The 115343-nt window shown below is 23.2% G+C and carries 105 protein-coding genes, 2 tRNA genes, 1 other RNA gene and 1 riboswitch (2 of these 109 running past the window's edge); of the genes, 35 read left to right on the top strand and 73 right to left on the bottom strand.

Features of this window, described 5'->3' with window-relative positions; genetic code table 4:
• The 4 genes from parC to T383_RS0100910 form a co-directional block, all read right to left on the bottom strand.
• On the bottom strand, window positions 1-64 hold the 5' portion of the coding sequence (gene parC, locus T383_RS0100925) for a DNA topoisomerase IV subunit A (RefSeq protein ID WP_052663931.1). The gene continues 2390 nt to the left of window position 1, outside the view; 64 of the gene's 2454 nt are visible here — the first part of the coding sequence; the start codon lies at window positions 62-64; its stop codon lies off the left edge, out of view.
• Between the two features lie 8 nt (window positions 65-72).
• Entirely contained in the window at window positions 73-1968 is a 1896-nt protein-coding gene (gene parE, locus T383_RS0100920) for a DNA topoisomerase IV subunit B (protein WP_033159776.1), read from the bottom strand.
• An 88-nt stretch (window positions 1969-2056) separates the two neighbouring features.
• On the bottom strand, window positions 2057-2455 hold the full coding sequence (locus tag T383_RS0100915) for an HU family DNA-binding protein (RefSeq protein ID WP_169735585.1): 399 nt from the start codon (window positions 2453-2455) through the stop codon (window positions 2057-2059).
• Between the two features lie 219 nt (window positions 2456-2674).
• Window positions 2675-5047, bottom strand: coding sequence for a hypothetical protein (locus T383_RS0100910; RefSeq protein ID WP_033159775.1), 2373 nt, complete (start codon window positions 5045-5047; stop codon window positions 2675-2677).
• Window positions 5048-5415: 368 nt separating this feature from the next.
• On the opposite strand from T383_RS0100910, the gene T383_RS03700 reads away from it, so the two are divergent.
• The 14 genes from T383_RS03700 to T383_RS0100840 all read left to right on the top strand — a co-directional run bounded on the left by T383_RS03700 (window position 5416) and on the right by T383_RS0100840 (window position 18590).
• Window positions 5416-6753, top strand: coding sequence for a DUF5454 family protein (locus T383_RS03700; protein WP_052663928.1), 1338 nt, complete (start codon window positions 5416-5418; stop codon window positions 6751-6753).
• 27 nt (window positions 6754-6780) lie between these two features.
• Window positions 6781-6969: a 30S ribosomal protein S21 gene (rpsU, locus tag T383_RS0100900; RefSeq protein WP_033159774.1), complete on the top strand. Its 189-nt coding sequence runs from the start codon at window positions 6781-6783 to the stop codon at window positions 6967-6969.
• 119 nt (window positions 6970-7088) lie between these two features.
• Window positions 7089-9080 carry a cysteine peptidase family C39 domain-containing protein gene (locus T383_RS0100895; protein WP_033159773.1) on the top strand — a complete coding sequence of 664 codons (1992 nt, stop codon included), beginning with the start codon at window positions 7089-7091 and terminating at the stop codon, window positions 9078-9080.
• On the top strand, window positions 9081-9449 hold the full coding sequence (locus T383_RS0100890) for a hypothetical protein (protein ID WP_033159772.1): 369 nt from the start codon (window positions 9081-9083) through the stop codon (window positions 9447-9449).
• A 4-nt stretch (window positions 9450-9453) separates the two neighbouring features.
• Window positions 9454-9939 (top strand): rRNA maturation RNase YbeY, encoded by a 486-nt coding sequence (gene ybeY / locus T383_RS0100885; RefSeq protein WP_033159771.1) that lies wholly within the window; start codon window positions 9454-9456, stop codon window positions 9937-9939.
• Entirely contained in the window at window positions 9929-10333 is a 405-nt protein-coding gene (locus tag T383_RS0100880) for a diacylglycerol kinase (protein ID WP_033159770.1), read from the top strand. Before ybeY ends, T383_RS0100880 begins: the two co-directional genes overlap by 11 nt.
• A gap of 14 nt (window positions 10334-10347) precedes the next feature.
• Complete coding sequence (gene era, locus T383_RS0100875; RefSeq protein ID WP_033159769.1) at window positions 10348-11244, top strand: GTPase Era; 897 nt, start codon at window positions 10348-10350, stop codon at window positions 11242-11244.
• Window positions 11232-11945, top strand: coding sequence for a hypothetical protein (locus T383_RS03695; protein WP_052663926.1), 714 nt, complete (start codon window positions 11232-11234; stop codon window positions 11943-11945). The genes era and T383_RS03695 overlap by 13 nt, the downstream gene beginning before the upstream one ends.
• Before the next feature lie 53 nt (window positions 11946-11998).
• Complete coding sequence (locus T383_RS0100865) at window positions 11999-13402, top strand: glycine--tRNA ligase (RefSeq protein WP_033159768.1); 1404 nt, start codon at window positions 11999-12001, stop codon at window positions 13400-13402.
• Window positions 13403-15310 carry a DNA primase gene (dnaG, locus tag T383_RS0100860; protein WP_033159767.1) on the top strand — a complete coding sequence of 636 codons (1908 nt, stop codon included), beginning with the start codon at window positions 13403-13405 and terminating at the stop codon, window positions 15308-15310.
• 132 nt (window positions 15311-15442) lie between these two features.
• Window positions 15443-17056, top strand: coding sequence for an RNA polymerase sigma factor (locus T383_RS0100855; RefSeq protein WP_052663924.1), 1614 nt, complete (start codon window positions 15443-15445; stop codon window positions 17054-17056).
• Complete coding sequence (locus T383_RS0100850) at window positions 17040-17528, top strand: tRNA (adenine(22)-N(1))-methyltransferase TrmK (RefSeq protein ID WP_052663922.1); 489 nt, start codon at window positions 17040-17042, stop codon at window positions 17526-17528. Before T383_RS0100855 ends, T383_RS0100850 begins: the two co-directional genes overlap by 17 nt.
• 5 nt (window positions 17529-17533) lie before the next feature.
• Entirely contained in the window at window positions 17534-18343 is an 810-nt protein-coding gene (gene plsY / locus T383_RS0100845) for a glycerol-3-phosphate 1-O-acyltransferase PlsY (RefSeq protein ID WP_052663920.1), read from the top strand.
• Entirely contained in the window at window positions 18306-18590 is a 285-nt protein-coding gene (locus T383_RS0100840) for a NifU family protein (protein WP_052663918.1), read from the top strand. The genes plsY and T383_RS0100840 overlap by 38 nt, the downstream gene beginning before the upstream one ends.
• On the opposite strand, the gene T383_RS0100835 is transcribed toward T383_RS0100840, so the two are convergent.
• Together T383_RS0100835 and T383_RS0100830 are read right to left on the bottom strand one after the other, a co-directional pair.
• Window positions 18591-20585, bottom strand: a complete 1995-nt coding sequence (locus T383_RS0100835) for an MPN338 family protein (protein ID WP_052663916.1) — start codon at window positions 20583-20585, stop codon at window positions 18591-18593.
• Window positions 20586-20609: 24 nt separating this feature from the next.
• Window positions 20610-22595 carry an MPN337 family protein gene (locus tag T383_RS0100830; RefSeq protein ID WP_156940228.1) on the bottom strand — a complete coding sequence of 662 codons (1986 nt, stop codon included), beginning with the start codon at window positions 22593-22595 and terminating at the stop codon, window positions 20610-20612.
• A 114-nt stretch (window positions 22596-22709) separates the two neighbouring features.
• On the opposite strand from T383_RS0100830, the gene T383_RS0100825 reads away from it, so the two are divergent.
• Genes T383_RS0100825 through T383_RS0100805 form a run of 5 tightly spaced genes read left to right on the top strand, consistent with a single transcriptional unit; the run spans window position 22710 to window position 28028 of the window.
• Complete coding sequence (locus T383_RS0100825; protein ID WP_169735584.1) at window positions 22710-23678, top strand: glycosyltransferase family 2 protein; 969 nt, start codon at window positions 22710-22712, stop codon at window positions 23676-23678.
• Window position 23679: 1 nt separating this feature from the next.
• Window positions 23680-24366 (top strand): RDD family protein, encoded by a 687-nt coding sequence (locus T383_RS0100820; protein WP_033159764.1) that lies wholly within the window; start codon window positions 23680-23682, stop codon window positions 24364-24366.
• Between the two features lie 10 nt (window positions 24367-24376).
• Window positions 24377-26605 carry an ATP-dependent helicase gene (locus T383_RS0100815; protein ID WP_052663914.1) on the top strand — a complete coding sequence of 743 codons (2229 nt, stop codon included), beginning with the start codon at window positions 24377-24379 and terminating at the stop codon, window positions 26603-26605.
• The gene (locus tag T383_RS0100810; protein WP_033159763.1) at window positions 26605-27192 is read left to right on the top strand and encodes a 5-formyltetrahydrofolate cyclo-ligase; all 588 of its coding nucleotides are present in this window, start codon (window positions 26605-26607) and stop codon (window positions 27190-27192) included. Before T383_RS0100815 ends, T383_RS0100810 begins: the two co-directional genes overlap by 1 nt.
• Window positions 27192-28028, top strand: a complete 837-nt coding sequence (locus tag T383_RS0100805) for a TIGR00282 family metallophosphoesterase (RefSeq protein WP_033159762.1) — start codon at window positions 27192-27194, stop codon at window positions 28026-28028. The genes T383_RS0100810 and T383_RS0100805 overlap by 1 nt, the downstream gene beginning before the upstream one ends.
• On the opposite strand, the gene T383_RS0100800 is transcribed toward T383_RS0100805, so the two are convergent.
• The 15 genes from T383_RS0100800 to T383_RS0100730 form a co-directional block, all read right to left on the bottom strand.
• Window positions 28025-28981, bottom strand: coding sequence for an ABC transporter ATP-binding protein (locus T383_RS0100800; protein ID WP_033159761.1), 957 nt, complete (start codon window positions 28979-28981; stop codon window positions 28025-28027). The genes T383_RS0100805 and T383_RS0100800 overlap by 4 nt on opposite strands.
• A 2-nt stretch (window positions 28982-28983) precedes the next feature.
• Complete coding sequence (locus T383_RS0100795) at window positions 28984-30828, bottom strand: hypothetical protein (RefSeq protein ID WP_156940227.1); 1845 nt, start codon at window positions 30826-30828, stop codon at window positions 28984-28986.
• 183 nt (window positions 30829-31011) lie between these two features.
• A complete protein-coding gene (gene lon / locus T383_RS0100790; protein ID WP_033159759.1) occupies window positions 31012-33387 on the bottom strand; it encodes an endopeptidase La in 2376 nt (791 codons plus the stop codon).
• A gap of 149 nt (window positions 33388-33536) precedes the next feature.
• A complete protein-coding gene (tig, locus tag T383_RS0100785) occupies window positions 33537-34865 on the bottom strand; it encodes a trigger factor (RefSeq protein WP_033159758.1) in 1329 nt (442 codons plus the stop codon).
• A 63-nt stretch (window positions 34866-34928) separates the two neighbouring features.
• Window positions 34929-35774 (bottom strand): DUF3196 family protein, encoded by an 846-nt coding sequence (locus tag T383_RS0100780; RefSeq protein ID WP_033159757.1) that lies wholly within the window; start codon window positions 35772-35774, stop codon window positions 34929-34931.
• On the bottom strand, window positions 35755-36207 hold the full coding sequence (locus tag T383_RS0100775; protein ID WP_033159756.1) for a transcriptional repressor: 453 nt from the start codon (window positions 36205-36207) through the stop codon (window positions 35755-35757). The genes T383_RS0100780 and T383_RS0100775 overlap by 20 nt, the downstream gene beginning before the upstream one ends.
• Window positions 36208-36236: 29 nt before the next feature.
• The gene (locus T383_RS0100770) at window positions 36237-37091 is read right to left on the bottom strand and encodes a deoxyribonuclease IV (protein WP_033159755.1); all 855 of its coding nucleotides are present in this window, start codon (window positions 37089-37091) and stop codon (window positions 36237-36239) included.
• A gap of 5 nt (window positions 37092-37096) precedes the next feature.
• Window positions 37097-37603, bottom strand: a complete 507-nt coding sequence (locus T383_RS0100765) for a cob(I)yrinic acid a,c-diamide adenosyltransferase (RefSeq protein WP_033159754.1) — start codon at window positions 37601-37603, stop codon at window positions 37097-37099.
• 8 nt (window positions 37604-37611) lie between these two features.
• On the bottom strand, window positions 37612-37926 hold the full coding sequence (rpmA, locus tag T383_RS0100760; RefSeq protein ID WP_052663912.1) for a 50S ribosomal protein L27: 315 nt from the start codon (window positions 37924-37926) through the stop codon (window positions 37612-37614).
• A gap of 14 nt (window positions 37927-37940) precedes the next feature.
• Window positions 37941-38249, bottom strand: a complete 309-nt coding sequence (locus tag T383_RS0100755; protein WP_033159753.1) for a ribosomal-processing cysteine protease Prp — start codon at window positions 38247-38249, stop codon at window positions 37941-37943.
• Window positions 38250-38252: 3 nt separating this feature from the next.
• The gene (rplU, locus tag T383_RS0100750) at window positions 38253-38552 is read right to left on the bottom strand and encodes a 50S ribosomal protein L21 (RefSeq protein ID WP_033159752.1); all 300 of its coding nucleotides are present in this window, start codon (window positions 38550-38552) and stop codon (window positions 38253-38255) included.
• Between the two features lie 436 nt (window positions 38553-38988).
• Entirely contained in the window at window positions 38989-39231 is a 243-nt protein-coding gene (locus T383_RS0100745) for a phosphopantetheine-binding protein (RefSeq protein ID WP_169735583.1), read from the bottom strand.
• Between the two features lie 58 nt (window positions 39232-39289).
• The gene (locus T383_RS0100740; protein ID WP_033159751.1) at window positions 39290-39952 is read right to left on the bottom strand and encodes a DUF5452 domain-containing protein; all 663 of its coding nucleotides are present in this window, start codon (window positions 39950-39952) and stop codon (window positions 39290-39292) included.
• 2 nt (window positions 39953-39954) lie between these two features.
• Window positions 39955-40998, bottom strand: a complete 1044-nt coding sequence (locus T383_RS0100735; protein WP_033159750.1) for a DUF5443 family protein — start codon at window positions 40996-40998, stop codon at window positions 39955-39957.
• Window positions 40992-41366, bottom strand: coding sequence for an MG284/MPN403 family protein (locus tag T383_RS0100730; RefSeq protein WP_033159749.1), 375 nt, complete (start codon window positions 41364-41366; stop codon window positions 40992-40994). Before T383_RS0100730 ends, T383_RS0100735 begins: the two co-directional genes overlap by 7 nt.
• A 261-nt stretch (window positions 41367-41627) precedes the next feature.
• On the opposite strand from T383_RS0100730, the gene ruvA reads away from it, so the two are divergent.
• Together ruvA and ruvB are read left to right on the top strand one after the other, a co-directional pair.
• Window positions 41628-42260: a Holliday junction branch migration protein RuvA gene (ruvA, locus tag T383_RS03690; RefSeq protein ID WP_052663908.1), complete on the top strand. Its 633-nt coding sequence runs from the start codon at window positions 41628-41630 to the stop codon at window positions 42258-42260.
• A complete protein-coding gene (ruvB, locus tag T383_RS0100720; RefSeq protein ID WP_052663906.1) occupies window positions 42241-43161 on the top strand; it encodes a Holliday junction branch migration DNA helicase RuvB in 921 nt (306 codons plus the stop codon). The genes ruvA and ruvB overlap by 20 nt, the downstream gene beginning before the upstream one ends.
• Window positions 43162-43173: 12 nt before the next feature.
• On the opposite strand, the gene T383_RS0100715 is transcribed toward ruvB, so the two are convergent.
• Window positions 43174-43848 (bottom strand): thiamine diphosphokinase, encoded by a 675-nt coding sequence (locus tag T383_RS0100715; protein WP_169735582.1) that lies wholly within the window; start codon window positions 43846-43848, stop codon window positions 43174-43176.
• Window positions 43849-43936: 88 nt separating this feature from the next.
• On the opposite strand from T383_RS0100715, the gene rnpB reads away from it, so the two are divergent.
• Window positions 43937-44314, top strand: an RNA gene (gene rnpB, locus T383_RS03825) — RNase P RNA component class B.
• 48 nt (window positions 44315-44362) lie between these two features.
• On the opposite strand, the gene scpB is transcribed toward rnpB, so the two are convergent.
• Genes scpB through T383_RS0100685 form a run of 6 tightly spaced genes read right to left on the bottom strand, consistent with a single transcriptional unit; the run spans window position 44363 to window position 49098 of the window.
• The gene (gene scpB, locus T383_RS0100710; protein WP_084269011.1) at window positions 44363-45109 is read right to left on the bottom strand and encodes an SMC-Scp complex subunit ScpB; all 747 of its coding nucleotides are present in this window, start codon (window positions 45107-45109) and stop codon (window positions 44363-44365) included.
• Between the two features lie 12 nt (window positions 45110-45121).
• Window positions 45122-46645 (bottom strand): segregation/condensation protein A, encoded by a 1524-nt coding sequence (scpA, locus tag T383_RS03685; protein WP_052663902.1) that lies wholly within the window; start codon window positions 46643-46645, stop codon window positions 45122-45124.
• A 2-nt stretch (window positions 46646-46647) separates the two neighbouring features.
• Window positions 46648-47514, bottom strand: coding sequence for a thymidylate synthase (thyA, locus tag T383_RS0100700; RefSeq protein WP_033159747.1), 867 nt, complete (start codon window positions 47512-47514; stop codon window positions 46648-46650).
• 4 nt (window positions 47515-47518) lie between these two features.
• Window positions 47519-48280, bottom strand: coding sequence for a lysophospholipid acyltransferase family protein (locus T383_RS0100695; RefSeq protein ID WP_169735581.1), 762 nt, complete (start codon window positions 48278-48280; stop codon window positions 47519-47521).
• Window positions 48281-48312: 32 nt separating this feature from the next.
• Window positions 48313-48663 (bottom strand): holo-ACP synthase, encoded by a 351-nt coding sequence (locus T383_RS0100690; protein ID WP_033159745.1) that lies wholly within the window; start codon window positions 48661-48663, stop codon window positions 48313-48315.
• A 24-nt stretch (window positions 48664-48687) separates the two neighbouring features.
• Window positions 48688-49098, bottom strand: coding sequence for a DivIVA domain-containing protein (locus T383_RS0100685; RefSeq protein WP_033159744.1), 411 nt, complete (start codon window positions 49096-49098; stop codon window positions 48688-48690).
• 102 nt (window positions 49099-49200) lie between these two features.
• Here T383_RS0100685 and rnhC point away from each other — a divergent pair, with 102 nt between their 5' ends.
• Window positions 49201-50112 (top strand): ribonuclease HIII, encoded by a 912-nt coding sequence (rnhC, locus tag T383_RS0100680; protein WP_052663900.1) that lies wholly within the window; start codon window positions 49201-49203, stop codon window positions 50110-50112.
• 41 nt (window positions 50113-50153) lie between these two features.
• On the opposite strand, the gene pheT is transcribed toward rnhC, so the two are convergent.
• The 10 genes from pheT to T383_RS0100630 form a co-directional block, all read right to left on the bottom strand.
• Window positions 50154-52661: a phenylalanine--tRNA ligase subunit beta gene (pheT, locus tag T383_RS0100675; RefSeq protein WP_033159743.1), complete on the bottom strand. Its 2508-nt coding sequence runs from the start codon at window positions 52659-52661 to the stop codon at window positions 50154-50156.
• Between the two features lie 6 nt (window positions 52662-52667).
• Entirely contained in the window at window positions 52668-53684 is a 1017-nt protein-coding gene (gene pheS / locus T383_RS0100670) for a phenylalanine--tRNA ligase subunit alpha (RefSeq protein ID WP_033159742.1), read from the bottom strand.
• Window positions 53685-53700: 16 nt separating this feature from the next.
• Window positions 53701-54195, bottom strand: coding sequence for a dUTP diphosphatase (locus tag T383_RS0100665; protein WP_033159741.1), 495 nt, complete (start codon window positions 54193-54195; stop codon window positions 53701-53703).
• Window positions 54196-54208: 13 nt separating this feature from the next.
• Window positions 54209-54556 carry a 50S ribosomal protein L20 gene (gene rplT / locus T383_RS0100660; RefSeq protein WP_033159740.1) on the bottom strand — a complete coding sequence of 116 codons (348 nt, stop codon included), beginning with the start codon at window positions 54554-54556 and terminating at the stop codon, window positions 54209-54211.
• Between the two features lie 48 nt (window positions 54557-54604).
• Window positions 54605-54796 carry a 50S ribosomal protein L35 gene (gene rpmI, locus T383_RS0100655; RefSeq protein WP_033159739.1) on the bottom strand — a complete coding sequence of 64 codons (192 nt, stop codon included), beginning with the start codon at window positions 54794-54796 and terminating at the stop codon, window positions 54605-54607.
• 8 nt (window positions 54797-54804) lie between these two features.
• On the bottom strand, window positions 54805-55419 hold the full coding sequence (gene infC, locus T383_RS0100650) for a translation initiation factor IF-3 (RefSeq protein WP_084269009.1): 615 nt from the start codon (window positions 55417-55419) through the stop codon (window positions 54805-54807).
• 386 nt (window positions 55420-55805) lie between these two features.
• Entirely contained in the window at window positions 55806-56444 is a 639-nt protein-coding gene (locus T383_RS0100645) for an NAD(P)-dependent oxidoreductase (protein WP_033159738.1), read from the bottom strand.
• Window positions 56445-56545: 101 nt separating this feature from the next.
• The gene (locus T383_RS03680; RefSeq protein WP_052663898.1) at window positions 56546-60226 is read right to left on the bottom strand and encodes an AAA domain-containing protein; all 3681 of its coding nucleotides are present in this window, start codon (window positions 60224-60226) and stop codon (window positions 56546-56548) included.
• A 65-nt stretch (window positions 60227-60291) separates the two neighbouring features.
• Window positions 60292-62097 carry an ABC transporter ATP-binding protein gene (locus T383_RS0100635; protein WP_033159737.1) on the bottom strand — a complete coding sequence of 602 codons (1806 nt, stop codon included), beginning with the start codon at window positions 62095-62097 and terminating at the stop codon, window positions 60292-60294.
• 2 nt (window positions 62098-62099) lie between these two features.
• Window positions 62100-63908, bottom strand: a complete 1809-nt coding sequence (locus T383_RS0100630; protein ID WP_052663896.1) for an ABC transporter ATP-binding protein — start codon at window positions 63906-63908, stop codon at window positions 62100-62102.
• A gap of 413 nt (window positions 63909-64321) precedes the next feature.
• On the opposite strand from T383_RS0100630, the gene T383_RS0100625 reads away from it, so the two are divergent.
• Complete coding sequence (locus T383_RS0100625; protein ID WP_156940226.1) at window positions 64322-66001, top strand: hypothetical protein; 1680 nt, start codon at window positions 64322-64324, stop codon at window positions 65999-66001.
• Between the two features lie 17 nt (window positions 66002-66018).
• Here the strand turns inward: T383_RS0100625 and T383_RS0100620 are convergent, their stop codons facing one another.
• Window positions 66019-68328: an MIP family Ig-specific serine endopeptidase gene (locus T383_RS0100620; protein WP_033159735.1), complete on the bottom strand. Its 2310-nt coding sequence runs from the start codon at window positions 68326-68328 to the stop codon at window positions 66019-66021.
• A 701-nt stretch (window positions 68329-69029) separates the two neighbouring features.
• Window positions 69030-70136, bottom strand: coding sequence for a restriction endonuclease subunit S (locus tag T383_RS0100615; RefSeq protein ID WP_033159734.1), 1107 nt, complete (start codon window positions 70134-70136; stop codon window positions 69030-69032).
• A 91-nt stretch (window positions 70137-70227) separates the two neighbouring features.
• On the opposite strand from T383_RS0100615, the gene T383_RS0100610 reads away from it, so the two are divergent.
• Genes T383_RS0100610 through T383_RS0100600 form a run of 3 tightly spaced genes read left to right on the top strand, consistent with a single transcriptional unit; the run spans window position 70228 to window position 72211 of the window.
• Window positions 70228-70734, top strand: a complete 507-nt coding sequence (locus T383_RS0100610; RefSeq protein WP_033159733.1) for a hypothetical protein — start codon at window positions 70228-70230, stop codon at window positions 70732-70734.
• Complete coding sequence (locus tag T383_RS04000; protein ID WP_033159732.1) at window positions 70682-71020, top strand: tyrosine-type recombinase/integrase; 339 nt, start codon at window positions 70682-70684, stop codon at window positions 71018-71020. Before T383_RS0100610 ends, T383_RS04000 begins: the two co-directional genes overlap by 53 nt.
• 24 nt (window positions 71021-71044) lie before the next feature.
• Window positions 71045-72211, top strand: coding sequence for a restriction endonuclease subunit S (locus tag T383_RS0100600; protein WP_033159731.1), 1167 nt, complete (start codon window positions 71045-71047; stop codon window positions 72209-72211).
• On the opposite strand, the gene T383_RS0100595 is transcribed toward T383_RS0100600, so the two are convergent.
• The 3 genes from T383_RS0100595 to T383_RS0100585 form a co-directional block, all read right to left on the bottom strand.
• Window positions 72206-73732, bottom strand: coding sequence for a type I restriction-modification system subunit M (locus T383_RS0100595; protein WP_052663895.1), 1527 nt, complete (start codon window positions 73730-73732; stop codon window positions 72206-72208). The two genes, T383_RS0100600 and T383_RS0100595, sit on opposite strands and share 6 nt — an antisense overlap.
• A gap of 4 nt (window positions 73733-73736) precedes the next feature.
• The gene (locus T383_RS0100590; protein ID WP_084269004.1) at window positions 73737-76952 is read right to left on the bottom strand and encodes a type I restriction endonuclease subunit R; all 3216 of its coding nucleotides are present in this window, start codon (window positions 76950-76952) and stop codon (window positions 73737-73739) included.
• A gap of 136 nt (window positions 76953-77088) precedes the next feature.
• On the bottom strand, window positions 77089-77982 hold the full coding sequence (locus T383_RS0100585; protein WP_052663893.1) for an SRA domain-containing endonuclease: 894 nt from the start codon (window positions 77980-77982) through the stop codon (window positions 77089-77091).
• 983 nt (window positions 77983-78965) lie between these two features.
• Between T383_RS0100585 and udk the strand changes: the two genes are divergently transcribed.
• Both udk and T383_RS0100575 read left to right on the top strand, forming a co-directional pair.
• Complete coding sequence (gene udk, locus T383_RS0100580) at window positions 78966-79613, top strand: uridine kinase (RefSeq protein WP_033159729.1); 648 nt, start codon at window positions 78966-78968, stop codon at window positions 79611-79613.
• A 4-nt stretch (window positions 79614-79617) separates the two neighbouring features.
• Window positions 79618-79881: a hypothetical protein gene (locus T383_RS0100575; RefSeq protein WP_156940225.1), complete on the top strand. Its 264-nt coding sequence runs from the start codon at window positions 79618-79620 to the stop codon at window positions 79879-79881.
• A gap of 112 nt (window positions 79882-79993) precedes the next feature.
• Here the strand turns inward: T383_RS0100575 and T383_RS0100570 are convergent.
• The 19 genes from T383_RS0100570 to rpsB all read right to left on the bottom strand — a co-directional run bounded on the left by T383_RS0100570 (window position 79994) and on the right by rpsB (window position 98086).
• Window positions 79994-80069: transfer RNA gene (locus T383_RS0100570), tRNA-Arg, on the bottom strand.
• Window positions 80070-80267: 198 nt separating this feature from the next.
• Window positions 80268-80906, bottom strand: a complete 639-nt coding sequence (locus tag T383_RS0100565; protein ID WP_033159727.1) for a type II toxin-antitoxin system death-on-curing family toxin — start codon at window positions 80904-80906, stop codon at window positions 80268-80270.
• Window positions 80906-81073: a hypothetical protein gene (locus T383_RS03885; protein ID WP_156940224.1), complete on the bottom strand. Its 168-nt coding sequence runs from the start codon at window positions 81071-81073 to the stop codon at window positions 80906-80908. The genes T383_RS0100565 and T383_RS03885 overlap by 1 nt, the downstream gene beginning before the upstream one ends.
• A gap of 302 nt (window positions 81074-81375) precedes the next feature.
• Window positions 81376-82734, bottom strand: coding sequence for a DEAD/DEAH box helicase (locus T383_RS0100560; protein WP_033159726.1), 1359 nt, complete (start codon window positions 82732-82734; stop codon window positions 81376-81378).
• Between the two features lie 48 nt (window positions 82735-82782).
• Window positions 82783-84861: a hypothetical protein gene (locus T383_RS0100555; RefSeq protein ID WP_033159725.1), complete on the bottom strand. Its 2079-nt coding sequence runs from the start codon at window positions 84859-84861 to the stop codon at window positions 82783-82785.
• Window positions 84862-84941: 80 nt separating this feature from the next.
• Window positions 84942-86288 (bottom strand): phosphopyruvate hydratase, encoded by a 1347-nt coding sequence (gene eno, locus T383_RS0100550; protein ID WP_265736601.1) that lies wholly within the window; start codon window positions 86286-86288, stop codon window positions 84942-84944.
• Between the two features lie 112 nt (window positions 86289-86400).
• Window positions 86401-86955, bottom strand: a complete 555-nt coding sequence (locus tag T383_RS0100545; protein WP_033159723.1) for an inorganic diphosphatase — start codon at window positions 86953-86955, stop codon at window positions 86401-86403.
• A 96-nt stretch (window positions 86956-87051) separates the two neighbouring features.
• Window positions 87052-87164, top strand: a riboswitch (FMN riboswitch).
• Between the two features lie 135 nt (window positions 87165-87299).
• Window positions 87300-87554, bottom strand: coding sequence for a hypothetical protein (locus tag T383_RS0100540; RefSeq protein ID WP_033159722.1), 255 nt, complete (start codon window positions 87552-87554; stop codon window positions 87300-87302).
• A gap of 24 nt (window positions 87555-87578) precedes the next feature.
• Window positions 87579-87809, bottom strand: coding sequence for a hypothetical protein (locus T383_RS0100535; RefSeq protein WP_033159721.1), 231 nt, complete (start codon window positions 87807-87809; stop codon window positions 87579-87581).
• A 106-nt stretch (window positions 87810-87915) separates the two neighbouring features.
• Window positions 87916-88695 (bottom strand): hypothetical protein, encoded by a 780-nt coding sequence (locus T383_RS0100530; protein WP_033159720.1) that lies wholly within the window; start codon window positions 88693-88695, stop codon window positions 87916-87918.
• Window positions 88696-88758: 63 nt separating this feature from the next.
• A tRNA-Leu gene (locus T383_RS0100525) sits at window positions 88759-88844 on the bottom strand.
• A 32-nt stretch (window positions 88845-88876) separates the two neighbouring features.
• On the bottom strand, window positions 88877-89869 hold the full coding sequence (locus T383_RS0100520) for an ATP-binding protein (protein WP_033159719.1): 993 nt from the start codon (window positions 89867-89869) through the stop codon (window positions 88877-88879).
• 6 nt (window positions 89870-89875) lie between these two features.
• Window positions 89876-91144 (bottom strand): hypothetical protein, encoded by a 1269-nt coding sequence (locus T383_RS0100515; RefSeq protein WP_033159718.1) that lies wholly within the window; start codon window positions 91142-91144, stop codon window positions 89876-89878.
• 266 nt (window positions 91145-91410) lie between these two features.
• Complete coding sequence (gene coaE / locus T383_RS0100510) at window positions 91411-92001, bottom strand: dephospho-CoA kinase (RefSeq protein WP_033159717.1); 591 nt, start codon at window positions 91999-92001, stop codon at window positions 91411-91413.
• On the bottom strand, window positions 92002-92829 hold the full coding sequence (mutM, locus tag T383_RS0100505) for a DNA-formamidopyrimidine glycosylase (protein WP_033159716.1): 828 nt from the start codon (window positions 92827-92829) through the stop codon (window positions 92002-92004).
• Between the two features lie 26 nt (window positions 92830-92855).
• The gene (locus T383_RS0100500; RefSeq protein ID WP_033159715.1) at window positions 92856-93746 is read right to left on the bottom strand and encodes a 5'-3' exonuclease; all 891 of its coding nucleotides are present in this window, start codon (window positions 93744-93746) and stop codon (window positions 92856-92858) included.
• A 1-nt stretch (window position 93747) separates the two neighbouring features.
• On the bottom strand, window positions 93748-96702 hold the full coding sequence (locus T383_RS0100495; RefSeq protein ID WP_052663892.1) for a DNA polymerase III subunit alpha: 2955 nt from the start codon (window positions 96700-96702) through the stop codon (window positions 93748-93750).
• Between the two features lie 35 nt (window positions 96703-96737).
• Entirely contained in the window at window positions 96738-96986 is a 249-nt protein-coding gene (locus tag T383_RS0100490) for a hypothetical protein (RefSeq protein WP_033159714.1), read from the bottom strand.
• A gap of 107 nt (window positions 96987-97093) precedes the next feature.
• Complete coding sequence (gene rpsB, locus T383_RS0100485; protein WP_052663890.1) at window positions 97094-98086, bottom strand: 30S ribosomal protein S2; 993 nt, start codon at window positions 98084-98086, stop codon at window positions 97094-97096.
• 227 nt (window positions 98087-98313) lie between these two features.
• Between rpsB and T383_RS0100480 the strand changes: the two genes are divergently transcribed.
• The 3 genes from T383_RS0100480 to T383_RS0100470 all read left to right on the top strand — a co-directional run bounded on the left by T383_RS0100480 (window position 98314) and on the right by T383_RS0100470 (window position 100563).
• Complete coding sequence (locus T383_RS0100480) at window positions 98314-99183, top strand: DegV family protein (RefSeq protein ID WP_033159713.1); 870 nt, start codon at window positions 98314-98316, stop codon at window positions 99181-99183.
• Between the two features lie 11 nt (window positions 99184-99194).
• Window positions 99195-99827 carry a YtpR family tRNA-binding protein gene (ytpR, locus tag T383_RS0100475; RefSeq protein WP_052663888.1) on the top strand — a complete coding sequence of 211 codons (633 nt, stop codon included), beginning with the start codon at window positions 99195-99197 and terminating at the stop codon, window positions 99825-99827.
• Between the two features lie 73 nt (window positions 99828-99900).
• Window positions 99901-100563: a SprT-like domain-containing protein gene (locus T383_RS0100470; RefSeq protein ID WP_033159712.1), complete on the top strand. Its 663-nt coding sequence runs from the start codon at window positions 99901-99903 to the stop codon at window positions 100561-100563.
• 2 nt (window positions 100564-100565) lie between these two features.
• Here the strand turns inward: T383_RS0100470 and T383_RS0100465 are convergent, their stop codons facing one another.
• The 3 genes from T383_RS0100465 to T383_RS03995 all read right to left on the bottom strand — a co-directional run bounded on the left by T383_RS0100465 (window position 100566) and on the right by T383_RS03995 (window position 104582).
• On the bottom strand, window positions 100566-101369 hold the full coding sequence (locus tag T383_RS0100465; RefSeq protein ID WP_033159711.1) for a hypothetical protein: 804 nt from the start codon (window positions 101367-101369) through the stop codon (window positions 100566-100568).
• Window positions 101370-101619: 250 nt separating this feature from the next.
• Window positions 101620-104235 carry a PTS sugar transporter subunit IIABC gene (locus T383_RS0100460; protein WP_052663887.1) on the bottom strand — a complete coding sequence of 872 codons (2616 nt, stop codon included), beginning with the start codon at window positions 104233-104235 and terminating at the stop codon, window positions 101620-101622.
• 98 nt (window positions 104236-104333) lie between these two features.
• Complete coding sequence (locus T383_RS03995) at window positions 104334-104582, bottom strand: MPN207a family PTS transporter accessory protein (RefSeq protein ID WP_408631963.1); 249 nt, start codon at window positions 104580-104582, stop codon at window positions 104334-104336.
• Between T383_RS03995 and T383_RS03920 the strand changes: the two genes are divergently transcribed.
• Window positions 104557-104706 (top strand): hypothetical protein, encoded by a 150-nt coding sequence (locus T383_RS03920; RefSeq protein ID WP_169735580.1) that lies wholly within the window; start codon window positions 104557-104559, stop codon window positions 104704-104706. The two genes, T383_RS03995 and T383_RS03920, sit on opposite strands and share 26 nt — an antisense overlap.
• A 234-nt stretch (window positions 104707-104940) precedes the next feature.
• On the opposite strand, the gene T383_RS0100450 is transcribed toward T383_RS03920, so the two are convergent.
• Together T383_RS0100450 and T383_RS0100445 are read right to left on the bottom strand one after the other, a co-directional pair.
• Window positions 104941-105237: a hypothetical protein gene (locus T383_RS0100450; protein ID WP_033159709.1), complete on the bottom strand. Its 297-nt coding sequence runs from the start codon at window positions 105235-105237 to the stop codon at window positions 104941-104943.
• A gap of 10 nt (window positions 105238-105247) precedes the next feature.
• Complete coding sequence (locus T383_RS0100445; RefSeq protein WP_084269000.1) at window positions 105248-107383, bottom strand: PTS fructose transporter subunit IIABC; 2136 nt, start codon at window positions 107381-107383, stop codon at window positions 105248-105250.
• A gap of 182 nt (window positions 107384-107565) precedes the next feature.
• Here T383_RS0100445 and T383_RS0100440 point away from each other — a divergent pair, with 182 nt between their 5' ends.
• On the top strand, window positions 107566-108387 hold the full coding sequence (locus T383_RS0100440) for a hypothetical protein (protein WP_033159708.1): 822 nt from the start codon (window positions 107566-107568) through the stop codon (window positions 108385-108387).
• 1 nt (window position 108388) lies between these two features.
• Here the strand turns inward: T383_RS0100440 and T383_RS0100435 are convergent, their stop codons facing one another.
• From T383_RS0100435 to cdaM, 3 genes are read right to left on the bottom strand one after another with little or no spacing between them, the layout of a single operon-like run.
• A complete protein-coding gene (locus T383_RS0100435; RefSeq protein ID WP_052663884.1) occupies window positions 108389-109828 on the bottom strand; it encodes an MFS transporter in 1440 nt (479 codons plus the stop codon).
• A 2-nt stretch (window positions 109829-109830) separates the two neighbouring features.
• The gene (lepA, locus tag T383_RS0100430; protein ID WP_033159707.1) at window positions 109831-111645 is read right to left on the bottom strand and encodes a translation elongation factor 4; all 1815 of its coding nucleotides are present in this window, start codon (window positions 111643-111645) and stop codon (window positions 109831-109833) included.
• Between the two features lie 9 nt (window positions 111646-111654).
• On the bottom strand, window positions 111655-112281 hold the full coding sequence (cdaM, locus tag T383_RS0100425) for a diadenylate cyclase CdaM (protein WP_033159706.1): 627 nt from the start codon (window positions 112279-112281) through the stop codon (window positions 111655-111657).
• 142 nt (window positions 112282-112423) lie between these two features.
• Between cdaM and T383_RS0100420 the strand changes: the two genes are divergently transcribed.
• Window positions 112424-112684 (top strand): hypothetical protein, encoded by a 261-nt coding sequence (locus T383_RS0100420; RefSeq protein ID WP_033159705.1) that lies wholly within the window; start codon window positions 112424-112426, stop codon window positions 112682-112684.
• Between the two features lie 19 nt (window positions 112685-112703).
• On the opposite strand, the gene T383_RS0100415 is transcribed toward T383_RS0100420, so the two are convergent.
• From T383_RS0100415 to T383_RS0100405, 3 genes are all read right to left on the bottom strand, one after another.
• Window positions 112704-113603, bottom strand: a complete 900-nt coding sequence (locus tag T383_RS0100415) for a hypothetical protein (RefSeq protein WP_033159704.1) — start codon at window positions 113601-113603, stop codon at window positions 112704-112706.
• 97 nt (window positions 113604-113700) lie between these two features.
• Window positions 113701-114936: a hypothetical protein gene (locus tag T383_RS0100410; RefSeq protein WP_033159703.1), complete on the bottom strand. Its 1236-nt coding sequence runs from the start codon at window positions 114934-114936 to the stop codon at window positions 113701-113703.
• Window positions 114937-114943: 7 nt separating this feature from the next.
• Window positions 114944-115343, bottom strand: partial view of a hypothetical protein gene (locus tag T383_RS0100405; RefSeq protein ID WP_033159702.1) — the 3' end only. Its footprint extends 1592 nt past the window's final position; 400 of the gene's 1992 nt are visible here — the last part of the coding sequence; its start codon lies off the right edge, out of view; it ends in the stop codon at window positions 114944-114946.

The following is a 115343-nucleotide window of genomic DNA, read 5'->3' as shown; positions in this document are numbered from 1 at the left end:
AACTATCTGACATAATTTCATCAAATTCTTTTTTCTGAATTTTTTGATAAATTTTATTATTCATAATGATAACTACTCATCCATAATAAATTCAACATTCTGATTAATTCAATCCTTGCGTGAAGATGTATTTTCTCCCATTAATGTTGTTACTCTTCTTTCAGCTTGAACTGCATTTTCTAATGTCACTTGTACTAGTTGTCTTGATTTTGGATCCATTGTAGTTGTTCATAGTTGATCAGAATTCATCTCACCAAGACCTTTATAACGCTGAATTGAATATTTAGAATACATTTTTTTTAAATCTTCAAGTTCAAGGTCATTTCATGCATAACTAAACTTTTTACTAATATTATTGGTTATTTTATATAAAGGAGGCATTGCAATATAAATAATGCCTTGTTCAATTAAAGGCCTCATGTAACGATAAAAGAATGTCAAAAGCAAAATTTGAATATGTGCACCATCTGTGTCAGCATCAGTCATAATTATAACTTTATGATATCTAATATTTTTAATATTAAAATTTTCTCCTATCCCAGTTCCTAAGCAAGAGATAATTGATAAAATTTCTTCATTTTTTAATAATTCAGATAACTTAGTTTTTTCAACATTAATAACTTTACCTCTTAATGGTAAAATTGCTTGATATTTCCGATCTCTACCAGTTTTAGCAGTACCACCAGCAGAATCTCCTTCAACTAAAAATATTTCAGCTTGCTTAGGGTCTTTAGTTTGAGCAGCTGTTAATTTACCAAATAAAACTTTTTCAGATTTAACATTTTTTAATTGTTTAATATTTTCTTTAACTTTTTTAGCAGCTAATCTTGCATCTCGTGTTGAAATTATTTTGTTAATAATTTTTGATGCATCTTCTTTATTTTCTTCAAGAAAAAAATATAATTTTTCATTTACAATTTTTTGAACAATTGTTTTAGCTTCTTGGGTAAATAATTTATTTTTAGTTTGACCTTCATACAAAATCATACTTTCTGGTATTTTTACAGAAACAATGGCAGTTAAACCTTCTCTAATATCATTGCCTTCAAAATTTTTATCACGCTCTTTTAATAATTTATACTTAATTGAATAATCATTAATAGTTTCTGTTAATGCAATTTTAAAACCTAACTCATGACTGCCACCTTCATTTGTTTTAATAGAATTGGCAAAAGATAAAATTAATTCATTTTCATCAAGTGTAAATTGTAAAGCAACTTCAACATCAATATTATTTTTTGAACCTTTAAAATAAGCAATTTTAGATATAGGTTTTTTTGATTCATTTATAAAAGAAATATACTCTTTTATTCCATTAATTGAATGAAATACTTCGTTATTATTAGGATTTATTTCATCAATAAATTCAATTTTTAAACCTTGGAACAAAAAAGAAGTTTCTTTTAATCTTTCTTTGATAATAGATGAATTAAAAGTTGTTACTTTAAAAATAGTTGGATCAGGTTTAAAATGAACAGTTGTTCCTGTTCTATTTGTTGTTCCTGTTTGTGATGCAGCTTTTTTTATGTTTCCGCCATTTATATATGATGATTCAAAGATTTTACCTTCTCTTTTAACCTCAACATTCATCCACAAACATAATGCATTAACAACTGATGCTCCAACACCATGCAAACCACCAGAAATCTTATAAGAATCACCGTCAAATTTTCCGCCAGCATGTAAAATTGTATAAACTGTATCAATTGTTGACAAACCTGATGAACTATTTTTACCAATTGGAATGCCGCGACCATTATCTTTTATAATTACTGATCCATCTTTTTTTAAAATAACACTAATTTCATTTGCTGATCCATTATGAACTTCATCAATAGCGTTATCAAAAATTTCTCATATTAAGTGATGCAAACCACGAACATCAGTTGAACCAATGTACATCCCTGGTCTTTTTCTAACTGGTTCTAAACCCTTTAAAACTTTAATACTATTATCATTATATTGCATTATGTATTCTTATGTCTATAAACAATAAAATAAACTTCTTAGTTGTCACTAAAAAGTTAATTTATACTAACCAAGTAATTAATAAAACTTACTTTTTTTTGCTTTTACTTTTTGATAAAGTTTTCTTTGGTAAAGACTTATTTTTAGATTTAGTAGATGAAGAAACTGTTTTCTTTTCGCCTTTATTTTCTAAAATCGAAGAAGAATAAGATTTAGCAACCAAAAAACGAACTTTTTTTCTAGCTGGTATTTTAATTTTCTCTTTTGTGAAAGGATTAATACCAGTTCTAGCCTTTGTACTTACAACTTTAAATTTACCAATATTAAAGAAACGAACTAACTCATTTTTAATTAATTCACTCTTAATTATATTTTGCATAGAAGCAATAATTTCTTTCACCTTAACTAGTGGAACGCCTGTTGACTCACTAATTTCTTTGATCATTTCAGATTGAGTAAGTAATTTTTTTGTACTTGATGAACTCATTTTAAAATAATGCCCTCTAATACCTAATTTATTAAACATTTACTGCCAAATATTTTAAACACAATTTCAATTAAATGTAAACAAGCAAAGCAAGTTAACACCCAAATTTGAACACCTTGATCCAAATTTCTTAAAGTAATTTAGCAATTATAAACAAGTAAATTTTAATATTTTTTTAGTATTTTGATGAATTATTTAAAAAAACTTATTATATTAAAATTATTTTTTACTTATCTTATTAAAATAATCTCCTTCTTCTCTAAAATTAATTTTTATTTCAGAATTTTCATTAATTGCAACAGTTGAAGCCAAAGACATAGGATTTACAACATTACCATTTGCATCTTCAAGTACACAATTATCGCCTGTTAAAATTTTTAATGATTCATATTCTTTTAATAAATCATTTTTATTTTTCATTAAATAAGATTTGTATAATTTTTTGCCCCAAACCATTCATAAAGTAAGAATTATAACTGCAAATACAATAATAGAAGATATTGTCACTATAGGTATAAATCATCTTTCAGTTGAAATACTAAATCGATTTTCTAAAGACCTTTTAGTTAATGCATTATTAACTAATAAAATTTGGTCATTTGTTGTTTTGGCTTTTGAATTAATATTAGCATTGTTAAATACTGTAGGAAAAACAATTTCAATATTTATTTCACCTAAAACATTGTAGTCTTTAATTACAATATAATAATCAAGTTTTTGAAATTTTTTATCAATTCCAAATAAATCAAAAATCATTTCTTGAGTTAATTCTTTAGTCTTATAATTCTCCAACATTTCTTTCAATTCTGTTGGTGTTTTTTTAAGTAATTGAGATGAATGATCAATGTTAGCCTTAATATCTTCAGGATTAATGCTAGTAAAATTTGTTACATTAAAATCTAACAATCTTACATTTTTAGTTTCATTTTCTGTAGTAACATTATCTTCATTATTATTTTTAACAAGATCATTAGTGTTGTTTTTAGAATTTATATTTTCTTTTAATTGACCAACTTTATAGTCGACAATTAAATTAAATACGCCTATATTATCATTAGCTATAGTTTTAATTTCAAAATTGTTGTCTTTGTTTTTAATACTTTCTAATTGAATATTTTTAAAAAATGTTGGAATTTCTAAAAAATCTTTAAAACTATTTGATAAATTATTCTTAGCATAGCAAGAAGCATATTCATTTTTTCATGTATCAGTATTCATTAATTTAACTAAATTAGCATATCTAATATGAATTGGTGCAATATCTGTATAGTACCTCTCATCACTAATTTCACTTGATGTCATTGTTGGATCAAAATTTCAACTAATTATTCCATCAACATATGAATCATAACTATAAAACAAATTAAACTTATTTGTGTACTTATTGTAAATAATATCACTTATTCTATTACCATTTTCTGCAAAGAAATTTAAATTGTAATCATATTTGTAGGAATTTAAATTGTTTATATCATAATATCTAATAACATTTTTATTATTATTTAAAGTAATTATTCCACTTGTATCTTTATCATTTAATTTTGTCACTGCTACCATTTGACTAAATACTGATTTATTGCAACCTGCAGATTCTTGTGAAAACTTATCATTATTGATTGTACTATAACTTCAAAAACGAATACTTCCATCATTAATATCACTATATTGAACATAAATTTTTTTAGCTTGGTCATCATTTACCATACTTTTAATGCTAAATGGAAGTTTGACAGTTGGTCCACCAGGAATTATTTCTCCTTTGTCTAACAATATAATGTCACTCCCAACAGGATTACCATCATTCTTATAATTTATTCCAACATATAATTTATTGTTTACTGAAATACAATCAACCAATTGAATTGAATTAAAAGGAATATCTGCAACTCTAGGAATGGAAATTTTATTTGAAATTTTTGTTAATACAGAAGTAATTGTTAATTCTAATTGAGGAATTGAACTATCTTGAAGGTTATTAGTGATAGTTACACTAATTACTGATGGCATTTTATTAAAATTACCAGCTACACTGTATGAATTCAAAGGTACATCAACTATTTCCCTAGATTTTTCATCAATTGTTTGTGTTTCTATGTCTATTGCATAGTAAATAGCAGTTTTTTCATTTCAACCTGAAATAATAATTCCTTTAGAAACATCATTTGCATCAACTGGACTAAGTTTATCAAAATTTGAATTCAAAATAATTTCTTGAACCTTATTAAAATTTTCATCAAAAACTGTTAATAAAGATGCAGACACCAAAGGATTAGTTATTCCTGGCACATAAATTACTTTATTATTTAAATGGATAATATTTTTACCGATTATTAATGTTTTAGCGTTTGTATCATTAATTGTAGGAATAGAAACTTGATCGCTTTTTTTATCTTCATTAACTAAATTGTTTTTAGATAAATTATTTTCTAAATTACTTTCTGATGAAATTGATTGATCAAAATTTTTAATACTTACCTTAGAGTTACTTCCATACTGAAACCCTAAACTTGTAACTACAATAATAGGTAAAATTGAAAGTGTTGTTAATAGTAAATTCTTAAAAGTTTTTTTTGTTTTTATTACCTTTTGCATAAATACAACTCCAAATTTAGCTTTAAATTTTCACAAATGCTCAAAGAAGGCAATTTGCAATTAATTTTAATGAAATTTAGCATCAATAATCAAGAGCAAAATAACATTTTTTTTCTATTAAATTAATATTTAATAAATTTTTTGTTTTTTATCAATGGATCTTGGATAATAAGTCAATTAACTTATGCAAAATATGTTTTAATGTATATAAAAAATTAGAAAACATTTTTAGTTTTATTTCAAATAAGTTAAAATCTAAAACTATAAAAATTTTTTGTTTTTACATTATATATATTATAATGCCACTATAATAAATTTGCTTTTGTTGTTTGTCATTATTAAATTTTGTTGCAATGGTTAATAATAAAATGGATTATAAAAACAAGAATATCAAAAATCATAAAAATATTGAACAAAGCATGAGTTTAACTAGTGAAGCTTTGTTAAAAAATAAATCAAAATGGGAATTGTTTTTAGAAGGTTATAAAAATCACCACAATGAAGACTTTTCATGACCTGAGTATATAAAAAAATGCAAAATCCGTTATGGTGAATTTGATATTAAAGGTTTTATAAACAACTATGGAAAAGAATGTGAAGAAGATTTCAAAAGATTTCGTAATGAAATTTTAGAAGAAAAAGGATTAATAAAAAAGAATCCTAATGAGTCAGATAAATTAGTTCCAATGATTGAATTTGATGAAAAAATCTTAGAATTAATGGTTAATGGTGACAATCTGAGAACAAGAATGCTAATTGATTTTTTAAACCCTGAAACAAGAGAAGGCAAAAAACGTTTAAAAAAATCATGAAAACAAGCTAAAAGACAAAAACAAACAAAAAGAGAATGAATGAAAACGTATGTTGGGATTCCTTTTAAAGCTGGCAGACCAGATCCTCAAGATACTAAATACACACGTGATGAAATTTTCGAAATGATTCGCGATGCAAAAAAACGATTAAATGATCTAAAAATTAAAAAAAGAAATTCAGCAACTAGGCAAATGAATTTTACAATTGAAACCCCTAGTAAAGCAATTAATGTGTCAAATATTGCTGAATTAAAACATTTGAATAAAGGAATTGATGATCTTAGTATTTTTCAACCAACAATTAAATTTAGTGCATTAACAAATAATTTTTCATCAATTGAAGATGAAAAAGATTTAAATAATGACACAATTCATAATATTAATAATGAAATTAAAAATGAAAATAATATATCAAATAAATTAGATTATGAAAGCACAATTATTACTAATAATGAATCAAGTAAAAATGAAGATAATTTAATTACAATTCAAGAAGAAACTCAAAAAATAACAGATGACATTAATTTTTTTAAAATTCCTGAAAGCATATCTAACAATGCAACAAAAAATGTTTCTGAAGATAATAATTTAAATGAATTAAATAATGATTCAGAAATGAAAATTAACAATATTGATTTAATTGAAACAAAAATTGTAGACAATTCACCTTCTGAAATAGATAGATCAAATTACTTGACTAATTTGTTAAAAATTGAAAAAAATATTAACGACCAAATAGATAGTATTAAAAATGATAATGAATTAATTAGACAAGAGTTGTACAAAACAAATCGAATAAAACAAGAAGAAGAACGTAAATATGAACTATTAAAAAAACAAAAAGAAGAATTAACTAGAACAATTCTTATGGAAAATGAAAATTATTTAAAATAATTTTTACTTAGAAAGGAGGTGATTTTAATGCCAAAAGTTAAAGTTGTGGATGGAGATCTTGAAGGAGCTTTAAGAAAATTTAAGCGAATAACTAGTGAAACTAAACGAGATGCTTTGCGCCATGAATATCATCTTCGTCCAGGATTGAGAAAAAGAGAAAAGCAAAAACTAGTTCAAAAACGTTTGCAAAAAAAAATGAGAAGAACTAGAAAATAATATATATATATATAGTGTTATGCACCCATTTTTAAAAGTTGGGTGTATTTTTTTTCAAGAAAATAAATTTTTTTGTATTTTTTTTCATTTTTTTGAACTTATTTATATAGGTGAAAAAAATGGAAGTCATATACCAAGAAAAGGAAAATGAATGCGGCGCTTGTGTTATAGCAATGCTAGCAAATGAAATTAATGATTTATCATTGGATCGATCAGACATAATTAACAATGCAATAATTTCAAATTTTGGTATGAATTTATATGATTTAGAAGAATTGGGTTTAAAATATGGATTGCAAATTGAAAGTTATGAATGTGAATTTAAAGAACTTGAAGACATTTCATCAAAATGACATATTGGATTAGTGAAACGTTTAAATGGATTTCATTACATTATATTTAGAAAAAAGAAAAAGAATTTGTTTTTAATTGTTGATTCTAGCAAGGGAAAATATGAATTAAATGAAGCTGAATTTAAAAAAGAATTTGCAAATCTTATTTGTACTGTTGAATCTATTAAATTTGATTTAAATAAAATTACTAAAAATAAAAAAATAAATTTATTTAATTTTATTTCTTGAAAAATCTTAATTGTTTGCTTATTTTTTGAATTATTTGTAGTAATTTTAAGTTTAATTGGCGCACAATTTTCAAAATTAATAATTGATGCCACTATTGGTTATGGAACATTATCTAATTTAATAGCTATTATTAGTCCTTTTCTTATGATAAAACTAGCTGAATTATTTACTGATTTTGGTATAAATTTAATTCAAGGACATAATTCAAAAATAATTTATAAAAACATTTGATTACAACTTTTTAAACTATTAAATAAACATACCTTTAATTTTTATGAAAAAAAGCCATATGGAACATTATTCGAACTTGATAGCCATATTACAAATCTTATAAATTTTTGTTTAATAAAAATAACAAATTTTATTACATCATTGATTTTATCTATAGTTACACTAGGAATTTTAATTTCAACACATGTATTTTTTTTAATAATTAGCATTATACAAATAATTGCAATTTTTATTTTTGTTATTATTCAATTTTATTTAAATAAAAGTTATTTGTTTAAATCAATAAATAATTTACAAAAACATAATGATTATTTATCAAAATTTTCCAATTTACTTTTATATGAAAATTTTTTTAATGAATATGAAGAAATAGTTAAATCAATAAAAAAAAATTTAAATGAAAATTCAAAACTTAATTATAACATTTCAATAGAAACTTCAATTATTGATAAAATTTTTGAATTTGTTAAATTTATTTTTTCAATTTTAATTATTTCATTAGGAATAAGTTTAATAATTTCTGAAAAAAATTTTGATTTATCCAAATTAATTTATATTTCAACAATTCAGGCATTACTAATATCTAATGTTGATACACTCATAAAATTTGGTTTCTCATATAATTCCTTTATTTCTTCATATAAAAAAATTAATGGCTATTTTAACATTACAGAACATGAAAAAGCAATTAATAAAATTGATAAAATAACTAAAGTAAGTTTTAAAAACATTAATTTAACAGATGGAATTAAAGAAATATTCCAAAATTGAAGTTGTAATCTAGATAATTTAACAGTTTTAACTGGCAAAAATGGTTCTGGAAAATCTTCTCTTCTTAAATCACTTACTTGCAGATTTAAGATGAAATCAGGTGAAATTAAAATAAATGATTACTCAATTGATGAAATTAATAATGAGTGGTTTGCTAAAAATGTAATTTATATTAATGGAAATAACATAAGTAATAGTTTATTAATTTCTGAAAAAATTTTTCAATTTGTTCAAAATCATTCTTTTGATGAAAAAATATATTCTATCTTGAATAAAATTAATTTTTTTGAAACTAGTCCCACAAATTATAGTTCAGGACAAATTCAAATTGCTAGATTAATCATGTTGCAAAAAGAAAAAAATAAATTAATTTTGTTAGATGAAACACTATCAGCAATAAATTATTCACTAAAAGAGTCTGTTTTTAATTGTCTAATTAAACCATTAGTAGAAGACAATTTTGTTATATTCGCAGAACATGATCCTAACTTAATAAAACTTGCCAATAAAATAGTAGAGGTAAGATAAATGAAATCAAAAATAATTGCAATTTTAACATCAATTTTAATAATTTTTATAATTCTCATTGTAGTTATTTTTTGTGTAAAAATTAAAATAAATAATCCTTGTAAACTATTTATAACTGATAAAGAAACATTTTTAGTTATTGAAAATAATGATATTTACAATGAGATAAAATCATATCAATATTTTGATTTAATTGATCAAAAAACAAAAGAATCTACAAGATTTTATGTTAAAAATAATTTTGTTCAATCTATAGAAAACTTAATTTTTTTACAAAACAATAAAGATTGTGCATATAATGTTGGTTGACATGAAGTACTATTATTCATTAGGTCAGAATCAATTGCTGAACATTATTTAGGGTTTTAATTTTATGTTAAAAAGAATAAATAATTTAAAAACAAAAATAAATAATATTAATATAAGTTTATTATCTAATATCATTGATAAAGAATTTTCAAAATTATTTAATATAACTTTAAATTTTTTTTATGAAATTATTTTTTTAGATTCAAAAAAAATGCTTACTTTAAACAAAAAAACAAGAAATAAAAATTACATAGCAGATGTTATTACAATTTCATTTTTAGAAACAAAAAAAAATATTTCAAATTATGAAGCAAATTTTATAACTCCTTTGTTAGGTGAAATTTATTTATGTCCTGAACAAATTAAAATAAATGCAATAAAATATAATGTAACTTTTTTAAGTGAATTATCTAGAATGTATATTCATGGAGTTATGCATCTTTTAGATTTTGATCATGAAAAATCAAATACACTAGAGTATTTAACCCTTAAAATTCAAAATAAAATTAATAAAAATGTTTTAAATAAGTATAAGAAATATGAAAAATAATCACTTAAAAAATGAGTTAAAAAAAAATACTAAATTTAAATTTAGTTATGCATTTCAAGGTTTATTTTTTGCAGTAAAAGAAGAAATTTCATTAGTTGTTCACTTAGTTATATCAATAATAGTTTTAGTAATTTCTGGAATTTTATATAAAAAGATGACTATCATAGAATGAGTTATTATTGTTTTAATCATTGGAATAATAATTTCATTAGAATTGGTAAATACAGCTATCGAAAATTTGGTTGATTTAGTATCATTCAAATTTAATATTAATTCTAAAAAAATTAAAGATATTTCAGCAGCTGCAACATTAGTAATGTCTATAACTGCCATAATTATAGGTTTATTGATTTTGATACCAAAAATTATTTCATATTTTCAAGTTACAAATTAAAATAAATTAATAATATGTCTACAAATAATGAAATTTCAATAATTGGTTGTACAAATGCTGGAAAATCTACTTTAATAAACCGTATATTTTTAAAAAAAGTATCTATAGTTTCTCCAATGGTACAAACAACAAGAAACGCTATACCAAATGTTTTTAATAATAAGTTAATAATATGAGATACACCAGGCATTTTAAAACCAAAAACAAAATTAGATTATTTTTTAATTAATGAAATGTTTGAATCAATTAAAAGATCTAAAACTAATATTTTAGTTGTTGATTCGAGCCAAAAAATTAATCCACACATAAAAGAAATATGTAATTTTTTAAATAAATTTAATGATAAAAAAAATTTAATAGTATATAGCAAAATTGATTTAATAAAAAATCAAAATGAATTTAGTGAATTAAAAAAATTTTTTTACAATTCATTAAAAGAAATTACTGATGAATTTTATCTTAATTTACTTTATGATGACATTTCAATTTTAGTAAATAAAATTTATGAAATAAATTCTGATAGCGAAGATTCGATATTTATTGAATCAATTCATGATGATTGAAATGATGACTTATTAATAACAGAATTCATTAGAGAGCAAATTATCAAACATACATCTCAGGAAATTCCGCATTCATCATCTGTAATAATTGAGCAAAAAAAATATGATAACATAGCAAATATTTTTCATATTCATTGTGCAATAATAGTTGAAAAAGAAAGTCAAAAAAAAATAATAATAGGTAAATGTGGTTCTAAAATAAAAGAAATAGGTATATGTTCTCGAAAATCTATAAGTAACATTTATGATTGCAAAATTAACTTGAAATTATTTTGTAAAGTAAGAAAAAATTGGCGTAATGATGATTATTTATTAAAAAGTTTTGGTTATAAAAAATGGCAAAAATAATATCTAAAGGCTTTGTCATAAATTTAATTAATTATGATGTATTTGATCAAATTATAACTATCTTGGATGAAAAAGGAGATAAATATTCACTAATTTCATTTGGATCTAGAAAAATAGAATCAAAAAATGGGCGTCATTTAGTTGTTGGAAACTTTAATGAAAATGAATACTTTCCGTCTCGAACAAAAAACAAAATTGGTCGATTAAAAAAAACATCAACAATTTTACCTATTCCATGAAAAATACATGATTATTTAAGTTTTCACTTAATAAATGAATATTTAAATTTAATTACTTTTAGAGACAAAAAAGTATTTTTGTTTTACAAAAACATTATTAATATTTTAAAAAGTTTTAAATACAAAGATATTACAATTATTATCTATATACTCATTTACATAATAAATACAAATAATTTAATGATTAGTAAAACAAATTGTTCATTATGTTATTCTAAAAATGTAAATTTTATTCAATTAAAAACATATTTATGATTTTGTGGTAATTGCATTTACACTCATCAAGAAAAAAATATTTTTAAAAATAATGAGATCTTAGATTTGCTTTTTAAATTAATAAATAAATCTGAGATAAATACAAAAATAACAATTGAAATTGCTATTGACCTTATATTTTTTTTACAAAAAATTATTTTAGATTTATTAGGCATTTCTTTTAAGTGCTTAAATAAAGTTAAATAAAATTATTTACAATATTCATATTATTTTTACATTTAATTTAAAGACACATTCATATGGAAAAAAATCAAGAAACTATTGTTAACTATTTAAAAAAACATGGATTTGTTTATCAAAATTCAGAAATTTATAATGGATTGTCAAATGCTTGAGATTATGGACCACTTGGTGCCATCTTAAAAAATAATTTAAAGCAACTACTTATAAAACACTTTGTTTTTAGTGAACCTAACATGACATTCTTAGATAGTTCAATAATTTTAAATGCTAATGTATGAAAAGCATCGGGTCATTTAGATAATTTTTCAGATCCTTTAATTGATTGTAAAAATTGTAAAAATAGATTTAGAGTAGATAAACTTTGTGAAGAGCAAAAAAAAATAATAATAAGTGAAAATTTAAATAATGATTTACTCGATAAGATTGTTTTAGAAAATGGCATCCATTGCCCTATTTGCAAAAAAAAAGATTGAACAAATGTTCGTAAGTTTAATTTAATGTTTAAAACTTTTCAAGGTGTTACTGAGGATAGTTTAAATACTTTGTATTTACGACCAGAAACTGCACAAGGAATTTTTATAAATTTTAAAAATATCTTGCGTACTCAAAGAATGAAAATACCTTTTGGTGTTGGTCAAATTGGTAAAGTTTTTAGAAATGAAATAACTCCAGGTAATTTTATATTTAGGACCCGAGAATTTGAACAAATGGAAATCGAATATTTTACAACTCAAACAAATGCTTTAAATGATTTTGAATTTTTTAAAAATAAAATATATTTATTCTTAACTGAAATTTTAAAAATTAAAAAAGAAAATTTACGTATTTACAACCATAATAAGGATCAATTATCACATTATTCTAAGAAAACAATTGATTTTGAATTTAATTTTCCACATGGTTTTGGAGAACTGTGAGGATTGGCTCATAGAGGAACATATGACTTAAATGCTCATGAAAATTTATCTAAAAAAAATCTTAAATATCAAGATCCTTTATCTAATGATCAATTTATTCCAGATGTAATTGAACCATCCGTTGGAATTGAGCGCCTTTTATATGCATTAATTTGTAATTCATATTCTATTGAAGACATAAATAACAATAGCAATAATAATAGTGATGATGATAAACGAGAAGTGCTTAAAATTCCTTTTTGCTTATCGCCATATACAGTTGCAGTTTTTCCTTTAGTAAAAAAACTAGATTCTTTTGCTGAAAATATTTATTTAAAATTATTAAAAAATGGTTTTTTTGCTTTTTTTGATAAAAGTGGCAGTATTGGAAAAAGATATAGAAGAATGGATGCGATCGGGACTCCTTTTTGTGTAACAATAGATTTTGATACTGAAAAAAAACAATTAATTACAATTAGACATAGAGATACTATGAAACAAGAACAAATTGGTATTGATAATTTAATTACCTTTTTAAAAAATAAATTAGAAACAAATAGTTAAATGGAAAGAAACAATATTGTTAATGAATTAAAAAAAAAAATTGATATTGTTCAAGTAATTGGACAATATTTAAATTTACAAAAAAAAGGAAATAACTTTTGAGCAATATGCCCATTTCATTCCGATACTAGACCTTCACTTTCAATTTCTCCTTTTAAAAAGTTATTTAATTGCTTTTCATGTAACACAAAAGGTGATGTTTTTAATTTCATTCAACTTTATAAAAATATTTCATATGATAAAGCACTAATTGAAGTTTGTGAATTAGTTGGTATCAATGATGAAAATTTAATTTTTTTTAAAAAAAATAATAGTTATAGTGAAGAGAATCAAAAATATTACCAAATTAACAATTTAGCTTTAAAATTTTTTCAATTGAGTTTAGCAAACATAAATGCTGTAGAAATAAATAATTATTTAAAAAAACGAAAATTTAAAAAAGAACTTATTGAATATTTTTCCATCGGTTGTGCTTTAGACAAAAATAGTGATTTGTGTGATGCTTTATTAGAATCTAATAATTTAGGTTTTAATATTAACATGACTGATTTAAAAAATATAGGTTTAGCTGTAAAAGATAAAGAAAAAACAAATTTTTTTATAAATAGAATTATATTCCCTATATATGATGAATATGATAACATAGTGGCATTTTCTGGTAGGTCCGTAATTGATGATATAAATATTCCAAAATATAAAAATACTGAAACAACAAAAATTTTTAAAAAAGATGAAATTTTGTACAACTACAACAAAATTAATAAAATAAACAATCTTAATTCTATATATGTGTGTGAAGGATATATGGATGTCATTGCTCTTCACTCTATTGGAATAAACAATGCTGTTGCTTTAATGGGACTAAATCTAAGTGATCATCATATAAAATTGATAAAAAAAATAAAAGAAATAAAAGAAGTTATTATTGCATTAGATAATGATAAACCAGGAATTGAAGCATCAATTTCATGTGCAAAAAAATTAATATCACATGGAATAAATGTTTCTTTGTTTAAATATCCAGATAATAGTTCAAAAGATATTGATGAGCTAGTAAATAAAAATGAATTAAATCAAAAAAATATTATCGATTTAAAAATTGATTACTTTGAATATTTAATTAATTTGGAAAAAAACAAACTATCTAATAATTTTTCTAACAATGAAATAATTTATAGTGTTGAAAAAATTTTTAAAGAAATAAAAACATTTTCTAATCCAATTTTATGAGATAGATATATTAGTCTTATATCTAACAAATTTAATTTATCAACTAGCAATTTAAAAGAAACATTTGATAAATTAATAATTAAATCTGCAATTAATTCAAATTATTATCAAGATAATTATGAAAATAAAACGAATAAAAAAAATATTACAAATGAATTAATAATAAAAATCAAAAAAAATTGTATTGAATACTATGAATCCATTTTAAACATTGAAACTTATTTAATTGTTTTGTTTTATTATCATAAAGATGCTTTAATTGATTTTAATAACTTAACAAATATAAAAAATACTCATAATTATTTTCAAAAACTTTGTTTACGATTAACTAACTATTACAAACTTAATGAAAAAATAACTTTTAATTCATTTTTAAAATTAGCAGAAGATGTAAAAAATGATGATACTTCTGAAGATGCATCATCTTTATATTTTAAAATAGTTAAAAACATTAAATATGAAAATCAAATTTCAATCTACAATTACGATGATTTAAAAAAAGAAATTATTCGCTTGTACCAAACAATTAATTTGTTTATGTTAACAAAAGATTATTTAAAAAATATTTTTTTGTATTTGAATGATCAGCAACTTTTTAACAATCATTTAAAAAATATAAAAGAAATAAATAAAAAAAACCAATTATTTTATGAAAAAATAATGAAGTTTAAAAAATAAAAAATTATTAATATAATTCATTGTATGCAAACTAAATCAAAGTAAATAATTAATTATTTCTTGTTTTATGATAAAATAATAACTTATGCAGTATTAGACAAAATATTAAATTAGAAGATTTATTTAAAATTCATGAAAAAAACACAAACTACAAAAAAAATAAAAAAAGATAAAATTAATAAAGAAAATAATACAAATAAAATAACTTCAAATTTAGATAAAAAAAATGAATCTTTAGATAATAACAATAAACAGTCTAAAGAAATAGAAGTTTTTTCATCAAATACAAATAAAAATAAAACAAATTTAAAAACTACTGGTAGATATAATTCTAAAAACAAATCTATTTTTCCTACTAAAATAAATGACCAAAAAGAATTTTTGTCTAGTGTTCCAAGAAAAGAAATTGTAATAAATAGAATCGCTAAAAAACAATCTTTAAAACCTGTATTAAACAAAGTACATAAAGATAAAGAAATAATCATAGAAAAAAAACGAAGGGGAAGAAAACCTAAACATGCGCCAAATAATGAGAGAAATGAAATTATTTTTACAGATATATTAGAAGTTAGTTCAAAAAATCGTAATTATGATAGTGAAGTTAATTCTGTAATAAAACAATTACAAGCAAAGGCTAAACAAAAAAGGAGAAAACATCCTTATTTGTCTAATGAAGAAATAGTAAAAAATATTAAAAATCATGACTTTACTGATGAAGAAAAAACTTATATTTTAGATACTTTGTTTGATTCAAACATAAAATTAGATGATAATGTTGAAGAATATATTTCTGAATTTAGTAAAACACAAGATTTAAGTGGAATTGATGATAATATTGAAGAGTTAACTATTAAAGGTACAAGCACTAGAGATAAAGTAGAAGATAATGTAAGATCTTTTTTGGCAACGTTAGGTTCCTCAAAAATGTTAACTTTTGATGATGAAATTAAAATTGCTAAATTACTTGGTAGTAATGATGAAGAAACAAGACAATATGCAATTAATCAGTTTGTGACTTCTAATTTGCGTTTAGTGACATCAATTGCAAAAAAATACTTAAATCGAGGTTTAGATTTTATTGACTTAATACAGGAGGGTTCTATTGGTTTAATAAAAGCAATTAGTAAATTCAATTACAAACTAGGAAATAAATTTTCTACATATGCAACTTGATGAATAAGGCAAGCAATTACTAGAGCAATTTCTGATCAAGCAAGAACAATAAGAATTCCAGTTCACATGGTAGAAACAATTAATAAATTAATTAAAGTTGAAAGAAACTTGACCCAAACATTAGGAAGAGAGCCAACTGTTGAAGAACTAGCGGAAGAAATGGGTGGTCAAGTTAATGGTTTTACACCAAAAAAAATAGTTGAAATTCGTAAATTAAATAATGATCCTGTTTCATTAGATAAACCAGTTGGTGATGATGAAGAATCTCAATTTATCGATTTTGTTAAAGATAAAGACATTGATAGACCAGATCAATTTACTAATAAAAAACTAGTTATTGGACACATTAATGAGTTGTTTAACAATACTTTATCTAAGAAGGAAGAACAAATAATCAGAATGCGTTATGGTTTGTCACCTTTTAAAGCTCCAATGACTTTGGAAGAAGTTGGTAACAAATTTAAAGTGACTAGAGAAAGAATTCGTCAAATTGAAGCAAAAGCATTAAGAAAATTAAAACATCCTTCTAAAAATACAAAATTAAGATCGTTTTTAGATGACGACAAAGATTAAGTTTATTTCAAACCTCATACCTAATAAATTACATGACCTAATAATAGATGTAGGTTGTGATCATGGTTATTTAAGCTTAATTTTGATTCAAGAAAATAAATCTAAAGTTGTTTTAAATATTGATAATAAAAAAAAGCCCTTAATGAATGCAATAAAAAATACAAGTAAATATGAGTATAGACAAAGGATTTTTAATGTCTTAAATGAAGGTTTAAATAATTTGCCATCATATTTATCGCCAAATTACATTGTAATAGCAGGAATTGGAACTAACAACATTATTAATATTCTTGAGAATGAACATGTAAGTAATTCAAAAACAAAGTTTATATTTCAATCAGAAGGAAATATTGTTAAATTAAAAGATCATTTAACTAAAAATAATTTTAAGATTTTATTAGAAAAAGAAATTGTTATTAAAAATAAGGTTTTTAACTTCATTATTTCTAGTAAACAAAACAATAATTTATAAATTTTATGTCACCATCATTAGCTATTTTTTTACTTATTTTTTTATCAATATTTATTGGTTATATTTTAGGTTCTATAATGACTTCAGATGTTGTTGCTTTTTTTGTAAAAAAAAATGCACGGCTTCATTGAAGCAAAAATCCAGGAACAACAAATTCCTTTCGTGTTTATGGAAAAAAAATAGGTATTATTGTAGGTTTTGGTGATATTTTTAAAAGTTTTATAGCATTTCTTATTAGTTGATCTATTTATAAATTTTTATTGGAAGAATTCATTAAATCTGAAGTTAATTTAGTTGAAAAAGTATATTATTTAGTTTATCTTGCTAATTTTAGTTCTATTGTAGGTCACTGTTGACCAATTTTTTTTCATTTTAAAGGAGGGAAGGCAGCTGCTCCTACAGTTGGATTTTTAATGTCTACATCATTTTGATGGTTAATAATTATTAGCATTGTGTGAATAATTATTGTAATCAAAACAAAATATGTATCATTAGCATCATTGATTTCTTCAGCAATCTTAATATTTTTACCATTGATAAATTATATAGATTACTTAAACTTTTTTTCTTTAGGACAACCTTTTTGAATCGAAAAAGAAAATTATGCATCTAATTTAAATGGAATTGGCGGTTATTTAACTTATCAAAATGATTGACAAATAATTTTATTCTTAGTTTTGAATAATATATCTATATGTTTAATTATTTTTTGAAAACACAAAGAAAACATAATTCGACTTATTAATCATAATGAAAATAAAATTGGTTCTTCCAAAAATGAAAAAACAAAAAAAATATCAAAGAAAAAAAACTAATAAGCAAATAATTTCAGAAATTATTGATGTTTTAGATAATTTGAGGTTTTATATACAAAAAGATGGAGGAGATTTAAAATTTATTAATTATAAAAATGGGATATTAACAATTCAATTACTTGGAGCATGTGTTGGCTGTGAATTAGTTGATATCACATACAAAGAAGGGGTTGAAAAAATTTTAATAAGTGAAATAAAAGAAATTAAAAAAATATTAATAATAGATCCGTTGTCAAAAAATAAGTAATTATTTTTTGCGTTTTCTTTCTTTGAAAGATTTAATTAAAAATATTACTATAATAACAAGCAAACAAAAAGCTAATAAAGATGCGAATGAAATAGAAATTATATTTGCTAAAGTAAGTCCAGCTTCAATATCTGTAACTGTTAAAATTGTAAATACCATTCCAAAAAAATTAATTAAACCAATTATTATTGCTACTAAAAAAGCAGATACCATAATTTTTCTTTCTGTATCTTTTTTATTTATAGAATCTTGCTGCTTTAATTTAGCTATTAAAAGATTTATTGAAGTTTTAAGATTGCTAGTTTCATCAATTTTTTTAACAATTTTTTTTATTTCAGGTAATCCATAAAAATCATCATATCAATCAAATGATAAATTTTCCAAAACCCTTATTTTTTCTCTATAAAAATAAAAATTCTTTTTAATATCTGTGTTGTTAAAATCATATTCAATATCATTCCTCATCCAAATTCTAGACTGAACATAAATTTGTGCTCAAAAATAATTAGGAAATAAAGATATTGGCTCATTTTGAATTATTAAAACTGATGGAAATGCTGAATCTGATAAATATGTTATGTAATTATTATTAATTTCACAATGTGTTGACTCTACTTTATTCAAAAACCGATCAGATAAATCAAAATCACAAGCTAATTTAAATACTACATCTAAAAATTTATTGTACTCAATAAAGAATGAACTATTTAAATTTATTCCAAATAATTCAGGATAAATTGTCATTAAATAAATTAACTTAATATTTTGATAATTTTTAATAATTTTTTTTGATGAAACAAAAGGAATATTTTCATCTATTTGTATACTATTTATTGGTATTGATAAACCAAAAGCTTCATATTCACTTTTAGATTCATATTCAGAAACAATTTCTATTATATCTTCAAATTTCTTTACTTTTTTATAATTTGGTTTGGAATCTAAATTATGTTTAAAATAATTTTGCCTTAAAAATTTTGCAAGTTCAAAAAAATCATTTTCAGGCTTTTGATTTGGGTCTTCTTTGATTAATGATGGTCTATCTAAAATGCTTAAAATAAGTTCAGGTTTTTCACTTGTAAAATAAATTTTCAATTCTTCATATAAGGATAATGTAACCATTGTTGTTATCAAAATTGAAAAAAACAAATTATCACTAATATTTTTCTTTTCATCATCTGAAATGTTTGTTTTAAAATTTAAATATTTTTTATTAAATAACTCTGTTCAATTATCTTTCAAATCATTTGCTGTTATTTCCTTAAAATTTATTGATGAAGTTGAATATTTATAACTTTTTGTAGATTTTGATACATTGTATCTTTTTTTATTTGAGTTTAAATTATATTCACCTACAAGATCTAATATGTTATTTAAAGAAATTGGATATAGTTGTTTAGAAATATAATGTCTTACTAAACTAGATACATATATTTTATCGATTAATTCATCATTACTAATACCTATATCACTTAATTTTTGATAATCAACTAATTGTAAAGAAAAACCACCAGATAAAATTTTGTTTTCATCATCTAAATAAAATGATAAATTTATCTTTTTTATGTAAGAACTTAAATATGAATTTGAATTAATTTCAACAACAAAATTATATCTTCTATCTGATAAATTGTCAGAAACAATTTCAATATCTTTATCACGTTCAATATTTTTGATATATAGAGGTTCATTAAATTTATCATAACTTTGAACTTTAAAAATATCACATTGGTAACTTCCTGTTTTGGAAACTATTTTTTTTAATGCCAAGTTTAACATTAAATTAACTTTTTCAAATTTAGTTAAATTATCTATTTCAATAAATTTTTCTAATTCTTCACCTTCTAAGGTTTTAACGATCTTAGGTAAAATTTTATTTACAAATTTTTTATTAGAAATTTGATTTAAACTATTAAAAAATTTTACATTTACGTTGTCAATGTAAAATGGAAAGATATTATCAATTTTTAAGGAAACAATTTTTTTATCGGTCATTTCTATATTACCAGTATATTTTTATTAACCTTTTTTTTGTTTAATATCACTTCTAATAATAACACATAAAGCCAACACACCAATTAACAAAAGAATAAAAGCAAAAAAAGAACCAATCCCTATTACTATTAGATTTAATGGATGTTTTAAACTTTCACTTGCAGCATTAGAACTAACTGTTAAAATAGAAAATGTAGTTGTAAAAAAATCCAATATACCAAATGCTGACGCAGCAATAACACCAATTGTTAAATAATTCCGCTCTTTGCTTTTGCCATAACGTTGGTCATCACGGTTAAGTTTTTTTGTAAGTAAAGTTATTGATTCAGACAAACTAATATGTTTTTCCATATTTTTTACAATTTTTTCTATTGGTAATCCATAAAAATCACCATAAGTGTCAATTTGTAAATTGTTCATTTCATAAATTCTGTTTCTTAATTTTCAAGGTTCAAAATTTTTTTCTTTATCTAATGCTTTATCAATGGTCATTAACTTTCATACTCTTGATTGAATGTATATAATGGATCATAAATATTTTTTTGATAAATCATAAAAATTAGAATATTCACTGCCAGATTTTAAATTATCATTTCAGTTGCCATCAATCAAATTAGCATTTTTCACTATTAATGAAGATAATGATGGGTTTATAAATGAAATATAGTAACAACTAGTTTCACAAATGATTTCATCTAATTTTTCAACAATAAATTCTTGAATATCATGATCATCAAAAATGATATTTTTTACAATTTTTGTAACTTCATCAATAGTAGAAAAATTAGTGTTATTAATTTCCAATCCAAATAATTGGGGGTACATTGTGAATAAGAAAAAAAGTTTTAAATCATTATTTTTTAAAAAAATATCTTTATGATTATTAAAAAAAATATTTTCAAAATTAGTTTCAATTTCATATGATGGTATTGAATGTCATAATGAATGACTTTCAAATTTAGAATAGTCTAAAATAATTTTAAAAGCTTCATCAGCAGTTTCGATTTCATCTAAATTAATTTCTGGTAAATGTGCATATTTATTTTTCGCAAAAATAATAAGGTTTATTAAATCGCGGTTAGAACTGCTATTATCTTTTAAATTAACTAAATTTTCGTAATTATTTATGGAATTTAAAACTAAACTTGGTTTTAAACTTTTCAAATAATTTTTAAATTCTTCATATATTGCTAGCATTATTATTTGAGTCACAAATATTGAATTAAACAAATCATCTGTGAATGTTTTTAAATCTACATTGCTTAGATTAATGTAACTTGAAAATTTTTTATCAATAAAACTATTTCAATGTTTTTTTAACTTTGAATTAAATGAAATTTCAGTATCTTCTTTAACAATTTTTAAATCATCAAAAAGTTGAAGAAGATTTGTAAAAGAGATTTTTTTAAATTCATTTTCTAAAAAATAACGTTGCAAATTGTTTAAAAAAATTTTTTCATACAGTTTATTTTTATTAATTCCTTCCACAGAATTTAAAGACTGGTTTACAGAAAATGCTCCTGAAACCATTTTGGTTTTTTCATCAAAACAAAAAACTATTTCAATTGATTCTGCGTACATGCTCAAATAGCTATTTGGATTTATATCAATTTTAAACATGTATTTTTTTTGAAATGATTTGTTACCTAAAATTTTTAAATCATAATTTTCATTGTCTTCAGCAACATATAAAGGATTTCCTAATTCATTTCTTGATTTAAATAAAAGAATCGGATTATTTTTATCACCAATAATTGAATTTATTTTTATTAAAATTTTATTTAATAAATTTTGAAATGTTTCAACATTATTAATGTTCTCAATATCAAAAATTTCTTTAATATCATTATTACATTTGTTTTTTCTTATATCTGAAATTAATCTCTTATAGAACAAATTATTTTTGTATTTTTTAGTAGTTACATCAAAAAATGTTTTATTAACATCACTAACATAAAAAGAATATGTATTTTTGATTTTCAATTTAGTTAAATTAAGTTTATCATTCATATTCATTTTATAACCTTAAATTTAGTAATTTAACCTTTAATATTTTACAATAAAGAAACCATCATTAGGAAATAATATAATATATGATTAATAGTGTAAAATACGGTGATAAATGTGGTTAAAATTTCAATAATCTATTATTTAAATGGAAATACCAAAAATTTAAAAAATTCTATTAATTCATTACTACAAATGAATTCAATAGAAAATGTTGAAATAATAATAATGAATGATTGTGCATCAAATGATGTTGTGGATATACTAACTTCATCGAAAATTTTATTACATAAAAATGTTAAATTTGTAACATTATCACAAAATTTAGGACATTCATATTGCTATAACTTAGGTTTAAAAATTTCTAGTTCTAATTACATTTATTTTGCTGGTCAAGAAATTAAATTTCAAAATAATTTTGTTACTGAGATTTTAAATTTAATCACCGATAATAAAGATCAAGATTTAATTGTATTTAAAAACAATTATGATAGATATTTTTCAATTTCCTCAAAAATTGATAAAGAAGAAGTGAAATTGTTTACACAATTGGATTCAGAAATTTTATGCCAAAATGATTGAAATTTAGCTAATAAAATTTTTAACAAAGAATTTTTAATTAAGAATAAAATAAAAATGACTGAATTTCATTATTATCCAGCCTTGTTTGTTCTTTCTGTATTTTCTAAATTTAAAAAAATGATATATGTACATAAATCACTTGCAAAATTATCACATACTATAAAATTAACTAACAATCTTTATGATTTCTTGTTCCAGATTCATGAATTTTATTCAATTGAAAAAAAAATAAATTTTTTGGATAAAAAAATGAAAGATGCTCTAGAATTTTGAACAACTAAAATTACATTATATGATTTTATAAATTATGTCATTAACTCTGATATGAATGATGAGGAAAAAGAACTTGCAATTTCATCTGCATACAAATTAAATTTAAAACTTTATAGTAATTTCTTTGTAAATGAATGTTTTAATTTAATAAATGAAAATAAATGAAAACATTATTTTAAATCATTTAAACCAAAATTAGCATGAATTCAAAAAGAGTTTGATACAAAATAAAATGAAAATTAGAACCAAAATAAATAATGATAAAATCTTATATTCTGTTTCTAAAATTATGATTCGATTATTAGCTAGATCATTTGACACAATTTTATTGCTAGGATTATTAATAGGAGTATATTTCATAATAACTTTAAATAAAGAATTAACATTTGGTGAATTAGTTTCAATTGAATTTTCTGTATCACTTGTAACTTTCTTTATTTACTTTATTTTAATACCTTTTTTTACCAAAGGATTTACACTTTTTAGATGAATTTTTAAAATAAAATTAATTGAATTAATAAATAGACGTAAGTACTTCTATCATTTAGTTATTCACGATTTGTTCATTTGAATTAATTACATGCTTCTTATCCTAATTTTTTCTATAATAACCGCAACATTAAATAAAAATGATCAAATAGAATTTTTTAAGTCATTATTTGTTTCAGAAAGTAATGTAAACTATGTTACTATTATTTTCAAAGTTTTATTTTCTACTTGTGGTTTAATTTCTATTGTATTTCTCGTATACAATTGTATAAATAGCGGAAAAAGATCTATTCAGGATTTAATCAGTTGAACAGTTATGATTAGTATTAAGAATCCAACACCTGAAGAACCTAATAGAAATATTGCAACATCAGAATGAAAAAAAATAACTATAAATCATTTACCTGGTAATATAAATTTTAAGAAATAATATAAATTTTATGTCCTTAGAAAAAATAAATAATTTTTTTAATAAAAATAATGATTGAAATCTTAACAAACAACAAGAAAATGTAGTTTTTGCACCAAAAAATGAAAATTCCTTAGTTATTTCTGGTGCCGGAACTGGAAAAACAAAAGTTTTAGTATATAGAATTGTTAATTTAATTAAATCCTACAATATAGATCCTAATAGAATTTTGGCAATAACATTTAGTAAAAAAGCAACAGATGAAATCAAGACAAGAATTCAAAAAGAACTAAATAGTTCTATAGAATTAAAATGAATAAATACATTTCATGCATTTTGCTTTAAAGTTTTAAAACATGAAATTCATAAATTAAATTATTCAATTAATTTTTCTATTATTGATTCAGAAGACAAAAAATCTATTTTTAACTTTATTTTTCAAGATAAAGGATTAAATAGAGAGATATTAAAATTAAATTTAGTTATTAAGTATATTGAAATATGCAAAAGCAAAAACATTGAAATAGATAATTTTTTAGATGAATATAAAATTTTTTATAAACTTAATAAATCTCAATGTGATCTTTTAAAAAATGTTTTTAAAGAATATAACCTTTATCTAAAAGAAAATAATTATTTAGATTTTGCAGATTTACTAAATTTTACATTTAAAATTTTTAAAAAATTTCCTGATATATCAGAGAAATGATCTAAAAATTTTGATTATATACTAATAGATGAATTTCAAGATACGGATGATATTCAATACTTTATAATGAAAAGCATTATAAATAGTAAAAATAATATTTTTGTTGTCGGAGATCCAGATCAATCAATATATGGCTGAAGAAATGCAAATGCCAAAAATATTGATATTTTTAAAAATGATTTTCCAAATTCATCTGTTTATTATTTAGAACAAAATTATCGATCTAGTCAACAAATTTTAAATGTAGCTAATGATATTATTAAAAATAATAAAACAAATTTATCAAAAAATAATTTATTTTCACACAAAAAAAATGGTCCTTTACCAAAATATTTTTTAGCACAAAACCAAGATTTGGAATCAACATGAATTGTAAAAAATATAAAAAAAATAATTGCAAACAATAAAGATGAAAAATATAAAAACATTGCAATTTTATATAGATCTAATTTTTTAAGTAGAAATATTGAGCATGCCTTAGTTCAAAACAATATTCCTTATTACATATATGGATCAATAAAATTTTATCAACGTAAAGAGATTAAAGATTTAATTGCTTACCTTAAGGTAATTAATAATAAAGATGAAATTTCATTAATTAGAATAATTAATATTCCATCCAGAAAAGTTACTGATAAAACTATACAAAAACTAAAAATTTACTCAGAACAACATAAAATTACAATTTATGAATCATTGAAATATGTTCATGAAATTAATATTTATAAACCTGCAATTAATCATTTACTAGAATTTTATGAATTACTAGAAAATTTACGGATTAAAAACACTAGTAAAAATTTAAAAATATCAGATTTATTAAAAGAAATTATTAAAAAAATTAATTATAAAGCTGAATTTGATGAAAAATTAGAAATTGATAGATTAAAAAATATAGATGAATTAATTAATTCTATAGAAAAATATGAGTCTGAAAATGATAATTTTAATCTTGAAAATTACTTAGAAAACATTCAATTGTTATCTAATGATAATGCCGAAAGTAAACATGATTCTGTACAATTAATGACTATTCATTCTGCTAAAGGATTAGAGTTTGATTATGTTTTTATATATGGTTTAATTGAAAATATATTTCCATCAATATTACAAAATAATCATGAAGAAATTACAAATGAAAAAATTGAAGAAGAAAGAAGAATTATGTATGTTGCTGTAACTAGAGCAAAAAAAGAATTGTTTATGACATCTTCATTGGGTATAGATTTCAACCATAACTCTAAACTACCATCTAGATTTATTAGTGAAATTAATTCTAACAATCTTGAAACTACAGGATTTACAAATTTAAAACAGATTCAAGAAAATAAAAATGATTGGTTTGATTCTAAAAAATCAATAAATTATAAAGATATGTTTTATGATAATATGCCTACATACATGTTGCATGATAAAATATTTCATTCAAAATTTGGAGAAGGCATTGTTATAAAAATAAAAAACAAAACTATTGTTGTTGCATTTGCACTACCAATTGGAGTAAAAGAAATAATGAAAAATCATACTTCAATTACAAGAAAGAGTGAATAATGTTCTTATTTGTCAGAAAATTAAAATATAACAACATAATTAGAAATAAAAAAATTAGTGAAAGAAATGAAATAAGTTTTATCGAATATAACAAGTTAAATGAATTAATATTTAATAATTTTTTTATTTTTTTATCAAAATATGATATCAAAAGTATTGCCTTTTACTTGTCTACTAAAAATGAAGTAAATACAAAAAAAATTATATCTAAACTTTTAGAAAAAAAAATTAACATCAGTTTACCTCAAGTAATAAACAATAAAGACATGATTTTTAGAAAAATAAATTCATTAAATTTTGATTATGAATACTTTAAAAATATTAAACAACCATCATCATCTAATTTATTCATTAAACCGAATGAAATTCAAATGATGGTTATTCCTTTAATTGCATATAATAAAAAAATGTTTAGATTAGGTTATGGTTCAGGTTTTTATGATAAATTTTTAAATAAAAATGATAAACAAAATAAAATCTTAAAAGTAGGATTTGCTTATAATTTTCAACAAGATGAAAATTTTCTTGTGCATAAACATGATAAAAAATTAGATTTTATTATTAATGAAAATGAGGTAATTGAATAATGAAAATATTGTTTTTAGGAGATATTTTTGGAAAACCAGGAAGGGATTCAATTAAGCAAAATTTACAAAAAATAAAAGAAAAATATGAAATTGATTTAACAATTGCTAATGCTGAAAATTGTAGTCATGGAAAAGGACTTACACTTGAACATTATTATTATTTAAAAAAAAATGGAATTGATTTTTTTACAATGGGGAATCATACATGAGCAAAACATGATATTAAAGAAGTCTTAAATAATAATGATATTGTTAGACCCATTAATTTAAATTCAAAATTTGAACATGCAAATTCGGGAGAAGGAACTAGAACAATACAAATTAAAAACAAAATTATAAGAGTAACAAATATTTTAGGAAATAGTGTAACAAACATGGATTCAATTACAACTAATTCTTTTTTAGCATTAGAAAATGTTATTAAAAATATTTCTAATCCAAATGAAATTCATATTGTTGATTTTCACGCAGAAACAACAAGTGAAAAAAATGCTTTCTGTATCTTTTTTGATGGAAAAGTTCATGCAATTTTAGGAACACATACACATATACCAACTAATGATTTAAGAATTACTCCTAAGGGTACAATTTATATTACTGATGTTGGTATGTGTGGACCTGGTTTTGGGAGTGTAATTGGAGCTAAACCAGAAAATGCAATTTCAAAATTCTTAGACACAAGTAAAAAATTTAAACTAGAAGTATCTGATTATGGTTGACAACTAAATGGAATAGTAATGGAGTTTGATGATTTAACTAATCAAGCTAAATCATGTGAACAAATTAGAAAAGTCAAAGATGATCCTAAATATTTGACATGAAAATATGAATATTAAGACTCCTTAGTATGCATAGAACCAATTTTTACATATTCATCATAAATTTCAGTTAAAGAATACCGATATTGAGCAAAGTTTATAACATCTAAATTATTATCAATTAATTCTTTTATTAATTTTGATGCAAAATTAGAATTTAAATCTTGAACTATAAATTCTTTATTCAAATTGTCCCATTCAAAATTTAAATTAAATTTTTTAAAAATTTTAATAGCTTTTTCTAAATGTTCATTTGGAATTTTAATTAAATATTTATTTGCCTTAACATAATTTTTTTGAATATCATCAATTTTTCCTGATAATACAATTTTTCCGCCATCAAGAATAGTTAAACTATCAGCATAGTTGTTTACTTCACTCAAAATATGTGTTGAAACAAAAAATGTTGCTCCATCTTTTTGTAGTTCTTTTAGCAAATCAAAAAATTCTGTTCTTGCCTTTGGGTCTAAATTTGCTGTTGGTTCATCCATAATTAGTAATTTAGGATCTATCAATAATGATTGAATTAAAATAACTTTTTTCTTTTGTCCAGAAGAAAATTTTTCAGGATTTTCATTTCTTAGTCCATTCATGTGCATTTTTATTAATAAATCATTAATTTTTTTAATTGCCTTATCTTTTGATAATCCCATAATTTTAGCTAATGATAGTAAATATTCAAAAGTTGTAAAATGTTTTGGAAATTTGGTGTATTCAGGAATGTAACCTATTTTTGATTTAGATTCTGGTTTTACATTTAAGATACCATCAATAAATATTGAGCCTTCTTTTTTTGCATAAGCTCCAATAATACATTTAATTGTTGTTGTTTTGCCTGCGCCATTGGCTCCTATAAATGCATGGAACTGTCCTGGATAAACATTGAAACTAACATTAGTAATTGCTGGTTTTTGTTTTTTTCCAAATTGCTTAGTTAAATTTTGAACAGATAAAATTGGTTTAATAAACATAATTACTTAATATCCTGATAGTAATAAATAAAACCAATGCACAAAAAAAGCGAGAATGAAATAATAATCATCAAAGTAACAATTATTGATGGATCAATAATTGGTAATGTTTCAACATTATAAGTAAAATTTAATTGTTCTGCTTGCAATACAATTAAACCCAAATTTGTTGAAAAGATTTTACTAGCAGTTTTATTTTCTAGTAAATTTAATAAATAAATACTTGAATATTGATTAATTAAAAAAGTTTGTAATGTTGCGCCAATTAATTTATTTCTTTCTATTGGTGTAGAATAACCTAATTTAAACTTTAAAGCCCTATACAAAGGTAAATTATTCATTATTAAATCTAATTGATTTCATTGTTCATCTTGGGTTAATCAAGAATTATTTATTCCTACAACCAAATCACTATTAGAAATAGAACTAATAAACTTATTAAAATTATTTAATCCATTGGTTGTATTAAATTTATCCAAACCATAAAATAAACTTATTTTTGATTGAAAAACATTTTTTGCAAATTGTTCATTATTATCAATAAAATAATTATTTTCAAAATTACTTTGAAAAATAGTCATATTATTTTGTGTTAATAAATTAGAATAAATGGAAAATATTTTACTTAAATTTTCACTAATTTCACCAGGACTATTAATTTGATTAATTGCATCAGTAATTTGATCAATTAACTGGTTTGTTTCCAAAAGATTAGTCATGCTATTATTTGAATTAACTAGTGCATCATCAATGTTTGTGTCACTAACATTATAGAGATCTGTTGTTGCATTAACTCTAGTAGATTGATTATTGATTGGATCAGAAAGATAAGTGTATGATGGTGTTGAAGAAGTAAAATTACTTATAAATGAATTATTTGTTGATGGTAATGGCATAAAAATAAATTGTGAATTCAAACTACTACTATTTAAAGCTGAATTAATATCACTTAAAGGTAAACCAAAAAGTATATGCGTATATTCATCTTTATTAATTGAATTTAAGAATCTTCATGTTGTATTAATGGGTGAAATTGAAATATTACCATTATTATAAGGTGCTAACCCTCCCAAATTATAAAGTGAACTAATCATGTTTCCAAAATTTAAATAAAATGAATTATTGTAAAAAGTTTCCTTTTCGGCTTGTTCATATTCTGACTTTATATCAACATATTTAACGCTACCAAACGAATTAGCTAATTGATAAACAATACTTTTACTATTATTTTCATTAGATAATTTTATGTTTTGTTGTAGTAAATTTATACCTTTATTTCGTAAAACTTTAGCTGGAGTATCAAAAAATAATTGTGACAAGGGTGTAAAAAAATTAAAAATAATTGCAATCAAAATAATAATCATATTTGTTGCATTCTTGCCAAATTTTAATGATATTAATATTGCTAAAGAACCAAAAAAAAGACCAATTACAAATGAACCTGTAAATAAACCACCTATTAAATCTCCAACCAATTTATGATCCATTTTTGGTATTGCAAATGTTAAAATTCCTAAAAAAATTGTTATTAATGCATAAATTAACAAAATTAACAAAAATAAACTAAATTTAACAAGTACAAAATTAACTCTACTTATTGGTTTAGAAATAATTATTAATTCAATTCCTGTATCAACACCTTCTCTGAATAAATCCAAAGCAATGCAAGAAGCAAACACAGCAACAATCGGCATTACAAATGATGCAACTTGAATCAAAGGGTTATTTCAATAATCAGCAGGAGAAGAATTTAAAATTGCTGGAATAATCAATAAAATTAGTGAAAGTATTAACATGTATGCAACAAAAAGCATTCAATTTGTAAAATTACGAATAACTATTTTCAAAAGAAAACTAAAATATGCAAAGAATACATGTAGATTTTTATATATTATTTCTTTGTTGAAAAAACTGTGAATTGACTTAAAGTCAAATTTATTAAATTTATTTTTCACTTCTAATTCACCTAAGAACACTAACAAAAGTGTTATCTTTTAAATTGTATAAATATTTTAAAAGAAAAAATAATACTATTTAAATATTCGCTTATAAACATCTTTATATTGTCTAACAAAAACAATGTTTAAATCTTTCATTATCTCTTTAGGAACTTCACTCAAATACCTTTCATCTTTTTCAGGCATAAAGATAGTACGAACACCACCACGATAAGCTGAAATAGTTTTTTCCTTAACTCCTCCAATAATTAAAACTTTGCCTCGAAGTGTTATTTCACCTGTCATTGCAATTGTTGGATCAACTTTTTTGCCAGTTAAAGCTGAAATAATTGCAGTTGTTAAAGCGATTCCGGCACTAGGACCATCTTTAGGAACTCCACCTGTAGGAACATGGATATGAATATCAATTTTTTTAAAAATTTCTGGATCAATTTTGAAATCTTTTGCATTAGATTTAACATAACCCAAAGCAACTGATGCTGACTCACGCATTGTTTCTTTTAAATTACCTGTAATTACAATATCACCTTTTCCTGATGAATATGTAACTTCAATTGGCAACAAATCACCACCTGTAGATGTATATGCCATGCCATTCACAATTCCCGGAATTGTGTCATCATCTCTTGTTGTATAATCGAAAATTTCTTTTTTTAAATAAAGTTTTACTTCTTTAACATCTATAACTTGAGAATTAATATTCTTTTTCTGACTTGCAACTAAAAATTTACGAGCAATTTCTTGAATTTTTCTTTCCAAACTACGGACACCAGCTTCTCTTGTAAAATGTTTAATTATGTATTTTAAGGCTTCATCTTTAAATGATAATTCTTTATTAGTCAAATCCATAGATTCCAAAGTTCTTGGCACTAAATAATTTTTGGCAATTGCTAATTTTTCATGTTCAGTATAAGATGTCAATTCAATGATTTCTAGACGATCATACAAAGCTTCAGGAATAGCATCAGCATAATTTGCAGTTGCAACAAACATAACCTTAGACAAATCATAATCTTCTTCAATATAATTATCATTAAACTTATTATTTAATTCTGGATCCAAAACTTCAAGTAATGCACTTGCTGGATCGCCATGCATTCTATCTACACCGGTTTTGTCAATTTCATCTAATAAGAATAAAGGATTAATAACACCAGCTTTTTTCATTCCTTTAATTATTCTTCCAGGCATTGAACCAATATAAGTTTTGCGATGACCACGAATTTCAGATTCATCATGAACACCACCTAAGGACATTTTGACAAATGTTTTATTCAATGCTTCAGCAATTGATTTGGCTAAACTAGATTTTCCAACTCCTGGAGGTCCAACTAAACACATAATAGGACCACGTATTTTTTTTGTACGTGTTTGCACAGCTAAATATTCAATAATTCTTTCTTTTACACTATGTAACCCATAATGATTTTTATCTAAAATCTTAGCAACTTTCTTAATATCTGAATTATCTTGATTTTCTTGTCATCATGGTAAATCTAACAATCATTCAACATAAGTTCTAATAATTGAATTTTCTTGAGAATTCATTGAAGATTCATAACGATTTAATTCACTAATAACTTTATCTTTAATATTCTTTGGATAAGGATTATTATTAACACGTTCACGTAATTCAGAAACATCATCTTCTTTAGATGATATATCGCCCAATTCCTCTTTAATTGCTTTTAAACGTTCCCTTAAGTAAAATTCACGTTGTTGTTTTGATAAATTTTCATTAATTTTTTTACTAATTTTTCTATCAATTTGAGTTAATTCACTATTTTTAGCATCAGAAGATTCTTTTGGTAATGTTGTAGCTTCATCATACATGTATTTAATTATCATGTCATATCTTTTAACAACATTTAATTGTTCTAATAATTGCTGCTTTCTGTAAGTACAAATTGGCAAAACATTTGAAATCAAATCAGCTAATTTATCAGCATCACCAGAAATTGAATGCAATTCATAGCCATCCTTTGTAGTAGGAATTCTTTCCTTATCAACATTTTGCATTATAGTGTCATTAAATTCATCAAAAATTTTACTAATTTTTTCTTCATTTTCTTTGCTGTTAACATTTATTGAATTTAATAATTGATACTCAACAACAACATTTTTACTCTTGCTATAATCATATTTTTCTAAAATTTTTACTCTTTGTAAACCACGTAATTCAACAATAGATGATTGCAATTCTTTATCATTATTAAAAGTATCATTTGTTTTAATAATTTCGCAAAGAGTCCCAATAGAATTAATGTCTTTTGCTGTTGGGTTATCAATGTTAATATCATTTTGTGTTACCACAATAATTTGTTTGACTTTACTTTTTTTAGCCAATGTTATAGCTTGTAAAGATTTTTCACGACCAACATCAATGGTTTTTTTCGTGTGAGGAAAAATAACAATTCCTCGAGATATTAGAATAGGTGCTTTTTTCATTGTATATTTCTCCTTTTAAATTAAAACATTTATTGGCAAATTAAATAGATTAAGAACAAACAAAACTTTTATCATGTTTTTAAATAAGCAATGTTTTTTGCATTATGCATATTTTACCACAAGTAGCACTTTAAACATAAAAGTGCCAATTATTTTTTATTTATATCTATTAAAAAATTAACAATTTTATCACTAATTACCATTGTTTCAATTAAATCTCTTTGACTATTTAAATTACTCATTATTAAATCTTTTTGTTTTTCCTTATCATTTGAATTAAATTCTAAAAATATTTCATTAATTCTATTATCTATATCCTCATTAGTGCATTCAATGTTATTTTCATCTGAAATTTTTTCTAAAACTAATGAATACTTAACATTTGCTTCAGCCTCTTTAGTAATTTCTTCTTTAAATTTTTCCTCAGTAATATTTTGCATTGCTAAAGCATCTTTTAGTTCTAAGTTGTATTTTTTAATTTGACTTAAATATGTATTCATAATCTTTTGATATTGATCTTTAACCAATTTTTCAGGAATGTAATCAAGAATTGAATTATCAATTAAAAACTTTTTAATTGTTGCAGTATTTGAATTTTTTAAATTAATTTTTGCATTTTTAATTAAATCTTCTTTTATTTTTGATTTAAACTCATCAATACTTTTGGAATCTGCATAATTACCATTTTTTAGTGTTTTAATATAATCAATGTTTAAATCTGGATATTTGATAACTTTAACTGATTTAATTGTAACTTCAAAAGTAACAGGTTTTCCCTTTAATTCATAAACATGGTAGTCATCAGGAAATTTTAAATTAATTACTTTAGTTTCATTTTTCTTCATTCCTACTAAAGAAGACTCGAAACCATTAATAAATGAATTTGAACCAATTTCTAACTCATAATCATTTGCAGTTGCTGAATCTAATTGTTTTCCATCAACTATTCCCTTGAAATCAATAATTGCAAGGTCAAACATTTCAATAACTTGGTCTTCTTTATCAACTATTTCAGCATCATTTTTCATTATTAATTTAATTTGATGTTCAATATCATTATCTAAAATATCATCAATTGTTTTAATATTTTCTATTTTTTTATAATCTGGTAACTTAATTGGAGGAATTAAATCAAATTTAAAGATAAATTCAAAAGCATTATCATCAATTTTTTTAACATCAACATCTGGATTTAATTCAATTACATCATTATCATTTTTAACAATTGCTTCATTTAAAATTTCTTTAAAAACTTTATCTAAAATTTTATTAGCAGCTTTTTCATAAACTAATCCATAGTTTACAAATTCTTTAGCTTTCTTTTCTGGAATTTTGCCTTTTCTAAAACCAGGTATAGAAAGATTTTTTACACTATTTTTAAATGCTTTATCAACTTCAGATATCCATGGTTCACCATCTACTTTGATTTCAACGTTAAGTATTTTATCTAACTTATTAGAATTTACTATTTTATACATTTTTCTCACCATTTTAAATTGGTACTTATTTGATCATTAAAAACTATTAACAATTTTAATATTTTATTCTGTATTTATAACATGTAATATAAAATCAAATATGTGTTGATTTTTATTAATTAATTCTTTAAATTTATTTGGATAAAACAAGTTGCTAACATAATAAACTATAGTTTTTCCTAATTCAATTGAATTAATTTTATTTGGAAATTTAGGAAAATAAAAATTTGCAATTTGCTCAACAATTGATAGTGCCATATCTTCTAGTGATGGTTCTTGAAATAATAAATTGGATATTTCCTTTTCTACCTCATTGTAATAATTTAAAACATCATTGCTAAATAAATTATGTCCTAAAATTATTTCTGATGAATCATTTATGTTATGATTAAAAAAAACTATTTTTGAATTTACAAAATCTAAAATTTCAGATATTAGATACAAAATATTAAGTTTTAAATCATTTTTAAATTCTTTACTTGTAAAAATAAATCTAAAATAGTCAATATCTTCTTTCGCAAAATAACCAATTGGTTTTGTAGTAAAATAATCAAATATGTGAATATTTTTTGGAAAATTTTCTAAAGCTAGTTTAATTAAAGATTTTGAATCTAGATTTTCAATTTTATTATTTCTTTTTTCATAAGTTTCTTGCCTAATCAGTTTAATCATCATGTTATAATACTTTTCAACTTTATCTGGAATATATGGCGCTTCAAGTTCTTCTAATAATAATTCAATAGCTTTTTCATAATTTTTTTTTTCAAATTCTTTATATGAATTATTTATAATTTTTAGGTAAAAATTATAATTAACAATTGAATTTAAATTTTCATTTTGAGAAAAAAAATTTACAAGTTCTTTAATATTTAAAAAAGAATCAAAAAAATTATTTGCATTTTTTTTCATTTTCACTTAGCATTCCATTTGCAATAACATAGAAATCATTAATTTTAAAATTATTTCTTTCAAAATAATGTTTAATATTTTGATTAAGTTCTTCATCAAAAGGCAATGTTATAAATTTATTGTTATCAAAACTAAAACAATAAACATGCTCATGACTTTTATGTCTGAGATTAAACAAAGGTTTAAAATTTCTTGTATTTAGAAATGCATTTACTACTTTACATTTTATTAATGAGTGCAACACATTATAAACACTTGCAACATTAGGTTTCTTTTTATTAGTTGTTTCTAAGTGTTGTATAATATCATCAATAGTATGTCACTTATCATGATTTATTAAACATTTAATTATTTCAATTCTACTATTAGTTAATTTCAAATTTGATTTCTTTATTTCATCTAAATAAAATGTCAATATGTCATTATTTTTCATAATTTTATTATAACTTAATTATTACTCCTTTAAAGAAAACTAAAGAGTAATTCTATTTCCTTTTTGTATGGTGGTAATTTATCTACATAAGGTGTTTCTAAAATAAATGGAATATTTGCAAAATTTTTGTGCTTAATTATGTTTACTAATGAGTTAATACCAATAGAACCTTTGCCAATATTTGCATGTCTATCTTTTTTAGAACCAATTGGATTTAAGGAGTCATTTAAATGAACCAATTTTATTTTTTTTATAGAAATATATTTATTAAATTCACATAAAACATTTTCAAGATTAGATAAATCATAACCTGCATCGCTTACATGACAAGTATCAAAGCAAATACCAACTCTGTCTTTTTGCATTATTCCATTCAAAATAGATTTTAATTCATAAAAATTTTTTCCAATTTCATTTCCTTTTCCAGCCATTGTTTCAAGACATACAATAACATTGTGTGTTTTTTTTAAAACTTCATTTAAACTTTTTTGCAAATTCATTATTGCAATTTTTGGTGTTGTTTTAACAGCACTTCCTGGGTGTAAAACAATATATTTTGCACCAATTGAATTTGATCGATTAATTTCATTTATTAAAAAATCAATACCAAAAGCACGTTTAGATTCATCAATAGATGATAGATTGATTATATATGGAGCATGTACAATAATATTTTCTTTTGATAAATTAAAACTTTGCATTAAACTTCATGCTTCATTAATTTTTAATTCAGATAATGGTGAACGTTTTGAGGATTGAGGTGGACCATTATAGATCATAAAAGCATTTGCATTATAACTTATAGCTTCTTTAACACTACCCAATAAATAATCAGGAGCTTTCATTGAAACATGAGATCCAATAATAATTTCTTTATTTTTCATAAATTTTAATAATCAATAAATTTTTTAGACGAAATACCTAAATCATAATGATGTTTTTTCTTTTCCATATGTGTTAAAACACTAGAAATCTTAGAAATTTCTTCATCCATATAATGACCCGAAATAAAAACATAACGATCTTTGCTTATAATTTTTAAAAAATCGCAAAAATCTTTTGAACTTAAAATTTTATTTGTAACTAAATCAATGATTTCATCTAAAAATAAATAATCAAAATTTTTATATTCTTTTTTTAAAAAATTTAATGCAGTCTGTGCTTCATTAATAATTTTATTTTTTTCAATATCATTTTTGGTTCAAATAAAATGATTTGTAGTTTGAAAAAGATGAATCTTTACACCTAAAGCTTCAAGGATTTTATCTTCACTACTTCTGATTCCCTTAAAAAATCTAATATACAAAATTGATTTTTTTGAAGCAATTGCTCTTAAACACAAACCATTTAATGCTGAAGTTTTTCCTTGTCCAAAACCATAATAAGAATAAATCATTACAAAAATTATTTAATCTTAACTTCTATAACACTAACCTTAGTTTTATTTTTTCCAAACTTTGTGTATTTAACCACGCCAGAAGACATTGCAAACAATGTATCATCTTTTCCTTGACCAACATTTTTTCCAGGCCAAATGACATTACCTCTTTGCCGATAAATAATCTGCCCTGACTTTGCCAATTGACCATCAGCCAACTTAGCACCTAAAAATTTTGGATTAGAATCGCGCCCATTTTTGGTCGAACCAACACCTTTTTTAGAGGCAAAATATTGTAAATCTATATTGAATCAAATCTTTATATTGTTAAAATCTTTCATAAACAACCTCATATTTATAAATTGATTTTTTGTGAAGAACCTAAAATTATAACATGTTTAGGATATAACTTAGCAATTGCCTGAATTTGTGTTTGAATAACTTGCATGGCCACTAAATTTTGCAAATCACTATTTTGCAATTCACATAAAAAAAAATCATTTTCTTGATCTGAAACAACTTTAATATTTTTTTGCTCAAATCAATTTATTCCACCAAATACAATTCCACTTATAGCGGCACACACAATATCTTCACCTTTAGGACTAAATAAAGCATGACCCTCAATTTTAATACCACCCGGGTAAAATGTAACTGAAAGCATTGGTTAACCTTTAATAGAAATAACTTTCAATTTTGTGTATGGTTGACGATGACCATATTTTTTTAAGTGATGTTTTTGACTAATATGCTTGATGACATTAATTTTTTTTTGTTTTCCTTGTTTTTCAACAAGACAAACAACCTTAGCATTTTCCAAATAAGGTTTTCCAATTCTATTATCAATCATTAAAACTTTGTCAATAACAATTTCACTACCAACATCTGCTTTAATTTTTTCAACATATATCTCATCTTTTTCATGAATTAAATATTGCTTAGAACCACACATCACAACAGCAAACATTTCATACCCTCCAAAATAGACTCGTTCATAAGGCAAGCAAAAAATGCTATTTAAAATTTTAACCTTAATTCAAAACGGTTCAGTTGGAATAATTTACATTCTTATGTAATACATAATACAATTAAAAATTCAATTAATTCTAACATAATTTTAAATAATTAAGTTATTCTTTATCGCTATGTTTTAATAGCATCTTTATTAAAACAAGCATTAAATTAAATTTATATAAATAATTTAAGAAATAGACATAAAAGTTTCTTATAAAATTTTTTGCTTAAAAAATAATTTTTTAAGTAAATATGATACATTTTTAAGTCTAAATTCTATAAAATAATAGAAAAAACTAAAAATTACACATTTTATTAAATATTTTTAAGTTAACTAAAATATATAATCATTTATGCATAAGTTTGTAAACTAAATTATGCAAAATAATTTATTTTTTTTCTTTATTTATTAAATTTTCAAAGGCCGAAACAAGATCATTAATAGTTCTTAATGACATCATTACTTCATCAGTCAATTGAACATTAAAATATTCTTCAAGACTCACAATAACTGAAAAAGTATCCAATGAATCTAAACCTAATTCTTTAAAATCAACATTTAATATATCATCATTTATATTAACTTTTAATTGTTTTTCTTTAATAATATTTTTTAATTGTTCTAGTACCATAAAATTTATAAAATTTAAAAAACCCTTAAACATGTTTTATAACATGTTTATTATAGCATTATACATTTTTACTTAATTCAACAATAATTTGATCTCAATATCTTTTTGGTAAATTATCAATCTTAGAATAATCATTGTCAAAATATCATAATACATTTAACAAAATATTTTGTTCATTGTAATTTACTTTATAATCTATTTCTAATGTCATAGTTGAGTTTTTATTCTTAAAAAATGGGTGTTGGTAAATAGATTTAGTAATTCATGATTTTATATTTTTAAATAAAAGATTTTGATCTATATCAAACTTTATTACATTGTTATATGAATTTGGTATAAAAGCTTGATATGAAATTAAATTATCTCATTCGGGATTGTTATACAAATATGAATGAATATTTGCATACATATAACAATATGAATCAGGATTACCAAAAGGATATGTTAAATTTTGTAATTCAATAGATGATTCTGGATATTCTTCTTTTAAATGAGTTTGAGAAGTATTGGTATTGTTACTACTACTACTACTACTACTACTATTATTATTATTATTGCCACTATCATTTAAATTAGAAGATGACTCATTATTATTAAAATTATTTTCCTTTACATTTTTCTTTTGAGTGGACACAATTGTTATAATTGCTAAGGTTATTGTAGTAGATAACATAATTCCATTTGTAATTCAAAGTAAAATTTGTTTTATTTTTTTGCTCATAATTAAACTCTAGTAAATCCATTAAGTGTATTTATTGGAAAATAATTAAATACAAAAAAATCTAATTTATTTAAATCATTTAATGGAATTAAGTAATTAAAATTATTTATTCCTGATATTTTGTAATAAGAATTTTTAGTTTGAATATCAAAATTTATTTCATAATATCCATTTCCCCCTTCTGGTAAAAGAAAATTATGTCCATTTTGCAAATCCTTAACTAATTCTTTTTTAACTTCATCATAAGTGACTTTAAATGGTAAAGAAATTGTGTGTGTTTCATTTGCAATTAATGAATAATTGCGTTTTTCTGAGTATGTTAAAACTTTATATCCACTATTTCTAGGTGTATGATAATAAAAATTTAAGTTCATATTTGACATAATTAATGGAATTGATGCTGTTATTTCGAATAAATTTTCTATTGATTGTGCTTTTGACAAGTTCATATAATAATTTGAAATTCATGAGAAATTAAATTTTTCACCAAATGCATTTGTAGAAGAAGGAAAAATATCATACAACTCGCTACTTCCATAATTATTTGCAAATTTAAAATATGAATCTAAAGAAACATCAAATGAGATATTTGTTTCATAAAGATCATCTAAAAATGATTTCAATGCATAGGTTTCCAATTGATTTTGTATACTGGAAAGAAGTTTTTCATTACATGCAAATCCTAAACTTGCAGGAACAATTAAATTTTGAAAATTAGCATTAGTGTATGACAATTTATTCTTTGGTATTTGAATAAAAGCTCTATAAGCTGTTCAACCATCATCAATTGATTGAATATCATCAACAGGAATTAATTGTATATCTTGTTGACTATATTCAGGAATATTAAAAGACATTACAATTAAATTATTTGGCAAAATGCTATTTATTCTAAATAAAATTACATTATCAAAATTAATGTAATTACTAGTTGTGTAGACATTTGATGAATATAACTTCGCTTCAAAATATTTATCTCCATTTGGATCCAAAGGGTTTAAAACCCAATTGTTCGAATAAGAAATTTGATTGTAAGTTACTATCATAAAATTAACTCACAAAAATTTTTACTAGCTTCATTTAATAATCTATAAAACCATGGTTTACTATAAAATTTATCAGATGCATTTTTGTGGTTAATAAAAAAATCTTTGATTATTTCACGGTCTTTTTCATTCAAAGTTTCCAATGCCCGTTCTATAAGATTTATAAAAATTTGATCTTTTTTAGTTAAATCCTTTATGTTAACATTTTTATTATTAATTGGTAAGTATTCTCCTAAACATTTTTTTATAGAATTTACATTTGTACTTCTAAATTTTATGTGTTGATATTTTCTTATAATCTTATCTGCTAAGCGACGATATTCTGCTGATGTATAATTATTGTTTAAAAAACTTAGTCTATTTATCATTGTTTTTTTCTCTTTCCATAATATTTAGTTACAAAAAAAATTAATTTTGTACAAAATATTTTTAATTTCCTTTAAGTTTTATCTTATTTGGACATTTAAAGTCAATAAGTAAATTTTTTAGTTTTTAGTGTTAAACACTTTTTCTAAAAAATTTTAGAAACTTTTTTGTACAAAATTTATTTTTTATGAACTTTATATAGTGAGAGAGAATTAAATAAAATACTTCTCTAAATAAATAGAAAATAATTTGAAAGGATAAAAATGTTATCAGGAATAATCGCAAAAATAAATTATGTTGGAATAAAAAAAATTAATGTTCAAATTAATTCAAAATTTTATTGAATAAATGTTATTGAAAAAAATAATTTTAAAGTATCTGACAAATTTAAAAAAATTTTTTGCAAGCAAATAACCCAAATAGTAAATAATGAAATAAAAAATGAATTATATGGGTTTGAAACTATTAAAGAAATTGATTGATTTCAAACATTAATTAATTGTCAAGGAATTGGTCCTAAAACAGCAATGAAAATAATGAATCATGATATAAATAAAATTAAATTACTAATTAAAAATAAAAATTTAGATGAATTAAAAAAAATAGAGGGAATAAATTCTAATATTGCCTCCTATCTAATTATGAATAACTGAAAAAATTGAGAATTAAATGAAATAGGCAATAATGAAAACAAAATAGATAATCAAAAAATAACATTAAAAGAAGTAGATCGAACTGAAATAATTTCAACATTAAAACTACTTGGTTATGATGAAAAAATAATTATTGAATTAATAGACAAAATTAAATTTGAAGAAAATTATGAAGTATCAGATATTGTTTCTAATCTAATTAAATTAATGGCAAATAATGAATATGAACATCAAGGAATTTAGTGATTTTGAAGATTTTATAGGAAAAAATGACATAAAATCCCAACTTAAAACTTTTATTAATGCTTCTAAAATAAAAAATGAAGTATTGCCTCATATTTTATTATATGGACCTGCTGGAGTGGGAAAAACCACTTTAGCTAAAATTGTTGCAAATTGTTTGAAAACAAAAATAAAAATAATACAAGCAAATAATTTACAAAAAATTAGTGAAATATTAAATATATTTTCCCTTATTAACAAAAATGATATTTTGTTTATTGATGAAATTCATGCATTAGATCAAAAGTTGATGGAATTTCTCTTCCCTATAATGGAAAATTTTAGTGTTGATATTGTGATTGGAAAAGAATTTAATAGCAAAATAACAAGAATGAAAATTCCTAAATTTACTTTAATTGGTGCAACAACATATTACGGAAAAATACTTAATCCACTAGAAGATAGATTTGGAATAGTAATTAATGTTGATTATTACTCAATAGATGAATTAAAAATTCTTATAGAAAAAATAACTGAAAATTTAAAAATAAAATTAACTAACAAAGATATTCAAATTATTGCAGAAAGTTCTAGATTTGTTCCAAGATTAGCTTTAAGACTAATAAATTCAATTTATGATTATAAATTAGCAAAACCTGGAATGAAGATTGAAGAAATTATGAAAGAATTAAACATAAACAGATTTGGTTTAACAAAACAAGATATTAAATATTTAAAATCTTTGTTTAGCAATAAATTCTTGGGTTTAAAAACATTATGTTTAATAAATGATATTGATCCATTAACAATTGAAACTAAAATTGAACCACTTCTTTTAAAAATGAATTTTATAAAAAAAACACACAAAGGAAGAATAATTACTGATGAAGGCAAAAAATATTTAAATCATATAGTTGAATAAAAATAACTAAAATTAATAATTTTCTTTTGATAAATTATCCTTAGTTTGTGAAACCAAAATTATTCCAGATTTAAATGAAAATTTACCATTTATTGATGGCAAAAACTCATTACTAGAAAAACTTTTACCGCTAGGAATGTTTTGAGAATTTAATTCATACTTTAAATTTAATATGGATAATTTTTGTATAGATGTCAAAGCATAAAAACCAACATATTTCATTGAAGAAAATGGTTTTAATGTTCATTTTCCAGGCAAATAAATTTTTACTCAATTGTTTTTATCAATAAATTCAATTTTTTTTACAAAAAATTTATATTTCACATTAGTTAATGCAGATAAATTTGCAAGTAATTGATCAATTCTTCCTCCATTTCAACCATAAACCTTAACACATTTAACATCTTTTTGTTTTAATAATCAATTTAAAGCTAGTTCAAAATCTGTGTAATCTTTTTTTGAATTAAATTTAATAAAAATATTAGATTTTTTTTTAATCAATTTTAATTCATCAGAACTAACTGAATCAAAATCACCAATTGAAGCAAATAAATCTATGTTGTTGTTTAAAGCAATTAAAGCTCCTTTATCAACACCTATTCATTTCATTTTACGTAAAGTTTTATTTAAGTGATTCTTAAAATAAATAAAATCTAAATCACCATTAAGTATTAATCCATAGTTCATATAAAAAATTATAATTTTAAATTTATTTAAATAAAAATATAAACACATTTTAAAACTTATATAAAAATAAAATAATAAAATTAGTATGCTTTGCGGTTAACTGCTGATGATTAACAATCATTAGAGGAAAGTCCATGCTCACACAAGCTGAGATGCTTGTAGTTTTTATGTAGATTTAATAAATAAAATCTAGCTTCTTTTTAAAAGGAAGACGGCGCAAATAACCTAAAGTTTTTTAATTTCAAGTAATTAATAAATAATGGTAATTTTGCATAAAGTGCCACAGAGACGAGTGTTAATGAAAATTAATAGTGAAACGTTGGTAAACCCCATAAGTGAGAAACCTAAATGTTGGTAAGGGAACGCAAAATTAAGAAATGAATTAAAATTGCGACACATTACATAATTTAAATGTGTAGATAAATAGTTAACGTCCTTAATTGGATACAGAATATGGCTTATAGCAAAGTATAGAGACCCTAAATTGGGTCTCTATTTTATTAATGTTGAGTTTTTATTCTTCAAAACGATTACTATCAAAAAAGTTCCCTTCAGAAAAAGACTCAATATCAAATTCTTGAATTTTAGGCAAATCTTCTATTGTTGATATACCAAATAAATCAAAAAATTTATCAGTAACTGAATAAATAAATGGACGTCCTCATGTATCAGCTCTACCCAATTCTTGAACTAATCCATGATTAATTAAAATGTCAACTAATGGAGCAGAATCAGAACCTCTAATTTCTGAAATTCTTGGTCTAGTACATGGTTGATTATATGCAATAATCGCAAGAACTTCCATAAGTTTAGAATTTAATGGATTCTTAAATTTAAGATTAGCATATTTTTGCATTTCATTCTTGATATCTGGTTTAGTTAGTAATTTAAATTTATTACCATACTCTTTGATACAAGTTCCAGTATCTAAATCTTTATCCATTTTTTGTTGTATTAAAAGAACATGATTTCTAATTTCATCCATAGTTAATTTAGGTAATATTTTATGTAGTTCTGCTAGATTCATTCCTTCTTTTCCTGCAACAAATAATGCTCCATGAATTATTGCTTTAATATCTAATTTAAATTCTTCTAAATGAGAACGTTTTTTAGGTAAATTTGCCTTTTTCTTTTCTAAAAAAAATTTTTTTTCTTTTTCAAAAATTGTTTTATTACTTAAGTCCTCTTTTAAAACAGGATTATTATTTTTATTTTTTTTTTGAAACTTGTTTTTTTCGAAATTTTTAACTTTCTTTTTCATAATGAATTACCATTAATTATTTTTATTTTTTTCATCTATTTCTTTTTGTTTATTTCTTAATTTTTCTTTTTCAGATTTTGATAAATTTCTATATTCATCTCTAGAAACATAAGCATCACCATATTTAGATTTTAAATAAGCTTCTCGCTTTTTAAAATATTCTTCTGCTCGTTGTTTTAAAATTTGTTTTCTATACTCTTCTGTTTCTTTTTTAAAATCTTCTTGTCTCTTAATCATTTCTTCAATAGATTCTTCAGGTTCATTTATCTCAATCTTATTACTTAATTTGATATAAATTTCATCATCCATTTTTAGCTGAAACATTTCAATCTTTTGATATCTAGTCAATACAAGTAAAGCCAAAAAACATGTAACAAAATACATTGAATTTAATTTAAATGGATCAACTTTAGATAGCAAATTTGTTAAAGATATTTTTTCTAAATTAGAATCTTTAATAATTTTATATATTTCATCTTGAACATCTTCTACTGACAATTCTTCAACAATAATCTTAGGTGAATTTGCAAGTTTATTTTTAAAACGTTGAAAAATTCTTTGCATTGCAAAAATTAAATTATTAGGATTAACATAGTTTGGCAATGGAGCTTCTGGTAAATCATGTTTGGGTGATTGAAAAACTTCTCAACTATCAGCTTCCTTGCCAATCATATTAAAACGTTCTAATTGCATTTCTTCCAATTTAGGCAAAACTTCTCGATAATGTTTATATTCAATTAAATGTTTTACTAAACGATCACGTTCTTTATTATTGGATAAATCATAATCATCATTAACATCATCATTTTTTTTTGGCACAATACTTTTTGATTTTAATTCAATTAAATATGTTGCCATTACTAAATAATCAGTAATTTGTTCAATATCAATATTTTTCATATTCAATTTAATAAATTCTAAATATTGAGTTGTTAATTCAGCTAAATTTAAATCTAAAATATTCATTTTCTTTTCTTGAATTAATGAAAGTAATAAATCAAATGGTCCTGAAAAATGTTTAAAATTTAAATTAAAAATGTTTTCTGAAATATTTTCAGAAACATTTGCTATGCTAACACTTTTTTTACGATAAAACAAGACTTTAAATTTAGAATAATTTTTAGTTTTATAAAGTTCAAAATTATCTAAATTTGGATTAAACTTAGTATCACATTTATAGTCATTGAATAATTGACTAATAATTAATTCATCAGCAAATGGAAAAAATGCCTCATAAATAATTTTTCCACCTATGACATATATATCCACATTTTGAAAATCTTTTAATACACCTTTTACAGTTGAATAAGTTAAACCCCCAAGTGCAATATCATTCTTATGATTTCGTGTCATAATAACATTTGTTCTATTGATTAGTAATTTATTTATACTTTTATAAGTATTAAAACCCATAACAACAACTTTATTTATTGTTGTTTTTTTAAAATGTTCTAACTCTTCAGGAATATTTCATGGAATTTCATTATTTTTACCAATTCCATGTTTTAGATCTTCACACCAAATAAGTTTAATCATAATTACACCGAAACTTTACCTGAAATTTTAGGTCAATAATCATAATTAATCAATTGAACATCATTAAATTTAAATTCAAATAAATTATTTACATTTTTATTTAATTTAATTAATGGTAATTTTTTTGGTAATCTTTTTAATTGTAATTTTACCTGTTCAATATGATTTTCATAAATATGAGCATCACCTATTGTATGAATAAATTTACCACATTTCAAGTTTGTAACATGAGCAATCAATATATTTAATAATGCATAAGAAGCAATATTAAATGGAACCCCTAAAAATAAATCAGCACTTCTTTGATACAATTGACAATGTAATTTATTATCTAATACTCTAAATTGAAACAAAGTATGACAAGGTGGCAAAGCCATATCATTAATTTCTAGAGGATTTCAAGAACTCACTATCAATCTACGTGAAGTTGGATTCTTTTTGATTTCTAAAATTACATTTTTAAGTTGATCAACTCCATTAAAATTTCGCCATTGTTTACCATAAACAGGTCCTAAATCACCTCATTTTTTGGCAAACTCATTGTCATTAATAATTTTTTCTTTGAATCAATAAATGTCTTGACCATTAAATAAATTAGATTTTTTAAATTTTTCATATGGTCATTCATTTCAGATATTTACATTATTTTTAACTAAATATTGAATGTTTGTATCTCCACTAATAAACCAAAGTAATTCATGAAGAATTCCAGCAAAAAAAATTTTTTTTGTTGTAACTAATGGATAACCTTGTTCTAAGTCAAATTCCATTCGTAAACCAAATTTAGATAATGTTTTAGTTGCTGTCCTATTTTCAGTTATAATGCCATTTTGAAGAACATCTTCTAATATGTTTAAATATTGAATCATATTTTTATTTCTTTTCTAAACTCAATTTTATTTTCAAATAGTTTTCGTGGATACTATTTCTAATGTTATTTGCAACATTATTTGAATCAACATTCATAAACTTTATAGGCATCAAAGGTTCTAAAAATCTAACATAAACTTTATAACCTTTATATTTATTTATTTTGTAATTTTTATTTTTTTTATCCATTCTTTGTTGTGTGTTATATAGAACTACAGGAACAATTGGCACAAAAGTTCTATAAGCTACTTTTAGTGATCCTCCCTTAAATTCTTTAATTTCATCACTAAATGTTCTAGTACCTTCAGGAAAAATTCCTAGAGATATATTGTTTCTAATCAAATTTTCCTGATCTTCAATAGAACTTGCTATTTGTCGTATGTCATTTCGATCTATAAAAACAACATCAATCAATCTTAATATCTTACCAAAAGGTTTGTCTAATAATTCTTTTTTCGCTACAAAAGTCACTAATGGATAATCTTTATGATTATTTAAAATATTTATTAATATTAAAGGATCAATATTTGATTTATGATTAGGTACAAAAAGTACTGGTCTTTTTGGAACATTATCTCAACCTTCTTCAATAATTTTTATACCTTTAAAATACAAAATTCTACTTACTAATAAATAAACTGTTCTAAAACGTTCATCAACATTAAACTTTTCAGGTGATTCTAAATATTTTTTGGATTTTGACAAAGCAAATAAATATCTAAACAACACTTCAATACCAACAATCGGAAATGTTAAATATTGCAAAAACCTAATAAAACACCTAGTAATTTTATTCATTATTTTATTAAATTACTTTCAGCTATACATATTGCACTAATTGTATTTGACTCGTATGAAACAGACAAATGCAAATTAATAGTATTGTCATCTACTAAAAAACACTCATACGAACCATTAATTTTTTTAATTTCTAAATCTGTAAACAATTGTTTAGTTTTTAATGACTTATAGATAGCTTCTTTTAATGCTCATCTAACAGATAAAAACATATTTTCTTTTCGATCATCTTTTAATTCTTGATATTTTTTCAACTCCGATTCAGTTAATAAACGCTTAATAAATTCATCAGTTTTTTTTTCTGCAATTTTAGTTATATTAACAACATCAATTCCTACACCTAAAATCATAAATTACATCCTTTGTATAAAAACTTAATAAATTTCTAATTTACGTAAAATCAAGTTCATAAACTTACTCATTTCTTCTCATTTTTCTTTGATAAAAGCATTACGATCTTGAAAATTTTTTTCTAATTGTTGAACACGACGCATCATAGCTTGATGACCATAACCATTGTTGTATAAATCTTGAATTTCCATTTGTAACTTTTTAATAATTGCATCCTGACGACTAGTTTTTTCACTAATTGATTCAAAATTATTAATTCCAGTTAAATAGCGTTCAAAAGATTTTTCATAATGATTTAATGTTTTAGCAATTTTATCCAAAAATTCATCAACATCATCAGGATCATAACCACTTGAACTAGTTTCCTTGAATCGTTTGTTTAAAATTTCATCAACAGTTACTCTTAATGCTTTTTCATTATCACTAGACTTCATTTTATAAACCCATATTTAAAAATTGATACATTAAGTTTTATTTTAATAGAATAAAAATAAAATAACATTTACTACTTATTATATTTTAAATAAATTTATATAATGAAAAACAAAAATATTACAAAGAAGCTTAATAAATTAGAACTTAAAAAATTAATAGAAAAATATAATACATTTTTAATCAAAACAAATGATCCTAATATTCATTTTAGTTTTATTCTAAATCAAACAAGAATAAATGTATATAAAACAGGTACAATAGTATTCCAAGGCAAAAATGCCGATGAAACATTTAATTTAATTTTTAAAAAAAACTGAAATATTAAGTTAGAACAAAACAAAATTAAAAAAAATATTAATAATGAAATTGGTTCAGATGAAGTGGGAGTAGGTGATTATTTTGGAGGAATTAGTGTATGTGCTGTTTTTGTAAACAAAGAAGACAAATTTGTTTTAAAGAATATTAATGTTCAAGATTCAAAAAAATTAAATAATTTACAAATTCAGCAAATGGCTCAAAAAATTATAAATGCAAACATTAAAAATTTTATTGCTCATGTGGATGCTAATGAATACAATAATTTATTTAATAAATACCAAAATTCTCATGTTATAAAAACTTTTCTTCATAATAAAGCAATTAATGGATTAATTCAAAAATATAACATAAATAGAGAAAATACAATAGTTATAATGGATCAATTTGCTAGTAAAAAAAATTATGAAAATTATTTAAACAAAATTGAAGAAAAATTAAAAATAAAAATTGATATTTTTGAAACTCAAGGTGAAAGCAAATATTTGTCGATCGCAACAGCATCAATTTTGGCTCGTAATTTTTGGTTGGAATCAATTAAAAAATTAGAAAAAAAAATAAATTCCAAAATATATCTTGGTTCAAGTAATCCAAAAGTTTTAAATTTGAGCAAATTTATTTATGAAAAATATGGTTTTGATGAACTAAAAAAATTTGTAAAACTTCATTTTAGTTTTACAAAAAAAATAATTAAATAATAAGTTTAAAATTTAAAATGATTTGACATTAGAAGTTTATTTTATTTTTGCACAAAAATTTTGTTCAATTCACATTTTTCCACTAATTTATTACTAATTTGATTAATTTCATTTGAAGATAATGTTTTATTTGTTTGTTTAATGTAATATCTAACTGTGTAACTGATGTCACTAAATTTATCTTTTTCCTCATTGACATATTTTAATTTATTTTTATCATTTACATTTTCTATAGACAACTCATTACTTTCTTCTACATATTCTTCAGAATTGTTTATTTTTTCTTTTTTATAAATAGAAATAATTTCTCATTGCAAAATTTCTGGGATTGAATTAATTATGTTCATAAATACATCAAATGATTGGTTATTAAATAAACAAAAAGTTATATCACGATCAATATTTTGTAATTTACTATAAGGAGTATACTGATGTTGAATCCTGTTCAAAGAAGTTATTAATTTTTCTAGGTTAATGTCTAAAGCATAAATCATGTTGTCATCTAAATGATATTTTTTTAAAATTGATGGTTTAATTTGCCCCATAAAACCAATAATTTCATCATATACAACTAGTTGCAAAGAATCATTGACAATTAAGTAATCTGATTTGTTAATGGGTTTATATTCACATCTAAAACCAAATGTATCAACAATAACATCACTTAAACCTTTCATTGTTAATAAATTATTATCAATTCCACTTTTAAATGGTATGTTCTCAAATAACTTAGAAGGAACTACAATTCCAACATGAAAATCAGAAGTTTTTGCTGTAGGCAAACTTTGTAATTCAAATATAGGTTTTAATTTATTATTACGTTTTTTATTATATTCAAGAACCCTTAATAAATTATTAATCATATTTATACGAAAATATTCATGTTCAACAGAAGAAGGGTTTAAAACCTTAATTGGATTTTCATAATTAAAAAAATTAAAAATTTTTGCATCTTCAAAATTAGTTAAATTATAAGTATTTACACTAGAAATTTGTAAACTATGTAATTTGTAATTTAATTTAGTGATTAGCTCATAATTATTCTCACTGGATGAACTAAATAGATAGTTAGCATTAATTGGTTCAGCTTTTAATGAATTAATATTGACAATTTTTACAATTTCCTCTGCTATATCTTGTCAAACTCATATGTCACTTCTATAAGCGGGAACAGAAACCATTTTTCCATTGACATAAAAACCTAGATTTTGAAGTATATTTTGGATTTCTGAATCAGATAATTCTTTATGAGATAAACCAATTAAATTACGAATATCATCAAAATTAATTGGAATTTTTCGATAGAATTCATCAACATTACATTTAGTATTTAAAGCAGAAATTTGTTGATAAACATTATCTTTTAATAAATATCGATAAACATGATCAATTGTTAGTTTTGTTGCATACAATGGAATTTGTTTAGAAAATAATTTACTTGATAAGGTATTTAAATGCAATCTTTCTGCAGTTTGTAAAATTTTTGTTTTCTTAAAATTAGCAATTTCAATTAAAAATGATGTAGTTTCAGAAGTTACCATAACATCTTTGGATAAAATAATACCAGCTATTGAAACAATTTTAACGCGATCACAAACAAGCAAATCGCCAGGCAAAATTTTATATCATTTCCCATCAGAAGCTAAAAATTTATCTTCGGTTGTAGCAATTCTTAATATCAACTCTCCTTCAATTTTTGAAGCATCATACACATTAATTGGGTTGCCAGTTAGCAAAGATATTAAAGTACAATGATCTATAATGTCATTAACTGGTTTAATCATGTGATTAATTAAAATACCCTTCAAATCTCATGTAGATTCTTTTACACGCTTACTTCTTAATCCAATTACATCAAAATAATTACAATAAGAAGGTGCATAATTTAAAACTTTATATGGATTATTAAATCATTGCATTTTGCTCTTATAGTTTCGCATTTTGTCTTTAAAATTAAGTTTTAAAGCAACTGCAATTTCACGACAAATAAATTTAGCACCTTGCCATTCTGGTCGATTAGTTGGAACATTAATATCAAAAACAACATCATTAGTACTAATATACTTTGTTATTTCTTTATCAAATAACTTTGCATCATCAAGAACAATAACTTTTTTTAAATCATTGTCAGAAATATATTTTTTATAATCAGGATTTAATTCTTCATATGAACAAATCATTCCTTCAGATATAACACCATTAATATTTTTAGACACAATAGTTTTGCCATTTGGTAGTTCAGAACCAATTAGAGCAACAATTACATACTTTCCAATTACTTCTCTTTTACTTACATTTTCAGCACCACAAACAATATCACTTACTTTAGAACTAGTAATTTGAACACGACATATGGTTAAATGTTCAGAATGAGGGTGTTCTTTAATATCAACAATTCTACCTATTGTTAAGTAAGTATCAATTTTAGGTGAATAATAAATCCCCTCTACCTCTGCTCCAATTGAATTGAGAGCATTGGAAATAGTTTTTTCATCAATATCATCAATATAGTCAATGAAAGTACTCATGATTTTTTTAGACAACAACATATTAATTTAATCCTTAAATTGATCATTAAAACGAAAATCATTTTCATAAAATTCACGAATGTCATTTATTTCATGTTTTATCATTGCCAAACGCTCAATACCAATTCCAGCAGCTAAACCAGAAAATTTTGAATTAATTCCAACAGATTTAATTACTACAGGATGCAATAATCCTGAACCTAAAATTTCTATTCAACCAGATTGCTTGCAAACATTACATCCTTTTTGACAATTTCAACATTTAACATCAACTTCAAATGATGGTTCAGTAAATGGAAAATAAGAAAGTCTAAATCTAGTTTTAATTCCATCAGAAAAAATATAGCTAATAAATTTTTGAATAAATCATTTTAGATTTGTTAGAGACATATTTTGACGAATTCATATAAAATCAACTTGTTTAAACTGATGAGAATGTGTTGCATCATCAGTATCATTGCGATAAACATTGCCAAAACTCAAAACACGAATATCTTTTTGCTGATTCATTTGCAAAACAGCTTGAATTGTTGATGCTGTACATTGAGTTCTTAATAAATGTTTATTATCTACATAAAATGTATCTTTAGTGCTTCTTCCAGGATGATCTATAGGAATATTTAAAACATCAAAACAAAAAGTGGTTGTAGTTAATTCATTATTATTTACAATTTTGAAATTAAATTTTTGAAAAAACAAAATAATTTCATCGATTGTTTTCTGAAGAATATGATTTGTTCCAGAAAATAAATTATTTGCTGGCAACATCATATCATAATTAGGAGAAAACACTTGATCAATTTGATCCTCAATTTTATTCTTAGTATTTTCTACCAAAAGATTAATTTCATCTTGTAAAATTTTTAATTGTAATCCTATTTCTTTTTTTTGGTCTTCATTTTCAGTTGATGCCAAATGTTGAAAAAGTGGTTTTATAAATTTTTTTGTAAAAACATTTTTAATTTCATACAATTTTCTAACATTATCAATGTCTTTAATTTCTTCTTTAAGCTGCCAAATTAATTCATCATGGTTAAATAACATACAAATACCACTTTCATTAATAATTAGAATTATTTCTTTGAATGTTTATTTTATTTTTAGATAAATAAGCTTCAAAAATATCATTTTTTGTAAAATTTAAATAGTAAGTTAATTTTAAAAATTCTTTTAAAAATAAGTTAGTTGACCTTGAATCAGAAATATTTTGAGCTAATTTAAAAAGTTTTAAAAAGAATGTAGTTAGTTGTTTGCTACTAAGTTTGTTTTTAATGGGTTTAATCTTATAAACTAATAAACAATCAAATTGAACAATAAAAGTTAATGCAAAATGTAATACATCCGAAAATTCACTTAAAATAACATGGTTTTCACTAGATGGTTTAATTGATCAAAATTTAAAAAAACGAATTTCATTAGCTAATTCAGAAAGTTCAACAAGTAAAGCTAATTTTCTTTTTAAAAATGTTTGTGAATATGAAAGTTTGAACTTACTAAGTATCTGTTCATCTAATTTTTTTTGAATTATAAATAATTTTTTTAAATTTCAAATCATTCTTTATTAACTATTATTTACTCATTACTTCTTTAACAAGTTGATTAAATTCCTGTGGTTGATTAATAGCCATTTCTGAAAGAATTTTTCTATTTATTATGATGTTATTACTTCTCAATTTATTAATAAAAACTGAATAAGTGACACCACACTCTCTTAAAACTCCATTTAAACGACTAATTCACAATGCACGAAAATCTCGCTTTTTATTTTTACGATCACGGTAAGAATACTTAGCAGATTGAATTACAGTTTGTTTAGCTATTTTATAAGAAACATGTCTAGTCCCAAAACTACCTTCTGCTTCATTAATTCATTTTTTGCGACGTTGTCTTGTAACAGTTCCACCTTTGACACGCATTTTAATTTCCTCCTATGCTATATGTGTAATAAAAACAAGTAAATAAAATTAATTTATTAAGTTGCGAATTGTTTTTTCTTGGTTTTTGTTAACTAAAGAAGACTTTCTTAAGTGTCTTTTTTGTTTGGTTGTTTTATTTGGAGCTAAATGAGATGTATAAGCATGTTTCCGCTTAATCTTTTTGCTCTTAGTTAATTTGAATCTTTTGGTTGCAGCACTTTTTGTTTTCATTTTAGGCATAAAATTATTTAACCTTTCTTTTTTTGATCATTTTCATTTACTTTTGGTTTGTAATTTTTGTTTGGAACAATTGTTGCTTCATAGGTATTAGCAGCAGTTCTAGTAAATTTTTTTTCAATTTCCCCATGATCTCCAATCAATTCAATAAATGAATTGAAGAGATTATTTATAATTTCTTCTCTAGTAATTAAACGATTAAAAGCTTTCACAGAAAATTTTACATGAAATCCATCATCTAATCAATTAATAGCATTCTTTGCCCTTCATGATATATCATGTTGACCAATTGTAGGTTTAACATTTATTTCCTTGACTTTTATAACAGTTTGTTTCTTTTTTGACTCTCGCTTTTTACGTTTTTGTTCATAAAGATAACGACCATAATCTAATAATTTTGCTATTGGTGGATTGGCATTTGGGGAAATTAAAACAACATCAAGTTGCTTCTCATTGGCCATTTGCAAAGCTTGTGACTTAGAAACTTCTCCTAAATTTGTTGCATTTTCATCAATTAAAATAATTCTATTAGGTAAATTTTCATTCATTAGTGGAGTATTACTATTTTTAATACTTTTTTTTGCATTACCACTATTGCTGTTTTGTTGATTACTATTACTACTCATTTATATCCTTTTTACAAACACAAAAATAAAAACCTGTGACTAACTAGCATAAACAAATATAAACACAAGTTACACTTTAATTAACCTTCATGTATTAAACCAAACTTTAAACATGACAAGGTGAGTTAAAAAACTTCTTTTGTTATATTAAATTAAATTTAAATAAACATAGCAATTATACAATACCACAAAGTAAAAATATCTAATAGTTATTTTTTTGTTGATGTTACCTATGTTTAAACCTATCTAAAAATTGTAAAAAACATGAAAATAACATTTAAACTCAATAATTAAAATATCAAAATTTAATGTTTCTATATATTTAAATAACAGTGCATGCATTAAATAAAAAATAAAAATTATACTATAACATTTGATTATAAATTTTAGTTAGAAACAGCAGTAAATTGTTTATTAATAAAATTTTTATTTTTAATTTCATCAACTAAAGCTATTGCATAATCAGCATAACTTATATAACTTTTGTTTTCAGAATTCATAATAACTTCATCATTTCCAATAATATATTTTCCTGTTTCCTTGCCTTTCTCATCAAAAAATATTGCTGGACTAAAAAATGTTCATCTTACATTTTTAGAAGCTTTTAAAATATCTAGTTCTTTCATTCTGATAATTGCAATATTTAAAAATTCTTTTGGGAAAGATAAACTTTCAAAAACATGCATTTTATGAGAATTATCAGTAAATAAACTACCTGCTCCACCAACTACAATATAGCGGATTTTGGTACCTTCTAATAAACTTAATAAATGAGTTGTAAAAATAATATATTGATCTAATAAATTATTTTCAGATACTCCAAAAGCATTGATAATAACATCAAATGAAGATAAATCTTTTTTAGTTAGATCAAGGATCTTTTTTTGAAGAATTTTAATTTTAGATAAACCATCTAACTTAGAACTATCACGAACAATTGCAGTAACATTATATTTTTTTCTTAAACATTCTTTCATTATTAGCATACCGGCTTTGCCAGTTGCACCTATAATTGCTATTTTCATAAATTAAACTTTCTTTTTAGAATTTAATTAAAGTATAACAACAAGGCAAGAAAATTGTTTTTATTTGCTTGAAAACTAAAATTAATTAAATATTTTGATTGTTACTCAACTAGTTCTGTGTTTTTAAAATCTAATAACTTAGATTTAATTGAATCTAGAATTACATTTTTCATCAAAATTCACTCATACTCTTTTATTCGATACATAACATAACCGCGAGATTCTAAAAATAATTGATCATCATAACTTTCTATTCTATCTTTAGCTGTCATTAATGATGATCATCTATCAATTAAAATACCTAATGCACACTTATTGGAACTAGAATCCATAATTCCAATATCAATTTTCTTGTTTCCTACTGGGAGATTAGCACTTACATAGTAATTGACTGGTAAATTTAATTTAAGTAACTCTTCATAAACTTCATTAACAAATTGATTATCAAATTTAGGGTTTGAATTTTTTTTCTTGAATAAAATCAATTCTTCTGATTCTTTAGCACTATAATCGTCCAAATATCTAATTCAATTAATAAATACATTGGCATCTGCGCTTAATAATTTCTGTGCTGGTATATCACTAGCTTTAAATGATTTAAAGATAATCATTTTGCTTTTCGCACGCGTAATTGCAACATTTAATCGATTTCGCCCTCCATCTTTATTTATTGCTCCAAAATTAGCTCTTAAAATTCCATCTTCATTTTTTGCAAAACCAACAGATAACAAAACAAGATCAGCTTCAGATCCTTGAACACTTTCCAAATTAGTTATAAAAATACACTTATTAATTTTTTCTTTAATAGAAATATCAACATTATCACTATTTACCAACATGTCTTCAATTAAGTCAGCTTGTTGAATGTTAAATGCAATTACTAAAATAGATTCAAATTTTTTGTGATTAATTTTAATTGCTTTTAAAATTTCTTCTGCTTCTTCTTTATTAGAACGATTTATTCATCTACCATTTATATCAAAAATTTCAAGAGTTTTATCCCTTCACAATCCATTAAAAGTTGCAATGTTTAAATTGTTGTTATAAATGTTCATATTAGAAAATTCAACTAGTTGTTTAGAAACAGAACGATAATGGTTTCTTAAATGAAATTTATTTCATCGAGAATTTTCTGCTTTATCTAATAAAGAGACAATTGATTCATTATCATCGATTTCCATAGCATCACTATAATTGTTAGAATCATTGTTGTCAAAATCATTTTTTAAAGATTTAATCACTTCATTATCATCAAATCTAGTCATAAAAAAACTTGTGGGTTTTAATTGATTAGAATCTCCTGCTATTGTGTTAACAGAACAACGATAAACTAAAGGATATCCTCTTTCCAAAAACATTTGACTAGCTTCATCAAAAATTCCATAATCAAATTCATGTCTATTTAAAGGAATAAATTCAGCAACTACGTCTGGACTCATAACTCAAATTGAAAAAATTTGTTTTAACTCTTGATAGTATTCATTAACAAAAGAATAAACAGAAGGTTTTCTTGGTTTAGATGCTTGTTTAAACATTTGTAAAAACCTATCTTTTTTATCTGATGATAATTTTTGTAAATTATTTCTTATCAAATTTATTTGATTATTAAAAATTAATAAATCATTATCTTTTACAAAAGAATCTTTATTTCTCTTAAGTAAAGATATGGTTTCTTGAAAAATGTTTGTTCTTAACAATTCTAAAAAACGATTTTCAGAAAAAATTGATGATCATCAATTATGTTGAATTACTGTTTTTCATTCTAATGATGATATTTTAAATTCTTGAATTTTATTGTAACTAACCCAATTTAATTTATTTAGTTTACTCAAACTATTTAAAAAATCTTTTAAATCTAAAGCAAATTTTTTATATTTTTTTCTAACAGCTGCACTTGGAAAATGAATAAAATGCAATTTAAAACTACTTGAAATATCTTCTTGTTTTTCAAGCAACAAATATAAATATTTTGCAAAAATTGTATTACTTTTATTTGAACAAATTGCAATACTATTTTTTTTATCTTTTTCATTTCTTAAATTAAGTTTTAAAACAGTTTTTACTATGTTAGGAAAATGTTTAAGTAAATCATTATATTCTTCACAAAGACTATTGAAGTAAACATATTCACTTCATATTTTTTTAATAAAATCATCAAAAGTTTCTACATCAAAAATGTAATGATTTTCTTCAAATCATTTTTTTAGTTTTTTAATAATAATGTCATCAAAATTATTTAACAAATATATTGACAAACTTTTTCACAGTTTATTTTCATTAGTTCCATCAGGCAACAATAAGTAACCAGAAATTGGAATATGCTGCACAACATCAAATGAAGTTATTTTATTTGAACTAAAATCAATAAAATTTTCACTATAATTATCTTTTTTCTTGGCAAATTCAACTTCACTATAAATCAAATTACTAAAATACAAATTAAATGATCTAAATTCATCAATTTTATCTTTTAACAATGTACCCAATGAATTATTAGAAAAGTCATTTCTATACCATTGACCTAACTTTTCTTCCATATTTAAAATGCGTTTATAAAAATTATCCTTAGTATCAAAATCATAAGCATATAAAATAAGTGGATCTAATTCGCCAGAACGTTTAACCAAAACATCCAATGCTGCTTTTTTTTCTGACACAAGCATTGCATTCTTGTTGTTATAAATAATGTTCGCAATAAGATTTGATATTACTTCAGATTTTCCGGTTCCTGGAGCCCCAATAATCAATGTATTTTGTTCTAAAGCAGATGAAATAGCATACTTTTGATAAATGTTTATGGGACGACCAACTTCAATTAATGATTTTGCAGTCGTTACAATTTGATTTTCATAGTATTCTACTGATTTTTGAAATGAATCAGATTCAAATGGATCACTAGGATCATTGGATAAAATATTACTTAAATCTTGTTTTAATTTACCACCAGTTAATTGTAAATTGCATACAATAGCATTAGGAATAACTGATAAAGCACCATTTTGGTAGTCAATTGATAAATTATCATCACAATATTTTTCAAAAGAATAAAAATTTGAATCATTAGACAACAATTCCTTATTACAAATAATTGGTTGGTTAGTTATTTTTTCTAAATCAGTAATAATTTCTGACAATGATGTTCTATCATTAAATTGATTAAGTGGTAAATTATTGGAATATTCATGCATCAAAAAAACATATAATCGTTCATTAATTGTTAATGCTTTTTCTTTTTTAATAATATAAAGTTTAGTTCCGTCAAATTTAAAATCAATTGGAATATTAACTAATGGTCCCTTAATAGGAGTTTTAGTAGTTATTGTTGAACCTGATAAAAAATAAAAACATATATAAAGAGATCAAATTCCTTTTTCTAAATAAGAATTATTTGCTTCCCTACTAAGACTTTTTAAATTTTTCTTTAATTTAAAATCATAATCATTCAAAATTTGAATAGCATCTAATATTTGATCTTTATTAAAATCTTTTTGAAATTGTTTTAGTTTAGCATTAGAAAATGCATTAATGTTATATTTATCAATAATTTCTAAAAAATCTTCATATTTTTTAGTCTTTAATAATTCTTTACTTATTTCTTTAACATCAATTACTTTTTTTACTAGTACTTTATCAATATCATTATTCAAAAGTTCATGTAATTGACTTTTGTCTATTATTGATAGTAAATCAATCACACCTGAACTTTTTTTTAATTTGATTGCTGAATCCATTTTTTTCACAACAATCATATTATTTAACTTAAAATCTAAACTCTTAGCCATTAATAACCCTAACCATATCTAGAAATTATAAATAAAGTTTTTAAATATATTAAGTAATTGTTTTCTTAAGATTCCATCATTACATTAGCATTATACAAATCATAATAAAACCCTTGAAGCTTTAAAAGTTCTTCATGAGTACCTTTTTCAATAATAGATCCAGAATTCATAACTAAAATTTGATTTGCATGAACAATTGTTGATAATCTATGAGCAATTATAATAATAGTTCTTGTTTTCATTAATTTTAAAATAGCATCTTGAATATCTTTTTCAGTTTTTGAATCTACTGAAGAGGTTGCTTCATCAAGAACTAATATTGGGGCTTTGCTTAAAAATGCTCTAGCTAGAGCAATCATTTGAATTTGTCCATCACTAAAATCATTAATTCTTTCTGAAATAATTGTGTCATATTTTTGTGGCAATGATTCAATAAAATTATGAATATTAGCAGATTTTGCTGCATTAACTATTTCTTCGTTTGTAGCATCTAAATTTCCATAAGCAATATTATTCCTAATAGATTCACTAAATAAAAAGGAATCTTGTAAAACAACTGAAATATTTTTACATAAATTTTCTTGAGAAATATCTCTAATATCATAATTGTCAATTAAAATTGAACCACTATCAATTTCATAAAAACGGGATAATAAATTAATAATTGTTGTTTTTCCGCTACCTGTTGGACCAACAATTGTTGTAGTTGTTTTGCAAGGAATTTTAAATGAAATATTTTTCAAAATTTTTGTTGATTTATCATAAGAAAAATTAACATTTTTAAACTCAATATTGCCTTGTACATTTTGCATGAAATTCGTTGCATTATCAACATAATTTTCTAAGTTAAGAATTGACAAGCATCGATCACCTGAAACAATCATTTTTTGTACATTTCCAATTAATCTTAAAGATCAAATAGCTTCACCATTTGAGTAACGTGCAAGCATAGAAAATGAAGTTAATGTTCCTACAGTAATTGATCCGAATGCACCACTTCCAATATTATTAATTGCAAAAATAATTGCTACTACATATAAAACTGATAACATAATATTTTCAACAAATTCATTTCATGGAAAAATAAGGTTAATTTTGGATTCTGCTTTAATAGAAAGATTTTTTTGTTTTTCATTAATATCTAAAAATCTTTGAAAAGCTAATTCTTGTAAATTAAAAAATTTTGTCACCCTACGATTACTAATTTGTTCTTCTACTTCTACATTCATGTCACCAATTGAATATTGAGCATCACGAAATTTTGATGCACTAAATTTAGCAAATAAGAAAGCTCCAGTAGTTGTAATAACAAACATAGCAACCATAATTAATGCCAATAATGGAGATAAAATAAACAATGCTATGTAAACTCCAATAACAATTACTGGTGCAACAAACATATTACTAATGTTAAAAGACATATTAACTGCTAATGCATTAACATCAATTGTTGATCTAGCCATTAAATCACCAGTCATTTTTTGTTGAATTACACTATAAGACATGCGATGAATTTTTAAAAAAATTAAATCACGTATTCGATAACCTAAGTTAAAAGAAAGTTTAATAACAATTTTTGTTGCATACAAATAAAGCAGAAAATAAATCATATATCCTAAAAAAATTAATAAGCAGCCATAAAACAATTGACTTCACCCTTCGCTAATAATTTCAGGATTTGAACTAGAAAATTTTTCAAAACAATTTTGAACCAAAAAACCAATAAAAACTGATAATGAAATACTTAAAATACTTTTAATAAATGCCAAAAAAATAGCGCCAATTAACTTCTTTTTATCATTATACAAATAATGCCACAACAAAGAAATAACATTAAACCATGTGTAACTATGGGTATTTTTCTTTTTCATTGTTAAACATCTCCAATGGTTTTTTGAGAATCACTAATTTCTTTGTACAAAGCACAACTATTAAGTAAAAAATTGTGTGTACCTTCAGCGATAATTTTTCCATCTTGCATAACAATTATTTTATCTGCATGTTTAATTGCTTTTATTTGTTGTGAAACAATTATTTTAGTGGAATTAGAGTAATTAAAATTTAAATTATTTATAACTTGATCTCTTGTTAAATTATCTAAAGCACTTAAAGTGTCGTCCAAAATTAAAATTTTTGGTTTTCTTACTAATGCCCTTGCCAAAGAAAGTCTTTGTTTTTGGCCTCCTGATAAATTAGAACCATATTGATTAACCTTACTATCATACTTTAAAGGTAAGTTCATAATAAATTCATCAGCACAAGCAATTTTAGAAGCTTGTTTAATTTCTTCGTCAGTTGCATTCTTATTGCCATTTAGTATATTAGATTTAATTGTTCCTGCAAAAATTAATTTATTTTGAAATGCATAACCTAAATTATTACGTAAATAAACTAAATTTAAATCTTTTATTGGAACATCACTTATTTCAATTTCTCCAGATATAGGTTCATGTAATCGACCAATTAAATTTACCAAAGTTGATTTTCCAGAACCAGTTTGTCCAATGATACCAATAGTTTCATTAGGATTTATAGTTAAGTTAATATTTGTCAAATTTAATAAATTGAAATCATTTTCATAAGAAAAATTTACATTTTTAAACACAATTTTTGGAACAAATTTATTTAATGTCTTACCAAAATTTAAATTTTCAATTGCACTATTTTTTATGTCTTGAATTCTACGAATAACTGGTTTAGTCCTATATATACCAAGCAAAGTACTTGTCAATCCATAAACACAAAATACATTACTAAAAATGTAATTTATGAATGCAACAATTACACCCACTGTCAGTCCACCAAAAATATTCTTTGTTTCAATAAATCCACCAAAAATTAAAATTGCAATAATTGAAAGATTTAATAATACATACAAGAGAATTACAGCTAACATCATAAAAATTTCAGCTCTAACAATTGTTTTTAACCAATTTTTATTATTTATAGAAAAACGTGTGTATTGGTGTTTTTGTAAATTAAAAGCCTTAATTATTCTTATTCCAAGAATATTTTCCCTAACAATTTGATTTGTCAAATCCAATGATGCTAAATTTTTTTCATAATACTTATCTGCATATTTTTGGGTTAAATATGATATCAATGCCCCTAAAGGAATGATTAATAAATATATTGTAGATAAAAGTGGGTTTAAAGTAATTCCAAAAATAATATTTATAACAATATACAATGCATATTCATAAAAATACATAAAATAATTTATTGCAGATTCTTGTAATAAATACATGTCACTATTTATCCGATTAATAATTGAAGTTGGTGACATCTTATTAAAGGCATCTTCATGAAGATACAAAATATGTTTATACAAATTATTTCTTAATAAAAACATCATTTCCATTGTTATTTTAGTTAATTTAATACGGACAACTATTCTTAAGAAAAAAGAAAAACTTACAAAAATTATTGTTAAACCAAGCAAAATAAAAAGTTTTTGATTAATATCAAGTGCACTATTATCGTACAATCAACTAAAAAGTTTTTCTCAAATAGTGACATCATTATTTACAAATTGATTTTGATAATTAGATAAAATGTCAATAAATAGCGATAATAAAATTATTGCAAAACTATTTGCAGAAACATAAATAAAAGTTAAAAAAATCATTAAAAATAATGTAATTTTTTTCTTCTTATTTAGTTGACAATACAATAGTTTCATAATAAATTCTTAAAAAACATTAATTAAAAGTTAGTTTTGAACTCTTAGAAAGTTATTATTTAAAATAAATGCATTTATAAATAAAATGTTCACTGAAAAAGCAAGCACAATCTGCTATACAAAGCATTTTTTGCCTTCCTATAACAGAATATTAGTAAAGTTATTAAAATAAAATCTATCTATTAGAAATTTTACCATAGTATTTAAATTTACATATTTTTGTTTGACACTTGAATAAAGAATTTTTTTATTTAATTTAACTAACTTTAAAAATGTTAAATCTTAAAGAATTTGTTTTTTTAAAAAGAACTTAATATGGTATAAATTTAGTGCTTATATAGCTTTTGCCTAAATTTCTTGAAAAAGTTTGTTTAAAATTCACTAGATTAACAATTAAAATGAATTCATGTTTTATGAGAACAAATTTATCAATTAAAAAACTTATTAATAATAATCGTGTCCCTTTTTTCCTTTTAAAAGAAATATTAAAAAATTCAATTGTTTTTATTATTTTTTCTTTTTTAAATGTTTTTTTACCAATTTTTATTTGTTTAATTTCTGCAAACTTAGATGTGCATGGAGCATATGCAGCAATGGGAATTGGTTATGTTACATCATTTCTATTGGCATATTCTCAAATTGGCTTTACCTTTGTTATTTTTTCAACATATTATGTAATTCAAAATAAAAAAAATAATAAGTTATATCCAAATAATGCTAATCATCTTATATATGATCAATTATTTATTGCTTTAATTTATGGTTTAATCATATTACCACTTTTTATTGGTCCAGCATATTTATACACCAAACACGCTAATGCTCATATTAATACAATTGATTCTTTAGAACCAGCATACAATATGATTTATAGTTCTAGTGGTTTTGTTTTCTTAACAACCATTGCTTCAACATTGATTATGAACCTTTATTATAAGTTAAACAGTAAATGGGTAATTTTTCACATATGCTTAATGTTTGGCATGATGTTTTTATTTTCAGCAATTTTATCACTATATACACCTTTAAAATCTATAGGACTTGGATTGGGTTTGTCAATTGGAACCTTAATCTCTTGCTTGTGTTCTTTTATTCATAATTATTTTGTAACTGATACTTTTAAAAAAAATAAAATTAATATCAACAAAACAAATATTTTGAAGCTAATTAGTTATACATGAAGACCAATTTTAATTAGTTTATCAATTCAAATTTTTAAGGGTGGTGCATTATTATTAATTAATTATGAAACTCCAACTGATTTAACTAATGTTGTTCCATTAAACTATCAAATGTCTAGAATTATTTGATACAACATGATGTATTTGATTCCTTTTGTAACTTTAGGATTTGCTGACTCAATTTATTTTTATTTTGCAATTAATCCAGAACAAAAAAATAATGTTCAAATTCAAAAAAGTATTGGATTTTTATTCATTTTTGCATCCATTGTAACCATTTTAATAACTGTTATTTGCTCATTTTTGATTAATCCACTAGCAAGTGAATATGTTAAAAATCAAGTTGCATCATATGATACTGAAACAATTAAAGTAAATTTACTGCTTGTAACAAAAGAACAAATTATTTCTATTATTAAAAATAATAGTGAATTAACTGAATTGCAAAAACAAGAAATTATTAATATATTAAATACTCAAATTATTGATGGAATAACACTTAATGATTTTATTGCAAGATTTATATCAAATAATTTTTTAATCCAAGATTACATTGGATTAAATGCAAATAGTGTAACAAATTTAATGAATTTTCCTAATTCCTTTGCTTATTTTTATTTGGGAATCTATTGTATTTTTTACCCATTAGGACAATTACTTAATGCAGCAAGACTTTCAATTTCATCAGAAAAGCATCCAGCAATTTTAATGGTATTTGCACAAGGACTAGCAATTTTGTTTATTGTGTTATTTGGAATTGGATACCAAAAATCAGAAAAATTTTTTTTAATGGAAGCATGATCATTCCCATTAGCAATTATTGGTATTATTGCTTTTCTTTATATGGGTACCATGTATTTCTTAAAATTAAAAACTGCTAAAGAGTTAAAAATAAATAAAAATAATTTATAAAGATTTAAATTTGATTATTAAGAAAATTGAACCCCTTGTGGGAATAATTTAGTTTTAAATTCATTTCCATATAATTTTTGAAGATTTTCCCGATAAGAAATTTTTTGATTCGGAAATCCTCCCTTAATTAAATCATAACCCTCTAAATTGTAGATTCCAAATTTATTTTGATAATTAAATCCTTCGCAATATAAAGACATTACAACTCCGACTTTAGCATGGTCATCTCCACCAAAGAAAATTCCATCAGTAAAACCATCTTTATCCATTAACATTGAACCAGATGCTCCTTCAGCAAGATTTCCATAATCAATAGCACTTGCTAAACCTCATAAATTGTAATAAGTTTCTAAGCCATAAGCTTGGCGATAATCATAACCCATGTATGACAGAGCAATAATAGAATCAAAAACTCCTTTTTTATCAGTATAAGTATTATAAAAAGGACTAGTTGATAAATTAGATAAATCATCATAACTGTTAAGAGGATTATTTGAATCATTAACTGGACGACTAGAAGTTAATTGAGTTTTTCTTCAATATGATGACTCTTCGATTACAGGAAAACCTAAAATTGAAAAATAATTAGGTTTATTTAAAGTGTTATTTTTTAAAATAGATTCTTGTCGATATTTAAAATGTCTTTGAGAATCATTTACATAATCTTGGGTAATTTTTTTTGCTTCTTCTGGGGAAGCAAAAGTTACTTCCATTACAGCAAAATCTATATATTCTTCTGTATCACTTCATTTTGGACTTGTTGAAAACATTCTTGGTGATGTAGTTAAATAATCATTACCAATAAAAATAGTTTTACATTTATTAGCAGGTACTTCAACATGAATAAAATTAGATTGCTGGTCGGTTGAATTACCATAATTTACATTTACTTGAGGATTATTTACTGTTTCAATACTAACTAACTCAGTGTCATAATAATTATCACCATCATATCTATCAGGAGTAATTTGGTCATTAGGTATTTTTAAATTTTGAATTACATGAGCATTAGTAGCTAAATATCATGTAGTTGGATATGATCCATCTTCAGTTAATTTATAGTCTAAAATTCAACCAGTTCCAAAAGCATAACCATCATTGTATTCCTTAAATCCTAAAGAAAAAGTATTTTTTAATTGATTGATTTCAATTTGATTATATACTTTGCTAGTACTTAATTCGGCAGTCTGATTTACACCTAAAGAAGGTTGAGTTACACTTGGTCCATATGATGGATTTACTGAATTATTAGGAGTATTACCTGGTGTTGAAAAACTATTAGCACCTGTTGTAATAGGATTAGCATTATTTTTAAAATAATTTGTATCTACAGGTTCAGGTATAAAATCTTCTTTAACTAAGGTATATGGAACTCTAAAACTAGGATTTGTTCATTTGTTAGCATCAAAACTTATATCAGTTGATTTTGCTACAAGAAAATTAAATTCTATAATGTGCATATTTTCATCTTTTCTAAGATAATTCATTTTGTATTTAAATTTACTATAATCAAGATTTAAACCTTTTACTTTATAAAGAAAATTATTCAGATTCATATCAATTAATTCTTGTTTAGTTATTGTTGGTTTGAAAAGAACTGGAGTTGCTATTTTTAATCTATTTAATTCCTCATCAACTGTTGTTGCTGGTGATGATGGAGCTATAAATGAGTAAGGTATTTCAAATAATTTGCTAATTTGAGCTAGAACATTAGAATTATTTTTAAATTGAACTTTAATGTTAAAAGTAAATTTACCATTGTTCATACTTAAATTAGCAATTGAATATGTAAAACTTGAATTTTTATCTAATCCATTGATCAAATTAATGAAATTAATGTCTGTTATGTCATCTAATTGCTCAATAGTAAATTCTTTCTGTTTTATAGTTAATGTTAATGAATTAATTCGATTTATTTCAACAGTCAAATCATTACTACTAATAATTGTATAAGATGCAACAAATTCTTTACTTAGTTTTGTTAAACTAGTATCATTTTTGCTAGAAATTTTAATTTGAAATGTTATTTTTCCACTTAAATTATTTGAATTTTTAAATATAACATTATAGTTGTAGTTTGGATCAGGAGATCAATTTTCTAGATAATCTAAAAAATTGCTTTCAGTAATTTTACTTAATTGATCAGAAGTTAATTGATTAATACGTAAAAATGATAAATCTAAATTATTAACTCTTTGCACTTCTTGATCTATTGAAGAAGAAGTTGCTGTTGCACATGAAGTAATTAATATAGGCAATGGAAGAACAACAATACCAGATACTAAAACTATATTTCTTAAAATTAATAATTTTTTAAACCGAAACATAAATTAACTAAATACCTTTTTATTCTTTAAATTAATTCTCTCAATAAATAAATTTAATTTTATCTGTAATGAAATAATAGTTTCATAAATTGTTGTTAAACAATAATTGATCACTACAAATTAAGTAATACTACAATATTTATAATTATACTTTTGTGATATATAACTATATATCATGATTTGATAATAGTGTTTAATGATTGTTAAATGATTTAAATCAATAAAGTTTTAATTTTAATTAAAGTGTTTTTAAAAATTCAAATTTTAAAAATTTTTTTTACATAATTAACATTATCAAACCTTTTGAAAAATTATTTAAATCTATAACAAATAATTTATTTAAAATTCATCTAATTTTAAAAAATAGTAGCAAAGTACTTAATAATAACAAGAAAGATATAAAAACAAGTGATCTTTTTTACATAAAAAAATTGAAAAAAAGAAAGCACTATCTTATTTTGTTAGATTTATCAAATATAAATGGTAACTCATTTAATAATATTAATTTTTTCCAATACAAATTCATTTAAAACAAATATATTTGAAATAAATGAAGGTAATTTATATATTTCTTCTATAAGGTCTAATTTATCAAAATATGGTTTAATAGTAGCATATTAAGAACTTTATTAAGAATAGTTCCAAAAGATAATAATTTTAGAGGTCAAATTTTAAGAATAATATGTTTAAATGACTTTATATTAAATGAATAGTAAATCGATTAAATTTTTTAAAATATTTTTAATAATGTTTATTTTTTTTGAATACATCAATATTAAAAAGCACAAATGATTAAATATCATTTTACATTCATTATTATTCAAACTTCTAATAAAAAAATTTAAAATTTTTTGTTTGTTTACTGATTGTTGGGCGGTTCCTGATTGTAGTAATTTTATTTTTTTTATATTTCTTCTAATTTCAAAAAAAATATATCCATTAAAAGATGAATTTTTTGGAGTAATATTTGCTATTGATTGATTGTAATAAGTTTGAAATCCACAAATGGAAATTTTATTTTTGTCTGGTTCCAATATGGAAAAAAATGTACTCATAGGAGCTGCTATTTTTAAATTTTTGGATTGCACAGCAAATTCACTTAAAAATTTATCACTATTTAATATGCATATATTATTTGTCAAATTTCCAGAATTTATTCAAAAATTTTTACCAATTCAAAAATCATTGTTTTTAGTTGATGGTGTACTTCCAATATTTATATCTGCCAATTCTTTTATTTTTATTAATTTTTCATCATTATTACTTATTAAAATATCTCCAATATTAACTATTTTTTTTATTTTTGAATTTATAAAAATTAATTTTTTTTCAAAAGGTTCAATAATGTTAATTATTTGCTTTTGAATTTCTAAATTTGGTAAATTAATTGATAAATTTAAAAATAAATTTTTGGTTATGTATTTTAACACCGATCCAACCATTAATTTTTTTATATAAGTTTTATTTTTAATTAGTCAATAAAAAAAATATTTTTCATAAATTTTTTTATTATCTAACACTAATTTTCATATATGTGTATCCATGCAAAAAGAAATCATAGATATAAATGGTTTAGGATCACAATCAGGGAAAAAATACAATCCTTCACCTTTTTCTACTTTTGTTAAATTGTAATGATTTTTACTAAAAAAAAGTTTTGTTGAATTTAATATATTGTTTAAAACATCTGTATGTTTAGGAAAAGGTAGCCCATAATTAGAATTATTACTTAAAAATGACGCCAAATTCTTGTTTGGTTTATTACCACTTATAATAGTACAAATTTCTTTAAGTTTAATAATCTCCATTATTTAACCCCTAAATGTAAATAAATTATATTTTAAATTTATATTAAAAATTTAGTAACTTAATTCCTTTAACAAAAATAAAGGACTTAACATGAAATACTTAACTTATTTAAAAAATAAAAATTTATCTAAAAATACAATTAATTGCTATTTAAAATATTCTAAAATTTGAGTAAATTACTTAAATAATAAAAAACCAAATAAAAGTTTATTTGTAAAGTTTCTAAATCAATATAGAAAAACACATTCTAATAACTCTACAAAGCTACTATATTCTTCTATCTTATCATTTATAAAATTTAAAAAATTTCATAAGTTATATTTTGAGTGTAAAGATATAAGACTACCTTCCACATTATTGAAAAATAAGACAATAATTCATTTAAATGAATTTAATGAAATTAAATCCTCACTTAGTAATATCTACGAATGATATGAAAAAAGAAATTGAATTATTTTTGTTTTTTTATTTACTACTGGAATAAGAGCAAATGAACTAAATCAAATAAACAAAAAAAATATTAATAACAATAGAATAAAAATTATTGGAAAGGGTCAAAAGGAAAGGGAAATTTTTTTTAAATGAATATTTAATTAGTTTATTGAATACATGGAAAGCTAATAGAATAAATATTTCAAAGAAAAATAAATTACTTAGTTATAAGCAAATAAATTGCATTGTAAAATATGTAAGCTTTAAATATTTTAAAAAAATAATAAATCCTCATGATCTAAGAAGATCATTTGCAACAAATCTTTTAAGAAATCATGTTGATTTAAAAACAATTTCATATTTATTGGGTCATTCCAATATAAATACCACTTCTAGATATATTTTTTTTACCGTGGATGAAATTCATAAAAATATAAAAAATATTTTTTAATTATTTAGTTTTTAATCTCCATTAATGGAGATTATTGAATATAAATTAGGTGATTTATTTTCTAAAAAACCTCAATATGGATGCAACCTATCATATAAAAAGAATGGAAGAATTAAATATTTGACACAATCGGATATAGATTCTACAAGTTATGAAGAAATTAATTCTTATCTAGATGATTTTGAATATAATGAAAAATTTAGGCTAAATTTCGATGATTTTTTAATGTCAAGAGCAGGTACAATTAAAAGTTATTATTGTAACTACAATGAAAACGTAATGTTTACTGGTAATTTGGTTAGATATACATTTAATAAAAAATTATTATTGCATAAGTATTTATATTATTGAACATTAACATCAAAAGCAAAGCAAATATTTAATAAAATTAGCAAATCAGGAACTACAATGCCTAAATTAAATCCTCCAGCTTTTGCTAAAATTAAAATTTTATTGCCACCAATTTCAATTCAAAAGCAAATAATTAACATTATCGAACCAAACGAACATTTTTTTAAAAAATATTCAAATTTAATAAGAATAGATGATGTAAATAACACAAAACATGATATTCAAAAAATAATTAACATTATTGAACCTTTTAATTCATACTCAAACAAATTAAAAGAAAATCTAAATAAAATAAAAAATATTTATTTAAAAATAATTAATAAAAACAGTTACAAGAAATCGTTAATGATTAAAAATGTAACTTTTGAAAAAGGTGTGAATTTAAAAAAATTATTATTTGTTGATAAAAAGGAAATTATTTTTATTAATGTTGCTGCTATAAATGAACATCCAAATAAATATGTTAGTTATAAAAATAAAAATTTAATAAATGTAAATTATGGAGATGTTTTAATATCATTGGATGGAACACCTGGAAAAGTAAATAATTTTTTGTTTGGCATAAATGGATATGGATACAAAATTTTTAGCAAAATTAGAAGTAATTATGAAATTTATTTCTCTTTGCTATCAATTGAAAATCAAAAAATTATTCAAAAATATTCAAATGGAACATCAATAAAGCATGCTACAAAAGCAAAAGAATATTTAAAAATTTACAATTTTAAAAATTATGAGAAAATTTTATATTTTATGTATCAATATGAAATTAAGTTAAAAAAATTAATAAATAAATGTTATGAAATTACAAATAATTTAATAGAAATTATGATCTTATAAATCTAATTTTTTTATTACTTCCACAAGTTCTTTTTCCAAAGAATCAGATTCCTCCATTAGTTTTAAAAGTTCATCTATGTTTTGTTTTAATTCTTTTTTAATTTCTTCTTCAGATCTTTTTTCTTCTTCTTCTAAAGCAATATACGATCCAGGTAATAAAGAAAAATCGTTTTCTTCTATTTCTTCCATATTTACTGATTTAGCCAATCCAGGAATATTAATTTCATTTTTATTTGAAAAATCATTGTAAATTTCAGTTATTTTTTTAATACTTTCTTTTGATATTTCTTTAACCTTTTTTTGTCCTTCAATTAATTTACCCATAGATTGAGCGTCAATAAACAAAACTTTGTTTTTATTTATTTTTTTCTTATCAAAAATTCAAATACATGCCGGAATTGGTACTGTATAAAATAATTTATCTGGCAAAGATATAATTGCTGAAACATAATCTGCTTTCAAAATGTTTGCTCTAATTTTCTTTTCATCCTTATGACTACTAGTTAAAGAACCATTAGCCAATATAACAGCAGCTTTGCCATCAAAATCTAAATGCTCCAAAATTATTTGTAATCATGCATAATTAGCATTTCCAGTTGGTGGTATGCCAAATTCTCAATTTTCGTGACTTTCACGATCATAATTTTTTATATTAAAAGGTGGATTAGCTAAAACACTTTTAACTTTTAATCCTTTATGTAGATCGTTTGAAAATGTATCTGCTGATTTATTACCTAACTTAATATTTCCATTAAAAAACCCTTGCAATAATAAATTAATTCGAGCTAGTTTTCATGTTTTATCATTATATTCTTGACCATAAATTTCCAATTTATCTGGATTTAATTTATTTTCAATCATATGTTGTCTAGCTTGAATAAACATACCACCTGATCCACAGCAAGGATCATATAAACTTTCAGTCGGATTAATTAAATTTACCATTAAAGATACAATACATTTAGGTGTATAAAATTCACCACCTTTTTGTAGTTGTTTTTTAGCAAAATTACCTAAAAAATATTCATAAATTCTTCCAAAAATATCTTCTTCGCTATTAAAAGAAACATTTGCAAAAATGGATACAACTTCACCAAGTTTTTTCTTATCCAAGCTTTCTCTAGAATAGTTTTTATTAAATAAATTTATTAAAGATGGATTTTTTGATTCCAGTTGTCTAAACGCTTCATCTATTTTATTTCCAATTTCTGGACTATTTGTATATTCGGAAACATATTCTCACTTTGATTGATTAGGAACAATAAAACTACAATCGTAGTCTTGCAAATAGCAAGGATCCTCAATTTTAATTTTTCAATCATCAGGATAGTCATTCTTCATTTTTTCTATAGCAGAATCATATTTATCAGATATTTGCTTTAAAAACAAAATTCCAAAAACAACATGCATGTATTCTTCGGATGATAAATTACCCCTTAAAGATTCTGCTGCATCCCATAAATTTTTTTCTATATCTTGAATTGTTGAAACATTTGAATTATTTTTATTGATTTTTGACATATACCTAACTAACCCCTCTTTCTAAGGCTTTATTAATTATTTTATTTACATATTTTTCAGCACCAATATCTCTATCTTCGGGTGGAAAATTATATTTTTTCATAATTTCTTTAATATTACGTTTTAATTCCAAAATTAATTTTTCATTACGGTACCAATTGTTTGTAAAACTTTGTGTATTAAGAAATTTTTCATAAACTTCTTTAGCTATTTTTAAAGCAATTTCTTTGTCCTTTTTATTGTTTGTTTCTCCTGAATCACTACTAATTATTTTATAAAATGCTAATTCTTCAAATGGCATTTTTAATTGGTCATCATTCTTAAAATTATTTAAAATATCTTCTCCTACTTGCTGTAATCTATTTATGAATTCTTTAAAAGATATAAATCCTTCATTATATTTAGATAAAAGTTCTTTCATCCTATCTATAAATGATTTTGATCTAATAACATCAATTTTCTGGTATTCATTTGCAACTTTTAAATACAAATTATACTTGTACATTGCTTTTGTATTTGGCATCAATTCATCTTCTTTGACTTTATCTTTCATAGATTCTTCAAATAATTTTCTAATATCAATTGGATTGCCAAGATTATCTTTGTCAATTGTAGAGGAATAGCTATATTGCATCGAGTCACATAAAAGTTTTTTAAAACTATCTATGTAATCAGCAAAATTAGCTTTAATATTTCTGACTATCAAATTCATAATCGAATTATGAACACAAATTAAACACATAGTTCTATTTTTATTAAATTCATCCAATATGTGCATTATAGATTTACTATCTTTCTTTAACTCTTTGACTATTATTAAAAAATTATCACGTTCTTTGATTTTTGTATTTTTACATAAATCATCTAACATTAATTGGTATGAAGCAAAACATGTATTTGAGTTATCAAAGCTTAAATTCAAATTATAAAAAAATCTTTTATAAATTTCATCTATTTCTTTTACTTTAATTGACTTAAATTTTTCTATATCTTCTGGAATTATTTTTTTTAATGATGTACTCTCAATTGCTTTATCTTTGTTATACATTTCATAAGCACGCTTTAAATGATCTGTTATTCCAAAATAATCAACAATTAAACCCGAAGTTTTAACTAAATTTTTACTTTTATCTACATAAACCCTATTAACACGTGAAATTGTTTGTATTAAATTATGCAATTTAATTGGTTTATCAATGCAAATTAAATCTAATGAAGGAACATCAAATCCTGTTAATCACATATCAACAACAATCGCAATCTTAAAATTACTATCAGGATCTTTAAATTCTTTTGCAGCACTAATTGGATCACTACAAATAGATTTTTTCATTTCTGGCAAATCTTGTTGACTAGGTGTTAAAATTAATTTTGTTATTTCATCAAATGATTTAAACTGCTGAATAAGATTTTTATAAAAATAAAAAGCTATTTTTCTATTAAAACAAATAAACAGTGCTTTACCTTTCAAATTATTTTTTTTTGCATTGTATAATTTGCCAAAATCTTCAACTATCTTATCCATTCTTTTTGGATCAGAAATTAAATTTTCAATTTTATTTAATTCTTTATTCAATTTTTTTCTTGCTATATTTCCTTCTAAACCTTGACCTTCTTCAATCATTTTTGATGTTATTTCATCATACTTTGCATTAATTTCATCTTGAGTTTTAGCATCAGATGGTGTTATAAAAAAAGTATGCTTTCTTTCATAATTTAATTTAACTACAACGCCATCATTTGTAGCTTGATTCATTGTATATGTTGTAACAATAGGTCCATAAATTTCTTTTGTTGAAATGTCATTGTTTTCAATAGGTGTGGCTGTAAAACCAATAAATGTTGCATTTGGAAAACAATTTCTTAAAGTTAATGCTGGACTTATTTTTGTTATATTTTTAATTTCTTTACTTTTTTCATCAATAATAGGTTTTTGTTCTTCGTATAAATTATTATGAGAACGATGCGCTTCATCAGTTATTATTAAAATATTACTTCTTTCAGAAAGAAAAGAATTACTTTTTTTCATCTTGCTATCTTGAAATTTCTGAATAGTCGAGAAATAAATTCCATCTTGTCTAATTGAATCTAATTTTTGAACCAAATCTTGGATATTTTTTACTTGCTTAGGTGTCTGAAATAAAAAATTTTCTGCAATTAAAAAATTATTATACGTTTGGTTATCTAAATCAGATCTATCGCTAACAATAATAATTGTTGATTTTTTATGCTCATTTGTAAAATTTCGTGCCAAAAAAATCATTGAATAAGATTTTCCAGAACCAGTAGTATGAAAAAAAATACCACCTTTTTTTGTTTTATCACTTATTGCCTTATTAATATTTTTTAACGCCGATCTTACGCCATAATATTGATGATATGATGCTATAATTTTAGATTCATTAGACTCGATAAAAAAAGTAAAATTTTTCAATAAGTCAATTAAAGTTTCTTGATTAAATAAATGTTCTATAAAAAAATTTGATGGTTCATATTGTTTATTTTCCATTGATTTTCAATAATGAAAATGATCTAAACTAGAAAAAATAGATCCAAATTTTGTTGTTGTTTCATCGCTAATAACGTTAAAAAAATTAAATGTAAATAAATTAGGTATTTGATTACTGTAATTTAATATTTGATTGTATGCACCTTCTAAATTAGATTCACTATCATTCAATGAAAAAATATCAAGATTTTTAGGATTTTTTAGTTCTCAAATAATTATAGGGAAACCATTTAAATAAATAACAATATCAGGTCTTCTATTTTCATTTCCATTTACTACTGTTAATTGATTAGTTACAACAAATATATTGTTTGAAAAATTTTCAAAATCAATTAGTTTATAATTTGTAATTTCCCCTTGATTATTCTCAATAGAAATCCCTTCTAAAAAATATTTATGTGCAGTTAAATTTCTTTTGAATAAATTGCTACTTTGATTTAACTCTTCTATGATATTAATTACTTTATTAACAATTTCTTTATCTATTTTTTTGTCAGCATTAATTTTTTTAAAGGATTTTTCAAAATCCTTTCAAACGCATACTTGACTTATGTCAGGGCTATTATCATATCTATTAATTCGTAAATTTCTAAACTCTTCCTCAGAAAAATATTCAAAATGTTGTTTTTTTAGTAAAGAGATTATATGTTCTTCAAAATCTAGTTCTTTCATACAAATGTTCAAATTAATTTTTACTAAAACTTTACACATATTTTAAATTAACATAGTTTAATGTAATAAAAATATTAATTAAAGTATCTTTAAAAATTAAAAATTCTTTATACGATAACAACACTGTTTTGCACAAAAAAATTAAATTTCATTTATATCTTAAAATATAAAAATTTTAATTAAACAACTTTTCAAATGCATTAATTGAAGTTAAATCATTATCTAATTTCAAATAATACTTAATTTTTTGAATTAACTTTTCTTTATCTGATTTGTTTTTTAATATTTTCATTTTTTGATAACAGTTAGGACAAAGAGCAACCGTGTTATAAACTGCATCATGACCATTTTCTTCAAGTGGTTTTACATAATAAACTTGAAGAAAAGGCTCATTTTTGTATTTAAATGGTGCATTTTCTTCGCATAAATCACACATACCATTGGCTCTATTTTTTGTATATGCTTCAATATATAAATTTTTATAGTAATATGTAAAAATAGCATCCTTTTTTATTGGTTTTTCTTTTGCAGATATTTTTGCTTTATATTCAATATTTTCCTTTTTTTCTTTGTTTACCAATTTAGCTTTAAATTGTTCAGCAGATTTTAAACATTCAATATCAATAGCTGTGTCATGTTTCGATAATGTATAATTCTCAATTTTTCTTTTCATCGGGAATTTTCAAACTTTTCTAAGTTTGCCATCTTCACCAAGTTCATTTGTTTGATATGCTTTATCAGTAAGTGTTACAATTCCAACATATTGATATTCATTAGTTTTATATGATTCAAATAAATGAATTTCAACATTATTTTTAAAAGATTCATTTAGTCTTTTATTTTGCTTATAATTGAGGTTTTGATCACCACTTTTACCCATTCCTGTATAGTGAAATGTTAAATTATCCAATCAACCATCTTCATACAATGGTTTTTCATGATTCGCAAACAAAATAAGAATATTTTTTTCTTTTACAAAGCGCATTCCACCTGAATTAGCACATTTAAAAATATTCATAATTTCTTGATTAGAATATATTTTGCCAACAATTAATTCACTAATTCTCATATTTATGTAAACACTTATTTGTTGAAATAAACAATTATTTTACACGATTATAACAAACAAATTTTTTTAATTATATTTTTTCGTCATTAACTAAAATACTCATATTTTACACTACAATTTCTTAGTAAAGATATGATAGTAATGCGAAAAAAGGATATAAAGTTATTTGATGTTTTTACTGATACTAATTGAAAGTTGAAATGCTTAAAAAGTCACAAAAAATAATCAATTATTTCTGTCATAATAATTGAGTAATATATTCATGCAATAATTACATATTTATAAGTTAATTATTTTAATCAACTTAGAAAAATAATTAGTGGTTGAAAACAAAAGTTAGATTTAAATAAATTAATCTTATCAAATGATTCTAAGATTTCTATTTTAACTAAATACTTAAACAAATTAATTAAGACATTAATAAATTTTTTGTAGAGCTAATAAAGCAAAATATTTGTTGTTAGAAAATATTTAAATTATTATCAATATAAATCATATAAACTCATATAACTTGTGAGTATTTTTATAAAAAATTGTTAAAAATCAAAACGAATGTTTTAAATGCAATTAATTTTGGCTCTATTTCAAATCAAGAACATGATTTTTGTTTGTTAGTCTTAAAGTAATTTGAAAAAAGTTAAATTTAGTTTCCCAAATTTAGAAAATGCTAAAAAATTTAAAACTTTAAATAATATTTTAATCAAAAATTTTAAGTCATTTTTCTGATGCTTGAATATTTAAATATAAATTAGCTTTAAAATTTTAATTCTTTTAAATAAATTAAATAAATTTTAATTAATAGTCATTTAAATTATTTACAACTCTATTTAAATTTACAACATTCTTTAAAAATTTATCATGTAAGCAAAATAAATAATAAATTATCTAGTTTTAATTAATTAATATAAAATTGTTAATATAAGTGATAACTTTTAGTAAAGTTAATTTGATTGGTTTATTTTTAGTTAAAAGTTTAAAATGTTATGACAAAAAATAAAAGTACAAATGTCATACTAATATGTGTTAGTGGTGGTAGTGGTTCAGGTAAAACGACAGTTGCCAAATCTATTGCACAAAACTTACCAAAAAAATTAAAATCTAAGATAATTTGTCAAGACAATTATTACTTGCCATTCTCAGATAAATCGATATCTCAAAGAAAAAAAATTAATTTTGATCATCCAGACTCATTTGATTGAGATTTATTAGTTAAACAACTTAATGATTTATTAAATAATAAACCAATTGAAGTTCCTACTTATGACTACATTAATTACACTCGTGCAACTAAAAAAATAAAAATTCATAATGTAGATATAGTTATTTTAGAAGGTTTAACATCTTATTTAAATCCTGAAATTGAAAAATTGGCTAATTTAAAGATATTTGTAGACACACCAAGTGATGAAAGATTAAGTCGTCGTATAATTCGTGATACATTAGAAAGAGGCAGATCAGTTGATCAAGTTTTAAAACAATGGAAAGAATCTGTTAGACCAATGTATAAAGAATATGTTGAAAAACAAAAAGTAACTGCTGATATCATTATGCCATGATATACAATTAATGACACAGCTTTAAAAACAATTAGTGGAGCAATTAATAGTTTTTTTAAAGATAATAAAAATTAATTATATGAGTTACTATTCTTCTGAAAAATTTATTGTAACCAATCATGCTAGAATTAGAATTAAAGAACGATTAAAAGTTTCAGGTGACTCTGATCTTGTAATTGATATGATAATAAATGAAAAACTTAATGGTATAGTTCCGACTTATTTTGACGATAAATATGATTATTACAAAATACCTGGAACTAAAAATATGTATGCATTAGTTAAAAAAAATACAAAATTAATTATTACTGTTAAACCATTAATATCCTCTTATTTTTTTTAATTTCATAAAAACAAAAATACTTTTCAACATGTTTAAAATAACTTAAAAGTTAACAAATAAAAAACCATCTTATGATGTTTTACTTTCACAAGATGGTTATACAAAATAAAAATGGCGCGCCGAGAGGGAGTCGAACCCGCGACCGCACGCTTAGAAGGCGTGTGCTCTATCCACTGAGCTACCGGCGCAAGAGTAATAAAATAAAATAGACCATATGAATTATAAAAAATTAAATATATATTTTAAATAAATATTTTCCTTTTTAATAATATTAGGTATCTAATATTTAAGACTTTGTTAACAATTGTTACAATGTTTTTACAAAGTATTTTTGGCCTTTTAATTGTTTTTTCATTTTATTTAATAATTTTTTTGATTTATATGATTTATGGAATAGAGACTACTATGTTGTTTTTAATTCATTGAAGTATCTCCTCTTTTGCTTCTATGTAATCTTTCTCTTTAAAATTTTCTTTATTTTCCCATTTACAAACAAATTCTGCTATGTCTTTGGCATAATTTTTATAATTTGTAACAATTCCTCTACTTGTTCAAAAGAAAAAATAACCAAAATGATTTAGAATTAAAGATAAAAAACAAACACTAAATCTTTTATTGCCATCAATGAAACAATGTTTCATTAAACATTTAGTGAATATTTCATTAACATAATCAAATATAGACATATTTTCATAAAAAGCTTTATTAGCTGCTTGTTCAATAATATCTTTAATTAATTTTCTAGAATTTATACTTTCTTCAATCAATTCATTTATTGTTAAATATTTTTTAACAACAAGAATAGCATCATCTATTAATGTATTTAATTTATTTACCAAGTCTTTGTTAGGTATTAATTCTATTGATTTAATTTCTATAGGTTCTTTTGTATTATATTTTTTTGAATTAAAATAAATAATTCCATTTTCTTCTGTATAAAGTTGGTTTCTATATTTTTTTCAAAATATTTCTTTTCAACCATCTTTTTTTAAATCTTCTTTAAAACCACAAATTATTTTTTTCATTACTGCTTTGAAAGTTCTTTAATTAAATCTTTAAGTGCTTGTGAACTTTCTGGAAATTCTTCATTTTCAAATACTTGCTTGATAGCACGTTCTCTTGCTTCAAGTGAAAACAAATCACAAACATCTTTGTTTTTCTTATTATTTTTTTTAATTTTTTTCTTATTCATAATATTTATTTTCTTTATGTGTACTTAATTTTATGACAAATAAAAACAATTTAAAGTTTGTTTATTTTTTGTTTTGTTAATAAAAGTAATCCAAAAAATTTCTAAAAGCATCTAATGTGTGTCTAGAGCATTTATTATATATATGAATTATAACACCTTTATTAACCTTTTAATTTTTATAAACATTAATTAGCTCATAATATATTCTAATTAAATTGTTGTGCAATAATTTTTTTATAAGAGTTATGTATCAATTAAGAAATATATTTTTAACAAAATTAATCTTAAAAATTAATTTAAACTTAATTTTTTTTTGACATTAATTTGTATTTTTTAATTAAATTATTTTTTATCTTTTTTTCAATTGCTTCATGTTTTATTTTTTGATTTATCTTGTGAATTTGAGTTTTAATTTTTTTCTTATAGTTGGGTTGAACTTTGGCAGTTTTCTTTTGATTTTGAAGTTTTTTAATTGTTTTTTCGTATTTTAAATCTTTATTAGTAGAATAATTTTTCTTTTCTTTATAAATCATTTTATGTCTAATTAAATCTTCATTTTTATTAACTTTTAATGGAATTCAAATAAGACCTTTATTAGTTAGACGTTGTAAAATATGTTCATCATTTTTATCATACATAACATAAGATTCACCAGTGTATTTGGAACGACTTGTTCGTCCTGAACGGTGAATATATCAAATATCATCCTTGGGTAAATTTCATGAAATAACATGAGAAACTCCATCAATGTCTAAACCACGTGATGATAAATCCGTTGTAATTACATATGCAGCCTTTAATTGATTAATTTTTTTAAAAGCTCTTTTTCTTTCAATTGGATTTAATTTTCCATGTAAGACAATTGCAGGAATAGAATTATTAAAAAATCATTGTTCAATTAAAGCAATATCTTTGTAGTTGTTAACAAATATTAAGCATAAATAAGGTTTAATTTGTTTTACAATTGCTGCTAAATTATCTAATTTATCATTTCTAGCGCTAGTAATTAGAAAGTGCTTTATTTTATCATTGATTCATATAGAATTAGAAACATTAACAATTTGTGGATTATTGATTGTTTTACTTAACTTATTAATTGCATCTTGATGCAAAGTAGCACTTAAAATAATTTCTACAGGTTTTGATTTAAAAAAACGTTTTTTTAATTGATTAAATTCAACCAAAAAACTTTGATCAATAAACATGTCAGCTTCATCATAAACAACATATTTTAAATATTTTTGTAAATTAAGATTAAGTCCATACTTAAGAGTTGCCAAAAGCCGATTTGGAGTTGCCACTAAGATTTGTCCAGTTTTTTTCTGCATTTGTTTTATTTTTTGTTCAAAATTTGATCCTCCAACTAACAAATCAATTTTTAGTTTTAGATCTTTTTTTTGGAACATCTTTAGAACATTATAAATTTGAGTAGCCAATTCGCGTGTTGGACTAACAATAATAGCTTGAATTTCATTACATTCTAGGTCTATTTTTTCTAATATTGGCAAACAATATGCTAATGTTTTGCCCGTTCCAGTTTGTGAAACTGCAATTACATTCTTATTTTTTAAAATTAAAGGAATAACTTTTTCTTGAATTAAAGTCAATTTATGAATCTTTAATTCATTCAATGTTTGTAAGATATAAGGTTTAAAATTCATAAATAAAACTTTTTAAGTTAGACCAAATATTTTATAAATTAAGTTAATTTAAGTCAAACTATTTTTTAATACAAGATCTAAAAAAGTTGTTGTCAAATCAATAGTTTGATAATTGTTATCTAACCCTATACTTGTAGTACCAATAAATTCTACACTAAATTTGGTGCCATCCATATTTGTAATTTTTAAATCAATCTGATCAGTAAATTTATAAACAATTGAATTTAATATAAAAGCATTATTTTCATCTAATCAATACAAACCACTATAAAGATTCAAAAGATAATTTTTTTCAAAACCTGGTGTGTTCTTATTTGAAAGATCTAAATCAAAATCAAATACTTTTGGTGTAAAAGATTTTTTTATCGAATTAAACTTATTTTGAACATTTGTAATATCATCATTGCTATTAGTAAAAAAAATAATTCCATTTAGAATTTCATTTGGGATTAAACTATCTTTAGCAACAGTTATTGTAGTGCTTTGTGTTAGTCCCAAATTATTGATTAAATTTTTATTATTTTTTAAAACACGATAAATTCTTTTATGAATCGATGTCGATGAATCATCTGTTGTATTTAAAGTAATTTGATTTTTTAATGACTTTAAATATGGTAATTCATTAAAATTTTTATTTTGATTTTCAAAAGTGAAATTTTTTGAAAAATTATCATAAACATCACCACAATATAACTGAACATTAAAACTTAAGTTATTTTTAAAATCATCAGCAATAACTGAATTTTTATCAATTAAAATAGCAAATTTTTCAGGCTTATCTTTAAAATATTTGTCATGAATGCTTGTTAATTTTGTGTTTTGTACTAAGCTATTATCTGGGTAATTTCCATTAACATGTTTAGCTCAATTAGCTAGTCCTAAATAGTATGAAGGATAGTGAGTTTTTAGTTGATTTTGGTCAATTCTTGTTTCATTAATTAAAAAAACTTTTGCATCATCGCTAGTTGGAACATCACCTAAAGAACCTAATGCTGAACTATTTCATTTATGCGATTCCTCAAAAACTCAAGAATTAGTTTCAGAATTATAATTACCACTTTGATAACTACATTCAAAATTAAAAACAATTTTTTTGTTACTAGTTTCACTAAATGTTGCATGCAAATTATTAATTACAATTTTGTTTTTAACTAAATCATTTTTTGTAGATATAAATCTTTGATTCATTTCATCATACAAAATAAAATCTGCAAGGTATTTAGTCAATCATTCATCTGAAGTGATTTTAGTAATTTCACTACTTAAATCAGATGAACTTATAATGGGTTTTAAATCTGTAAATCATTGATTTTGATTGATTTTAATTTGTTTTAAACTAACTGAACTAACATTTTTAAAATCATTGGTAATGAATCCACTAATTGTAATTGATTGATTAATTTTTTGCTGTTTATACATACCTGAAAGATTTAAAACAAGTGTTCCATTACTAGTTGAACCTTCAGAAATACTTACTTTTAAATTTTGAAAATCAACCAATTTACTTAAAATATTATTAAATCAGTCATTAGTTAAAGATGTAAGCGGAGTTGATGAATTAATTTTAAATAACTTGATTACTGAATTATAAGCACTCACTTTTAAAGGAGGATTACTTGGATTTTGTGGATCTTTAATTTCACCTCCACTTGAATCAAGATTAGTTGGTAATGGTTGTAAATTATTAATTTTAACTATCTGAGATAATGGTTGGGTTTGAATTTTTTTGTTTTTAAACCAACGATTTGCTAAAACATTAATTGTTAATTCAATTTCAGTTTCATTTGCTTGTGATGTTGAAATTTTGCAATCAAGATCACTTTTATCTGTTATTAAACTAACATCACCATCAAAAAAATAATTTAAATTTTTTAAAACAAACTCATTAATACCATAGTTAATAATTTCATCATAAGCTGCAAGAGTTGTTAATGAACTTAAATTAATATTATTAATTTTTAACTCACTACTATTAGCAATGTCTTTAATTGTTGTGTCAACATGATAACTATTGCTAACATTAGAGTTATTATCTGAATTAGTTGATGCTTCAGCACAAGCAACCAAACAAGCAGGCAATGTAACAATTGGCAAAAAAGTACTTAAAATTAATGTTAATTTTTTCATTTTTAAATTTCTTTTAATCTAATAAACATAAAACAATTCAAATCTAATAAAGATTATTTTAAATAATAATTTGTAACAAACTATTTAATCTTTGGTTTAATATTTTTAAAAGTTTTTCAGCCATAGTATTTGGCAAATTTTTTCAAACTTATTTCAATTTCAATTAGACGATTATACTTTGCAATTCTTTCAGAACGTGACATAGATCCAGTCTTAATTTGTCCTGTTAACATACCAACAGACAAATCAGCAATCATAGTATCTTCAGTTTCTCCAGATCGATGTGAAACAACTGCTGCCCAATTAGCTTGCTTAGCAAGTCGAATAGTTTCAATTGTTTCAGTTATAGTTCCAATTTGATTTAATTTTATTAAAACAGCATTAGTAGCTTTTTGGTTAATTCCTTTTTTTGTCAATTCAGGATTTGTACAATAAGTATCATCTCCAACTATTTGTACAAAACTACCAATTTCTTTAGTCAATAAAGCCATACCTTCTCAATCATTTTCACTTAATCCATCTTCTATAGAAATAATTGGATATTTTTTAACTAATGATTTTAAGTAATTAATCATTTCTCTGGTTGTCAAAGTGGCTTTATCTTTGTTTAAAACTCCAGCTTTTAAAGCTTTTTTAAAAATATATTTTTTACTTTTTTCATCATAAAATTCACTTGCAGCAACATCAAGAGCAAAACTAACATCTGATCCAATTTTGTAATTTGCTTTTTTAACAGCTTCAACCATTAAATCTAAAGCTTCTTCAGCAGACTTTAAATTTGGTGCAAAACCACCTTCATCACCTTTATTAGTATTAAGTTTTTTAGATTTTAAAATGTTTTGAAGACTATGAAAACAATTACTTGCAATTTCTAAAGCTTCTTGCAATGTTTTAGCGCCCAATGGCATAAACATAAATTCTTGAAAATCAATTGTATTATCAGCATGAGCCCCACCATTAATTACATTTAACATTGGCACAGGCATAATATATTCTTTAGGTGATACTTTAAAAATTTTCTTTGATATATACTGATATAACGGCATATTTAAATTATTTGCAGCAGCTCGAGCAATAGCCATTGAAACAGCTAAAATTGCATTAGCACCTAGTTTACTTTTGTTAGTTGTTCCATCTAACTTAATCATTTCTTTATCAACTAAAGATTGTTGATCAGCAAAAAACTTGTTAACTAACTTTGGAGCAATTATTTTATTAATGTTATTAACAGCTTTACTAACACCTTTACCATAATATTTTGATAAATTATTATCACGAAGTTCTAATGCTTCTTTTTCTCCTGTTGAAGCACCTGATGGAACCATAGCTTTACCTGATGCTCCACTAGATAATGTTACATCACAAGCCACTGTTGGAAATCCACGAGAATCAAATACTTGGTATGCAAAAATTTTAACAATTTTCATACTGTCATTTTTATTCTTTTTTGTTACAGACATACAAAACCCTTTTTTAACTTTTTAATAAAAATTAAAACTTAAACTAAAAAATATTACAAAGATTATAATATTTGCTTATTTATTTTTTATATTTTTCTGGATGTTGTTTTTTCATTTGTTTAATGAATTCATCTTTTTCTAATTTGCCATAGTTATTCATTAAATCAACACACACTTTATATTCTTTGTAAGCTCATTCTTTATCCTTAAAACCTAAAATTTCAACACTCTTTTTTTGTAAAATTTTGTAAGTTTCAAAAAAAACTTTAATTTCATCTAATAAATGTTTGTTAAGGTCATCAAGTGAATTTATATGATCAAATCTAGGATCACAGTCAATTACACCTATTAATTTAGTATCAGTTTCTCCATTATCAATCATTTCCATTGCCCCAATTATTCTTGTGGGAACAATAACACCAGGCATAAAACTTTGATTACCTATAACCAAACAATCTAATTCATCTCCATCCCAATCTAATGCTTCTTTTATAAAACCATAATTTTGAGGATAATAATCAGAACCATACAAAATTCTATCAACTAAAATTTCTCCAGATTCTCGATCAAATTCATACTTAACATTTGAATTTTTTGGAATTTCAATTTTAACTTTTAACTTAAATGAGTTCATTTTCCGTATTTACCAAAATAAAAAATAAAATAAAAACTCATTGTATTGTATCATTTTTTAATAAATATAAAATCTATGGTATATTTATTAGTAGTAAATAATCTTCAGGGTAAGGTGCAATTCCTAATCGGTGGTATAGTCCACGAGCGAAAGCAGATTTGGTGAGATTCCAAAACCGACGGTTAAAGTCCGGATGAAAGAAGAGTATTTTTATTATGCTTTCTCAAGTGTTTGTTTTAACGTAAGGTTAAAATAAACTATTTGATTTGAAATCCCTGATTACATTAAAAAGTTAACATGAGATTTCAAAACAATTTTTTAAATAAAAAAAACAATAACAAATATTATTCAAACACATTTAAGTTATCTTTTTCTGCTTCAATGATTTCATTGTCAATAATGTTTTCTTTCATTAGTGCATTTATAAAAATACCATTTTTAGCACAAATGTCTTTATCAATTGATATTTCAATAGTATTTATTATTCCAATAATTCATGTATGCTCATTTGCTTGATCTTTTGTAGCAACATTAATAAATGCATTAATTAATTTTGCATGAGATGGCGCAAATTGAATTGGAATCTTTATTTTATTCATCACAAATATACTAACAATATTTTGTTATTCATGTGTTAAAAAAGTAATTGATAAAAATAAAAAACTAAAAAAAGAAAAAACCAAATGATTGGTAATATGATTAATAATTTCATTGATTAATGTAGTAATATTGACAAGTTTAAATGGAATTTTATTTACACCATTGTATTGATGATGATTATCTCCAAGTTTGTTTCCTAATATAAATTTTTTAAGTACAGAAAAAATATATAACGATAATAATTTTTTACACATATATTTATTGGGCATACCAAATTATTGATTAGGAATATTTGCACTTTTTTCAATATTTAATGGAATAAAATTTCTTTTTATAACTTTTTGTTCTATTCCTGTTCTATTATTTTTTCAAAAATTTAGTTTTACTAGATCTTTGTTTTAAGTTTTTAATTCTAACTAAATAACCATTAGGTCAAGTAATAAAATTTTTATTGTTTCTTTTTACAAAAAGGAATAACATTCTTTTAATATATTCATATAATAAAAATTTTTCAATTGTTTTAAATTCATAATCCATATTTGTGCCATATCAATAAATACCGCTATTTGATAATTTAAATGATAAAAAATCATTATAAGAAAATCTTATTTTGTATATTTGATTAGTTGCAACTAACCCTTGGTTAGTTATATAAAGCTTAAAATTATTTATTAAATTTTTAGCTACTTTAGTTTCAATGTCTATTTGGTCTATATCTATATTTTCCAAAACAAAAAGTGCATATTCATCTACATTTAATTCGAAATCTACAATAATTTTTTTGTTAATTCTACGTTTTTCAAAGTCTAATGAATTAATGTTATTTACATACTCTTGTTCACGTGCATTTAAAAAATTATTAATATTAAATGCATAAATTATTTTATTCAAATGTTTTGTGTATTCACTTGTATAAAATTCATTTTTTTTAATTCAATTTGACAAAACTTCAAATCTGTATGCAAGATAATCAATTTCAGTATCAATGTCATAATATTTTTTTGTATCTCTAATAGACCATTGGAATATATTATCTTCATTTAAAAGTTTAATAAATTTATTTTTAATTTTAATTTCATTTTCCAAAGAACTATATTTTCTTAAAAAGAAAGTTTGAGATAATTTAAAATTTTTGTTCATAATAGTTGCAATTTATAACAAAAAATGTCGATCAATAATGATCGACAAGTGAAAACTTTAAAATGGTCCTAGGAATGAGACTTGAACTCACAAGATGTTGCCATCGGTAGATTTTGAGTCTACTGCGTCTGCCATTCCGCCATCCTAGGAAAAATATAATCTAATTAATTATACTTTAAATTTATTTTTTTCGATAATCTTCACCCTCCAAATAAAAAACATTATCACCTACTAAATTATTAATTCTACTTAATAATCTTTCTACAGCTTTTTTGTCTAATTTTGATGTTTTAGATGACAAATAATATTTTTTCAATTCTTCAAGACTATAGTTACTTATAAAAATAGTAGTTTTATTATTTTCGCTACGATAATCTAAAATTCTTACCAAATAGTTATTAAAAAATCAATCTCTAACAGTTTCACTACCAATATCATCTAATATAAGTATTGTTGCCTCATGTAATTTTTTTATTTCAATATCAATATTTTGATTTAAAGAAAACTTTTCAGTAAAATTATTTATTAAATCAACAATATTTAAAAAAGCAATAGAAATTTTTTTATTCAATTTAGTCATATTCATTGCTAATGTATTACAAAATAAAATTGATAAATAAGTTTTTCCAATTCCACTTTTGCCATACAAATAAAAACCTTTTTCAAAACTTAAAATATTTTTTTGAATTTTATTCATGTATCGAAGTAACGGAATTCGTGACTTATCTCAATTTTTATCAATATTTTTTTCATTAATAACTAGTTTTAACAAATCTTTGTTAAAAGTTTTTCATGAGTAATTTTGGATATATTTGTATTCTTTTAATTGTTTTTTATATTTTGAACAAATTGTTTCACAAATAATTATTTGATTATTTTTAACAATTTTAGGTCAAAGATGATAACCATTCTTATTTATACATTTTGTAGAATTTGACAATCTGCATGATAAATTATCTTTATAAATTTTTCAAAAATCTAATGCATTTTTTTCATAGGAAGCATCAGAAATATCTAAATCTTCGAAAATTTTAGACTCCTTAATTTCAATAATTTTTTTTGAAAAATCAATAGGTTTTGAAATGTTTTTAACAAATAAATCAATAGTTTTAATTTCTGATTTATTTTCCTTATTTTTGGATAAATTTTTATTTTTTCATTTAACATCAGTCATAAAATTTTATATTTTGAACATTTCATCTAAATTAATTTCTTGATCATTTTCATGCAAACTACTCATAGAATTGTTGCTTAATTTCATTTTTATGAAATTACTATTTTGCACATTTTGTGTATTAGAATATGAATCATCAAAAATTTCAATTGTTTTTGTTTTTGCAATATATGCATTAGACAAATGAATTAAAACTTCTTCTAAAGTATTTAAACTTAAACAATTTATTGTATCCACTATTTTCTTCAAATACTTTTCGTTATATTTTCCTTTTGTTTTGTGTAAGGTAAAATCTGTTATTAAATTGATTATTTCATCTGAAATATGTGAAATATTTTTTAAATCATCAATAATTTTTGTTTGTTTTTGTGATAAAGGTGATTTTTGAATGGAAGACAAATATTGATATGGATTAATATTCATGTAATCAGAGACTATCAATTTTACATCATCATTTGATAAACTACCATTAAATAAATTTACATTTCGATGAATTTTTACATAATCAAATGATTTAACATTTGGAGTACTATTTATAAAAAACTTAAATTGCTCACTTAATTTATTTGAATCAACTTTAAAGTTTTTATTTTCCGAATCTTTGATTATTGAATTACTCACACAAAATTTGATTTCATCTAAAGACAAATTATGAGTTTTAAAGTAAGTTTCAATAATTAATTTTGAGTTATTATCAATAACTATTGTTTTATCCAAATTATTTTTTAAATAAGAATACAATTCATCATAATTAAATGACATTATTTCATTAATTTTTTCATTATTGAAAATAGTATTAAATGTTGCTGAAATATTAAGAACATTTTCAGGCATTCTTCTTCCGGCAAAAACAAGACTTATTCTTTCATATTCTGATAAACCAATTTTTTCAATTAGTAAATGCCTAAGTTTTTCATTAGAAATAAAATGATTTCAATTTAATGGTTGTTTAATTTCAATATGAAATATTTTTTTATTTGCTTTTTCTTCTAAATAAGTTGTAATTAGATCAATTGCTTCTAATCTTTCCCTTATTAAGCAAAATTCATTAGAATTAATATTTAAACTATGAAAAATTCTCTTTATAGGACTAATTATTCCTTTTAAACTTTCTTGGACATCAAATTCATCAATAAATCATTCAAATAAAAAAATAGCTTTTTGACCAACAATGGGACCATATATATTACTCAATTGCTTTCTTGAACAAGAAAAATCAAATGGTCTATAAATAATGTAATTGATTTTTTCAAATTCAGAAGACAATAAAGACATAATTTTTATACTACCTCATCATTATTAAAAACCAATATTCATCAGTTTAAGCATAATAAGTATAAAAACAAAAATTATTTCAAACAAAACATATATTTGTAAAAAAATAAAAAATATTAATATTTGTTATTTTTTATAAGTTTTCCACAACTAAAATTTAAAAAAAATAAAGAAAAATCTACAAAAAATAAGGATTTTTTTATAAAAAAATAAAAATTATCCACATTTTGTGGAAAAAAATACATTTTCCAAAAAAATAAACTTTTTTATATGCTTTTTTTATCTAATTTTATTAAAAATTCTTTTATTTTTTTAGCAGCTTCTTCTGGTGTAGTATTATTTTGAACAACAAGATCAAAATTATGTAAATTTACATCTAAATCAAATAAATCAACAATGTCTTTCTTTAAATATTTAAATTTATTTAAATTATTTTTTTTTATAAAATTTAAAGGTGCATTAATAAGAATAAATTTATCAAATAAATACAAATAATCATTGTAATAATTATTAAATTCATTTAAAGCAGAAGCAGATTCCACTAAAAGAATCTTACCTTTATATTTATTTTTTAATGACAATATGATGCTTTTTATCAATGGTTGTAAAATGAAATTAAGATAAATTAATTTTTTTTTATCATTAAAAACTAAAGTGCCTAATTTTTGACGATCAACTTCTTTAGAATTAACATATTCATTACCAAAATGTTTTTGAATTAATTTATATCCAATTTTGTCATACTTATAATAAGAATGAATTTCATTATCTAGTATTTTTATTGAAAAATCATTTGATAATAAATTAAGAATTGTTGTTTTCCCTGTTCCACTAATTCCAGTAATACAAACAATCATTTATAATACCTGACATTTGGGGCAATAGTATGTTCCTCTGCCATTTACCTTAATTTTTTGAATTATTGTATTGCATTTTGAACAAGGTTTATTAGTTTTTGTATGAACTTTGAGATGTAATTGAAAAGAACCAATATGCCCTTTTTTAAACTTATATGAAGCAATTGTTGTTCCATTACACTTAATGGCTCATAACAAAATTTTTTTAGCATTTTTTACAATCAATTTAACTTTAGATAAATTTAAATTTTTAGCAAGCGTCATAGGATGTAAATTAGATGCAAATAAAATTTCATCAGCATAAATATTCCCGATACCTGAAACTTTAGTTTGATCAAGTAAAGTAGTTTTAATAAACTTTTTTGAATTTTTTATCTTGTTTAAAAGATAATTTGCATTAAATTTGCTATCTAAAGGATCTAATGCAATTTTACTAAGTTCTTTTGATAAAAGATAATCATTTTTTTTATAAATATTTAATGTACCAAATCTTCTTGTGTCATGATATCTTAACTCTTCTTTATCAAAGATAAATCTAATTAAAACATGTTTAGTGTCATAAATATCATTTTTTTTATCAAAATAATATTTTCCTTCCATTCGTAAATGTGAAACCAAAATTTTATCATTAGTAAAATGAAAAATTATGTACTTTCCAAGTCTACTAATATTTAAAAATTTTTCTCCAATTAAATATTTTTTAAATTCATTCTGGTTAGAATTTTTAATAATTTTCTTATTAAGAATAATAATATTCAAAATTTTTTTATTTAAAATGCATTTTGATAATTCATTAATTACAGTTTGAACTTCTGGTAATTCTGGCATACAAAATCCTTAACATCAATAATTTATTAATTATTAAAAACATATTTTTCCATATTATTTATTTTGTATTCGTGAAAAAAACTAAATAATTTTTCTATTTGAATTGATGTTCTTAAAAAATCAGAAATTTTTTTGTTAAAAAATATATCTTGTTTAATTGTTGATAAATTTTTACATTTAATTGCAATATCTTTAAAGTCTAAAAATAATTTTTGTTGTGATTTTGATAATTTATCTAAATTATTAAAAATATTATCTAAAGAATTGAATTCTTTTAACAGTTTTATTCCCGTTTTTTTGCCAATACCTTTTATTCCTGGCAGATTATCTGATGCATCTCCGACAATTCCTTTATAATCTGTTATTTGATTAGGTTTTAATCCATCCATTAATGATAAAAAATTATCATTATTATAAACAACCATTTCTGAAATACCTTTTTTAGGCATATAAACTTCTGTTAAACTATTAACTAACTGAAGCATATCTTTATCAGAACTAAAAATTTTACAAACTATATTGTTTTTTTTGGTTAATTCAGCAAAACTACCGATAATATCATCAGCTTCTATTCCCTCTTGTAAATAAACATTATAACCACATAATAAAATGGCAGTTGGTAAAATTTTTATTTGATCAATTAATTCATTTGGTGCTTTTGCTCGATTAGCTTTATATTGATCGAATATATCATGTCTAAAAGTCTTGCGACCTGTATCAAATGCAATTAAGGCATATTTTGGATTAAATTCTTGCAATATTTTTAATGACATAATTAACATTAATTTAATTGCATTATTTGGCTTAATACCATTTTTTAAAAAATATTCAATTTGATTGATAGTTGCATAATATGCACGATAAGTTAAAGCATTACCATCAATCACAACAGCACATTCTCTAGCACTACATGACATATTAACTAATTTTTAAAAATTCCTGTTTATTATCATCATATACTTCAAGCATTTTAACTAAGTAACAACCTTTAGGATCTATTTTTATCAAAATTAAACAAATATTATCTCTAATTAAAAAATTTTTATATTTTTCATACAAAGCGCTTCACACCACCATTCTAAGAATATGTGAAGTTTCATCTTCTATTGCGATAAAAGCCATGTTTTTATTTTTTTTATCAGTTTTAATACTAACATTGCTAAATTTTACTAATACTTTATAAAAACCATCTTTAGATTCTATAATTTCATCCAAACTACCGTTAGATGATATTCTAAATTTTTTTTTCAAAAAACTAATAGGATTTTCTTGTAAATTAATAGCTAATATTTTTTGCTGATGTAAGCTATATTCTTTTTGCTCATTTTTATTCATTTCATACAAATTAATATTGTATTCTGAATTATCAACATTTTTGCCAAATAAGCTTAGTGATAGTAACATAGGAAGATTCATTATCATTGTTTTTCGATTAAATCCAAAATTATCAAAACTTCCTGCATAAATTAAATTTTCAATTGCTGCTTTACCTACTTTATTACTATGTAATTCTCTAACTGCAATAGCAAAGGAATCGAATCTTTCTTTAAGCATATTAGATCTTGCTTTAATAATTTTTTTTATGGTTTCATTACCAATTCCCTTTATTAGATCAAATCCCATAATAATTTTCTGATCAATAGCATAAAATGTTTCTTTTGATAAATTGATATCTGGGCTAATAAATTCAATGTTTTTATCAATAGCTTCTTTAACATATAAATTTATTTTCTTATCATCATTGCTATTACCTTTTAATAAGGTTACATAAAATTCTAATGGATAATGAGCCTTAAAATAAGCAATCCAATAACCTAATAAAGAATATGCAACAGCATGTGAATGATTAAAACCATAATTTGCAAAATTAAAAATATAACTATATATTTCTTCTGCTGCTTTTTTAGAAAAATTATTATTAATAGCAGAAGCAATAAATTTACTTTTTAATTTTGATAATTGATTTTCATCTTTTTTAGAAATTGCTCTTCTAAACATATCAGCTTCTGCTAAAGTAAAATTTGCAACAACTTTAACAATCTCAATAACTTGTTCTTGATACACTATTATTCCATAAGTATCTTTTAAAAATGGAATTAATTTATTTGAAATAAATGTTGTTTCTTCTTCATTATTTTTTCTTTTAATAAAAGTAGAAATATTATCTTGTGGTCCTGGTCTATATAATGATGATACTAATGATAAATCCTCAATTGATTTTGGTTGTAACATTTTTAAAACATTTTTCATACCATGTGATTCAAATTGAAAAATCCCATTTGTTTGTTTATTGCAAAAAAGTTTAAAAGTTTTTTCATCATCTCTTGGAATATCAAGTAAAGAAATAAATTTATTTTTATTTAATTTAATTAGTTTTATTATGTTATCAAGAATAGTTAAATTTCTTAATCCCAATAAATCTATTTTAATTAAACCAAAACGTTCTAAATGATCCATTGAAAATTGTGAAGTAAAATGATTATTTAATCCAATTTGAATTGGAATAATATTTGTTAGTTCAACATTGCTTAAAATAATTCCGGCAGCATGAGTTCCAATTTGGCGCGGCAAACCAATTAATTTTTTTGCTATTTCAAATAATTTAGGATATTCTTTAGCTTTTTGTTTTAATTTATCATTTTCAATTATTGCTAGTTCTAATTCTTCATCATACTTTGCATCTATTAATTTAGAAATAATGTCAATTTCTTTTAAATCAATTTTTAAAATTCTACCAGCATCCCTAATTGCCATTTTTGCCTTTATTTTTTGAAATGTTATTATATGAGCTGCATGATTATCTTTATACTTATTGAAAATATAATCAATAACTTCATCACGCCTACTATCCATGATATCAACATCTATATCAGGCATTGTTTTTCTTTCGGGATTTAAAAAACGCTCAAAAATTAATTTAAACTCTAGAGGATCAATGTCAGTAATAAATAACGAATAAGAAACTAGAGATCCAACTGCAGAACCTCTTCCAGGACCAATAATAATATTTTCTTTTTTTGCTCAATTTATAAAATCATAAACTACTAAAAAATAATCATTAAAACCCATTGAATTAATGATATCTAATTCATATTTCAAACGATTAATATATTCAATTGGAATGTTATTTTTATTTTTAAATCTTTTTTTTAAACCTTCTTTACATAAAGTTTGTAAATAAATTCTTGATGAAATATTTTTTTGAACTGGATATTCAATTAAAGTTGTATGAAATTCATTTAAATCTCAATTAATTCCATGTAACAAATTATTAATATTTTCTATTTGATTATCTGAATAAACTTTTTTAGCTTCTTGCTCTGTTAAAAAACTATTACCTTTAGGACTCATGTATATTTCATCAAATGAATTAAAAATGTATTCATTTTTAATAGCATTTAAGACATTAATTAAATAGGCATCTTCTTTATTAAAACAAGTAACTTCATTAAAAGCTATTCCTTTTTCACATTCAGAATTAGCAATGTAATATTCAACATCTTTTTTTTTAGGAAGATAATTACCTTCTTTTATAACTATTGCAACATCTTCTAAATAATTATCCAAATCAAAAAAAGTTTTACACATGATAAAACTAGATATTTTCAATAAATTTTTATAACCAATATTAGATTTTGCAAACAAAACTAAATTGCTTAATGAAGATTCATGAAATATTTCCAAACCTATTACAGGAATTAAATTGTTTTTTTTAGCTAAATCAAAAAAATCAACAGCACCATATAAAACATTGAAATCTGTCAAAACAACATATTTCTGGTTGGTATTTATTGCAAAACTAATAATGTCCTCTATTGACAAAATAGATGAAAGTATAGAGTAGTATGACTTTACATTTAGATTAACAAACATACAGGAATATTTGTATCTTTTTCAAAAAAAGAAATTTATCTATTACTTTTGGCAATTTTCTTTTCCAAATTTTTAATTTCTTTTTTTAAACTAGAAATTACACTTTTTTCAGTTGCAGTTTTTAATTGAATTTTTAAATCTTCAAGCAATATTTGATCAGCATTCAATTTAGAAGAATTACCAACAATAACTTTAGTTTCATCTAACTTAACACGTTCAAATTGTTCAATATCTTTAGAAGTTGACCTAATTTTTAAAGTTTTCTTATTATCCTTATTTTGCATAATTCCTTACTCGCTTGAAACATCTAATGTTAATGTAAAAATTAATAAATAAACATAGATTAAGTATAAAATATCAATTCTAATAAATCTAAAATTTAATAATCAAATTATTTTTGATTTGGATTGTCTTTAGATATGTTGACATGAGATAATTCACGTCTTTTATTTTGGATTTCTTTGTAATTATATTGTCTATTAACAACATTTCTATTTTCATAATTTCGTCGTTGTATTTGCGCAATAACAATTTCTTCATCATTTTTGAAAGCAAACAAAGGTTTTTCATTAATACCCATTGCAACAGCATCAGCCAATAAGTTCATAAATAAAGTAATAGAACGAATGGAAGTGTTATTAGCAGGAACAATATAATCAATTAAGTTTGGATTTGCATTTGTATTTGCAATTGCAACAATAGGAATATTCAACTTTCTTGCTTCCATAATTGCATTTTTTTCATGAACTGGATCATCCACAACAATTACATTTGGCAATCCATGCATGTTCTTTATCCCACCAAAAAATTTTTCCAATTTATTTAATTTTTTAATTATTAAAATTTGTTCCTTTTTTGTATATTCACTTAATCCATTTTCACGGCGCTCTGTTAATTTCTTTAACTGTTTGATTGAATTATTTATAGTCTTAAAATTTGTTAAAGTTCCACCAAGTCATCGTTGATAGATATAACTAATTGAAGGAACACGATTTGCAATTTCTTTAACTAATTCTTGAACTTGCTTTGTTTTTGTCCCAACAAACAAAATAGTGCCATTATTTTTAGAAACTTCAAAAAGAAAATCAAAAGCATTTCTAAGTTTTTCGTGAACAAGTGGCAAATTAAATACATCATACGGAGTAGTAAAATTAACTCCCCTTTTTGTATATATGTAAGGCTTCATCTTTGGATTTCATCTTCTTTTAGAAACACCAATATGACCGCCAACTTCCATAATTTTACTTGTACTTACTATTGGTTTTTCAATGTGCTCATTACTTTTTTCAAAAGTTGTATCTGAATTTACTGTGCTATCTAAATCAGTTTTTGCAGCAACACTATTTGTAGTTGCTGATTCAGAATTATCAATTTCAATAATCATTTAAAATTTAAAAATAACCTTTCTAATATACTTGATTCATAACAAAATGTAAGACAAAAATTTATTTACATAAAATAAATAAAATTTAAAAACATTTGTAACAAATTATACATAATTTAACATAGAATTGACTTTTAATATTAAATTTATCAATAAAATGTATTTTAAAAATATAATTAACTTGAATATAAATAGTAAAAGAAATATAGAAATGAAATATTATTCCTATGAAGATTGCATATCTGATTGACTCATCTGCTGGAATTCCAGAAAATCCCAATAAGCATATTTACTTAGTTCCATTAGAAATTATAAAAATTGAAAATAATAAGGAAATAACATACAAATCAGGAATCAATTTTGATATTAATAATTTGAAAATTGAAATTGAAAATAAATCTCAACTAAAAACAGGTCAAACAGTTATTGGAGAAGTTGAAAACAAAATTTTTGAACTATTAAAAGAATATGATTATGTGATTGGGATACCAATTGATAGGCAATTTTCTGGAACTTTTAATACATGAAAAATGTTAGAAACAACTTTTGAAAATAATAGATTTCATGTTGTTGATGCTTTAATAGTTGAATCAGGAATTAGTTTTATTATTGAAGAGATTGATAACTATCTAAAAAATAATGATGAATGTGATTGACAAAAAATTGATGAAATTGTTGATATTAACAGAAAAAAAATGGCAGGAGTATTAGTTGTTAATGATGTTTCAAGATTAATTGCAGGTGGCAGATTAAAAGGTTGGAAAGCTTTTTTAGTTAAAACATTAAAAACAAAAATATTGATTAAAATGCATGGATTAGACGGATTGCTAACTTACTTTAACAAAACACAAACTGATGATAATGCTAAAAAAATGTCTTTAGAATATCTAGATAGCATAATTAATTGAAAAAAACATGGAATAAAAAATGTTAAAATAATTACATCTATTTTAGACACAAACAAAAATAAAGAAATAGTAGCTGAATATAAAAAGCTCCTACCACAAAACATTGAATTAGATTGAACATATATTAGTCCTGTTATTGGTTTGCATACAGGAATGAATAATTATGCAATATTTATTCAAACTAATTAAGAGCATAATATATGGAAAATAAATACATAAGCATTTTTTATAATTTTCAAACATTGCAAGATACATTAGTAGTAAAAATTAGTGGTAACAAAATACCTAGTAAAACCATTTTTAAAAATAATTTATTGTTCTTTTATGATAATGAAAATAATATATTAGGTTTTAATATACATAAAGTAAGTGAAAAAAAATTAAAACTAAATTATGGTTTAAATGAACCAACACCTTATTTAATTCAAGAATTAGAAAAAATTACAAATTTAGAATTATCTCATTTTGTTAATAAAATTCCATTTGTTGTTGGAGTTATAAAGGATGTTGAAAAAATTTCTAATAGTCATTTAAATTATTGCACTGTTGATATAGGTGAAGAACAATTAAAAAAAATTATTTGTGGGGCAAATAATGTCAAACCAAACATTAAAGTAGTGGTAGCACTACCTGGTTGTATTATGCCAAATGGACAAGAAATATTTAAATCAAAACTTATGAATTTTGAATCTGAAGGAATGATTTGTAGTGCAAAAGAATTAAATTTATTTGATTCAAAAAATATTCCAAAAAGTATTCTAGAATTACCAAATGAAACAAAAGAATTTAGTCAATTTAAAGAAGTATATAATTGCAAAAATAATATGCTTTAAAAATAAATCTTCTAAATACAAGTTGCCATGTAAATGTAGTTAAAATTTAATGAAAATTTTGAAAAGGAAAAATATGGAAATAAAAAAAATAAATGTTCTTGAAAATTTTTATTGTTGCATGTCAAGATGTATTGACTATTTAAATGAATATGTATTTGATGGTTTATTCAATGAAATTGTTTTTGTAATTCAAGGGGAAAGATCAACAAGTGTTAATTCATTAGGTGTTTTTTGAGCTAATAAGTGAAAAATTAATGATAAAAAATCTCATGAACTTTCAATAACATCTGAAGCAATTACTTGGCAAGATCCTAAAAAAATATTAAACACCTTAACCCACGAACTAATTCATTATAAAGCATTTGTAATGGATATTAAAGACACAAATAAATCTGGAAAATTTCATAATAAAGAATTTAAAAAACTTGGTGAAGAAATAGGAGCAATTTTTGATTTGAAAGACCCAAAAATAGGTTATTCTGATTTTAAAGCTAGTCCAGAATTAGATAAAATTTTTGAAAATTGTATTAATGAAAGTGGTTTAAACAAAATACTAGGTGAATACACAAGGATCAAAAAACCTAGTGAAAAATCAATTAAAAAATTTTTCAAGTACATGTGCCCTGGCTGTAATATATCCATTAAAGCCCCACTTGATGCACAAATAATTTGTGCATCTGATGGAATTGAGTATGAATTTAGAGATAAACTTCCAATTAATGATTTGGATGATTAAATTTATCGGTTAAATATAAATAATAGTCTAATTAAGTTTCAAACAAGGCCCATTAAATTAACTAACATTCAAAATCCATAAGAAGCTGCTAATGAATTAGTTAAAGTTCTATTGCCAACTAAATCAACAAAATCACTACTTTGTTTGATTTGTGATACTATAAACACTATATAACCCAAATTAAATAATCCGCCAACAAGAGTTGAAACAATTACAAATCATGAATTAGAATTGTAACCACCACCAAAAAATGGAGTAAAAATAAACATAACTGAAAAAACAACACTAGAAAGCAATCACACTATTGTGGCAGCAATGATAAAAGTAGAAAATTTAGCAGATGCTTTTCTTGACATCTTAATTCCTATTAATGACATTCCAATAAACATTAAACCTGCAACACCAAAAACTGAAGCTACATCAATAACATTGATGCCAGAATTAAGACCAACTGTAGAAGAAAATTTAATTGCATATAACAAACCGCCAATCCCTATTGATTGGGCAATTATATATAAGGTATATACAAAAAAAGTAAAAGTCATAGTTCCATGAGTTTTACCCCTTAAAAACATTCCCATTATTGTAGAAACAAGAATAAATATTGGTGAAATAATTAAAAAATTATTTGCAACGTTTGCACCAGAACTATTTTGTGGTAGTAAGTAATAAAGGAGAAATGAAAAAACAAATATTAAAAAGAAAGAAATTCCTGTAAACAAAAAAGAACGTGACAATAATTTTGATTGCTCTTGCCTAAAAACTCATCTACTTTCCAATGGGGTATAAACATTATCGTAACTCACAAAAATCTCCTTAGTTTAAGTAGTGTATCTTACAAATTCAAAATTGAAGATATAGTACATATATTATATTAATTTTTTGGTTTTCACTAAAAATAACAAAAACCATAAAAACTGCTATATTCTTAAAATAACAATTAAATAAAGTTATTAAAGGAACACTTAAAACAAATTAAAAACATCTATACAATAATATATGTAAATTTATAACAAATGAAACTTTATTAAAAAGTAGAAAATTATTTTTAAAAACTTATTTTTTTAAAGTTAACTTAATTAAAGGATCTTTAAAATTAACATGTGATCCAAAAGCTGGAATAATAGTTAAGTCATAATTAACTAAACATTCATTTAAAACAACAATTGGTGTAATTGTTTTTAAATTTTTATTTCTGATGATATCAAAATCAACATCTACCAAATCAGCATAAGGTTTAATTGTATCCCCAACTTTAATTTTAGGTTTAAAAGCAATTAAATTAGAACTATCTAAATTGGTACTAGAATTTAAAGTAACTGTATCTAAACCAATATGAATTAATATTTTGATACCATCAATATCAAGAATATATGCATGACCTGTTGGAAATGCAACTTCAACTTTAACTTCTTTATTAGATGGAGAAATAACTTTTTCACTATCTGGTTCAATAGCAAGACCTTGCCCCATTAAATTTTCTGCAAATGTTTTGTCTGGAATATCTTTAGAATCAACAACAATTCCACTCAATGGTGCATGAATAATTATTTCATTTGGCAAAGTATTCATTGATGATGTATCTGAAGTAATTATTGGTTCATCTTTGCTACCATTTTCAATTTGATCAATATACTGTTTAAGTTTTTCACTATCAATACGATGATCAATGATATTGTTCATTTGGGTTTTAATTGGTTCACTTTCAGTTCCAAAAATTGCATGAACTAATGTTGGACTTGGACTTAATAAACCATTAGAACCCAATGCCTTAATCTCATTTTCATCAACCTTGGATGGATCAATTACATTAACTCGAAGTTTTGTAATACATGCATTAACTGCTTCAATATTTTTAATCCCCCCAAAAGCATCAATTAATTTGTAAGCAATTACTTGAGTATTAGTAAACTCTTGATCTACTTTAGAATTCTTACTTGCCATGTATTTTTTCTTAGAAATTAATTCTCCGCCACGACCAGGAGTTTTTAAATCAAATCGTTTAATCAAAAAGTAAAAAATAGTAAAGTAAATTGGAATATAAACAATGCCAATAATTGGTACAGCTCAACTATGAACATTAGCACCTAAAGCATCAGGGACAATTCCATAAATAGTGTAATCAATTAAACCGCCACTAAAAGTCATTCCTAAATTTGCACCAAATAATGACATAAATCAAAAACTAAATGCACATAAAACTGCATGAATTCCTCAATACAATCAAGGAGCTAAGAATAAGAAAGTAAATTCTAATGGCTCAGTAATTCCTGTTAATAATGAAGTTAAAGCTGCAGAACCAACAATTGAAAAAGCAGTTTTACGATTTTCTTTAGGTGCAGCCATAATCATTGCTCCAGCAGCAGCTGGTAAACCAAAAATCATGAAAGAAAACTTACCTTGTTCATATTGACCAGGATTCACACCCGGGAATGCAGGAGTAAATTTAGTTGCATCAAATGGAACTGATGTTCCTGAATTTAAAGCATTCAATAAATCTTCATTTGTTGTTGTGACTGCCCCAGGGTTTGGGTTTCATGTATTTTGGGCAAACGTTTCAAATGTCATCTTATAACGTTCATAATGTTCACCATTAGATAAAATTAATTCTTTGCCAATTAAATTACTATTTAATGCAAATCATAATCTTTGATCACCAGCAAATGCATCAGTACTAAAAGCACCGTTACCATTAAGACCATTAATAACACCAACTCAAGTCTTATCATCAACTAAAAGATGTTCAGAACCATTTAAAACATAACCAATAACTGCATAGACACTACCATTCATGTGGATATAAGGTGTAATTGATCCGGCATTAGTCATAGTTCCGCCCGCAGTGGTGTACCATAATGGAGTATAAAATGCATGGTGTAAACCAAATGGCACTAATGCTCTTTCAATATAACCAAATATTAATGCATTAGTTCCGCCATTAGCACTTAAAGTACCTAGACCAATACCAATTTCATTCAGACCTAAACCAATTCCAGGTCAAATCATTGCAAAAATTAATGACAATGGAACCATTGCTAATAATGAAATTATTGGCACAAAACGGGTTCCAGAAAAAAAACCCAAAATTTGTGGCATACGAATTTGATAAAATTTGTTGTATAGAATGGCTACAATTGAACCGACAATTGCGCCACCAAAAACAGATGTTTGTAATGAAAAAATTCCTACATTTTGACCAAATACAGAAGCAGGTAATGATGTTCAATACAACATGTTGTATGTTTCCTGACCAAAAGTATCTTTAGAACCACCAATAATTAAAGCACTTTGCATTCCATTAAATGCAATTCAAGCAATTAAAGTTGATAAACCAGCAACTCCAGCATCCCTAGTAAAAGCAATTGCAATTGCAACAGCAAAAAGAACTGATAGATTACCAAATACAAAATCTCCAGCATTTTTTAAAAACAAACCAAATATTTTCAATGCTTCATTTGTACCAGCATTTGTTACAATTGCTGCACCAATACCAAGCAATAAACCTGCAATTGGTAAAACAGCAATTGGCATCATTAATCCTTGAGATAATTTACCAATAAACTCTTTTGTTGCACCCTTTTTAGGTTTTTTAAAAGAAAATCGTTTTTTTAATTTTGAAGACAATGAATTGCTTTCAATTTGAGTTGAATTATGTGAACTAAAATTAGACACAAATGATCCTTTCTTGTCAAAACATAAATTTAAATCATAAAAAATACTTAAAATTTAGTTTTATAACTTTAATATTTTTAATAAAAACATTCAAAAATTTATAAATTGAGATTAAAAATTATTCCACCAATTGCGAGCATAGAAAAAAGAATTCCTAAACAAAAAAAACCACTAGCTCTATATTTAATTCACCAAGACTTTCATTTGTTTTGTTCAAAATTTAAATCAGAATCTAAAGAAGAAAATGATTTGAGATCGTTGTTATTGCTGCACTTTTTAAATTTATAGAAATAATAACTCAATGAAAAACTTACAATTGCAATGAGAGCAAAAATAGAAACAATCACCCAAAGTCCAATTAATAAATTTGAAGAAATTGACCTTGAAACTTTGGACATCAAAAACAAAGAAGAATTTGATGAAAATTTAATTAAATTCACATTAACTACTTTTTTCCTAGTAAGAGATTAGTTTCTTGGTAAAAACTCCAATAACTAATCAAAATCATTATAACAAAATAAATAATAAAAGATTTTCAATATAAAAATTAAAAAATTAATTATTTTCAATTCCTGAAATGACATTTATAAATTTAATTTATTAAGGATTAATATAATTTTATTTTCTATCTAAAACAAATTTGTGTAAATTATAAGTATTTGATAAATGTCATGCAACATAAAATCATAATACTTTTATTACTAGTTAAAGTGTTTTCATTTTTTTATTAAAAATAGAATTAGTATATAAAACATCCATCAAAATTAAAACAATACTCATGGCAATAAAAAAAGTCCCATAAACAAAAATAGAGATGTCTGGCCTATTACTACTATCATTGGCACTAATAAATGTACTATAATCAGGATAACCAATAATTGTTAAGGTAATTCCAGCAACTATAAATAATATAGTAACAATGACCATAATAATTAGCACATTTTTATTATTAAAAAAGTTTCTTACTTTATTTTTGGATAAATTACTTTTCTTATTACTCATAAATTAAATCCTAATTACTTTCAGAACTAATGTTAACTTTATCATCTTCACTATTTTGATGTAAAAAAGTTTCATTGTTCAAGTTAAATTCTTTGTTTTTATTATTTTTAATCTCTAATGAATCATTTTTATTACTTTTAAATAAAGTCTTAAATTCCTTATTTCTTAAAAAACCATATAAAACACATGTTACTGCTGTTCCAATAACAATTGATAATATATAGAACCCAATTCCTGCAGCAACCCCATAAGTGTTACTACCAACAGCACCTAAAACTGCAACAATTAGTCCCCCAGCAGGAGCTGCATTAGTAACACTTAACCCAGCAGCAATTGCTCCAGCAACAGCACTTCCAATAACATTACATATAATTGCTTTTTTTGGATCACTAATAGCAAATGGAATTGCTCCTTCAGAAATTCCTACTGATCCCATAATAATTGCAGAAATTCCTAAAGATTTTTCTTGATCATCAAATTTATTTCTAAAAATCAAAGTACAAAAACCCATGCCTAAAGGTGCAATTGGGATTGCTGCACCCATCATTCCCATTGGTTCATAAACATTAGAGCTTACCAATGTAGAACAAGCTATAAAAGCAACTTTATTAATAGGTCCTCCCATATCAAATCCAGTCATTGCGCCAATAAGCAAACCAATTAATATACTAATTCCAATTCCTAATTCTTGAGGCACTCCACCAGCTTCAGGCGGTAAGAAAAGACTCTTTAATGCATTAATAAATTGTCCCATAACATAAGAAATAGGTGCACCAATCACAAACATCGCCAATAAAGAATAGAAAATACCAACACCCAATGGAATAACAAAAATTGGCATAATTGATGAAATAGATTTTGGTACTCTTCAAGTGTTAATTCATTTAACAGTATAACCAATTAAAAAACCAAAGATAATTGCCCCAACAAAACCCATTGGTGCTTCAACACTAATTCCAGCAAATGGATAAATTGCTGTTGTTGTATTTCCTAACACACTAACTATAAAAGCTGGTGCAAGAGCTGCTCTTCCAGAAATTGAATATGCAATATATGCTCCCAAGGCACCAATCATTAAAGTAAATGCAATAGAACCAATTTGACCTAAGTAGTATAAAAAATCACCAGATGGAATTTGAAAAGATGGATTACTAGCTATTTGATCCCGATAAATTGCACTAGATAAACCATTAGATAAAGCTATACAAATACCACCCAAAATAACAAATGGAATCATATATGAAATTCCAGTCAAGATATGTTTCATGAATGAAGTTTTAGATTTTTTATCATTTAAACCGTCTTTAGATTTTAGCTCAATTCCTTCTTGACCATAAACAGTAGCCTTTTCAAAAGCTTCATTAATCAATGACAATGGTTCATGAATTGCTCGTTTAACTGCCACTTGATAAATCTTTTTATTAGCAAAACGATCTAATTCAATTTTAATGTCTGCAGCAATAATTAAAACATCAGCATTATCAATGTCTTCTTGAGTAAATCTGTTTTTAACTCCAGATGATCCATGAGTCTCAACCTTGATTTTGTATCCATTATCTAAAGCAGCTTTAGTAATTTTTTCTGCTGCCAAATATGTATGAGCCACACCAACAGGACAAGCTGTAATTGCAATAATACTTTTTTTTGTAGTAAGACTATCATTATTCGGCAATTCATTAGTTTTACTATTTTTCTTAGCAAAAATATTTGAATCAATTAAATCGAAAATTTCATCTTCAGTTTTAAGTTGATTTAATTGATTACAAAAATCTTTATTCATTAATGATGATGATACAGTACTTAAAACTTCCAAATGTTCAATAGACTCATTTTGACTTGGCATCATAATTACAAATGCTCTAGTTGTTTTTTGCCCATCAATGGCTTCTCATTCAACTGGATTTTTAAAAGTTACATACATAACTGATGATTTAATAATTGAATCATCCTTTGCATGAGGAATAGCAATTCCATCTTCAAATCCCGTTGATGCTTGGTTTTCTCTTGCTATTAATGCTTGTTTTAATTTATTAGCATCATTAGTTATTTTTAAATCAAAAGCTGCATTAGCAATTTTTTCAAAAGCATCATGTTTCGAGGATACATCAAAATTCAACTTAATATAATTTTTATCAAATATTTTCATAACAATTATTTTTTTACGTGTAAATTAGTTTTTTCTCTCATTCACATTGGTGAATCCTTTTAATTTTATTTTATTTATTGAAAAAATAACATTTTAATTTAGTTTTTTTAGTAATTGATTTTTAATTAGATTTAAAAATTAACATATTAAAATCATGAGTGAATAAATTTAGAGTTAAAGACATGTATCAAATTATTGAAAAATTAATTGTTGGCAAAAATTCACAAGATAGTTGTGAAGATGGTTATTTTATATCTAAAAAAATTATTGCTGTTGTTGATGGTGGATCTCCAAAAGGAAAATTAAAATGACTTAACAACAAAACTAGTGGTTGATTTGCTAAAGAATTAATATTAAAAGCATTTGAAACTGTAAATCCAAAATGAAGTAATAAAAAAATAATTAGTCATATCAATTTAGCATTAAGTAATCAATACAAAAACAAAGAAAAATTTTTTTATGAAAATCCTGAAGAACAATTACAAGCAGGTATTGTTTTTTATAATGATTTAAGAAAAGAAATTGTAAGTTATGGTGATTGTCCTATTTTAATTAACAAAAAATTATATGATCATTCCAAATTTATTGATCTTTTATCAACTGGATTAAGAAGTTTTTATTTAAGGCTAAATAATTTAAGAGAAAATAATAAAAAAATTAAAAATCAAGAAAAAATTGTTCAAAATATTATTTTAGATTTTTTAAAAAAACAATCTTTTTTTTCAAATCTTGATCGACCATTTGGTTTTCCAGTTATAAATGGTCTGAAATTAAATCATAAATTAACAATTGTTCATAAAGTCAAAATTGATGATGAAATTGTTTTAGCAAGTGATGGATATATAAAATTAAAACCAACTTTAAAGCAAAGTGAAAATTATCTACAAAAGTATCTAAAATTTGATCCTGAATGCTACAAAATTTTTATGTCAACTAAAGGAATTAAAAAAGGTAATAAATCATTTGATGATCGAACATATATTAGATTTAAAATAATTAATTAAGTTACTTATTTTTTTTATCATTACTTTTAATATTTTGATTAAATTTTCATAATATTTTATGTTGAAAATTTACTTCAATAAAATTAACAAAGTAATAAATTATACCCATTAAAATAGTAATTCCAATTAAAGTTAAACTTATAATTAAAGTTGCATCAGAATAAGATAAATCTTTAAAAAAGTTTTTAATTGCTGTTGTAAAAAATGTTCCACATGAAATTGTAATTGATGCAAAACATTGATATAAACCCAATGGACTAAATTTATTTGTTTTAAATGTTAGTGATAATACATTTGCTATTAATAAGTTATACAAAATGCCATATCCAAAACCATTTAATGGTTGAATACATAAAAATGCAATTGCTCCTGGAACTGATGGACTAACATAGCTATTAGTAATTAAAATTGTTGCAAAGTTATATAAAATAAAAAACAATGCTCCAAAAATATAAATTAAATTCTTGCTAAAATACTTTGTCAAACATAAACCCATTAAAATACCACCAATCAATTGAAAACCACTAAATAATGCAGATACATATCCTTCAAATGCTTTTGTATTATTAGCGCCACCAATATCTTGAATAGTTAAAGTTGCAATTGAATCTCCTGTTGCAAATTTTGTAAAATCAATGCTAGCACCAACAACAATAACACCTGTTAACAATAATCAATCTCATTTATTTGCTATTACCTTTTTTTTAGAAACATCAACCTTTAAACCAACAGAACTTCGATCTTCTTTTAAAAAAATACCAATAACTAAATTAATTACAATTGCACATAATGCAATTACTCAAAGATAGCGCATAAAAAAAGGATCAGCATGATTTGTATTTGTTTCGAAAGCAAAACTTCGAACTAATGATTGAATGGGAGATGCTAAAAAATCAGCTAACAATGGGGGTAATGAAAGAACAGAAATAGTTAAAAAGGGTTTAGTTTTAGCATGTTGTTCATTAAATCATAAACTAAAAGTACCAATACAACTAGCTCCAATTCCGACACCAATAGATTGAATAACATTTGTCTCAAAACTAGGAGATACTATTAATGGAATAAATGTGCAAATTTGAAGGATTAAAGCAATATATACAATTATTTTTCGTGAATGAAAATAGACCCCTAAAAAATCAAAAAAAGGACGTACAACAATGCCAACTAAACCATAAACAGTTAAAGGCACTCATAACAATGCAGTGCTAACACCTAGGTCATTATTCATTGTTCCACGATAAGATCGTACTAACATTAATGGAAACCAAAAGATTGTATAAAAAACAAAAAGTAATTTATATCCAGGATTATCAAATTTTAATTTTCACAAAAGAATACCTGATCCTAAAAAAATTAAAAAGAAAATTCCTAAATTAATTCCAAATGATGTTCAATTAGCTAGATTAAATGTTGAAGAATGTGTTATTAATAAAGATTCCATTTTTAATCATTATCCTGAAGAAGTTTACTAAATGTTTCTTGGGGAACTTCAACATTCCCAATTGCTTTCATTTTCTTTTTACCTTCTTTTTGCTGTTCAAGTAATTTCTTCTTTCTACTTACGTCGCCTCCATAACATTTAGCTAAAACGTTTTTTCTCATTGCTTTAATAGTTTCTCGACTAATAATTTTAGACCCAATAGCAGCTTGTATAGGAATTTCAAACAAATGACGAGGAATTAATTCCTTAAGTTTCTCACAAATTTTTTTAGCTTTTGCATATGCAAAATCTGTATGACTAATAAAAGATAAAGCATCAACTTTTTGTCCATTCAAAAGAACATCAACTTTAACTAATTTAGATTCTTTATAACCAATTAATTCATAATCTAAACTTGCATATCCTCTGGAAATTGACTTCAATCTATCAAAAAAGCTATAAATAATTTCAGCTAAAGGCATTTCATAAGTAATTTTTTTACGTACTGAATCAATTTCATTTAGTTCTAAATAAGAACCACGAAAATTTTGACACAATTCCATTATTCCACCTAAATATTCACTAGGAGTGGAAATGGTAACTTTAACATATGGTTCTGAAATGGATTTAATTTTAGTACGATCAGGTAAGTTAGTTGGATTGTCTATTAAAATTATTTCATTGTTTGTCATTAAAACTTGATATTTAACTGAAGGAGCAGTTATTATAAGAGGAATGTTATGTTCTCTAATAATTCTTTCTCTAATTACATCCATATGTAAAAGACCTAAAAAACCACATCTAATTCCAAATCCTAAAGCTTGTGATGTGTCATATTCATATTCAAGTGCAGCATCAGATAATGCAATTTTATTCATTGCTATTTTCAAAATTTCATAGTCATTGGTATCAATTGGATATAAACCAGCATAAACCATTGGAATTACCTTTCGATAACCTGGTAATGGTTCTTTAGTTGGATTATCAAAATGAGTAATTGTGTCACCAACATTCACATCTCTAATTGTTTTAATAGATGCCGCAAATCAACCAACTTCACCAGATACAAGCATTTCCCTTTTGGATAATTCAGGCGTCTTTACACCAACTTCAGTTACCTCATAAACTGAATTATTAGACATCATTAAAATTTTGTCGCCCGCTTTAAGAGTTCCATTTTTAATTCGAACAAAACAAACTGCTCCTTTATAAGAATCATAGTAGGAATCAAAAATTAAAGCTTGTAATGGTGCATTATCATCATCATTTTTAGGTGGAGGAATATCATTAATAATTGCTTTAACAACTTGATCAATATTTAAACCAGTTTTTGCAGAAATTAACGGTGCATTTGAGCAATCAATACCAATTTGTTCTTCAATCTGTTGTTTAACTCGATCAACATCAGCAGATGATAAATCAATTTTATTAATAACAGGAATGATTTCCAAATTATTTTCTAATGCAAGATAAACATTTGATAACGTTTGTGCCTCTACCCCTTGAGAAGCATCAACTACTAAAAGTGCTCCTTCACAAGCTGCAAGACTTCTAGAAACTTCATAAGTAAAATCAATATGTCCAGGAGTATCAATTAAATTAAATAAATATTTTTGCTTATCATCTGGATTTTCATACACTAATTGAACAGCATTTAATTTAATTGTAATTCCCCGTTCTCTTTCAATATCCATTGAATCTAACAATTGATTTTGCATATTATGAGCATCAACTGTGTTTGTAAATTCAAGTAACCTATCAGAAACAGTAGATTTTCCATGATCAATATGAGCAATAATGCTAAAATTTCGAAAATATTTTTTATTTTTTTTTTCCATAAAAATTATCTAAATGAAAGATTCATCATTTTTATTGGTTGATAACAATTTAATAATTTCATCAACTAAACGATCAGAATTTTGTGATAAGCGATGAATTACACCATTTTTAGCTGCACTAATTCTTCCAGATGTTTCACTAACAACAAAAATAACTGAATCTGTTCTTTCACTTAACCCAACTGCAGAACGATGTCTAGCTCCATATGAAACATCCAATAGTTGTCTAGTCATAGGAAAATAGCTAGAAATTGATACAATGTTTTTATCTCGAACAATAATAGCTCCATCATGCAATGCTGAATTCTTATTGTAAAAAACAGAAATAATAAATTCTGGAGAAAAATCTCCTTGAATTTTGTAACCAACATTAATATAAAAATCTAAGGCATCATTCTGCTCAATTGCTATAATGGCTCCTATTTTATCACTAGATAACTTTAATAATGAACTAGACAAATTATCAATAAATTTTTTATCATTACTAGCATCATTATATTTGTGAAAAAGTTTTTTAAATTTAACAACAAAAGCATTTCGTGAATCTTTATTTGAGAAAAAATAAATAATGAATGCTAAAAAAGCAACAATCAATAAAACCAAAATAGTTAATGAAAAAATCTCAGCATTATTCATTGTTTTATTAAACCTTTTTTTATATTTATTTTGCTTTTACTAAAATAACCTTTTTAATTTTAAATTAAAAATAAAAACTAAAAATAAAAAAATTTGTTTAAATTTACTTTTTTTTGTAACTTATGTTTATGGAGGTACAAAAATGACAAAAATTGATCAAAAAAATAAACAAAAAATTTTTGGAGGACTATCATTTTGAAGTTTTGCTATGGGTTCATCATTAATTTTTCAAACAATAAATAATGCAATTACAAATCTTTTAAATATTTTTTTACACAACAATAACTCTAATACAACTTACAATAATTCATGAGCATCAAATTACAATAGATACAATCCATCATCAAGTATAGCTATCAAATATGGATTAACACCAAAACAATCTTCAATTATGATGATATAAAAACAAGAAAATGGAAGTTTTAATCAAAACTTCCATTTTCTTGTTTAATGTTAATTAAATCATCATTATAACTTTGATCAGGAATAGGGACGTGAATAAATGGTGGAGGAACTGCCATTTCTTTATTGGCATCTTCTTCTTCAACAACCATATCACATTGATCTAAATGCTCTTTCTTAATTTCTTTTGTGTTGTAAATCAAAGAATCTATTTTAGAACTCAATGATTCTAATTGTTCAGTCGTGTTTTTTGCAAAATTATAAGGTTTTATAATTTCATTATTTTCTTGAAAACAATCATAATCTTTAGAATTATCAACATTTTTAAGAGATGATGAAAATATCATTTCTTTATTTAAATTCTCATTACTATTGAGATTAACATTACTATCATCATAATTAATTGGAATTATTAATTCATTACTATCATTTGAATCTAAATTCATTTCATTATATTTATAAAATTCATTATTTAAATTTAAACCAAAAGATTCATCTTTTTCAATAAAATCTTTGTTAAAGTTTTTACTATCCACAAAATCACTTAACTTTGAATCCTTATCAAGATAATCTTCATTTGTTTGTGCCACAAAATCTTTTACTGGTTCAATAGAATTATCTAAACTAATAGTAATTCCGGGAACAATTGTAGTTTTTGACCTATTAGATTTAACTTTAAATAGTTGATTTTTAACTTTAAATAATTTTTCATATTTATTATTTTTAGAAGTTGCTTTTGTATTGTTTTTATTAAAATAATTTTTATTATCATCAACAAAATCTATTAAATCAGAAGTATTAACAATTTGAGAAGAAATTCTAGTTATATTAGAATGCAAATCATCTAAAAAGTTATTTTCATTAATATTTAAATCATTTTTAAGACTTTTATTATCTTTGTTAGATTTTTTTTTACTCATAAGCAAAATATTCCTAAAAATATAAATCTAATTTTATTTTAGAATAATTGATTTTATTTGTCACTAAATTATAATATTTAAAAAACTAATAATAAATTTATTTGATTTGAATTTTACGTCAGTTTCGATATTCATAATTAGAAATAATTAATGGCAATTCTTTTGTTTTAAAATAATTAGTTTTTTTCAATTTTTTAATACTTTTCATATATGTCATTAATGGACCTAAAGTATTATCATTCATTCCAATCTGGAAAAAACTATTATTTGAATGATTATAAATTGAAACTTGTTCACTTAAAGAAACATAAAAATCTTGAACCAATTTTAATTTATGAAATGAATCTAATGAACTCAACAACGAACTAACCCATAATTTTAATGAAATATTTTTATCATTAATTGCATCTTTAAAAGCAAAATAATAAATGGGATCACCAAATGTAATGTAAAAAACATTAGATAAAACTTTAGATAAGTTTTTACTAACAATAGGCAAAACTCTAATGATCTTTGTATCTTCAAATATTTTTAAAATTTTATGAATTTCTTTTATTTCTATTTTTAATAACTTAGCTAAATCATTCAAATCAAACAATGATTCTTTTGAAAATGCAACACATCTTAAAATTTCCAATGCTGAATGAACATCAGAACGTATATTTTCAATTGTTCCCAAATTATGCCAAAAAATACTAATAGTTTTTTTAATTAATTGATTCGCAAGACTTTTGTTTTCATATTTTTCAAAATTACTAATTTTTTGATTTAAAAATTTTAAATAACTATCAGTAGACAATCTTAACTTTGAATTAGTTTGTAAAAAATCATTAAATGATTGAGAACGTAAAATGTAACAATCAACATTAAAATTTTTTATTATTTTTTTTAATAAATAACCAACTTCATTTAAAACAAAATAAACAATTAAACTAGTTTTTTTATTAATTTTTCTAAATTCTCTAATTCATCAAACAATATTTTTAAACGTTTCAAATTTATTAATTACTAAAACATGTTTTTTAGAAGAATCAGAAGAATTTATAAAATCAAAAATTTTTGCATTTTCATTAATATCAGTACTTGCATCCGGATCACAAAAGGTTATATTTAAGTTATCATTGTTATTTTTTTTTACTTCAAACCATTTTAAAAGTAGTTCAAAACACAAGTTTAAAGCATCATTAGAACTTGAATGATTATTTATCAAAACAAATGATGTATTCTTTGAAATAGAAAATAATTTATCAACAAGATATTGCTTGTCAAAATTTTTTATTTGGTTTTTTCTATTATTTAAATATTTATTTAATGCATCATTAGATCAAATCATAAAATAATTACTCTTTAATGTTTTTTTTACGATTAGCACTAATTATTGAATTTGCATATTTTCTAATATCTTCACTTGAAAGTCTTCCATGCCTAGAATTGTTCTTGTCAAAACCGACAAATTTAACCTTTCTTGACATAATTTGTGAATCAATATTATTGCCATCATGATTATTGTCAACATTATCATGTATTTGTTGTTGATTTAAATTATTTTTAAAAGAAGAATCAGTATGATAATTACCATTAATAGGATTGTTAAAATCATTAAACAAATTCATATTATTCATAAATTGAGCAAATTGATTTGGATCTTGTTGTTGTAAAAGATCTAAGTTTAAGTTATTTAAATCCAAGCATGGATTCATTGAAGAAGAAATCATATTATTTTGATAACAAATCTTTTCA

This window comes from Mycoplasmoides alvi ATCC 29626 (assembly GCF_000701785.1).
Lineage (GTDB): Bacteria > Bacillota_I > Bacilli_A > Mycoplasmatales > Mycoplasmoidaceae > Mycoplasmoides > Mycoplasmoides alvi.
This window is presented reverse-complemented; position numbering and strand designations above follow the sequence as displayed.